Here is a 115,343-nt window from a genome sequence, read left to right on the forward strand (position 1 = left end):
TTTTATTGAAACAATTATTAAGGAAATCGGGCGTTTTCGATGTAATGATTGGGTTATTCAAGAGAGCAATATGAAAGAAATCAATGCATTATATATTTGCTATGATTGACATGAACCAAAACAACGCAGCAAACAAAATCGCAACGCAAGTAGGTGAACGCGAGATGGTGATCACCCCTATGAAACCGGGCGATACATGGTAGTTTATCATGTAAATGAAAAAAGTTGGATTTGACGCAATTATTCAATGTACAGTTACGATTAATACTAATACCGAAATCCATTTTTCAAACTAGCCAATTTCAAACAAAACAGATGCGAGAGACCAAGAATCCGCTTCGTGTCAGAACATGAAAAAGATCGCCACACACCTGGCCAAGCTGGCGTAGGTTGTGCGGAGATCTTTTTTTATTCTTTACCAGACTAGTTTTTCCATAGATTTATGAAACTTTCTAACTATTTCACAATTACAATCAAACCGTTTACAGCCTCCCTTCGTTTCCTTTGATAGTACCGTTAAAAAACATGTGTGAAATTGGAGGAAGAATCATGAAGAAGACCGTGTTCCTAACAACTCTACTGCTCTTTGTCTTTACGGCTACCGGAATGTCAGCCTATGCACAAATGGACGGTAAGCCTGCGTCCCAGGCGACACCAAATTCCAGCCAAAGTGATCAAGTCATCCGGGTTTACGGACCAGGTGGACCACTTGGACCGATTAAGGAAGCTGCTGAACATTTTTCAGCTGAAACAGGAATGAAAGTGGAAGTAACAGCGGGACCAGAGGGCAATTGGATCGGCCAAGCAAAGCGAGATGCAGATATTATTTTCGGTGGCTCCGAGTATATGCTGCAGGACTTCATCTTTAACCACCCCGAAATGATCGACACTAAATCACGTACGGAGCTTTACCCGCGTGCTGCAGGAATATTGGTGAGGAAAGGAAATCCTAAGAAGATTGAAAGCCTGGAGGATTTAACGAAAAAGGGAGTAAAAATAATCGATGTGAATGGGGCAGGCCAGCTTGGCCTGTGGGAAGACTTGGCAGGAAGAAAAGGGTTGATCGAAGGCATTTCCTCAAATATTAACCTTTCTGTAAAGTCGAGTGCCGAAGCCATTGAACGATGGAAATCGAATTCGAGCCTGGACGCCTGGATTACCTATGAATCGTGGCATTACCGGCTCCAGGATGTGACTGACCTGGTCGAACTGCCCGAAGAAGAAAAGCTCTATCGTGGAACGCCGATCGCCCTGACGAAAATCACTGATCAGAAAAAAGAGGCCCAGCAATTTATTGATTATTTAAGAACGGAAGAATCTCACCAAATCTTTCAAAAATGGGGCTGGAAGTAAGGACGAGTCTTACATCTAAAAAACTGGGAGGAACATACATGAAAAAAGCAGTTTTTACCCTTGCGATACTTTCGGTTATTTTTGTTTTGGCGGCCTGCGGAAAAAGCACGGAGGTAAAAACAGAGACGGTTCAACCCGATCAAGCCCCGGCTGACAGCCTCCAGCTTTTGGAGAATGAGAAAGCTGGAGGTTACCTGGCGGATCCACAGGGAAGGGCCCTGTATTACTTTAAAAAGGATGAAGCAGGAAAAAGCAATTGTAGCGGAGACTGCCTGGCAAACTGGCCGGCATTTACCCAGGAGAATTTCGCTGTCCCGGAAGGTTTTGACAAAAAGGATTTCGATACGATCACAAGAGAAGACAACGGGAAGAAGCAGGTTACGTACAAAGGCTTTCCTCTCTATTATTTTGCAAAAGACCAGCAAGAAGGGGATGTAAACGGACAAGGAGTAAAAGATGTATGGTTTGTCGTAAACAGCGAAACAGCATTTGAATAAGCCTGCCCAGGGAACGATCAGTCTCGGTCGTTCCCATCTTTACTTTTAAAATAGTGTTATGGCAATATATTTTTATCCAAGAGCAGGGAGTGCCACATGAAAGAAAATTACGATGCGGAATTAATGCGATTGGTAAACGAAAAAAATGGTCACGCATTAGAGGAACTCTATGATCGATATATAAAGCTTGTTTACGGCTTTGTTATGAAGTTTTGCAATGGGAATGAGGATAAGACGAAAGAGATTATTCAGTTGGTCTTTTTAAGACTATGGACAACAAACAGCTATTACGATCCTGCTCAAGGCAGCTTTGTAAATTGGCTCCTCACGATTACCCGCAATATTTGCATTGACTACCTCCGCAAAGAGAAGAGACATACGCAACACCATCAAGAGGAACTTGAAGAGATCGCCGACCCTGCTAATACAGTCGAGCAACGAGTAAATACAAATGATATTGCGATGGCGAAAAACAAATTGCCAACGGCGCAAAGAAAATTAATCGATTTGCTTTATTGGAAAGGGTATTCTCTTTCAGAGATCGCCAAGCTGGAACAAGAGCCGCTCGGCACGATTAAAAGCAGGCTTCACCAGGCTCTTAAAGGATTGAGGAAGCATCTGGAACTGGAGGATTTAAAATGAGAAGGGTTTGTGATCATTTAATTCCATATATAGCAAATGAGCTCAAGGAGAGCGAACACATGGCCTTTGCTGAACATTTAAAGAATTGTACGGAGTGTAAGAAAGAATATCAGGAATTATCCCAGGCCTGGCATGCTTTGCCTTTCGATTATACCGAGATCGAGGTGCCTGAATCGCTAAAAGGCGAGGTGCTGGGGTTTGTTTTTGAGGACAAAAGGAAAAGCGGTACGGAAACATTCATGACTAAGATGAGTAAGCTCTCTATGACACTCAAAAGCCAGTTCACTCCAGTTTCAACCAGTATCGTGTGCGTCTTGTTGCTCGCGTTTATTGGCCTTGGAATAGCGAATGTACAGGTGAAAAATCGCCATGCCGAAAATATACCCATTGAAATTTTAACGGCGATTCCCTTAAAAGCAGCCAATCAAAGCCACCCGGGAACAAACGGCATCGCCTATATTGTCCAGCAGGGATCAGAGAAAAATTTGGTGGTGCAGGTTCACGAATTGCCCGGCGTCGAAGGTTCACAGGTTTACCAGGTTTGGCTGCTGAAAAACAGCACGAGGGAAAATGGTGGCATATTCAAGCCAGACGAAAACGGATCCGGAATACTGACCTACCAGCTCGCCGAAGGGCAGACTTTTGATCAAATCGGCATCACTGTCGAACCTGACGCCAACAGCAGACAACCAAGGGGAGAAAAAATAGCCGGTTCATAGATGGTAACTGGTATTATCCCCTTATGGTAGACAGTAAATAAAGAGTTCATGATACGATGTACTCAATACTGTTGACCGGAGGGGGTTTTTTCATGCCACCCAAAAAAGGACAAGTCTTTTTACGTTATAGCGATGAACTCAAGAAAGAAGCTGTTCGATTACGACTTGAAGAGCGGCTGACCTATGCGCAAATTAAAGGAAGATTAGGGATTAAGGGTGATGCCCAAATCATCGAATGGGTTCGTTGACATCAAAACGGAGAGTCGTTTGAGGATTACCGGGGGAGCTGGGGAAGGAAGAAATTTAGCAGTCTTGAAGAAGAAAATGCCTACTTGAAAGCTCATTTAGAATATCTAAAAAAGCTCAATCCGAATCTACATGGGGAGGGAAGTTGGATAAGCAAGCCCGGTTTTCGGCTATAAACGTATGCGTACAGCTCTTCATAAAGAAGGATTTACGATGAACCACAAAAAAGTGCGTAGGCTCATGCGGGAACTTGGGATTCGCTCTGTCATTCGGAAGAAGCGCCCCTTTGCGGGGTGCAAACCATCAGTTGTTTTTCAAAATGTTCTCAACCGTGAGTTTGCAGCTGAAGAAATATTGAAGAAATTGGTAACAGATATTACCTTTATTCGGATTGGACATCAATTTGTATATTTATCAGTCGTTTTAGATTTGTGCAACAACGAAGTTGTGGCCTGGGAGATGTCTTCTTGTAACGATTTACAACTCGTTATACGTACTGTAGAACATGTAAACGCCAAAGGTGCTATTCTTCATTCCGATCAAGGGTATCAATACACAACGAAAACGTACAAGAAGTTACTAGATGATAAAGAACTGATTGGAAGTCATTCAAGAAGGGGAAATTGTTACGATAACGCCTGCATCGAATCGTTCTTTTCCCACTTAAAAGCAGAGAAGCTATACCTTGAAAAACCAGTAAATGAAGTGGAAGCTCGGAGAATGGTAATGGAATACATCAACTACTATAACGAAGAGCGCTTCCAGAAAAAACTCGGCGACCTCTCCCCTATAGAATACAGAGAAGCGATCGCCGCCTAAAAAATTTCTCTTTTTAGTGTCTACTTGACGGGGCTATGACCAAACAGAAAAGGACAGGTACATTTTAAATATCTGGCTAACCGTATAGTACGAACGGGTGCTAATGTTCAAGAAACTTGCCCAAAAACGATCAAACTTATTCGTGAAAATTCCTATCTGTATTCTAAACGGTAGAATCGATTTTGATTGATCTTTTTTCAAAATGGATTCTTTGAACTTGCCACAATAAGAGGGCTTCGGCTGGATTCCGCCATGATTCGTGAGTTGATCGAAAAAGAAACACCCTTTAAGTACCTCAATATAGAATGAACGGAAGTAGTAGGAACGATGAGGCAGACTCCTCAGAAAAAAATAAGGAGGACATCCTCCTATTCTTTTTTAAGAGAAAAGGCCCCACTTGAGAGAGAAGAGCTCCCAGGCAAGGCCTTTTCGTCCGTTCAGCGTTTTGCACTCGAACAACCAACCAATTTGGCGCGATAGTCATCTTTTATTCGATGCTCCATTTTTTCCTGTAGGTGGTCGTAGTACTGGATTCATTGCTAGTGAGACTGAAAACGATGAGTTCTCCGTAATAGAAGGCGGGGCATGTAGGGTTTGTTACAAAGGAAGTCAGAACTATATATCCGCAAAATTTGGCGTGCTACTATAATAGAAATAGTCAGGATGAGGGGGAACCCAGTAATGACAGATTTTAATTAGCCAGTTCTCGATGCATTGCCGCCCAAAGGGAGTAGCAGAGAGAAGGCTATCTCGGAGCTCGGAGTTAACGAGGCACCTGAGCTGTTGCATCTGGCCAGTACAGAGCGCGGGAAGAGTAAGCTTGCCGCCCAGAGGGCACTGGCTAAGATTGATTATGAACCGGCTGCAGCTTATTGGAAAAAGCTATTAAAGTCGCCTCAAAAATGCGAAAAAATAGTAAACCACACATTCTCGAATACAGTGTCGGATATGCTTGCTGATCGATTACTAGCTTTTTTGCAGACGTTTCTGGAGAAGAAGCCTGGCAGCAAGATCAGCTGGGAAGAGCATGAAACACTGCTTGCCTTACTTGGCATGATGCCGGGCAAAGCAAGTGAGAAGATGTGCGAAGTGTATGAGCTTGCAGCAGAGCATATCCAGAAGATTTCATCATTAAAGCGCGACAGCGAGGTGCTAAAGTTAGCCTACAGAGATACTTCTATCTTTCATATAAGTAATACTTTGGAAGGGGTGACTTTAGAGCAAGCCTTTCCTATGATTTTGGTTGGCTCTGTTTTAATGGATGGAGATAGTAGGCTGCAAGCGCTGGCTTGCAAGTTATATGAACAATATGGGGGAGCCTGGCTGTCTCCTGTCTTCGCTTCTGCGCTTCTAACCAAGCCTGCTGGCGATGTTTTCGAGGCGTTTTCACCGTATTACAAAGATCCGGTAGCGCAGCGTTTTATTTTGAACGTGCTAGGTACGGTGAAGTTTGATACTAAGCAAAATCGACATACGTTTATGTTTGGCTGGGGTCATATGCTTAGGGATGATACATATTTTTCACTTACACCGCTGCTGTTTGAGGATTTGGATGTGCGCTGGATAGAACTATTGGCAGCTGATCCGGAGGAGAAAAAGCTAAGCGGTCTTATTAAAACGAGCTATATGTAGGAAAAGTAACTGGAGAATTTGATGACGTGCTGGGTGATCTGCTTCCGCTAAATAATGAAATTTGCTGCCAAAAGGTGCAAGCGTATTTTCTAAAAAGAGCAATTCTGGATGATGGAATTGGCGCGACATATGTTGGTATTTTGTATCGCATAGGTTATGAGGACGTTGAATCGATTCTTATGAAAAAATGGTCCCAAAAGGAAAATGCAACCTCTATTTGGAATGTGTCCAGTGATTTGCAGTCCTTTACCCATTGGCCAGCCCAGAAGAGAGCAGTGCTTTTTGAACTGGTTGGACAATTGGTTCAGGAGAAGAAATTACAAATAAGTTATTGGAAGCCGGACACGGCTGAGGAGCTGAAGAACAAGCTGCTCAAGTAGCAATAGAATGAGCGGAACGGGGGGCATCAAATACAGATAAATTTGCATACTCATTGAAAATAATGCTATTAAAAATGGATTTGGGATAGATAATGGTTTCTAACTTTGATGAACCACGGAAAGGAGTAATGTAAATTGGTGAGCTTTGGTACTTTTCTTGCCTTTGTATTTGTTTCGCTTGGTATGGTTTGTTCTCCTGGCCCTAACATGATTTACCTAATTTCGCGAACGATTTCGCAAGGTCGCACAGCTGGAGTCATCTCACTTCTTGGTGTCATACTTGGGTTCGTGATTTACATGATCGCAACCATGTTCGGTCTCTCGGCTCTTTTTATAACGGTTCCGTTCGTTTACGAATCAGTCAAGTGGGCCGGGGCTATTTACCTGCTCTGGCTTGCTTGGAACGCGGTCAAACCAGGTGCTGCTTCCATTCTAAAGCCTGATACTCTCTCTATTGAACCGCCGAAAAAGTTATTTTTGATGGGATTGATAACAAATCTACTGAACCCCAAAATTGCTATTTTGTATGTATCACTCTTACCTCAATTTGTAGATCCTGCGCGGGGATCGGTGCTCCTGCAAGGTGCTACTTTGGGTCTAACACAAATTGCTGTCAGCTTTACCATTAACCTGCTTATTGTTCTTTTAGCGAGCAGAGTTGCTGAGTGGTTTGGTACACGCCCAGCCTGGCTACGGGTGCAGCGTTGGCTAATGGCAAGTGTCTTGACAGGTCTTGCTGCGAGTCTTGCTTTTGATCGCAGATAGTCATACATGTACTTTGTCGGCCGCAAACTTTTATTGAGCTACCTAATGCGGAAGGAGTTGCCCTGATGGATTTCGATTTTCCTTTGCTGAAGCAAGAGATTAAAACGGCGGCAATGCAGGCCTTTGACGAGATGAATAACACGTGCCAGGATGATAGGGTAATCGCCTTTGCGTTGTACAGCGACGAAGGCGCCATGACCGTTTGCCCTGCTGTCAATACGGAAGCGCATCTTGATGGAATTGTCGAGAGCGATCCGGAACATGCGTTGTATTACAAATTCGAGCCTGCGGAATGGCGGTTCGAAGGTCAAGGAGCTGAGGAGGCCTTCGGCGCGATTTGCGCGAAGTTGCGAAGTTTCATCCTGACTGAAGAGCCCTCGGCAAGACATGAAAGCGGCCGTTTCGTGGCGTTTCGGGAGGCGTTGTACGAAACGTGTATCGAGGCGCTGGAAGAACTAATACGCTCGGGCTTCTTTTCCGGTGTTGTTGGTCGCGACATCATCGTCTTGTTCGCAGTTTCCGACTATGAGTTCGAGACAGATGCGTATATGCGGATGATTCGAAGGTTGAATGCCGACGACACCATTCGAAAGGAATGCGCGGCTTATGTGAATGAATGGAGCGATTAGCCCCGAAAGACCTGCTTCCATTGATTTTGAGGCACTTGTTAAACTAAAGGGATCGATCGTTCAATAAAACAGCGGGAGCCTAGGACTTTATTTTCAGATCCATGGCTACCGCTGTTTTGATTGGTAGCGTCAGTCTATCCGTTTGTACTAAGCGCCAACAAGCGTCTTAGGTTGTCATCAATAAATTTATTATCGGCACTGTTGATTCCGCGACCTGCAAAATGGCCCCAGATCGACTCGATAGGATGAAAAACAGCATTAGGTATAAACTTAGCCTCGTATTTGTTATCGTCCGCCGTGCAGAAGAGATCCGTGCTCCCTGGCATGACGCAGGTAAGCGCTTTAATGCTTTTGAGCGCTTTATGGAAATCTCCGTTATAGGCAGGGTTTGCACTAATATCTGCAAATTGACCTGTCCATAACATGGCTAGGAAATTGTGCGGATCCATCTTCATAAAGCTATCTTCCCAGACGCCAGTCACAAAATCTGCCAATGAGTCATATCCCAGCTCTCGATAAAGCTCCTCCCTGTAAAACGCCTGCGATAAGCCCCATCCAGCGTAGACACGGCCAACGGCGCGCATGTCTGCCGAAGTCAACTGGTTTCGTTTACTTGAATCGAATCCAACTGCAGCCATGAGCGAAGCTTTCATTCCGTCCAGGACCAAAAACGTTTGGGGCCAAGTCTTGGCAACTCCGGCGAAAGGTGCAATTCGTTCCACCATGTCTGGATAACTTGCCCCCCATTGGAACGATTGAATGCCTCCCATTGACCATCCAACTACAAGAGCGATCTTTTGAATACCGAATTTTTCAGTCACCAGCCGATACTGTAATGCAACGTTGTCATAGATGGTTACCTGCGGAAAATTAGCCTGGTCGAATGGGGGAGGCGTGTTACTGGGAGACGAAGATAAGCCGTTGCCCAACAGATTTGGAACGATAATGAAATATTTCTGCGGATCTAGAGCCATGCCGCTTCCAATCAACCATTCATTCTGATAATGCTGGTCGCCAAAAGCAGTTGGATAGACGATGACATTATCTTTCTTTTCATTCAATGTTCCATAAGTCTTATAAGCAAGAAAAGCGCTCGGTAACGATACTCCTGATTGCAAGGTTACGTCACCCAAATCAAAAATCTCATAATCCATCGTATTGTTGCTCCTCTCAAATTGAAACCACACATGTAGAATGTTCTTGTACATAGTATAGACCTGTGCTATTTTCAATAAAAGTGAATAGATTTCAATCTGGTATTCAATATTATTGAAAGTGATTTGGGGGTAATATGATGGAATTGCGTCAATTGAATACGTTCCGAACGGTTGCTTCAACTTTAAATTTCAGCCGAGCTGCGGAAGTTCTGGGCTACGTCCCCTCCAACGTCACGATGCAAATGAAAGCATTGGAGGATGAGCTTGGTGTTCGTCTCTTCGACCGCTTGGGCAAGCAACTCGTTCTCACAACTGCGGGTAAACGCTTTCTAACTCATATCCAAGACGTTCTTAACAAATTGGACGAAGCTCGCAGTGTCGTTCATGACAATGAAAATCTAAGCGGCACCCTAACGATAAGTGCCAACGAGGTTCTTTGCGCCTATCGGCTTCCAGTTGTCTTTCACCTATTTCGTTCGCGCCATCCGGGAGTGCGTCTTATCTTCCGCTCCATTCCAAATCAACAGCTCAAGCAAACGCTCTTTGAGGGAACCGCGGATGTCGTCTTTATGTTGGACGAATCCATTCGCTCGAGCGCACTTGCAGTGGAGTCGTTGGTAGAAGAAACTTTCCGCTTTTTCGCCGCTCCAGACCATCCACTCACGAAACTAACTGTACTGCAGCTGGAAGATTTTCACGGACAAGTGTTCCTGACGAATGAAAAGGGTTGTCCCTATCGAACCATGTTTGACCGGCAATTTGAGAAAAAGGGAATTGATAGTATTACGTATTTAGAATTTCAAAATGCCGAAGCCATTAAACAATGTGCAATTACGGGAATCGGTATTGCCTTTCTTCCTGAAATGACAACGAAAGCGGAAGTTGAACGGGGTGAACTAGTTGCTCTTCCATGGCAAATTCCGGACTTGCACGTGTATACACAGATGTTATGGCATAAAGACAAGTGGCTTTCACCAATCATATTATCTTTCATAGAAGCAGCAAGGGAGGTTATAGCTATAGAACATTAAATAACGAGCGGGCAGCAGGATATGTTGCCTTACGAAAAATAGATGAACAAGTTTGCGAAATGAAAAGATTGTACGTATAGCTTGAATGGAAGGGAAGAGGCGTAGGGAAAAAAATAGCGTTGGCGATCAGTTCGTTGGAATTTTATCCAATTGAGCCCTATCGTTTCAATCCGATTGAAGGCACGCTGTATATGGAGAAAAAGCAAAAAAAAACATTTGCAAAGGGACCTCCCAACGATACGAACCTAGAATCATTAGGTCGAGGGGAGGCTTTTTTCTGTTCTTTACACTCACCTTTATGTAAGTAACTGAACAAAATGTGCATACTTACAAATTTGCAGCAAGCATTTTATACTCATAAAACAACAAACCTTCAAGGAGGATCCTACATTGAAAACTCTTGTAATCGTCACACATCCAAGCATCGAAACATCCGTCATCAATAAGCGATGGGTAGAAGAACTCAAAAAATATCCAGAAAAGTATACCGTACACGAATTGCATAAGGTTTATCCAGATGGAAACATTGATGTGGAAAAAGAACAGCAATTGATTGAATCGCATGGGAATCTTGTTTTACAGTTCCCGGTTTACTGGTTTAATTGTCCACCTCTCCTGAAAAAATGGCTTGACGATGTGTTTGCATATGGGTGGGCGTACGGTTCAAAGGGAGGCGATAAATTAAAGAATCGCAAAGCTGCATTAGCCGTGTCTGCCGGAATTAGGAAAGAAGATTATCAGGAAGAGGGAAGATATCGGTATACACTTGAGCAAATATTGACCCCTTTTGAAACAACCTTCCGCTACTGCCACGCGGATTATCGTTCATTCTTTGCGTATTATGGTGCAGAGACTGAGTCAGGGGAAAATGTACCTGGTCAAGAACTTGAGCCGATTGGTAGCGCATTGGATAAGAACGCGCAAGATTATTTGAAATTCGTTGATAGCCTGTAAGAATTCCCATGAAAAAAGAAGTATTTCCTCGTTTGGGAGATACTTCTTTTCCTGTTAATAACAATCGTTATGCCTGCTGCTTTACAGCCTTCTGAGAGGGTAAGCTGTTTGTCTCTCCCCAGTCGCACATCATATTTAACAACGGTATGAGAGATAGGCCACGCTCTGAAAGGGAATATTCCACTTTGGGAGGGACTTGGGGAAATTCCTTGCGGATGATCAAGTCATCTGCCTCCAGCTCTTTTAACATCAAGCTCAGCGTTTTAAAGGAAATGGTACCGATACTTCGCTTCAGCTCATTATGCCGCATCACCTTATTTTCAGCTAGCCAATACAAAATGATCATTTTATATTTCCCGCCTATTAAAGACAACGTATATCCAAAGCCAGTGTCTTTCAGCTCCACGCCAGTCGGAACACAGGTTTCACGCACAAGTACACTCTCCTTTGGGAAGTATAGGTTATGAATGCACATACTTCACCATACAACATTATGCAACTTTTTTGAATGTGATGTAAAGGAAGAAAACAGTGAGCCTTTCTGAGTTATTGCCAAAATTTCAAGCATAACGTGTGCTGCTTCCCTTATTCGAAACGTAAAAAAACGAAAAGGATTGAAACGATGCTAACGATGTATATGCATAGGTACTTCTTTATTAGCTTTTATACTTGCAGTTGACTTTGCCCTTAGGGGAAGGGGTATAAGTAGAATAGCGATACGGAATGAACAATGGAGGTGAACCTGTGCTATCAATCGGAGAATTCTCAAAGATATGTGGAGTGTCTACCAAAACGCTTCGCTATTATGCCGAAATAGGACTAATGAACCCGGACGAGATTAATCCTGAAAATGGCTATCGGTATTATTCCATCAAGCAACTGAAAAAGATGCTCTTCATCAACCGTTTGAAATCGTATCATTTTTCGCTGGACGAAATAAAAGCTATTTTGGAATGGGAAGAAGATCAGGCGGAGGAGAAGCTTGTTTCCGCTCTTCTTCGTAACCAAAGGGAGATGTATGAAAAACGAAACGCTTTGGACTATACCATAAAACAACTGAACCATGATCTATCCAAAATGGAGCAGGGTATCCCCATGATGTCATACCTTGACAACATAGAAGTACAGCTTGTGGAGACCCAGCCAATCCATATTCTTTCTTTACGCCAGATGATGACGAGTGATGATTATGCAACCGGGTATGGTAAGTATTTTAGTAAGCTGTATGAAAGGATTGCGGCTGAAAAGCTCACCTTGCTCGGTACGCCGATGACGATTTATCACAGCCCTGAATTCAATCCTGCCGGAAACGATACCGAGTTTGCCCTCCCGATTGCAGAGGCTGTAAAGGGAACAAGAGATCTACTTGGGGGACTTTGTGCAATGTCTGTATGTAAGGGTCCTTACTCAGAGTTGACAGCGGTATATGCGAGGCAGAGGGAGTGGGTAGAAAATGAAGGCTATGAATTGGTGAGATCACCTTACGAAGTCTATGTAACCACACCCGATCATGCCAGCGTTCCTGAGGAACTTGTTACGGAGGTGTATTTTCCAGTCAGAAAAAAATGACATTCTCGTGTAGAGGAGGGAATTATCATGCAAAGAACGACAGAATGGCAAGCAGTAGACCCGGCCCTCTTGAACATAGACGCTGAAAAACTAGCAGAGCTAGACCCTATCATAAAATCCGCGTACAGCAACATAAACGGGATCATCATTGTGAGAAATGGTTATATCGCCCATGAAAGCTACTATCATGGCTATGGACCGACAGATAGGCACCATGTAGCGTCTGTAACGAAAAGTATTCTATCTGCTCTCATTGGTATTGCCATAGAGGAACGGTTTATCAAGAATGTCGACCAAAAGGTACTAGAATTTTTCCCAGACTACGCAGCCGACCATACTGATACACAAAAACAAGAAATCACCATACGCCATCTCCTCACGATGACAGCACCCTATCCTTTTGAGGACTGGCACGAACCACTGGATCAAATGTGTATGCAGTCCGATTGGGTAACATATACCCTGGATATGCTCGGGCAAAAGGGAGAGATTGGAGCGTTTAAGTATTCAACCGCTGGGGCGCACCTGCTTTCAGCCATCCTCACACGCAGCACAGGCAAAAGTGCCCGAGAATTCGCCAACGAACGCTTGTTTACACCCATTTGCATGGAAGAAATCCCTGATTATGAAATGAAGGCGTTTGCGTTTGAAGATTTATTCGGGAAAGATGTGAGAGGATGGGTGAAGGATCCAAACAACAACTCCACAGGAGGGTGGGGGCTCACATTAACTCCCCGTGACATGGCACGAATTGGTTTGCTCTATCTGAATCGTGGATGTTGGGGCAATCATCAGATCATTCCAGAGGTTTGGATAGATGAAACAACCGAGATGAATCCCAATCAATACGGGTACCTATGGTGGTTGCGTGAAGAGGACGGTGTTTTTGCATACGCTGCTCTGGGCGATGGCGGTCATGTTATCTGTTGCATCCCAGAAAAAAAACTCGTCGTAGCCATTGCATCGGAATTCATGCCGAATTCTCGTGATCGATGGACGCTAATCAAGGAGCATATAATCGGGGCGGTAATCTAAGGTATCGAGCAGGAATTGAAACAAGGAACCGGGGAGTTGCGGCTCACCCGGTTTAACTGTTAAACGCTCGTTTAACTACACTTTACTTGGAAGCGTAATTTTCGGCAGCAATGCAAATGTAGTAGCTTAATCCCGTTTGCTGTTCTTCCAACATAGCGCGGTGGAACTCATCTGATAGGAAAAACCTTGACTGCTCGGCAAAAGCTCTCGCATCAATCGGATGGTCTTTTTGTAAAAAAGCAAGATGGTTTTCGATCGCAGAAACAACTATTTCATCATAGATACTTTTGTTGTTTTTCAACGCTTCTGCCATAGACGTCATGAAAGCAGTCGCTTCGGCAGCTTTTTCATTCATGGAAGCCACGTCCAGATTCTCTGTATCCAATTGAAAATCGTACGCTTCCTGCAAATGCTCATTTTGTTGAGTGAATGCCTGCTTCCATTCTTCTTCGTTTAATCCATCAAACATTTTCTCCGTGGACATATTTCCTCTCTTCCTTTCGTGTCGAATCGTTTCTTCTAATGTAAGCAAGATGCGCTCCAATCGAAGCTGGCGTGCCTTTAACATTGCTTGCTGCTCACTTAAACAACGAAGTCTGTCTGGTTCGTGATCAAGTGCATCCTTAATGCTGTCCAACGAAAAATCAAGCTCACGATAAAACAAGATTTGTTGTAACCGCTTGAGTTCATTCTCACCATAATATCTGTAACCATTTTCTGTAACGACTTCGGGCATCAGCAAACCAATCTTTTGATAATGGTACAGTGTCTTGATTGTGGTACCAGACAGTTTGGCTACCTCGTTCACGGTATACAACATGGTGATTCACCTCCTGAAATTGAGTTTGCAGTCTGACCTTAGGTTGGAGTCAAGCGAAAAAAAGAAAAGAGGAGTATGGCGGAAATCAAACGAATGTGAGCATATGAACCATATATTGGATGGGGGATTCGCATGACGAGGTTAATTCAGTTGGATTCTGAAGATGACATCGAGAAGGTAGTGGCTCAGTTGCAGCAAATCGCACAAAAGGCGATGCACGAATACGACTTGGATGGGGAACAGATTCGTTTCAACCAACTATCCGATACATGCACGTTTGTGATAGAAACAGAGAAGGATGGTACCTATTTACTTCGCATTCACGGAAACAAGAACAGAAACGAAATTGATTCCGAGCTTGCTTGGCTCAGCTCTTTGCATGAAAAAATAGAGGTAGCGATTCCAACGGGAATAGAGTGCCGCAATGGTTCCAAGACAGTGAGCATCGATCTTGCGAATGGTGACTGTGTCTTCGTATCCGTCATGCGTTGGGTCGAAGGGGAGCATGCAGATGAAGAACTTACGGTAGACCAAGTTTACAAAGAGGGCGTCCTGTTAGCAAAGCTTCATACAGTATCCCAGGATTTCCAATTGACTCCTGAATTTGTGCGTCCGATCTGGGGAGAAGATAGCTTCAAGGAGTCCATGGATCGTTTGACGGAGCATTACCAACGGTTTCTGACAGACGAAGAGTTCGAGCTATATGAATTGGCGGCGGATAAAATACTCACTTGTCTTGCCAAATTGGACAAGAATAGCGGGAACTATGGAATCATTCACGGCGATCTGCACCAAGGTAACATCGTTTTTCAAAACGGAGATCCTCGTCCGATTGATTTTGGAAGATGTGGGCTTGGTTACTATCTTTATGATATCGCCCATACTATTTTGGGTTTATATCCGGCACAAAGAGAGCTAGTCATAAAAGGCTATGAGAGTTTGCGGAAACTAGAAGGGGACTGGCTCCCCACATTAGAGAGCTTCGCGGTGATGGTCATGATTGAAAATTATAGTCATCATGCTCCTGATCCTAGGGAAACCGAGGGGCTAAAAGAAGAACAGCCCTATGCAATACCTATGATCAAAAACTACTTGAACGGCAAGCCATTTCTTTTTCATTCAAAGGCGGAGAAGTAGAGGGAAAATGGATGAGCTCAGCAAAAAGCCGCCGATAAAACGGCGGCCGTTTCCATTATAGTACTGATTCAGCAAGAATACGAGCGATCTGATCGCTGTCCTGTTCTCTGTACACATAATCATGATAATGCGGGTGGTGAATACTTACCCAGCCATGTTCGATAGCCTTTTTGTAGTAATGCTTTGAACGGTCCTCTTCACCACTCAGATAGAACAAGCAAGCAGCATTCCAATACAAGGCCGGATCGCCATCCCAATCCCAGCCTTTATCAAGTGCTTGGGCATAACTCCATGCGGCGCGGGCGTAGTCTTTTTCCACGCCATATTTCAGATCACCACGCATATAGTGGTTGCCGTTGACAAGGAAATTGTTTAAAGGAAGGTTCCATCCGAACAGAACCGGGAAATCCGCGAACAGCTCGAAACCGACAGACAAGGCTGTTCGCTGTGAACCTATATTATTTGACCAGCACTGCCATCCCACTCTTTTGATTCCGCGTTGTTTGGCGAGTGAGAGAGCACCCAATGCTGTCTTTCGAGCCCATCCGTTACCCCGATAGTCTTCATCGGTTTCTATACCCAATTCACATTCGTCTTCTACTACCCAATCAGTCATGCACCAACTAATAATGGTAGGCCCCTCATCGGTATCTTGAATCGCGGCACAACCAAAGCCTTTGTTTTCATAGGCTTCTAAAGATGGCCAGTTTTCTGCTATTTCATCGAGAACATCCTCAAGACCTACTAATTCTTTACGCTTCAACAAGGTGCTGTCTATCGGGACAATATGATCGACAGCAGGAGGGGACAGATCCTGTAAATGGTGAGTAAAGATCATTCGACCGCTTCTCATAGGTAATATATCTTTCATCACGATATCGAGAATGTCATTCCACTTCTCATCCGTTGGATAAAACAGGACGTAGTCAAGCTGTTCATCAACAGCAAGCTGCGGTAATAGCTCCTCTTTGAGCAATGCATTCACTTCTTCAAAGAAGAGGGGATTTTCAACACTGCCACCTAGAAAAATACCTTGGGGGCTTGTCAACAAGGCTGACCTTGCGTCAGTTGACAGGAATATTCTACCGGGAATAACACCTGCAATGACCCCTTTGATGGATACATGATGCTTCAACGCTTCGAACAGATTGGTCGCGCAATGGAAGCAATCGGTTGTGAGTTCCGTTCCTTGAACCATTTTTTGAGCAAACATTTCGTTCATTTCCTCCCATAGCATATGAGAGAAGGGATGAAATTATCGTTTGGAACCTCTCATATGCTTTTCCATTTGTTTTTGCGAATCCAAAACATCATCACTCCTTTACCTGTAGTAGGGCGCGAATCTCTGGGGTGTTTGGTGCCTGATGCCCCCATGTTCATTATGGATGTTTATCCAAATATTACAAGAAGAAAAAACACATCTGTTTTTTCACGATTTACATGAGGAAGTAATTTACATAACTTAATTATGGTAAACAAATCATCAAGCACTCGTAAAAAGACTTTGCATACAAAAAAGGCAGCGGTAGTCTAGGACTTTTTCACGTCCAAAGCTACTCCTGCCTTTTTCGATTTATCCTTCCTGGCGCAAATGACAAGCGAGCTGTAATTTAAGCAAGTCTTCTGGATTTCGCAAATCGATATGAAGAAGCTCCTCGACTTTGCGCAATCGCTGATACAACGTATTGACGTGAATGTGAAGCTCTTTGGCGGTGAGTTGAGGGGATTGACTGCATTTCATATAAGTCATGATCGTCTGTTCCCATTCCTGATATTTTTCCGGGTCTTGCCAGAAAGGGGCAAAGACATCTTGAATGAATGCATCAATATCGGCCTGACTCTGGTTCAGCATGAGGCGATTGACACCCAGGTCTTTATAGTGCACCACACCATAACGGCTGCGGTTGGTCAAATAGTGTGCGGCTTTCTTAGCTTCTTCATAGCTTTTGCTGATTTGCTCAATCCCGCTTGCCATACTTCCCACGCCAATGGATAAAGATGCTTCCTTGCCAAGTTCCCACTCATAAGACGCCTGTTGCAGCCTCTCCCGGATGTCCTTGCCATCTCGGGAGCCGAGAGACCGGATGAGAAGCGTGACATGGTTATGGAATCCGTAGACAAACATCTGTGTTTTACTGAACTCCCATTTCCAACGGGTAATGAGCCGGTGAATGTTTGCTTCTAGTAAAGCCAGATCGTGGCATTGCGTCAGATGGGCATAAACTACGTAGTATTTTGCTTGCGGCTGTAACCCCATCGAACGGGCGCGGTCAAACAGCTCATTGCCTTTGCTTGCGATTAGCTCTTGAAAAAGATCGTGTGCTCGCTTGTACAGCACGGAGCTGATCGATTGTTTTTTCACCAAATCGAGTATGAGCACAGCACTCCCTTGCTCAACCGTCATTCGAGCGAGATCAGATAGCCCGTGTTCGTCTAAGGGAATCATGAGACATCCGAGAAAGATGCTCCCATTGATTAGTGGATACAAACAGAACAGTTGATCGTCACCAGAAGCGGGAGAGAACAGATTGACGGAAACAGGCTGTCTTCTTTTGTTCAGCAATGTATACAGTTCATCCCAGCTAAAAAATAAAACACTCTTTTCAGGATACATTTTCTGCTCAAGCCAATCGGCAAAATAGATGGAATGGCCTGTCATTTTGCTGAGGGTTTTTACGATTGTTTCCGCCCCTTTATTTTGCAAGGACAACTGTTTGATGGATTCATGGAGATCGTTGCGTTGTATCAAATCATCGTGCTTGGCTTGCAGTTGGGCGCTAATGGCAGCCATATGTTCATATGCTTGTTTGACTTCAGCATAGAGCTCGGCATTTTGCAGGGCGATGGAAGTTTGGTCTGCGAAGCCTTGGAGGAGATCCAGATCGTACTCCGTAAACACATTTTCTTGATGAAACTGATGCAGGACCAGTACGCCGATACGCTTTTCTTCACGTGATATTGGTAAGCATAGCAACCCATTCAAGTCTCGCAATGTTTTCGCGTGGTTCAGGGAATGAAAGTTGTCAGCGGAGATGTCCTTCATCGCGTGAGTTGTTTCTTGGCTGGTTTTGTACATGCGTGGGATTCCGTCTGCAAACACTTTGCCCGCGATGGATTCGCCAACCCGCATTTTGAGATCCTTGAACACCGTATCATGAAAACCGACGGTGGCTTTTGGAATCAATCGGTCGATAGTGGGATCATACAAGTGCAAGAGACCTGCGTCAGCAGCCGGGATAACAGCCAGAGCATTACCAATGATGCCACGGATGATTTGGTGTACATCGAGAGTAGCAGATATCGAGCGAATCCCTTCAAAGAGCTTCTTGCTTTCCTCCGCTTTGGCAGTCATTTTTTCTTCAGCCAACAACAGGCGAATCCCGAACCACAGTAGTTCCCATTGGTCAGAAGTAAGGATGACCGGTTGGTTTGCTTTATGTGCAAGGCAAATAACAGCTTGTCCTTCCTTTTCGTAGAAAAAACGGTACATCTGTTGGGTATATGTATATCGCATGTGGCTAGCATCGTTGTCACAGCGAGGTACTGTCATAGGGGGAATATTCGTGGTAGCGTTTTCATGAAAAGAAGAGAAAATAAGCCGAAATTGTCGATCACGCGATAATTGGAACCAGATCGAGAAAGGCTGTTCGCCAAACCATTCGTGCAGCTTTTCAAGCAGGAGCGAAAATGAATTCATCCACGTGTCCTCCATGTAGAGAAATACACATTACTAGTTGGAAATAAGTATCTGTATATACATTGTATTCATAATCTTTGCTATATACAATACTCCTATAAGATGCGGAAGGTGGGAGACGATTTGACAGCAACCTACAATAACTACATCGATGGAGCTTGGGTGACGAGCCATACGGGACAGGTTTTCCCTAGTACGAACCCTGCCAATACGAATGAGGTTCTCGGTTATTTTCAAAAATCGGACGGGCTGGATGCGCGTTCTGCCATTGAAGCTGCTGCCAATGCTTTTGGTGCATGGTCGCAAAAATCGGCTCCCACACGTGGAGAATTCTTATTTTCCCTCATTCACTTATTGGAAAAACACAAAGAAGACCTCGCAGAAACGATCACCCGTGAAGTCGGAAAAACATTGCGGGAAGCGAGAGGCGAGGTTGCCAAGACAATCACCTCCATGAAGCAGTTGACTGGGGAAGCCACTCGCTTGACAGGTCAAACGGTGCCTTCCTTTGATGAACGGGTAATTGGTTACACGGTGCGAGAGCCAATCGGGGTTTTCGCGATTATTGCTCCATGGAATTTCCCGCTGGGGATTGGCTTGTGGAAGATCGTCCCGGCTATCCTCGCAGGCAATACAGTTGTGTTCAAGCCGGCGAGCAACACCTCCTTGATTAGCGTAAAGCTGGTAGAGCTCCTGATTGAGAGCGGCGTTCCGAGTGGCGTAGTGAACTTGGTAACAGGACCGGGTGCGGTAATCGGTGACGAATTGGCGAATCATCCACTGGTCAAGGGCATTTCCTTTACGGGTTCTTCTGAAGTGGGACTTGCCTTGGGGAGAGCAGTAGGTGCTAGAGGAGGCAAGATTCAGGCGGAGATGGGCGGGAAAAATCCAGCGATCATTCTTGCGGATGCCGATATTGACCTCGCTATCGATTCTATCGTACTGAGTGGATTCTTCGATAATGGGCAACGTTGTACGGGGACCAGTCGCGTATTGGTCGTTCCCGAAGTAGCCGAACAGGTAAAAGCAAAACTAATCGAGCGAGCGAAAGGCTTGAAAATCGGGAATGGTTTCGATCCAGACAATCATAACGGTCCAGTAGTGGACGAGCATCAGCTCAATTTGTATCTTCATTATGTACAAAAGGGTATCGAAGAAGGTGGCGTACTGGAATGTGGGGGTAAGCGCCTGGTAGAAGGTGATCTCGCCCAGGGATACTTCGTCGCGCCAACGGTATTTACCGGTATCACGCAGGAGATGACGATTGCCAATGAAGAAATTTTTGGCCCTGTGATCGCCGTGATCGATGTGGATTCTTTCGAACATGCAATGCAAGTGGCTAACCAGGTAGAATTTGGCTTGTCCTCCACGATTTTTACGAACGATTTGCAAAAAGCTTTCCAATTTGTCAAAGGCATTCAGTCAGGTGTCACGCATGTCAATATGCCGTCGACTCATTTTGAATCACAGTTTCCGTTTGGTGGCAAAAAGATATCTGGGTTGGGTCCGAGAGAGCAAGGGGAGTCAGCGCTCGATTTTTACGTCGAGACCAAAACGGTTTATATTCGGCCATAAGTATAGGGAAAGCAGGAGGAGCGAAGATGGAAGCGATTGGAGTTATCGGCATTGGTGCAATGGGTAAAGGAATGGTCTGCAATCTATTGCAAAAAGGCTACCACGTGTATGCCTATGATCCAAGTCCGGCAGCAAAAGCCTGGGCGAAGGAAAAAGGAGCGATAGTCGTCGAGTCTCCACAGGCAGTGGGTAGCGTAGCACGTGTCGTTTTCACTTCGCTTCCAGGTCCTGCGATTGTTGAGGAAGTCATGCTGGGTACGGACGGACTTTTCTTATCATTAGGGGCTGGCAGTTTCGTATTTGATACAAGTACGATCGATCCTGCTACAGCAAAACGTCTGAATCAGCACGGCGTAGAAAAAGGGATCTACTACTACGATTGTCCGGTGAGTGGAGGACCTGCGGGTTCTGTGGCCGGAACGTTGACCATTATGGTCGGCGGAGATGAGACAAAGCTTCCAGAAATCATGGACTATCTCAGGGCAATTGGAAAGGAAATTTTTTATCTGGGGGAATCTGGCTCTGCACAAGTGGCGAAGCTTTGCCACAACTCTGTCGTTGCCGTCATCACAGCAGCGTTGGGCGAGGCGTTCAGTGTCGGTGCAAAAGCAGGTGTCGATCCACACAAGCTGGCAGCCGTCATGGACAAAGGCTCTGCCCACAATCGTGTGCTCTCCGTTTTTGGGCCTAACATCTTGTACGGTACGTATGAAAATACGGTCTTTTCATTGGATCATATGCACAAAGATTTGCAGCTCTATGCGCAAACCGCACGTGAACAACAAGTGCCTGTTCTCGTTGGTGGTACGGTTGCGCAAATGTATGAGGCAGCAAAAGCACAAGGCAAGGGTAGCTGGGATTCGAGTGCCGTTTGTACCGTGACGGAGGAGTTGGCTCATACAACGATTGCGCGTTAAGAGTTGAATCTGAAAGAGAAAGTAGACTACAGCAACTATTGCTTGTAGTCTACTTTTTTTCTTCGTAGGCTTCTCTTCCCCAAATAAAAGATGAAAAACTCAGTAGAGGTGGCTCTCCAAGAATCTTCAGTAGCCGAATGACAGCTATTGTGGGGCAAGTGGCGCTGGAAAGCCCTTATATAGGTACCATCAGCTATTTGAGAAATTTACTGAATCTATCGCAAGTTCTGAATTTATTTGACAATAATATCCACTTATTGTTAAAATATGTAATATGGATTCGATTTAAAGGTGGTTAGAATTTTAGTTTGCGATGAAGACCGGAGCATTAATATAGTACAAGCTTTATAGATTTGAAAAATAATAGTCACGACATTTCATCTAAATTTTGGAAGGAGGTGAATGATAATGAATCAAGTACTGAATTTACAAAAACTTCCTCAAAACGAGGCAAGTGAAGTAGCTGCTAGGTGGTCATTGTATAGTAACATTTGCCCTTGGCCATGGGGGTAATGGTTGTAAAGTGCTTCTTCAGAGAAGACCTAGTTGAAGGGTAACTTCAACTAGGTCCTTTTGAATGAGACGAATACATAAGATGTAGCTTACAAATTATTGGGAGAGGTACATAAATCATTTATGAGAGGAGAGTATATCATGAAGGCAAACATGGTTTATTATGATTATTTAAATGAAAACTCGAAATATTTCACTCCTAACAAATCAATCGTTACTGAGAGAGAATTTAATGTGACAAATTTATCAGATGATTGTGTAGTTAGCAGGGAAGAAAATTCTGTATGGAAAATGTACAAGTTTAAAGAACGATCCTTGCAAGCTCAAGGTTGGAAAATCCATATTAGTGCAACACTTGATAATGCAGAACAGATTTTACAGAAGGTCAGTCATATATTGGTTGAACGTAAAGTCCATTTCAAACATCTTGCAAGCGAATGGGATTATTTTACTACAAACTCAAAGATCGCAAATAGAGCAAGTTCGGGAAAGTTTATTGCGATCTATCCTCCTAGTGATGATGATTTTTTAAATTTATTAGATCTACTATATACCACCCTTCATTCTTTTGAGAGTGGTCCATACATTCTGAGTGACAAGTGTTGGAAAAACAGCAATGTTTACTATAGGTATGGTGGATTTGCAATGATATTCAACGAACAAGGCGAATTGTGCATGAAAGATGAGAATGATGAATTGCTTGTAGACGAAAGAGTTCCTTACTATCAAGTACCTTCTTTTGTTAAAGAATTTGATCAGTATTTAGATTCTTTAAATACCACATCTATTGAGGATGAAGTAGAAAATAATAAATTTGAAGAATACGAATTTCAAAGTGCACTTCGCTTTACGAATGGTGGAGGAATCTATGTGACAGAAAGGAAGAAAGATAAAAAGAAAGTCATTATTAAAGAAGCAAGGCCAAAATCAGGTTTGGATGGTCAAAAAGTTGATGCATTAGAAAGACAAAAAATCGAACTTGATGCTTTATCAAAGCTATCGAAAGTAGATGGAATTGTAAATATACTAGATTACTTTACACATTGGAAACATAGTTTTCTTGTGGAAGAGTATGTGGATGGAATTGATTTAGATTCCTGGATTGTAGCGAACTACCCTTTTATAAATAATGGTGATATCAAAGTCTACAAAGACAATATACATAATATTCTTACTAAACTAGTGTCTATTGTTGAAGAAATGCATAAAAATGGTGTAGGAATGGGAGATTTACAACCAGTAAATATCATCATATCCCAAGATTTAAACGTGACTCTGATTGACTTTGAAACAGCACGACCTAAGGATTTTGAAGGAAAGCCTGCACTGCAAACATACGGATTCTCTCATCCACGGAATAAAAATAACGGAGAGAGGGATTGGTATGCAATAAAGAAAATCCTTCGACATTGCTTATTGCCAATTGGACCAATCGAGGATATTGATTCTGATATGTATGATTATCAAGATCAATGGATTGAAAAAGTTTATGGAGAGGATTTTCTACTATTTGTAAAAATGATAAGGGAAAAATGTGATCAGCATTTATCATTTAGAGAAGAAGAGAATAGGTCGCATGCCATAAATAAAAATGCGATGAAAAAGGATATTTCCTCCATTATAGAAGGTCTCAGAAATGGTATTGAGAAAAATTTTGTTCCTAGCGAAAAATTAATTCATGGTGATGTCAGGCAATATGAAAGCAAAGCTGGGAAATACAATGTACAAAATGGAGGCACTGGAGCTGCGCTAGCATTTTTTAGATCTGGTACTGTGAGTAAGAATATAAACCATTGGATTGAAAATGAATTAATGAAAAACATCGATTCTATTGAACAAGGTGGATTATTAACAGGTAAAGCAGGCATAGGGACAACATTATATGAAATCGGTTATAAAAAAGAAGCAATGAACATCTTTGCAAACATGAATCTTAATTCGTCTGATATATCTTTAAGGTCAGGATTGTCAGGTATAGGTCTTGGGTTCGTTAGTCTTTATTTAGAAGAAAAAGATGAACGTGTTCTGGAAAAAGCAATATTTGTAGCTAGTATCATTGATACTTTTATGAGCGAGAAGAGAGAGTTAAAAGTTCAGGATTGGGCCGGGATTCCAATCGGTATAATGGATGGTTGGTCTGGAGTCTCGTTGTTTTACTCGGCTTTGTATGCAGTCACCAAAAAGGAAAATTATTACTTGAAGTCTATCGAATGCATTGATAAAGATTTAGTAAAAACAAAAGAAGACAAAAGCACATTGCAAACGATTGATGACTCCAATCGTTTATTACCTTACCTTTCAGGGGGATCGTTAGGTATAGGAATAGCAATCGTATACCTAAATCATGTTAGTGATAAAAAACGTTACCAAAGAGAATGGAGCTTAATTACTAATTTATATCGTGTTAGATGTAGCTTAAGCGGGGGGCTTTACGATGGCGCTGGAAGCTTTTTGATAATACCGCCTTTACTAGGAAAAAGCGATTCTGAGTACACAAACAAAAAAGATTGTGTAATAGAATTGTTACGATTATTTTTAATTCCTAAGGAAAATCATATTTTATTTCCAGGGCAGTTTTGTTATCGTTTGTCTGATGACTTTCAAACAGGGAGCTCTGGTATTATACTAGCTTTAGAGGGGATATTGAAAGATAACCCATTATATTGGCTTCCATTAATAAATATCGATGATTTTTATAAAAATACAAAATATAGCCACGATGTAGGATGTGTAAATGCCGCCCCAACTACAATAAAGCAATGAGGCGCAGAGGAATGGCTGGCTTTGTTCCATAATTGTATAAGGGTACCAAATGGACAGTGCTACCTTATGGTTGGTTGCTGTCGTTTTTTGTTTACAGAAAAAGGTTGTTTAGATCCTGCATCATGTCCAATGTGTAGAAAGGAGAGATACGACTTGCAAGAACTAACCTCAACACAACTGATCCAATACCTGCAAGAAAAGGAGTCGGTCGCTCTTTTTGTCTATACACCGATGTGCGGGACCTGCAAGCTCGCAGCACGTATGCTCGGCATCATGCAAGAAACATTGCCTACCGTTCCTCTGTATCAGATCAACATTAATACGGCGCCTGCATTGGCAGAACAATGGCAAGTGACCAGCGTACCCGCCTTGCTCATTTTTCACAGAAATGAATTGTTGGAACGCCATTATGCGATCCAGTCCGTTGGATTTTTATACGATGTACTGAAACCTCTGGCCTAGACATACACCTATTTCCTTCGCCATGAATATGACAAAGAGAGAAGAAATGCGAAGGAGGAGGCGTATGCAAATCCACGTGGTGGAAGAAGGACAAACCTTAGCGAGCATCGCTGAGACGTACGGCACGACGCCGGAAGCGATCAATAAGGCTAATGAATTGCCAGATCCCAATAAGCTGGCAACCGGACAGGCGATGGTGATCCCGATTGTAGGAAGCTACTATTGGGTCAAACAAGGAGATACGTTGTATACCATCGGTCAGCGAAATCAGATCAGCGCAGCAGAGCTTGCTCGCGTCAATGGGATTTCTCCCTATAAACCGCTACAAATCGGGCAAAAGCTTTACATCCCGCCTCGCCCTAGACGAGCGGCTGATTTCAATGCGTATGTGGAACCGCGCCGCACTGTCCCACCAGCGATGGAAGCGGATGTTCGAACGGCTGCCCCTCATCTTACGTATTTGGCACCGTTCAGCTTTCGCATCAAACGGGATGGAACCCTCCAACGACCAACGCTGAACCATTTTCCGGCGATCGCAAAAGAAAACCAAGTCCTACTTATGATGGTCCTGACGAATTTGGAAAAAGGTCAGTTCAGTACGGAATTGGGCGCACTCATCCTGAACGATCAAGAGCTCCAGAACAAATTGTTGGATAATATTCTCGCGACCGCCCGTGAGCTGGGAATGGGGGATATCCATTTTGATCTGGAAGCATTGCCCACAACAGGGGCAGAAGCGTACGCAAACTTCTTGCGAAAAGCAAGAGACCGTATACATGCAGCTGGGTTGATGATGTCTGTTGCACTCGCACCGAAGACGAGTGCCGAGCAAGCAGGCAAATGGTATTCCGCCCATGATTACAAGGCGATAGGAGCGCTTGCCGATTTTGTCGTGATCATGACGTATGAATGGGGCTATAGTGGTGGCCCTCCCATGGCGGTTTCTCCGATCGGACCGGTGCGGCGTGTCTTGCAGTACGCCATTACAGAAATACCAGCCGAGAAAATTTTGATGGGCCAAAATCTGTACGGATACGACTGGACCTTACCATACGAGCGAGGGACGACAGCGAAAGCTCTGAGTCCACAAGCGGCAATTGCTTTGGCTGCACAGCATAATGCAGTGATCCGGTATGACTATCGCGCGCAGGCTCCGTTTTTTACGTACACCGATGATCAAGGCAAGCAACATCAGGTGTGGTTTGAGGATGCGCGGTCGATCCAAGCTAAGTTCAATCTGGTTAAACAGCTTGGCTTGAGAGGCGTCAGCTACTGGAAACTCGGTTTGCCATTTCCGCAAAATTGGCTGTTGATCGAGGAGAACTTTCGCGTCCGTAAGCGTGCATAGTCATCTGGCGTACATTCCATCGTGGGTTGTACGCCTTTTTTTTGGATGAAAATTCGTGGTATGATGAAGATGACAGTAAGGAAAAGGGGAGAAATCATGGGAGAATGCAAATTGGATCACAGCCATGAGGACGTACTAAAAAAACTGGCAGAACAAGCTCCACATCTGTCGGAGTTGCGTGTGAGTCAATTCAAAAATCAATTGAATGGCGAACTCAGCCAAGAGCGTCTAAACGAGCTGTTTCATTTATTGAAAAAGTATGACCTGGCAAGCCCAGAGGAGCGCCAAGAGCGCGAGAAACAAATGGATCACTTGTTTGGCTAAGCTTGATACATACATTTCTCGTTTTGCCCCCTAGTGGGAGAATCAGGCTGGAACCATGGTTCCATGCAGTGAGGAGTAACGATGAACGACAGACTCTATTATCAGGATGCCTATACAAGAACGTTTTCGGCCCAGGTGACGAGAACTGGTGTTGAGCAAGATGGGACACCTTACGTGGTACTGAATCAAACGGCATTTTACCCTACTGGAGGCGGACAGCCTTCCGATCTGGGCGTATTGGAAGAGATTCGTGTGGTAGATGTGGAAGAGCTAGATGGCGAAATTCGTCACCGACTGGAAGCTCCCTTGTCCGAAAGCATAGTGGAAGTAACGGGTCACATCGATTGGGACCGCCGCTTCGATCATATGCAGCAGCATGCTGGTCAACACATTTTATCTGCGTCCTTCCTGGAAGTCGTGCAAGCGGAGACCGTTGCCTTTCACTTGGGCAAAGAACGTGTCACCATTGATGTACGACTGGATGAGTTGACAACAGATGTATGGGAGGAGGTAGAAAAGCGAGCGAATCAGATTGTACTGGAAAACCATCCCATCATTGCGCGGTTCGTTGATGACGAGGAGTTGGCAACGCTGCCCTTGAAAAAAAAGCCGACCGTTACTGAAAATATTCGCGTCGTGATGATACCTGATTTTGATTACAACCCATGCGGAGGCACACATCCAGCGCGTACGGGCGAAGTCGGGATGATCAAGATCTTGGGCTGGGAGCGACACCGCGGAAACATTCGTCTGGAATTCATCTGTGGCTGGCGAGCTTTGCGGGACTACAACCAAAAGCAGGCTGTCGTTCGTGATACGGCGAAGCTGCTCGCCACCAATGAAGGGGAACTGATCGCACAGACGGAACGCCTCCTTGCAGAACGCGACGCCTTGAAGGCAAAATTGGCAGAAGTGGATAAGCAGCTCGTAGAAGTGGAAGTCGATCAACAACTATCTGCTGCTAGCCAACTCGGTCATTCTCGCCTCATTATGCGTACCTTTACAGACAAAACCATTCAACAGCTTCAGCAGTTCGCACAGCTGGCTACTGCTGTGGCGCCAGATGCGATTTGCCTTTTGGCTGCTACTACCGAAGACAAAATGCAAGTCGTGTTTGCTCGTGGGCAAGAAGTCAACGTAGCCATCAATCAAGTGTTGAAAGAAACCTTGCCGGTCATAAACGGAAAAGGTGGGGGAAATCCTGCCATGGCACAGGGTGGCGGTCAGTCAGTAGTGGATGCGGAAGAAGTATTGCTGCATGCTCGCAAACTGCTGGAAGCCTTACTTATGTAGATGAACTCGATTCAATAAAAGGAGGAATCCGCGATGAACTGGAATCCGGGAGATATCGTTCGCGTTACACAGCGAACGGGTGAATATATTACAGAAGTATTGGAAATCCACGATTCGAAGCTGCTGGTAAAAGTGTTGGCAGTTACCAAATACCCCACCCAAGGCGATTTGCATTCTTCCTACGAAGTAGAGGTGCCGCTGTTTCACCAGCGTCCAGCACTCTCTTACATGGAAAAATTCATGACGCCTGTCCAAGGGGTCATTCGCTATAATGGCGCGATTCCAGACTATAAGGAATCTGTGCGTCAGGCGATGGAGAGAGAAATGGAAAAGCTTGCGAAAATGGCAGCTTGGGCAGAGCGTTGTCTTTTTGAGCTGGAAAAGATGCACAAGGAAGCCTTTACAAACACGAAATAGAGTGGTACTGTAGTACTCGAATGTACGACAATTGCATAGCTTTACTACCAAACGGGAGCCAAGCAACGTTGGCTGAGATTGTAACGAGTGTGTTACTGACCGTTGAACCTGACCTGGGTCATGCCAGCGGAGGAAGAGGTATTTGGAATCAGTATCACGTGTCGCATCCGAGCGGAACTATGCTTGTTTGCGTGCATGCATGATAAGATCTCACTCAACCATCCGAGGCGGATGGTTTTTTTATGCCATTCGTCCCGTGAGATGGGATGGGTATACGGCTTCTTCTGTTTGTCTGAATCGACTCAGGCAGGCGGGAGAAGCCGTTTTTTTTTCCAGTAGAAGGAGGTAATCAATGATTGTTCAGCTGAATGGGAAAAAAGTAGAGTTGGCGGAAGAGATCACGACAGTGCGGGCCTTGCTCGCTTCTTATTCCCTGCAAGAGAAGATTGTCGTCGTAGAGCGAAATGGTGAAATTATTGACCGCTCAGCGTACGAACAAACACCGATTGCAGACGGAGATCGCATAGAAATCGTTCATTTTGTCGGAGGAGGATGATCATGATGATGGATACATTGAAAATTGGACCTTACGAGTTTCGTTCCCGTTTGCTTCTCGGGACAGGTAAATTCGCTGACTTGGATACACAAGGGAAAGCAGTAGAGGTGTCGGAAGCAGAAATTTTGACATTTGCGATTCGTCGCTTGAATTTGGAAAATCCGCAAGAACCGAACTTTTTGGAACAACTCGATTTGAAAAAATTCACCCTGCTCCCAAATACAGCAGGTGCCTATACAGCAGAAGAAGCAGTGCGCATTGCCCGTTTGGCTAAAGCATCTGGCCTGTGTGACATGATCAAGGTCGAAGTCATTGGAGACCCGAAAACACTTCTCCCTGACCCGATTGGCACGCTCGAGGCTTCGAAAATCTTGGTGGAAGAAGGCTTTATCGTACTGACCTACACCAATGACGACCCGATTCTTGCTAGACGTCTGCAAGAGGTTGGCGTACATGCGGTTATGCCAGGTGCGTCACCAATTGGTTCCGGACAAGGGATTGTCAACGAAAACAACCTCCGCTTTATTATCGAGGATGCCAAAGTCCCGATAATTGTGGATGCAGGAATTGGCTCGCCAGCCGACTGCGCGAAAGCGATGGAGCTGGGTGCTGACGGTGTCTTGTTGAATACAGCAGTCGCCCTCGCTGACAATCCTGTCCTGATGGCAGAAGCGATGAGGCTCGGAGTAGAAGCAGGTCGCAAAGGCTTCCTGGCAGGCCGTATCGCGAAAAAGCGTTACGCGTCCGCAAGCAGCCCGATTGAAGGGATGATTGAGTAGCGTGGATCGACTGACAGAAGCGGTAGAATCGATTGCCAGCCGCAAAGAAGAGCTGTTCGCATTATTGGCAGAGCTCGTTTCTCATCCGACTGTAAGTCCTCCCGCGCGAAACAGCGATGCCGCACAAGGAGTAATCGCCAACAGACTGCAAGCGATGGGATTCGAGGTCGATCGCTGGGCGGTATATCCAGGAGACGACAATATCGTCGGTCGGTTATCAGGGAGTGCCTCTTCACAGGCAAACAGCTTGATTGTCAACGGGCATATCGATGTGGCTGAAGTCGGAGATGACACGGGGTGGACCTATCCACCTTTTGCTCTGACACATGGCAAGGATGGACGCCTGTACGGCCGTGGAGTTGCGGATATGAAAGGCGGACTCGCAGCGAGCTTGTTTGCGATCCAAATGCTACACGAACACGGAATCGAGCTCCAAGGTGATCTGCTCTTTCAATCCGTCATCGGAGAAGAAGCAGGTGAAGCGGGGACATTGGTCGCTATTGAGCGTGGCTATCAGGCTGACTACGCCGTTGTAGTGGATACGAGCAATCTCCAAATGCAAGGGCAGGGTGGGGTCATTACAGGCTGGATCACGATTGAGAGTCCGACGACGCTGCATGACGGAATGCGCGCACAGACGATTCATGCAGGCGGACGCGTCCGGGGGGCTTCTGCCATAGAAAAAATGATGAAGGTGATCACCGCACTACAGGAGCTGGAGCGGGACTGGGCTGTCATGAAGTCCTACCCCGGCTTTCCGGCAGGCAGCAATACGATCAATCCCGCAGTCATCGAGGGAGGTCGTCACGCTGCGTTCATCGCAGACCGTTGCGCTCTATGGATTACCGTTCATTTTTATCCGAACGAATCCCACGAAGAGATTATTCGAGAGATCGAGGACCACGTTGGGCGTGCAGCAGCAGCTGATCTTTGGCTGAGAGACAATCCTCCAACATTCCGCTGGGGTGGACGTTCGATGATTGAGGAACGCGGTGAAATCTTCCCTTCACTGGAGTTGGATACGAAACATCCGGGGTTGGCAACGCTGCAATCCGCATATGAAAGTCACATGCATCAAGCGCCTATCGTTAATATGTCGCCTACGGTGACCGATGCAGGCTGGTTTGCGCATGGAGGCATTCCGGCTGTACTATTCGGACCCGGTGAGTTAACGCATGCACATGCCGTTGATGAATCGATTGATCCTGACCAGCTCGTTCATTTTGCCCAAATCATGGCCCGATTTATGGCCACCTGGTGCAATACCCCAAAGGAAGCGAAGGAGTGAATATCGCATGACAACCTTTACTGAGCGTTTGAGAAAAAGTGTAGCCCCGATCTGGGAGCGTGTTCATCAACATCCATTCGTCACCGGACTTGGCGATGGCAGCCTGCCCGTTGGTGCATTCAAATATTATATGAAACAAGACTACATCTATCTGATTGATTACGCGAAAATGTTCGCGATTGCGAGTGTGAAGGCGTACGATCTGGAAACAAGCTCTCGCTTCGCTGCTTTGCAAGAATCGACGCTGAATACCGAGATGGAGCTGCATCGTCAGTATGCCGAGCGCTTTGGTATCTCTCGCGCGGAGCTGGAAGCGACAGAGCCTTCGTTTGTGATGCTTGGGTACACCAGTTACATGCTGCGTGTCGCTCATCAAGGGTCGTTGGCGGAATTGGTGAGTGCCCTACTCCCATGCACATGGAGTTATTGGGAGATCGGCAAGCGCTTGGCTCAAGTAGAAGGGGCGCTGGATCACGAACTGTACGGTGAATGGGTACGCATGTACAGCTCCGATGAGTTTGGGCAGCTGGCGATCTGGCTGATTGATATCATGAACCAATTGGCGGAAGGAAAGAGCGAGCAAGAGCTGGCCAAACTGGAAGAGTATTTTGTGAATACCTCCAAAATGGAGTACATGTTCTGGGACATGTCCTACAGAGAGGAAATGTGGCCGTGGGAGAACAACTAGCTTTCGCCGACGTCAGCTTTTCGTATGGCGACAAGCAGATTCTTGATCATTTTGATCTGCGTGTGGAAAAAGGGGAGTTTGTCAGCTTGATCGGTCCGAGCGGGATCGGGAAAAGCACCTTGTTTCAACTCATCGCAGGTCTTCTTGAGCCGGGACAAGGCGAAATCAGGCTCGGCAGTGTACCGGTAGCAAATCGTTTGGGGCAGGTCGGCTATATGCCCCAACGCGATTTGCTCATGCCATGGCGTACGATTGTCGAAAATGCAGCTTTGCCGCTCGAAATCAAAGGTATGACGAAAAAAGAAGCGCATGAGCGTGTCAGACAGCAATTGCCTAGGTACGGGCTTCAGGATTGGGCTGACAGCTATCCAGCTCAGCTTTCTGGTGGAATGCGTCAGCGAGTTTCCTTTTTGCGCGCGTTGTTTTCTGGTGCAGAGATGATGCTATTGGATGAGCCGTTTAGTGCATTGGATGGAATTACGAGAATGGACATGCAAGAGTGGCTGATGGAAAAGTGGCAGGAAACAGGCAGTACGATGCTGATGATTACACATGACATCGACGAAGCCATTTTACTTGCAGATCGTATTATTGTGCTTTCAGGTAGTCCGATCACTAAGCCGATCGAATTAACCGTTCCGGTAAGCAGACCACGAACGGTGAGCAGTCGCAACCAAGCTGGATTTTTGGCATTGCGTGAACAAATTTGGGAACTGCTTCGACAGGATCGCCAAGCAGCAATGAAGCCGTTGAGGAGAGAAGCATGATGGGGAGAGGCATTTGGTTTGGCATCTCCATCGCCATTTTTCTCTTGGCGTGGGAAGCTGGTTGTCGCTTCTTCGGAGTGCCGCCATTCATTTTACCGCCGCCTAGCGCTGTGGTCGTATCGTTGTGGGATTTACGTACCTCTTTAGTAGGCATACATCTTTGGGCGACGTTAAAGGAAGTGTTACTGGGGCTATCGATCTCGATTGTCTTTGGAATCTCCCTTGCATTTGCGATGATTCGCAGTCGGATGGTGGAGCGCTTGGTCTATCCGTATATCGTCATCTCCCAAACGATCCCCCTTATAGCATTATCACCCGTATTCATTTTGTGGTTCGGGTATGATTTATCTGGAAAAATCGCTGTTACGATTCTGTTTACTTTCTTTCCGATCGTCGTCAACACGTATGATGGACTTCGCTCAACAAACAAGGAAATGCTCCAGCTGTTAAAAACGATGGGGGCAACGAACGGACAAATTTTCACGAAGCTGCAACTCCCGTCGAGCTTACCCCATTTCTTCAGTGGTCTCAAAGTGGCAGCTACCTACAGTGTGGCTGGGGCGACGATTGGGGAATGGCTGGGAGCGAGCGAGGGACTCGGGTACTTTGGCAGACGGGCATCCGGCAATTTTCAGGCTCCCGCGTTGTTTGCTTCGGTCCTGTTGCTCTCGATTCTAGGCATGCTGCTGTTTTGGCTGGCTGGACGAGTCGAACGTCATTTTTCCCCGCATATGAAAATCAAAGGAGAACAACAATGAAACCTTTCAACAAATGGACGAAAGCATTTATGGCACTCACATTGGCAACAGGTCTTGCTGCTTGCGGCAATCAGGCGAGCACCGATGCTGGTCAGACGCAAGCCCCTGCTGATAAAGGAGCGGAGCCAACTGAGCTTAAGATTGCGCTCGATTGGTATCCGAATGCTGTACATTCCTTCTTGTATGTCGCAGAGGAGCAAGGCTATTTCAAAGACGAGAACCTCAAGGTGACCATGCAAATGCCTTCAGACAGCAATGATCCGTTGAAGATGGCGGCTGCGGGCAAAGTAGATCTGGCAATCAGTTATCAACCACAGCTCATCCAAGCTCGTGCCGAAGGAGTTCCTGTCGTATCTGTAGGTGCACTTGTTCGTCATCCGTTAAACGTGATCATGACGCGCCAAGACAGTGGAATCGATACTCCGCAGAAGTTGGCTGGAAAAAATATCGGTTATCCATCACTTCCACTTGATGAATCTATCGTACGTCAAGTTGTGAAGCATGGTGGTGGCGATGATTCCGGACTGACCTTCACGGATATCGGCTTTGACATCGTCCCAGCGTTGACGGCCAAAAAAGTCGATGCAGTGGTAGGTGGCTATATCAACCATGAGCAACCGATATTGGAGAAACACGGCGTTCCAGTCAATGTGTTCAAGCCTTTTGAGTTTGGTGTTCCAGACTACTATGAGCTCGTATTGGCGACAAGTGACGAGACTTTGGGCAAAAAGCAGAAAGCTGTGGAAGGTTTCCTGCGTGCGATTGGCAAGGGACAGGACTATGTGAAAAATAATAAGGAAAAGGCACTCGATTTGTTGCTTACCAAACAGGCTACGGATTTCCCGCTGGAAAAAGACATTGAGACCAAGAGCTTGGATATCCTCATTCCGTTGATGGATGCGGGAGAAAAGCCTTTTGGATACCAGACGGCCGAATCTTGGCAAACACTGATTGATTGGATGAAAAAAGAGAAGCTGATAACAACTGACATCAAAGCAGAAGATATCATGCGCGATCTCGTGAAGTAATCAGTAAAAAGCACCCCCTTTGCACGCTCTTGGGAGTCTACTCTCCATTAGCGAGACAGAGGAGGTGCTTTCTCTATGATGTCTTCCTTTTAGGAGCAGAGGGGGAAACAAAGTTCTGCTGTCATCCCTTTTCCTGTATCGCTTGTTAACAGCAGGTGTCCATGATGAGCGGCAGCAATACGTGCAACCATAGGCAAACCGAGACCATGACCATTGTGTAAGGGAGATTTTCTTTTTGACGAATAAGGCAATTCCACCAAGTCAGGCAGCATGCTTTGCTCAATGCCTTTTCCGTTGTCGGTGATAATCAGAAGAGCATTGCGCTGGTTGGGTGACAGGGTCGTTTGCACGTGGATGTGACAGCCTGATGGGTTATGCGCGATGCTGTTTTGGACCAGATTCGTGATGGCGCGGACAAGAAGTTTTTCATCGCCCATCACGAAGCATTGCTCAGTCGTGACATCCAGCTCGATGGTAAACGTCTCTGCCAAATCATTGTTCAAAAAGTCAGTGACAATTTGCCGCGCAAGTGTCGATAGCCGAATTGGTTTGGTGTGAATGGGCTGCATTTCGTATTCCAGCATGGAAACGAGATTCAAGTCGCTGACCAAAGACCGGAGCTTTTCCCCTTGCTTTCGAATAATGCTTGCTTTTTGCTGCTGCTCGTAAGGAACCGCGGCGCTCTCTTCCAATTCACTCGCATACCCGAGCACCATCGATAAAGGCGTGCGTATATCATGGGAAATTCCTGCGATCCAGTTCGAGCGTGCTTCGTCTCTGGCTTTTAGCAAAGCGTTTTTCTCTTGCAGAAGCGACGATGCATGATTAATGCTTTTAGCAATCCCGCTGAACATTCCCTTTGCCTCGACATGTGTATGCTGATCTTCTGACAGGGCGTGAATTCCGCTAATCAGTGGGCGGATTGCCCGAATGAGTCGAGAGCCGATGAATAGCGAGAGAAGAGCGGCGAGTAGGATATTTCCGAAAAGCAAAGCCAGTAATCGATACGGCAAATCGCTTATCCAACTGATCGGGAAATGAAACTGGTACTTGCTGAGACTGTCCTTCGGGTAGCCCACGACGACCAGCCCCATCTCATGCTCCCAAACAAAAACAGGATAGTCCTGTAAGTAATTTCGTGAGAACTGCGCCACTTCTGCCAGAGAATAGGTGCGGGGCAATTGGTCCGGTATGGCGTAGTCCCAGATGACCTTCCCATCGTTCGCGATCAACATGGCCCAAGCATGGCTTTTTTGCAACCATTCTTGTGCATTTGGTTCCAACGTATAGTGGGAACCGTTCTTGTGGAGACCTTCTGCGACAGCTTGTGTGACGTGAATGGGAGGAGATCCTTCGTTCATGCCTTTGAAAACAAATGTGCCGAGAATGATGTAATTGACGATGAGCAAAAAGACGGCGATCAGGATAGAAGCACCTGTATAACGACGTAAAATTCGTGCGGCTCCATCCATCTACAACTCTTCCTTTACAAGTAATTTGTATCCGAGTCCTCTTACCGTCAGCAAATATTCTGGGGTGGACGGACTTGGCTCTATCTTTTCGCGAATGCGCCGCATATGAACCATCAACGTGTTTTCATACCCGTAGTAATCGTCTCCCCATACGGATTGGCACAGGGCATCGCTCGTGACGATTCGTCCCCGATTTTCATAGAGTTTTCGCAAGAGTGCGTGTTCCTTGGCGGTCAAAGCGTACACGTGGTGATCTCTCGTCACGATTGCCGCCTCCAAATCGATTGTACTGTCACCAAGCTGGAAAACGGGCAGACGATCGATTTGGGGAGGAGCGTAAACGCGTCGTAAAATGACCAAGAGACGAAGAACGAGCTCGCGCGGCAAAAATGGCTTCACGATATAGTCGTCAGCGCCTAGGCCAAGTCCGAGCAATCGATCTTCATCTTCGCCTCTCGCTGACAGAAAAATGACAGGGATTTGCGAGAAACGACGGATCGAAGTCAAAAGTCCAAATCCATCTCCATCAGGCAGCATGACATCCAGGATCGCGACATCTGGCTTGTCCGAAGCGCATATCCCTAACGCCTCTTTACAACTACCTGCATGAAAAATACGAGAGAATCCTTCCTTACGCAAAAATCCATCGATCATATTTCTGATTTCAAGCTCATCTTCCACGATGAGCACTTTTTTCTGTTTCCACTCTTCCATATTGAATCACCCGTATTCATTATACTCGTACGATTTGTGTGTTCTACCCACTCGGAGTCGATTTAAGGTTGTTGTAAGATTCTTGTCAGCTTATCGACGGGTTGGGACTCTATGATTTCGTAGGAGAGACCAACAGATAGGAGCGAAAAAGATGAATACGGTGATTCGAACGGAAAACCTTTCAAAACGCTATGGAGGAGCCTATTCCGTCCAGAGGGTGAATCTTGCGGTAGGAGAAGGCGAGGTGTATGGCTTCCTCGGTCCAAATGGTGCAGGAAAATCGACGACTCTTAAAATGCTGCTAGGATTAGTCAAGCCGACTGAAGGGAGTGTGTCCATATTCGGGAAGGATTTTAGCAGGAACCGAATTGAGATTTTGAGTCAGACGGGTTCCTTGATCGAGGCTCCTTCCTATTACGGTCATCTTACCGGTCTGGAAAATATGCGCGTTATGCAGCGGTTGCGAGATGTCCCCAACAAACATGTAGAGAAGGCTTTACAAATCGTCCGTCTGGAAAAACAACAGAACAAAAAGGTAGATCAGTATTCTCTCGGGATGAAGCAGCGCTTGGGAATTGCCATGGCTTTGCTGCATTTTCCAAAGCTCGTCATCCTCGATGAACCGACAAACGGTCTGGACCCGGCAGGAATCGGTGAAATTCGGGAATTGATTCAATCGTTGCCACACCAGTATGGAATGACCGTCTTGCTTTCCAGCCATCTGCTCTCGGAAATCGAGCAAGTGGCCACATCCATCGGCATTATTCACGGGGGGAAACTGCTGTTCCAAGGGAGTATGGCGCAACTGCAAAGGAATAGTCAGCCTCATGTTTGGATGAAAACGCAGGACAATGAAAAAGCGAGAAAAGTTCTTCAAGATATGGAGTTTTCTCCAAGTCTCCAAGATGGCTACCTGGTCATGGAAGGCATGGGGGAGAGGGAGGTAGCGCAGACAAACCGGGCGCTAATTATGGCGGGCCTTGATGTTTATCGCATTGAAGAGCACAAAAAAAGCCTGGAGAGCATTTTCCTCTCCCTTACAGGCAAGGAGGGGAGCTTGTAATGAGGACGCTTTGGCTTGAGTTTTATAAAATTCGACATAAGCGCTTGTTTCTCATGCTTGTCATTCTTTTGAGCATCGAACTAGCATGGGGGTTTATGGCTGTCAGTATCTCCATGACAAAAAATCCGGATGCCGCAACATGGAGCGCCATTCTGGTCACGATTACAGCCATGAACGGATTGTTTTTGCCGATCGGTTCGGCTGTCATTGTTTCACGGATTTGTGATATGGAGCATAAAGGGCGTACATGGAAGCTGCTGATGGCTGCCTCTGTCAGCCGGAAAGCGGTTTATGCGGCAAAATTCGTCTCTGCGGCTGTTTTGATGGGGAGTGCCGTCATTCTACAGACATTGGCGATCGTTGCATTTGGCATTGGCTATGGTTTAGAAGAGCCAGTTTCTATTGGCATATTACTCCGCTTTGTAGCAGGGACTACGCTGACGAATCTCGTGGTGATTGCTCTGCAACAATGGATCTCTCTCGCCATCAAAAATCAGGCATTTAGCCTATGCCTCGGGATGATCGGGGGATTCATTGGCATGACAGCGAGCTTGTTTCCGCCACAAGTCGGACGCCTTTTCATCTGGTCGTACTATGTAGACTTTTCGCCCGTTACGTATCAGTACGCGAACGAAACCATGCTGTTTACTACACGCGAAGTCGGCGTTCATGTGCCGTTCATCGTCGTACTCATGGGCATCGCATTCTACCTTGCTGGGAGCATTCACGTATCCCGGCAAGACGTATAGGGAGGACCTTGTATGCTAATCAAATGTTTGGGAGCAGAATGGGTAAAACTGCGTCGTTCTCGTATATGGCTCGTTTTGCTTGTCCTTCCTGTATTCAGTACGCTGATCGGTTTCGCCAACTACCGGATGAACCAAGCGATCCTGCAAAATGGCTGGTACAGCCTGTGGACGCAGGTGAGCTTGTTCTACGGAGAATTTTTCTTGCCCATTCTCATCGCGATCTGCTGCTCGTTCGTGTGCCGACTGGAGCATGCAAACCGTAACTGGAACGTGATACTGACAGCGCCTGTATCGACTCCAACGATTTTTCTCGCGAAGCTGGTGGTGGTTGGCGTTCTCCTTTTTGTTGTGCAGCTTTTCTTCCTCGTGCTGTATATTTCCGCGGGTTTCATCGCTGGACTACACGCACATTTTTCGTTTCCACCTGAAGTGTTCGGATGGATCATGCGAGGCTGGCTGGCTTCGCACGCTATCATCGCCTTCCAACTGTGGCTTTCCACGCGGATACAGAGCTTTGCTGTACCAGTCGGAATTAGTGTTTGCACTGTTTTTGTAGGGTTGGGCTTGTATGTGTCTGGGCTGGGGATGTTTTTTCCTCTGTCGCTTTTAACGATTGGCATGGGTGTGCTCAGTCAAGAGAGTTTGTCGTTAGGTGAGCTGGGGACGTTTGTGGTCATGTGTGTATTGTTCGTGACGAGTGGCTGTGTACTTGGGATTCGTCGTCTTACGAGAGCAAGTTTTTAACAGTTTTCGCCACATTAACGGTTTCCCTTTCTTGTCAAACAACCTTATAATAGAAGGTGAATGCTTGAATGAGGAGAAGTTTCCATGGACGACAAACAAATAAACAAGACGAATAGCAAATGGGTGATCTGGGGGTTTATTCTCAGCGTACTCGCTTGTGCTGTGTCTATGGTGATTTTCATCTACGTGATGCGCAACTGACAGCACACGATGGCAACGTCAAAAAACCGCTCGTTTACTAGAGCGGTTTTTTGCTGTAGCGTTAGCGGGAAATCGCTGTTATTTTTCGGACGACTTCGTCTTGTGACAGCTGGTTCAGCTCCGTAAAGCCAAGATTGGACAGGGCAATCGTTTTTCCTTGATAGATCGGGTAAACGCCCTGCCACAGACCTGCTGTACTGTACAGCTGTGATCCTCTCACTTTTCGCAAAAACAATAAATAATTCCCTTCCGACAGCGGTCCAGGATATTGCAGGTTGAGCGGACTGGAGGCATCGGGGAGCGGCTCTACACCAGTGCTAACCACAGTTAATCGTCTGGACGACGTGCCTTTTATCGTTGTTTTTACTTGGAGGCTTTGTGTGTAATTCACGATCTTGCCTTGGGGAATGGCGCGTCCCGTTGGATAAAGCTGATGAGCACCGCTTACCGATGCGATGACGATCAAGTCTGACCTTTTTGCAAGCTCCGCAAGAGAAGGATACGGTGAGGGATCTACTTGTACACGCCCGATGTCAGTTTGGGCAAGTGCGGGGAATGAAAAAGCGAAGAGAAGGGACAAACTGAGCAGCAATCGATAGAACATGAAACCATTTCCTCCAAACAAAAGAAGTCTTGAAGGTAGTATGAACGGAATGGGTATCGTTCATGCCTGTAGAGTTTTAGTATAATGGTAATATTCCGAATAAATAGAATACGTGCTATCATGATGGCGTACTGTGATTTGTTGGTTGAAATCGCCCAGACTATGACAAGGAGGTTATCATGAATCATTTGTTTGCTTTTCGACGTGTCGGTACGTGGTTTTTTGTGTTGGCTCTCTTGTTGCAGGTAGCAGCTTCGCCTGCGCTAGCCAAGGAAGAGGTCACTTCTTCTAGTCCTCTTGCACTCAGCATAGAAAAATTCCTCGCCGATTTGAAAAACGATGAGAATAGCAAGGGGATTTACGCTGGAGTCGCGGTCTACGATCTAACCGACAAAAAGTACGTATATAAGCACAATGCCGAACGTAATTTTATCCCGGCTTCCAACATGAAGCTGTTTACGACAATAGCGGGTCTGGATAAGCTGGGGCCGGATTATCAGTGGAAGACTGAGGTATTTGTTTCAGGAAAGGTAAATAACGGTGGCATTTTGCAAGGAGATTTGATTTTAAAAGGCTATGGGGACCCTAGCCTGACCCCAGAGGATTTGCAGCAAATGGCAAAAGCCATCAAAGATTTGGGGATCAAACGAATCAATGGAAACCTGCTTCTCGATGACAGCTATTTCGATGAGACCAGATTGGGCACGAGCTGGATGTGGGATGACGAACCGTATGGGTACAGTGCTCAGGTAAGTGGATTAGCCGTAAATAAAAACTTTACGACGCTAACTGCAACCCCTGGTAAAACGGTGAATGATGCCCCTGTCCTGACCATGAATCCGGCTACCACATACATAACAGTCACAAACCAGTTGAAAACGACAGAGGGCAAGGAGAGCAACGTGCTCGTCGAGCGCCCGCGCGGAAAAAATGAAATCATCGTATCCGGTACGATCGGGATACAAGCAGCGCCTTATGATGAAGATGTCACGATGGAAGACCCGGCTTTTTATGTGGGCGATCTATGGAAGGATCAGTTGCTGAAACAAGGGATTGCCTTACATCCAAAGACAGAAATGAAAAAGACAGTGCTTCAAAGCGGAGTACCGCTTTATACCCACTTGTCCAAACCGTTGGCTGAGATCACGGTGGAGCTCAATAAGGATAGTGACAACTTCTATGCCGAGATGCTTGTAAAGACGCTGGGCGTTACCCAGAAAAGCGAGGGCAGCTTTGAGGCAGGCAGTGAAGCTGTGGCGGACGTGATGAAGCGCGCTGGCATTGAGTCAGGCTATCGCCAGGTAGATGGCTCGGGGTTATCGAGATTTAATATGATCACCCCAGAGCAGATGATCGAAACCCTCATCTTTTTGCAGGAGCAAGAATATCGAACGGAACTGGAAAAATCACTCCCAATCGCAGGAGTGGACGGCACCTTGAAAAACCGCATGAAAGGAACAAGTGCGGAAAAGAATTTGTTTGCGAAGACAGGTTCGTTAAGCGGTGTCAATACCATGTCGGGTTATGTAACGGCAAAAAATGGTCATAAGCTGGCCTTTTCGATTTTGATCAACGGCATCTATAAATCGAAGTATGCGAGGGAGCTACAGGATCGAATCGGAATTTTGTTAACAACCTACCCGGATATCGCAGTTCCGGAAGGATTCAGCCCTCCAGAGAAAAAGACGTACCCACTCTCTGCTTTGATCGATCCCGTCCTTGATACGCCAGAAGCAGCAGGTATAACGGCAGGAATCATGGTCAAATCGTTGGATTCATCAGGTGACCCTGTTTTATACGAACGGGATGCGGACGCATTGCTTACCCCAGCATCGAATCTGAAGCTGCTGACGACTGCCACAGCATTGAACCAGCTAGGTTCGGATTACGTATTCAAAACGGAAGTGTATGGAGACGCATCGATCACCTCTACGGGCGTACAACAAGGCAATCTGTATGTGAAAGGATACGGTGACCCTACTTTGCACACAGAGAATGCGCTACAAGTGCAGGAAGGTGTGTCGATTGAAAAAATAGCAGGGTGGCTCAAGCAACAAGGAATCACGCGTATCAACGGGAATCTCGTGATGGATGACAGCTACTTTGACCAACAACGGCTTGGCCTCGGCTGGGCATGGGATGACGAGAGCTACTATTACAACCCGACCATTGGGGCTCTAGCACTGAACCGTGGAACGGTCATGATCGAATTCAAGCCCGCTAACGATGCTGGCGAACCAGTGGAAATCAACGTGCGTCCCAAAACAGCTTATGTGCAAGTGATCAATGAAGCCAAGACCGTACAAAAAGAGGAAGAAAATACGTTTGCTATCCTGCGTGATCGTGGCACAAATACAATCAGACTGTCAGGAAACCTCCCGCTTGATCACGAAGGGGATTACGAGCGCGTACCCGTGGAAGAGCCAGCCAAGTACGTGGGGACCGTGCTGAAGGAAACGTTGGAGCAAGAAGGAATCGCGTTTGCTCCGAAAAGCGAAGTGTTGATCCAGCCAGTTCCTGCAACAGCAGTGAAATGGACACAATTTGAGTCACTGCCACTGAAGGAAATCGTTCAGTACCTCAACAAGCGAAGTGATAATTACTACGCCGAAATGCTTCTCAAGACACTCGGAGCTGCAAAGAAAGGGAAAGGAAGCGCAGCCGCTGGGGCAGAGGTCGTCCTGGAAACCGTATCTTCGCTCGGCGGGAATACCACCTTCGACATGATGGATGGATCAGGATTGACGCGCTACAATCTTATTTCTGCTCGGCAGATCGCATCCGTACTTGAGGGAATGACAAAGGAATCGACATTTGCCACTTATGATGAATCTTTACCCATAGCGGGAATCGATGGCACACTGAAAAACCGCTTGAAGGAAACGCCTGCCGCTAATAATCTTCATGCGAAAACAGGTTCGATGACGGGCGTGAACACACTGTCGGGCTATCTCACGACCAAAGGCGGGGAGAAGCTCATCGTATCGATTATGTTTAATGGTTATGTCGAGGATGAAGAGCTGTTTACCAAGATGCAGGACCAGATCATCACGATACTGGCTAGTTACGAATAGGAGTATCGCAAAAAAGGAGCCCCAATATCGGGAGCTCCTTTTTCTGTTGGTGTCGTCGACTGAACTGGGTCAATGCCTGTAGCGGTCAATCAGCGCGTGACATATCTATATTCAGATTAGGAAGCAGGCGAAGCACAGAACAGCGATGAAGGAGGGGAAAAAGAGAAGATGCACCCTGCACTCTTTCATTGGAAGCGTTTGGAGCAAGTCGTAACAGAAGTGCTTTTACAGGCAGGTGCAAGACGCGAGCATGCAAGGCTAGTCGCAGAATCTCTCGTCCATGCTGATTTGCGCGGCATAGAGTCCCATGGGCTGGCGAGGCTGCCGATTTACATCCAACGAATCGAAGCAGGCTTGATCGAATTGAAAGATGAGCCAGTGGTATGGAAACAGGAGGGAGCAACAGCACTGGTGGACGGCAAAAACCAGTTGGGTGCGGTAGTCGGGGTTGCGGCACTGGAGGAAGCGATCAATTTGTCACGGCAGATGGGAATCGGGGTAGTTGGTGTTCGTCATTCCAACCACTTTGGCTCCTGTTCGTACTATGCAGAACGAGCGATCGCAGAAGGAAGGATTCTTCTTGTCCTTTCCAATGCCCCCGAAGCAATGGCACCTACAGGAGGGATTCGCCCTTTTTTCGGCACGAATCCAATTGCGGTGGGAATACCAGCAGGGGAAGAACCATCCTTTTTGTTAGATATGGCTACGAGTGTCGCTGCTAGAGGAAAAATCGCCTTAGCCGTTAAAAAAGGGGAAACGATTCCTGCGGATTGGGCCATCGATCCGAATGGGAAGGAAACGACTGATCCCACACAAGCCTTGCTAGGCTCACTTTTGCCGATCGGAGGAGCAAAGGGTTATGGATTGGCGATGTTCATCGATATCTTGTGTGGGCTGCTAACGGGTGCAGCAACGGGACCACATGTAAAAAGCCTGTATGACAATTGGAACGATCCACAAAACGTTGGACATCTATTCTTGACGGTGGATATTGAACGATTTATGCCACTACGGGATTTTTGCACCAATATGGATGCATACATTCGTGAGGTGAAAAGTGTACCTACGAAAGAAGGAGTATCCGAAATTTTCATACCTGGCGAGATCGAAGGCCGAAAAAAGCAAGAACACATGGAAAACGGTATTCCATTCGATCCGAATCTGACGAAAGAACTAAGCCAATTATGCCGCACCTATGGAGTCGATTTGCAGGCTGCGTATCATATCCCCTAATCAGATTTCCTATCGCAGGAGGTTTCATGGACAATACATCGCACATAGACTAATGTCATCGGTTTGGAAAGGAGTGAACGGCTTTGCAACGACACATGTGTAAAGGCAAAATTCACAGGGCGACAGTTACGCAGGCCGAACTGGATTACGTGGGGAGTATCACAATTGACGTTGCTCTCATGGATGCGGCAGATATCAAGCCATATGAAATCGTGCAAATAACCAGTTTGCGTAATGCCACGCGCTGGAAAACATACGCGTTACCCGGAGTATCGCGAAGCGGAGTCATCTGTCTGAACGGTCCACCTGCCCACCTATTTTCGCCAGGAGATTTAGTCATCATTTTGAGTATGGGCATGTACGATGAATCCGAGATCGAACAGCTCGTTCCCAAGGTCGTGTTTGTGGACGAACAGAATCGTATCACGAAAATAGAGGAGCATCATCTGATAAAGAATGGAGAGACACTGCCATAAAACCGCCAAACGTAGGAAAATGGGGCAAGCATAAGCACATGGTCAAAGACGAACTTTTGCAGGAGTTTTTGCCCAAAACCCGCGTGTACTCTCCTGAAGAGCTATGGGAGTATGCAGATGCGTTTACACACGTGATGCTGAAGCCTTCGGGAGGCGGCGGTGGGGTAGGAATTATTCAAGTAACGGCGCGAGGAGAAGAGCAGTATTTGGTTCATAGTGGGAGTCGTCGTCGTCTTGTGGATGGGAAAGAGGCCACGATCCGATACGTGGAATCGTTGTTTCGACCAAAAACATACCTACTCCAGCCACGTATCCCACTCGGTAGAATCAACGGCAAGCCTTTTGATGTACGTGTCATGATCCAGCGAAGGAGCAACAAGGAGCCCTGGGTCATAACGGGGTGGTGTGCAAAGCTTGCAGGACCGGGCTATGTCGTGACAAATGTAGCTCGCAGCCGTGGAAAAGTTTTACCCGTCCGCACGGCAATCAAGCTGTCGAATATAGAAGCGGGACCGCATCTCTTGAGTGATATCCGCATGGTTGCTGCGGCGGTAGCTAATCGATTGGGAAGAGCCTATCCGACACTCCGGGAGATCGGTTTGGACCTAGGGATTGATGTGGATGGCAAACCGTGGATTATTGAAGCCAACTTCCGACCTGCTCTTTCTCTCTTTCAAAAGCTGGAGGATCAGTCCTTTTACAAACGAATTGTCTCCATGCGAAAATGATAAGAGGAAAACCACTTGTCGATGTTCAAAAGGTAAGATATGGGCAGGTGGTTTCCTCCGTTTTTTTACTTCTAAGTAAAGTAAGAAAAATGATAATGATCTTGCAATTACAACTATGGCGTTGCTACTAGCTAAGGGACGCAAAAGTTGATAGAATGCCTCTCAATAAGGTGGGAGGTAATATACACATCGATGATAACTTTGTCTAAGAAAGAAATGTTGCTGGTCAGTTTTATGCTGTTTTCGATGTTTTTTGGTGCAGGGAACCTTATTTTTCCACCCTATCTGGGTCAAGAGGCTGGTTCCTATGTTTGGCTGTCGATTGCGGGCTTTGTCTTATCGGCTGTCGGTCTTCCTATCCTTGGGGTGATTGCCATCGCAAAAGCAGGGAGCTTTTACCAATTGGCGAGTCGTGTTCATCCAAGCTTTGCTCTTATTTTTCCTATTTTGATTTATGTGTCGATTGGACCCGCACTTGCTATCCCGCGTGCAGGCAGTCTCGCGTACGAGATGGGAATGGCGCCGTTTTTGCCGGCACAAGCCGCTGATTCCACATGGAGTCTTTTCCTCTATACAATCGTATTTTTTGGTATTGTCTTTTGGTTTAGTCTGACTCCTTCCAAATTGATTGATCGCTTTGGAAAAATACTGACTCCGGCACTGCTGACCATGATTGCATTAATCTACATCAAGAGCTTATTTACACCACTGGGTCCAACAGGGGTACCAGCAGGAAAATATGCCACCAATCCAGTTGTGCAAGGTTTTCTGGACGGGTATTTAACCATGGATGCTTTGGCTGCACTCGTATTTGGTATCGTGATCGCTAATACGCTACGGAGCAAGGGAATCGAGGACAAAAAGCAACTGTCTGCGAATATGATCAAAGCAGGTCTCGGAGCAGGTATGTTGCTGACATTCATCTATGTCATTTTGGGATTGCTCGGTTCATCCGGAGCCTCTTTAGGTAGGCCTGAGAATGGAGGGCTGCTCCTGACGGCTATCATGAGGCAGCTATTTGGGACAAGCGGTACGCTGATTCTTGGTGTCATCTTTACCGTTGCCTGCCTCTGTGTATCGATTGGACTCGTAACTTCTTGCAGCCAATACTTTCATGGACGATTCAAAGGTTTGTCCTATAGAGGATGGGCAGTGATTCTCTGTGTCCTGAGCATGGGAGTCGCAAACTTGGGCCTATCGGAGATTTTGAGTGTATCAGTCCCAATCCTGGGCGCTATTTACCCAATTGCTATCGTGCTCATTTTGTTGGCGTTGCTAGAGCGCTGGATACCTGCGCATTCGTCTGTTTATATGACGACTGTCGCAGTTGTGACGGTTTTTGGTGTCGTGGATTTGATAAATCTTACGTTTTTTAATCAGAGCTGGAACGATATCTTGGGTGTTCTTCCTTTTTATAAGGAAGGGGCCGGTTGGATCATGCCAGCGTTATTTGCTGGTTTTGTCGGTGTTCTGCTCGATTTTCGGAAAAGGACAAACCGCACAGGAACAGGAACAACAACTTCCCCATCAAAATAAGGCAGCACGTAAGAGAGGGCTTCGTTTTTGCGAAGCTCTCTTGTTGTGGAAGAAGCATTTTGTAACTTTATTCGAGGTTCAATCGTATTAAAAGTGTTAAAGCCTAAAGCCTAAAGCCTAAAGCCTAAAGCGTAGTTGAGGAGGTTCATTACGTGAAAGTAGCACCTGTTGCGGAAGGTGAGCGAATTCGGCAGCTAGATGGGATTAGAGGCTTTGCTCTCTTGGGGATCTTGCTAGTGAATATGCCGTCATTTTTGTATCCCATCATGTTCTTACCAGATGCAGGGATGGTCAATACCCATACGGTAATCGATGGTTGGATACGGCTTTTGTTTAACATGTTTGTTCAGACGAAGTTTTACACCATCTTCTCGTTTTTGTTTGGGGTAGGCTTTTTTCTGTTTATGCATCGCGCCGAGAGCAAACAGTTGCCTTATCAGAGCCTGTTTACTCGCAGATTATTGGTGCTGCTGATTGTGGGGATGGCACATCTTGTTTTCCTCTGGTATGGAGACATTCTCCATACGTACGCCCTAGCTGGTTTTCTTCTGTTGCTGTTTTACCACAGGCAAGAAAAGACGATCAAAAGATGGGCGTGGACGCTCTTGATTGGTATGCAGGCACTGGCCGCTCTGATGCTGACTGTTCCTGAGGAACTCGTTCCTATGCCAGATCAATCACCGCTCATTCAAAAAGCAATCGATGCTTATACCAATGGATCGATTATCGAGTGGTTGCAATTCCGGGTTGCTTACGAAATTCCAGTCGTTTTCTCCCTTGAGTTTATAGTTATCCTATCTGTTCTGCCGCTCTTTTTATTCGGATTTCTTGCAGCCAAGCGGGGAGTATTTGAGAGGACGGAAGAATTTATTCCGGCCATTCGCCGTGTATGGTGGATTGCGCTGGGCTTAAGTGCTGTGCTTGTACCGATGATTCCGCTTGTTCAATTTGGCATCGTAAAATTCCCAGCCTCAATCTCGATCGCTGTTCAGACATTTGTTACCTGGAGCGGTCTTAGTCTGTGCGCTTTTTACATCACGTCACTGCTGCTTCTTTATCGGAAAGAGAGCGGCAAGCGCATGCTGAAGCATTTGGAACCAGTCGGCAGAATGGCGTTAAGCAACTATTTGAGCCAAACCATCATCGCTGTCTTGGTCGTGCGTGTTGGACATTTGTACGGAACGCATGGGCTGGCTCTCGGATTGGTGTTCAGCTTGGTGATTTTCACTGCGCAAATCTTCGTTAGTCGCTGGTGGCTCGCCAACTATCAGTTTGGTCCTGCAGAATGGCTTTGGCGCTGTTTGACATACGGCAAATTTGTACCAATGAAACGAAAAGGAGGATCTCATGCGATTTGACACTATCATGACAATTGCTGCCGTGCTTGTGCTGACGTCCTGTTATTTTTATTTGTGGAGAAGGCTTCGCTCGAAAACGTCCAGTTAATCTGGGCGTTTTTCTACCTTCAACGGTCAGGAAAAGCGTAGGATAAAAGTGGCATGATTGGGGCAAAATTTTCCTATCTCACATACCTAGTAACAAGCAGCAGCGCTCTGACAGTAGGAAGGAGAAAAAGGATGGCTGGCAACTGGATTTCGTTTTTGATCGGCTCCTTTGTAGGATCGATAGCTGCACTCATCGTAGTGGGACTGCTTTTGATCTGTCTTTTTCGACCTCTTACCCAGTGGCTGCTCGCCAAGTTCATGAAGCGCCTCATGTCAGACCGTTATCCGGAAAATATTTTTGAGATGGTCTCCGCAATGACCAAAGTCAGTCCACGCTACGTCCTGGAGAACAGCTTGCGAGCAGCTACTGGACAAGCCATCGAACGTCCTTTCGGAAGTCCGCGCAAGTTCTTGAACTTCGATAGCTTGATATTTTCTCCTGCCCAGCTGGCCAAGATGCCTTCGAGTGAGGATACAGAAGTGGATATGCAAATCACGATTGGACCCATGGCAAAAAAGCCGTTAACCTTGGACATTCCGCTCATGGCAGGGGCAATGGGATACGGTATCGGTGTAAGTGAGGATGTGAAAATCGCGATTGCAAAAGGAACGGCCGCAGTGGGGAGTTTGACGAATACGGGGGAAGGTCCGTTACTGCCAGAAGAAAGGAAATTCGCCAAACATCTAATTCTCCAATACAACTCGGGAAAGTGGGCAAAGGAGCCGGAAATTTTGCGACAGGCGGACGCCATCGAGATCCATTTTGGACAGGGGGCGACTGCAGCTGCCGCGAGCTTTATCCCCGCGCAATATATCCAGGGAAGAGCTGCTGAAATCATGGGGGTTAAGGACGAAGAAATGATCGTCATCCCTTCGCGGCATCCGGAAGTATCGAAGCCGGAGGATCTCAAGCAGCTCGTAGACAAGCTGCGCGCCATAACAGACGGCGTCCCGATTGGCGTCAAAATCTGTGCCAGTGCCATTCTTGAAAAAGACCTGGAAATTGTCATCCAAGCCGGTGTAGATTTTATCAGCATTGATGGCGGACAAGCGGGGACAAAAGGAGGACCTCCAATCCTGGAGGATGATTTCGGTTTGCCGACGATTTATGCGCTGACCCGGGCCGTGCGCTATTTGAAGAAAAAAGGTGTGAAAGAACGCATTACCTTATTGTCTGGGGGCGGATATAATACCCCGGGTGAGTGCTTGAAAGCGATTGCTTTGGGAGCAGACGGTATATTTATGGGGACGGCTGTTTTGTGGGCGATGACCCATGATCAGGTGACAAAAGCAATACCGTGGGAACCACCGACAGAGCTGACCACCTATCCAGGGAGCTTGAAAAACAAATTCGACCCAGAATCAGCCGCGAAATACTTGACTAATTTTTTTCTTTCGTTTGTGGATGAGATGGAAATTGCCATTCTCGCGCTGGGGAAGACGTCTCTTCGTGAAGTGACCGCTGCGGATCTCGTCTCACTCGATGAGATGACGAGCGAAGTGACGAAAGTACCCCTTGCCTATCATTCATCCTCTTCCAGTTAAAATCGCTTGCTCGACCGTACGAATGGGAGGGATTCGTATCGAACAGAGGATCATCCAAATCAAGTCGCCTGCCCAGTATAACGGATGGACCATGACGCAGACGTGGGAGCATCTTCTTTTTTTACATTGGGCAATTTCCCCAGCGTCTATCAAAGCGCTAATTCCAGCAGGGCTTGAGCTCGATACTTACGATGGCAAGGCATGGATCAGTATTATCCCGTTTTTACTGAGTGGCGTGCGTTTGCGGCGGATGCCATCCGTACCATTCACGACGACTTTCCCGGAAATTAATGTGCGGACGTATGTGAAGGCGAAAGGGAAGGTTGGCGTGTATTTTCTTTCGCTGGATACGTCGAATCCTCTCGTGATCAAGATTGCGAAATTTTGGTATCGACTGCCGTATTATCGGGCCCAGATGGCTTTTCATTGCCAAGGGGATCGGATCGATTTTACCTCTCGACGTCTATCTGGTCTACCTCAGTCTCCCTCGTTCGAAGGCAGCTACCAGCCTCTCGCTGACAGATTTTTCGCCAAAGAGGGAACGCTGATGCATTGGCTGACGGAGCGATACACACTCTTTTGCAGGTGTAACAGAAAGAAGCAAATGATGTATGCGGATGTGGTGCACGAGCCGTGGCAGCTACAGGAGACAGCCTTTCATATTCGTGAAAACGCGATGACCGAAAACCTGTCAATCCCACTAACGGATTCACCACATCTAGCACTGTATTCACGTGGGGTACAAAGTCTAATTTGGCCGATTCGAAGTCTGGCTGATCTATCTTCGGATCAAGGTGGATAGTAGTGACTGATATCAGTACAAAAGGGTATCAGTCTTTTTGATTTGAGGCTTGCCAGACTGACTTTTGGTCGGTAAGATGGGAGATAGCACTTTTTTTCGTAAAAACAGGAAGGATCTGGTATTTGGTTATGGCTCGAAAAGAACGAATTGGTGAGTTGGATCTGATCCGGGCCTTTGCATTCTTGGCTGTGGTTTATCAGCATGTCATTGGTGTGTATATCCGTGAGCCGGGACTGGCAGAGCAGGTGTCGATCGTCTACGGAATGTTGTTTCATTTGCTGAAATTCGCTGTACCAGCATTCATTTTCATCACGGGTCTTGTTTTGTTTTACAACTACTCCGAAAAAGTGAACTATATTTCCTTCACGCGTAAACGGATAACGGAGATTTTGGTTCCGTATGGAATATGGTCGGTGGTCTATCTTTACTTGATGGAGAAGCCTTTGGGTGAGGGAGCATCGTTCGTCTGGAATGTAAGCAAAAATTTCCTGACAGGGACATCCTCGTATCATCTATGGTTCGTCGTGATGATTTTTCAGTTCTATCTTTTATATCCGTTTTGGCAAAGCGTATTTGAACTTTTCCGCAGATTCGTGACCAGCCGCTTCCGTCTCGTTGTCGCCCTTGGGTTCTCCGGATTGATTTATGGGGGCCTCATGTGGTTCTCAGCGCGGTACATCCCGGCGCACGGTTTTCGATTCGATATGAATTGGCTTGATACGTATTTCATCAAATACCGCGATCGAAATGCGTTCTATTATTTCTATTACTTTTTGTTCGGTGGCTTGGTCGCCTTCACACTGCCTGCATTTCGTGCAATCCTGAAAAGATACTGGCAATGGATCATTGTTTCGGTCGGTGTCCTGTACGCAGTTATTGGCTATGAACTTTTGCGTGATTCAGGGCAAGGCCAGATCAATTTAAACGTAGCGACATCCTTGAAACCGTCCATGTTCCTCTATACGATGGCTTGCTTACTGGCTGTGTACGCTCTCTGCCTATGGATGAGCAAAAAGCAGTCCAAATGGACACATTGGCTAGGACTCCTCGGGAAATATTCGTACGGAGCTTATTTGATTCATGCGCTGATCTTGACGTACTTGATGAAGATTTTGCGCGAGCTTCAGCTTTTTCACACGGGCGTGTGGGGAAGTATGGTAGCATTCGTTTTGTGCTCCATTCTTTCTTTTGCCATATCATATGGGCTGGGAAAACTGCCGTTTGGTACTTGGCTGGTGGGGGCAGCAGAGAAAAAGACAAAGAAAATCCCGTCATCTCAAAAAGAATGGCAAAACGCAGGTTAATCGCAAGTAGTTTGGCCAGATGTAGAGAATTGTAGGAGGTTGAAGGGAGAAGCGAGTCGTCATGCTGTTAGCTTACATTCAGTTAGCCTTGGCTATGGCTTTAGTCGGAAGCAACATCTCCATCGGTAAAGAAATTGTTTCCCATGTTCCTGTGTTTTTGTTTTCGGAGCTGCGCTTTTTGCTCGCGATCGTTATCCTATTGCCGCTGCTGGCTATGCGCGGGGAATGGAAAACGTCTTGGAGCCGTGAGGAAGGCAAGGTGTTATTCTGGCAGTCGTTTTTCGGCGTGTTTCTGTTTAGTATTTGCATGCTGTATGGCGTTCAGTGGACGACTGCTACTGCAGCCGGTATCATTACGAGTACCGTACCTGCCTGCATCGCTTTGTTTTCATTCTGGATTCTCAAGGAAAAATTACACGCCAACAGCTTAGTGGCGATCGGTCTTTCAGTGGGCGGCATCGGCTTCATTACATTCACAGGAAGCGGCGGGGAGCAAAACTGGATAAGCATGCTGGGCAATCTGCTCGTATTTTTTGCGGTCGTCAGCGAAGCTCTCTTCACGATTTTCGCTAAAAGACTTTCTGGGAAAATTACGCCTTTCCAAATGACGGCTGCGATAAATGTCATCAGCTTTGTCTTGTTTCTTCCGTTTGCGATCTGGGAAAGCTTGCGGTTTGATTGGAGTGTCGTACCTGCAAATGTATGGTGGCTTCTTGTGTACTATGCGTTTACGGCAAGCATCTTATCCTTCATTCTCTGGTACAAAGGAGTGGAGAAGGTGGAGGCTTCGAAAGCTGGCTTGTTCACCGGAATGATGCCGATAAGTGCTGCTCTTGTGGCTGTCTTTTTCTTGAACGAAGCATTTACTTTGATGCATGGAGTGGGGATGATCCTGGTGCTCGCCTCCATTTTTATCGGTACACAGCAGCCACGGCGTATGCGTTCGTCGATTGAAAGCTAATGGAAAGCTAATAGAAATAGCATGATAGAAAGGTCTCGGAAACCCTCGCATTTACACTTTGTGAGTATCCGGGGCTTTTTTTTGTAAGAAAACAAAAAGCGCCTTGACTCGAGGCCAAGACGCTTTTGCAATAGTAGTAGTTACATTTATTTGGTTAATGCATTTTCCAAATCTTTTACACCGCTGTAGACCAATTCGAACAAGTCAGCAATGTTTTCTTCTTCAATGCAAGAGAAAGCAATGCGCAAATCGGTTTGACCGAGAGCGATCGTACCGACGCCATACTGTTCCAGCAAGTGCTGGCGCAATGTTTCCGCTTCGACAGTCTTTAGCTTGAGGCACATGAAGTAGCCGGAGTTGAATGGATAGTAAGTCCACACGTCATTGTATTTTTCGCGGTCGAGCACTTCCTTGACGCGGTTGGCACGGCCTTTCATGATATCGAATTTCTCCTGCTTCTGTGCTTTGTACTCCGGAGCTGTGATTGCGTGCAGTACGAACGTTTGGGAAGGATGCGATCCGCTGGAAAGAGTCGCGCGGATGATTCCCATTGTCTTTTGCTCCAAAGCGCTGAGCAAGTCGCTGGATGGGGATGCATACGTAATGAAGCCAACACGGAAGCCCCATACGTAATCTTCTTTGGTAGCCCCATCTACTTTTACAGGCAGAATGCGAGGGTGAACGTCGCACAGGCTAGCGAAGAGAGATTCGTGCATCGAATCCTCGAAGAACAAGCCGAAGTACGCATCATCTGTCACCGCGACAATGTTGATGCCAGCTTCAGCGCCTTCTTTGAGTGCAGCGACGATTTGTTTTCCTTCCTCTGGACCTGGTGTATAGCCAGTTGGGTTATTCGGGAAGTTGAGTACGACGATGGCTTTGCCTTTGTCTTTTTGTGCGAGAATGGCATCACGCAAAGCAGAAGCATTAAATTTCATCTCGTCGTTATACAATGGGTAGTAGACCATTTCCGCACCACGGCGGATCGAAAACGTAAGCTCGTAGTTTTCCCAGTTTTTATCTGGGATGATGACACTGTCGCCGCTGTCAGCGAACAAGTCAGATACGATGCTCAGGCCATGCGTCAATGCGTTTGTAACGATGGGGTTACTAAAGGTATGGTTAGCCAGTGAAGGCTGTTCCTCGATCATTTTTTTACGCCATGCTGCACGCAGCTCAGGCTTTCCTGCTGGGGGAGCATATTCGTAAATATCTTTTGGCTGGTAAGCAGACAGATTATCCTGGATGACCTTAAGATGCATCGGTTGACCGTTTTCCAGTGCAATCCCGATGGTTGCGTTGTACTTTTTCGCTTTTGCTTTCGCTTCTGCCGACTGGCTAAGAATCCCCTCTTTTGGGAAATAAATCAGCTTAGCGATATTGGACAGCATTTCATATACGTGTGGGTTTTCGCGTTGAATCGTTTCGTTCAGCGTTGATGCTAATGAATGCATGGTAGCCTCCCTTTTCATATACAAACATCTATCTTTACCAATAAAGATAGCGTATCTACATGCATTTGTCACCCTTGCCCAGCGGGATATTTCAGATTTTGCAAGGTTCCTTTTGACAGCGGCGACCTGATTTGCTACTTTGAAATCGAAAACTGAGTAATGCGGGAGGGAGAAGGAAATGGCTGAACGCATGATCGTTCGCCTGGGGGACCCTATCTTGCGTGAAACTTCAAAAAGAGTACCATCCATTACTCCACAGGTTGAAAAGATTTTGGATGATATGGCCCAAACGATTTACGCTGCGAAAGGTCGAGCAGGCTTGTCTGCGATCCAGATTGGCATCCCGAAGCGTTTAGTGGTGATGGATTGCGGCAGCGGCTTGATTGAACTGATCAATCCGGTGTTGATGGAAAAATCAGGTGAGCAGGTAGGGCAAGAAGCTTGTCTTTCGATACCAGGTGTTTTTGGAATCGTTCGTCGGGCGAATTATGTCAAAGTTCAGACGCTGAACCGCCAAGGAGAAACAAAGACAATCGAAGCCGAAGATTTTCTTGCTCGGTGTATTCAGCACGAGATGGACCATTTGGAAGGAATTTTGTTTATTGATCATACGGAAGAGCTCTACTCGGCAAAAACAGGAAAGAAACTGAATCGCAAGGATTTGCACCGGATACAGGATAAAAGTAGAAAAAAATGGTGGAAATAAACGGAGCATAGACAACAAGGAGATAGACTCATGAAACATTGGAATATTATGTTAACCGGCTTTGGAACAGTAGGACAGCACGTAGCCAGACTGCTGGAGCAGCGACGGGAGCGGTACCGCGAGCTTTATCAAGCGGATGTCAGACTCGTGGGAGTCGTTCGTTCGTCTTCCGGTCTCTACGATGAGAACGGAATCGACTCAGGAAAATGGGAAGACTATGCTCATACAAAACAAGCAAGGAACCCATCATGGAACGCGCTGGAATTTATCAAATCGGTTCAAGCGGATGTGCTCATTGAGGCTGGTCCATCCGAAAAAGAGGGAGGACCCGGTCTTACTTTTATTCGTTATGCATTGGAAAATGCTATACACGCAATCGCGATTTCAAAAGGTGCGCTTGTTGTCGATTATGCTGGTTTAGCGGCTCTAGCCAAAAAACATGGCGTCGCGTTGAAAGTGAGTGGAGCAACAGCAGCAGCCCTGCCAACGATCGATCTATTGCAGTATAACTTGGCAGGCTGTGAAGTGAAACGAGTCGAGGGCATTTTTACGGGAACAACTAACTTCGTGCTCACAAAAATGATGGAAGAGGGGCTTACCTGTGCGGAAGCAGTCGAGCTCGCTCAGAAGATGGGGATTGCCGAACCGGATCCTTCTTACGATGTCGATGGTTGGGATACAGCTTCGAAGATCACGATCTTGGCAAACGCCGCTTTTGACGCGCAAGTAAATCTGACCGATATCGCACGCGCAAGTATTCGCGAAATAACCGCGTTACAAATCGAGACGTGGAAGAAGCATACGAAGATTCCCAAGTTGATCGGAAGCATCCAAAAGGAAGTGAATGGTACGGTTTCTGTAGCAGTGGAGCTGTGTGCAGTAGATCTTACCCATCCATTTGCATCTGTATCAGGTACGACAAAAGCCATACGGGTAGAAACAGATGTCATGGGGGATTTATTGGTCGTTGGAGGAAAATCAGATCCTGTCGCAGCAGCAGCGGCTGCCTTAAAAGACCTTGAACATATCATTAGCAGATAGGCTCATTTGCATGTGCTTCCAGTGTTCCTTAGGAATGAGTCATTTACAACCGCGAGCATACTAGGGATGCACCACAAAAAAAGGCAAGGGGGCCATACGGATGAACCAATCGTCTGATGTCAATGCCGAGCTGCAGCAAGTATCTGCTTACCCAACCAAGCAAAAAATGCATCAAAAGGACGTCGCTTTGGTAAATGAGCAGGATAGCTGCTGTTGTACCCCCAAAAAGCAGGCATCCGAAGCACAGCAGGAATAATGCCTACACGAAAAAGCCGGGTCTCGATTAAGAGACACCGGCTTTTCGTTTCATGCAATGCGTTCTATCCGATAAATTCTTGTACCCAGTAGCCATTTGTGAAGCCTACACCAATTTTTGTGAACGCAGGGTTCATGATGTTTTGGCGGTGACCTTCACTATTCATCCATTGTTGCATAACTTCTTGTGGACTCTGTTGACCCATGGCGATATTCTCACCGGCAGTCGAGTACTGAATGCCATACTGCTTCATCATGTCAAATGGGGAACCGTACGTTGGGCTGTTGTGGTCAAAATAGTTGTTAGCAGACATATCTTGTGCTTTTGCCAACGCTACTTTGGACAGTGCTGCATCCATTTGAACAGGCTTGAGACCTGCTTTTGCACGTTCTTGGTTCACCAAATCCGCGACTTGTTTCGCAAAATCACCAGTTTTTCCTTGCTCCGCTTGATTTACTGGAGCGGCAGGTTGAGTGACGTTATTGCTAGGTTGCGCTGGTGCAGCTTGAACTGGAGCTGGTTGTACCGGCTTTGCAGGTTGCATCGGTGTCATTGGCTGTTGTACTGGCATTGGTTGTCCAGGGGCAAAGCCTTGTTTTTGTTGAAAGAAGTTCCAAAATTGCTGGGAATTTGGAGCTTTTTGGAATTGTGGCATATAATATTGGAATTGTCCGCCAGGAACAGGGCAATTAGAAGCAGCCGAAGCAGAAGTAGCAAAGCCTGTTAGAGCCAAGCCCAGACCAAGAGTCATCGCGATTGTAACAGAACCAAAACGTTTCATTAAACAAATCTCTCCTTTTTTTTGCCTACGAGGTTAGTTGTCGGATTCGGATTGAGGAAACAACCCTACGCCAGTTCGGCGATTCACCCCAATGTGGAATATCTCATCCACAAAAAAGTCCCCCGCACTTCCTTTCAAGAGGAAGTCTCGGCTTATTTCGTTTGGCATGAACAACGATATCAGACAATCCCAATCGAAATAAAGGAGTAATATATGGCAAATAGCTAAAAGGGTTGATAAATTAGGCTCATTTCGATTCGTTTGATTGTTCCTTCCATGCGGTTAAGCCGCCTTCCAATGCATTTGCTTGAAAACCATGCTCACGAAGAAGAGCGGCAGCTTTTTGCGCTTTGTTACCAGTTGTACATACAGTAACAATCTGCACATTTTGCGCAAGTTTTTCGGTTTCCTCATCGAACGGCTTGTCCTGTTCTTTCATTAGAAGATAGGGGACGTTACGTGTCGAAGCGTTTTCATGAACAAGGCTGCCGGTGATAAATTTTTCGGCGTCGCGTACGTCCATTAATAGTACAGGCACTTTCTTTTCAAGCATTTCGGATAATTGAATCGTTGTCAAAGTATGATTTTGCAATGAAATCCCTCCCATTGTTATTGTAACAGAGTACCGCCTTCTCCAGTATAGGGTGAACGGTTGCTTTTATTGGACATCCATGGTAGAATGAGATTGCTACTTGAAAAATTGATACCTAATCATTCATCGAGGTGTATGCTGATGGATAACATTTTTGAATCCCCGATTCACACTGGCGCGGTCATCGGAGCCGCAAGGATGGAAGAGAGGATGGGCTTTCATTGTTTTAGGTTTTCAAAAGGTTTAGTTTTTAATTTTGCAGTTCCGTCCTATGACAATCGTATATTCGCGGAGTAAATAATATTCACATATCATGAAGGCGTATCATATTTGAAGATCTGGTATTTCTTCATGATATGTGAGCTTTATTTGCTTCGGTAAATATGACTAGCATATTCAAATTGAATTTTTGGAGGTTTTTTTAAATGCAAACGAACGGAACAGTAAAATGGTTTAACGCAGAAAAAGGTTTCGGTTTCATTCAAGTAGAAGGCGGAGACGATGTATTCGTACACTTCAGCGCAATCCAAGGTGACGGTTTCAAAACTTTGGACGAAGGTCAAAAAGTTCAATTCAACATCGTTCAAGGCAACCGTGGCCCACAAGCTGAGAACGTAGTAAAACTGTAAGTCTCCTTTTAAAAGAAACTGTCCTTTCGAGGGCAGTTTTTTTGTCGTGGTCGTAAAAGTAAAAAGGCGTTGGGATAGTCCCCAGCGCCTTTTCCCGCATGCGAATGGATTAAAAAAGGAACTATGGCGTCTCACCATAATTCCTCATTTTCTTCCTACAAAATAGTTAAATACAAGTTTCGATTTCGACAGTTTGGAATTGACTGTCAAGAACTGAAAGACCGACCACTTGACCGCCGCCGATGGAAGTACGGCCATAAGTGGTGAGAAGGACATTTCTGTTGTTTTCTGCTACGGTAAGGCGCACTTCATAGTGGAAAGAAGCGGGGACCAGCGCATTGAAAGCAGTGCGAGTATTCGCAGGGATAAATTGCGTGATGTCAAGCAAGGTGCTAACTGGATTCGTTTGCGTAACTGCGTTACCCCAGTTCAATACTTGCACACGTACTTCAACCTCTTCTGTGTTCAGATTTACCAAGTCGAGGTGAGCGGTGAGAGCCCGGGCGAGGTTGTTTTGCAAAATACCAGTCGTTCTCACAGTATTTCTTCTTGGGCGTCTGTGATTTCTTTTTTCCGTATTACCTTGATCGTCGTCGTATTCGATTTCAGACATCCATATTCACTCCATTCTTGTGTAATCTAGTGGGACAATAATACGATATTGTTTCTTGCCTTGATTTGTAACGGCGAACGTAAGGGGACGAGTAACTATTTTTGATAGAGGATGGTGGAGGTTTTTGGGAGAAATGCCTGTATGCAAACAACTAGACTATACGGCACGATTTGATTGGGGATACGAAGGGGTGGAACAGGTCGGGGCAGCATCGGATATGATCGTCATTATCGATGTGCTCTCCTTCAGTACGTGTGTCGATATCGTAACGGGACGTGGAGGTATCGTCTATCCTTATCAGGTAAAGGATGAGTCAGCCGTAGCATTCGCTAATCAAAAAGCAGCGCTGCTCGCTGGAAAACGCGGAGAACCAATCTCCCTTTCACCCGCCTGTCTGAAAACAATTCCGGTGGGAAGTAGAATGGTGTTACCCTCGCCAAACGGATCCACCTGTACCGTGCTGGCAAAGAAAACAGGTGCGAAGGTAATCGCTGCATGCTTGCGAAATGCACCATCCGTCGCCAGATACATACAGCAGCAGAAAGGAATCGTAACGGTCATCGCTTGCGGTGAACGGTGGGGAAATGGAGCATTGCGACCCGCTATTGAGGATATGATTGCGGCAGGTGCGCTGCTTCACGGATTGGAGGGATATCGATTGTCACCAGAGGCCGAATTGGCGGTGGCAGCCTTCCGATCGGCCCAAGATCATCTACCCGCTTACTTGCAGAAATGTGCTTCCGGCCAAGAACTGATCAGCATGGGGTACCCGGAAGATGTCGCACTTGCTGCGGAATGGAATCAGAGTTGCACGGTTCCAGTGCTTAACGATGATTTTGCTTACGAAGCTATTTAGTCTTTTCGCATAAAGAATCCCTCATTCGGTAACCATGGTTATGAACCACACATGAGAAAAACTGGACAGGGAGGATTCATATGGATGACAACAGCAAGTCCATCAACCAGTCAGAAGAAAATATCCTGACGAATCGCCAAGGCCATCCGATTACAGACAACCAGAACTTGCGGACCGTTGGAAATCGCGGGCCAACCGTTCTGGAGAATTACGATTTCCTGGAAAAAATCACACATTTTGATCGGGAGAAAACACCTGAGCGTGTCGTGCATAGCCGAGGTGCAGGAGCACATGGCTATTTTGAAGCGTATGGAACCGTAGGAGATGAGCCCATTTCTACGTACACGAGGGCAAAGCTGTTTTCGGAGCGGGGGCAAAAAACGCCTGTGTTTGTACGGTTTTCTACGGTTATTCATGGCACACATTCACCCGAGACATTGCGCGATCCCCGTGGGTTTGCGGTAAAGTTTTATACAGAGGACGGGAACTGGGATCTGGTTGGCAATAACCTCAAAGTTTTTTTCATTCGGGATGCCATGAAGTTTCCTGATCTTGTACATGCGTTCAAGCCTGATCCTGTCACAAACATTCAAGACGTGGAACGGATCTTTGACTTTATCTCGAACACGCCTGAGGCCATGCATATGATCACGTTTTTGTTCTCCCCGTGGGGAATACCGGCGAACTATCGGCAAATGCAAGGCTCTGGCGTAAACACGTACAAGTGGGTAAACCACGAAGGAAATGCGGTCCTGGTCAAATATCATTGGCAGCCATTAACGCAAGGGATTAAAAATTTGACACAAAAACAGGCGGAAGAGATCCAAGGGAAAAACTTTAATCATGCCACACAAGACTTGTACGAAGCGATTGAACGAGGAGAATATCCGGAGTGGGAAATGTGCGTTCAGATCATGAGTGATGACGATCACCCAGAGCTCGATTTTGATCCGCTTGATCCAACGAAAATATGGCCCGAAGATCAATTCCCGTTCCTTCCTGTAGGCAAAATGGTACTGAACAAAAACCCGGATAACTATTTTGCAGAGGTCGAGCAAGCAGCTTTTGGGACAGGTGTTTTAGTGGATGGACTTGATTTTTCTGATGACAAGCTACTGCAAGGAAGGACCTTCTCCTACTCCGACACGCAACGTTATCGGGTTGGCGCCAACTATTTGCAGCTTCCGGTCAACGCTCCCAAAAACCATGTCGCTACCAACCAGGAAGGCGGTCAAATGCTGTACCGTGTAGATCGGACGCAGCGGCATATTAACTATGAGCCATCGACAATTGGTGGATTGCAGGAAGCCAAGCAAGCAGCTCCTGATCATCAGCCAGAAGTGGAAGGGAAGGTCGTACGTCAAAAGATTGATCGCACCAACGATTTCAAACAGGCGGGAGAACGTTATCGCCTCTTGGAAGACTGGGAAAGAGAAGACCTCATAGTCAATTTGACGGATGCACTCCTCTCCTGTGATCGTCGCATTCAAGAGAAAATGCTTGGCTACTTCTCGCAATGTGACGAAGAGTACGGACAGCGTTTGAAAGCTGGAATCGCTCAGGGCAATGGAGGAAACAGCAAAGAGATGGGTGGACCGATGGGCGCAACGAATCCCGGAGCGGCTGTCAAGGAAGCCGAACAGAAGTCCCGTCCGTCTAAGCCATACTGATGACCCGAGTCAACAACAAGACTGAAAGAACAGCGGAGCTTTGCCGAATCCACGGTAAAGCTCTTTTTTTGTATCCGGTTGCAATTTAACTTAACAATCAGAAGGCTAAAACGTATGGGATCGATTTGCCAAAGGAGACGTCATTCATGTCAAAAGATAATAAAACACATCAACGTATTGTAGATGTAGCCTTTCAATTATTCGCGGAGCATGGGATTGAAAAGACGAGCCTAACAATGATTGCTACAGAGGTAGGGATCACGAAGCCGGCGATCTATTACCACTTTGCATTTCGCGGAACTTCATATCGAAACTGGGTTGAAGCTATTGCCGAGCGAGGGATAGAGTTTGGTGTCGTCACGCCAGATCGTGTCGTAGCAAATGCTCATATTCTAGCGCTTGTCGTTGATAATATCAGTAATTACATGCTGATGGGGATTGAGCTAGATCAGAGGGATATCTGGACTGAAACAGTGAGAAGCGTACGAAAGTAATCGCAAAAAAGAGTAACGCAATTCGAGTTTCCAGCGTCTTACAATTGTTTACATTAGACGATGGTGAGGAGATTCATGATGGTACGAAGAGAGAAATGGGTAGCATTATTGAGCTGTACCGCGGTACTCTCCTTATTGACGACAAGTGGGATTGTTGCTGCATCCCCTGTGAAGGCCGTTTCCCAAAAAGTAGAAGCTTCGGCTAGTACGAAGGGCAATACCGAGTTGAAGCTACAGGCTTGCAGTAAAGATGATGCGAAAGCGGATGTTTCGGACAGTACGATGAAGTCCTGGAAACCATTGGAGAATAGGCCGGTACTGGAAGGGATTACTGCCATTGCAACAGGCGTAATTTTTGATGAAGCAGGCTATGGGTGGAGGCCAGGCATTTCGTATGCCTTTACAGGGGATGGGCAAGTTTGGAAATGGGGCTATCAATCAGACAAGAAGTATGAACCGCACAAGCTAGCAGGGATCAAAGATGCCAAGCAAGTTATGACGGATTATGTTCTCACGGGCTCCGGTGAAGTATGGCAGATCGATGAGAAGAAAGCACCAGAAAAACTGGCCGGTCTGGATAAAATCCAGAACATTCAGCAGCTCGACCTTCATGAAGGCGTGCTCTTTTTACTAAAAGAAGATGGTACTGTACTGAAATGGGAAGAAGGAGCGAAAGCAGCAGAAAAGGTGACGAAGCTCTCGAATATCCGTGACATGTATAGCTCAGCCTTTTCCTTGTTTCTAGTAGATGACCAAGGGAAGCTTCTTTATCTCGATGGAAAATCGGGAGAGCTGAACACAGAAAATCTGCAAGTAATGGATATCCCAGGGAAAGTCAAACAGGTAGCGGTCGATTACACGGATCGCGCCTTGATCCAAACAGAAAAGGGCGAAGTGTATAGCTACAATACAAAAGAAAACGAAAAAGTAGTACGTGCCGCTCATGCAGATGGTTCCAAGCGGATGGCAGTTGGCGGAGAAGGATTGTACTTGGTCGTAAAAGCGGACGGAACTGTTTGGGGCTGGGGACATAATACACTTGGAATGCTCGGTGCGAATCTGGAAAATGAGCTCGAGGAGCCTGTCAAAATAGCAGGTCTTTCTGATATTACAGACGTACAAGCGGGTACCGACCATGTGATTGCTCTCGATAAAAAAGGAAACGTCTATTCATTTGGCAGCAATATGACAGGACAGCTGGGACGAATCCCTGTTACGTTTGACAAATGGACAGAATTGGGCGAATTACGTGATGTAAAACAGGTAGTAACTGAGCTGGATCGACCATACTTCGTTCGTAAGGATGGTTATGTGTGGAGTTTTGGCGCGGATCGAGTGCCATATGAAGTGAAAGGACCTACGAAAGTAAAAACAATGGATAGCATCCTGGATTCTCCGGTTACCTTGAATGAGAACGGACAAATCCAGTTGTGGAGCAGTGGATTTAGCAGCTGCGAAACATTGGTGTTGCCTTCTCGCATCAAGGATTTCGTTGGTGGGGAGAAGCATCTCTTGTTGCGTACGGAAGATGACCAATACCTGACTGTGGAATTTAGCTATGATTCCGCCGAACGCGGAGGGGTATATGTCATCACAAACTTGCGCCCACAAAAAGTGGAAACTCTCAAGATAGATTCAGAATTGGCAGCGGATGTGACCAATCTTTATGCCAATCTTTATACGTTTTTTGCTGTGACGAAAAATGGTCAGGTATTGTACGCAGAACGGAAGAATGATGAGCCGTTCACTTCATTTGCGCCAATAGCTGGTTTGGAAGGAATTCGTGAGCTTGCACCTGAGTATTTTGTCCGTTATACAAAGGATATCGCATCAGTTTGGGCAATCAACGAAGCAGGCAAGGTTCAGGAAATTCAGGCTTACCCTGAGAGCGAAGGAAATGACGCAGGAGCTATCAAAGTGAAGCTGGAATCCAAAACGGAAGAAGGCATTGCCATGATGAGCGGACGTTTGCGGATTACCAAGGATGGGCAAATTTTCGAACATGAATGGGAACCGCTTAAAAAGCAAAAAGTGGCTGCACCTGTTAAACTAATTTCCTCTTCGTACGACTATGCGATCGAAGGACTAGGCTCGCACTACCATGTGCTGGTCACCGAAAATGATAAGATCGTATTGATTGGGGATAATCCATACGGAAAAGGTGAGCTTCAACCAGATATGGTCAGACAATAAAAGACTGGGAGAATCGGCACAGTGGGAGCATTCATTTCAACTGTGCTTCTTTTTTTGCCGTTTTTTGAATGGATGGAAAAAGATGGTTGACAGTTTAGGTTTACAATTGTAATATCTTAACAAAAGTTGAATTTACATTTGTAAATCTAAGAGGTGATGATGTGATGAGCAACATTCCGAAAATATCGGAGGCCGAGTGGGAGATCATGAAGGTGATCTGGCGAGATCATCCAGCGACAGCGGAGCAAATCATTGAGCGTTTACCAGCTGATATCGAATGGACAGAGCAAACGGTACGCACGTTTTTGAACCGGCTGCTCAAAAAGAAGGCAATCAGCTATGAAAAATCTGGCCGCAGCTATCGATATTTCCCCCTGGTCCAAGAAGCTGAATGCAAACGGGCGGAAAGCAAATCCTTTTTGAAACGAGTATTTAACGGGGCAGTAGGCACGATGATGACCAATTTTCTCGAAGATGTACAACTATCCAACGAAGAAATTGACAAGCTGCAAAAAATACTGACGGAAAAACAAAAGAAAAAGCAATGATGAGGGACCTGTAAATGGATATTCTAGGGAATATTTTTTTGTGGATGTGCTACGCCTCGCTGGAGGCAAGCCTGGTAGCTATTTTGTTGGTAGCCATAAAAAAAGGGGTTCGCCAAGCGATTAGCTGGCGCATGCATCATTTGTTATGGTTCATCGTTTTAGCACGCCTAATGATTCCCGTGCTACCGGAGAGTTCATTTAGCCTCTTCACCTGGATTTCCTTGGCAAGTAACGGGATATCGGTCACCCCGCCGCTCTCTTCCTCTATCGAACCAGAAGGGACACAAACGGAACCTCGTGACATTCCTGCTAACACTGACTTGGCTGTAGAAGGAGAGAATGGTGGGGTCATGCAAGTCGAAGCTGTTGAGGATGATAAAATGAGCGCTGCATCCACTCATGGTGCCTATATTCAGATTTTGGCGGTAGTGTGGCTTATCGGCGTAGTCATTTTGCTGGCGAGACTATTCGCTTACCTGTATAACATGCACACCAAGGAACGCTTTTTGATGCGAGTGACAGATGAAAGAGTATTGACCATCATGAATGCATGTAGAGAGAAGTTCGGTGTGAAAAGGCAGATGCCCGTTTACACAGGAACACTGGCGAAGGGGCCGCTAATCTCGGGGATCTTTTCACCATGGGTTTATTGTCCGCGTGATGTATACCAATCGTTGTCAGATGCCGAGCTGTATCACGTCTTCGCACATGAGATCGCTCACCACAAGCGCAAAGATTTGCTGTGGAGCTTCCTCGGCTCCATCGCACTCGCAATCCATTGGATGAATCCGCTTGTATGGGTATGGATTCGAAAAATGAAGGCAGATATGGAACTTGCGTGTGATGAATATGTTTTGGAGATTCTGGGGGAGAAAGAAGCGATTCCCTATGGCATGACACTACTTTCATTTGCGAGACAGATTTCAGAGAAAAGACCCATGCCGTATCCGCTCTATTTTCACCATTCTCACCATTTAGATCAAATGAAGAGGAGAATTCAAATGATTTCCACGTTCAAAAAAGGCTCCGCAAAGTTGTCAGCTGTAGCCATTGCATGCGGGCTAGTTATTAGTGCAGTCACACTTACAAACGCAGCAGAGCCGTCAACACTTCAGATGCCTGCAAAACAGGATGAAAAAATGCGCCCCTTGTTTGGGGGATCACCTGTCAAGGGGACGAATCGGCTGGAAAAATCTGAGAAACTTGCTGGTTTTCCTTTCAAAGTTCCGTCTTATTTGCCACGAGAAGTTACCTATCAAAATAGCAATATCTATCACTCTGAGGAATCTGAACCTTCAGAAAACAGCGTGTTCCATTTTTTCCGAAGTCCCGACGCCAGGCTGCTCAAAATAGAAACGAGCACAGTCGAAAGGACCCAGGAATCTTTACAAGTGAGATCGGAAGACGGTAGTATCATCTCCACACTCTCAGCAGAAGAAGACCTATCCGCGAATGGAAAAACCGTAAAAGTTATCAAAAGAAAGACAACTTCTGGTGATGGTTCGGTTCATCAAGACCTACTTTATTTCTGGAGTGATGAAGGTCTCTATTACTTTATCGAAGGATATGGCCTCTTAGAAAATGAGGAGATCGTAAAAATCATTGAATCGTTTCAAGCTCCAAATGAAGAACTGAGAAAAAGGTACGTCAATTACGACTTAGTGTATAACAACAACAGCATCAATGATTTTGAGGATCTGGAGTATTTCTCAGAAATGATCGGTTTTGCACCAGTCTTTCCGTTGGAGCTGCCTAGCGGATACAAGGCAACAGAATCATATGTTAGCAAAAAGCTCAATCTTAGTTACCCTGAAAACGAAGAGGATAAACGCAAGCGCACCATTCATATCACGTTTGAAAATCCTGAGAAAGCAAATACGATTGTGTTGTTTGCCCAAATCAAGGACAAATCCATTGTGGAAAACATGAGAAAAACAAAAAAGACCCCTTTCGAGAGAATAGACGGGGTAAAATTTGAAGTTCCTGTCACTTCTTTAAACATCAATGGCCAAGAAGTATTCCGCACAGCGCCGTATAAAATCGATGATACACTGAGTAGCCCAACGGAGAAGGACAACCACACTTATTTTTGGTTAAAAGAAGATGTCTGCTATAAAGTAACGTTCAAAGAAGTGGAAGCGGAGGTGCAACAGCAATTGGTAGCCGCTCTGGTAAAAGAAAAGCCGATTGATTTGAAAAAGTAGCGGGAACATTTAGAGTCTGTACGTAAATCGTGCAGACTCTAAATGTTCCCAGAGAGGTAGTATTCATCATTGTCATGGATAAACATGGAGGACAATGTAGAATTTTGTCGAATGTATATTTATGAATAAGCATGAGCCTATATGTACGATGGTTCTGTGGAAAAGGAGAATCTATGTAAATGCAGAAGTCATCAAATTCGTCTAAGGAAAACAACGCTGCATGCTGCCAACCGTCAATTTTGCCGGCAGACGATTCTGCACGGATTTTAATAGAAGGAAACACCGAAGTTATCGCACAAATGAACATGATTAACTTGACGGAAGAGGATTTGCAGTTAATCGCAGCGTTTCGCCCTGTCATTGAGACTGAAATTGAACAGATTACTTCTTCTTTTTATGAATCGATTCTCCACGTGGACTCTTTGAAACAAATTGTAATGGAGCACACAACCGTTGAACGTTTACGTCAAACCTTAAAGAACCATTTAATCGAGATGTTTGACGGCCGGATCGATCCTGCCTTCATTGAAAAACGCTTGAAGATTGCGATGGTTCATCAAAAAATCGGGCTTCCTCCCAAGTGGTACATGGGTTCTTTTCAAAACCTATTAGGCACACTCATGCGAATTATAGATGATCGGAAAGAAGTTTATCCTGAATCAAAAAAGCTGGCACAAGCTATTACGAAGCTGCTCAGCTTTGAGCAGCAATTGGTCCTGGAGGCTTACGAAGACCAGACACGTATGCTGGAGCAGCGCGCCAAGTCGATGATTGAATATCAGGCGTTTCACGATGAATTAACCGGCTTGCCGAACAGAAGGAAGCTCCATCAAGCCTTGCAGGAGGCGATTGTTAACAATAGCGAACAGGGTACGCGATTTGCGGTGCTGGTACTGGACATCGATCGTTTTAAATTGATCAATGACTCTCTGGGCCATACGTACGGGGATCGTTTTTTGCAAGAAGTGAGCGATCGGATCAAAAAAAGCGCGGAAGGATTCGATGTGACGATTGCCCGTATGGGTGGTGATGAGTTCACACTGATTTGTCAAAATGTTGAAGGCGATCACAAGTTTTCGACGTTGGCTGATCGAGTGGTCAAGGAAATCGAGATCCCCTATCTCTTGCAAGGCAAAGATTATTACGTCTCGGCGAGTATTGGCGTAGCGGTGTATCCCGATCACGGATGTAGTGAGGAGCAATTGCTCAAAAATGCTGATGCTGCCATGTACGAAGTGAAGAAAAACGGGAAAAACGGATTTCAGTTTTTTACCAATGAGCTCGATGACCAAGTGTTGATGCGTATTGAACTGGAGAGGGATTTGAGAAAAGCGGTAAAGAATGACGAGCTGGTTTTGTACTACCAGCCACAGATTCAAACGGGGATCAATCAGCTCATTGGCGTGGAAGCACTCGTTCGGTGGAATCATCCGATAAAAGGAATCCTGTCACCTGGTGTGTTCATCCCGATTGCGGAGGAAACGGGCTTGATCTTTGAGATTGGCACGTGGACTTTGAAGGAAGCCTGCAAGCAAATGAAGAAATGGCATGATGCGGGTGGACCATTGATTCCCGTATCAGTCAATCTGTCCTCTCGTCAGTTCCACCAACCTAATCTCGTAGGCTACATCCGACAAATTCTGGTAGAGAGCGGACTAGCACCACAGTACTTGGAATTGGAAATAACGGAAAGCATGATGATGGACCCAGAACTTTCCACAGAAATTTTAAAGGAATTGAATGAATATGGCGTAAAAATTAGCCTGGACGACTTCGGAACGGGTTACAGCTCGCTCAGCTATCTCAAGCTGCTGCCCATTCATAAGCTAAAAATTGATCGTTCGTTCATTACGGATATCACGATGAATCCGAGTGATCAAGCGATTGTCGCAACAATCATTTCCATGGCGAAGCATTTAAACATGAACGTCATTGCGGAAGGGATCGAGACGCAGGGACAGTTAGACTTTCTCACGGAGAATGCCTGCAAGGAAATCCAAGGGTATTACTTTAGCCGCCCATTACCTGCAACGGAAGTGGAGGAAGCATTTTTTATGCCGGTGCGTGAGCGTCTTGATCATCCTCTGTAAAGCATTTCTAAACAGTCGATGGAATCATTTTGAAATTATTGATACAATGATGAGAGTCCCTTCGGGGGCTATTTTTTTAAGGAGGGTTTTTCCGATGAAGAACATTACGTTCATCAAACATGTCTATGAAAAGCAACTGGGGGGTGAAATCTACTATGAACCCTAGTATTTTGAATGGCACCAGAAATCATCTGATCAACCAGCTTGTCTTTTTTGACGAGCAGTATTCACTCTTTTACGATCAATATGTACGGAACTACGGAAAAGAAAAGCAAGCCATCGATGAGATTGTCGAGCGTTACAAGCAAACACTTGAAAGCATTTTGGCAAAAGAAGACAGTGCACTCTTTCAATCGCTTAAAGGAATTACTTTATTAGGCAGCAGCGTAAAAGTGCTATTTGAAGATGATCAATTTGAGGAGTCATTTACTGTGGTTTATCCCACGGACATTGACCCGGATAACAACAGAATTTCATTCTTATCGCCCATAGGCAGGCAACTGCTGCTAGCGGCTCCACACGATTCTGTTGTGCTGGAAAGTCCGGTTGGCAGGCAACAGGTGCAGGTTCGGGAGATAAGCTTTACATATATGGGGGGATTCTCGTCACCTTAGAAATCTACCCATCGCATCGATCATATGAGAAGACACTAACACGAGGTTAGTGTCTTTTTTTGTCCATTCTAGTAAAATGCAAGAAAAGTAAGCCGTGCGTATAGGAGGAAGACAATATGAAAATAATTGCCTGCCCAACATGTGAGCAAGACGTGCAATGGGATATGAATCGCCTGCAGAAGCTGGAGGTGCGGTGGGTGATGGCTTGTGAAAAATGCGGTGACCAGTTGTTCAGCGTGTCAGAAGAAGAAAAGGAAATGATTCTTGCAGGCATTCGATTGACGGAAGAGTATGTACCGGATATCATCAATGCTTATCACAATGAGGATATAAAGAATCTCCCTTCCAGAGTGGGGTTCGGAGAAATCAAAAAAAGCAATTCAGAGAACTGAATTGAGGACTTTCATCCAATTGCTATTCCATGTAATTAAACTGCCACTCGATACCCAATCTATCAACGACACTTCAATCGATGGAGCCCACGATCGATAAAAGGTCGAGATTTCTGCTGTTTTGCTGTTTAGCATTTGTCTTCAGCTATGTAGGGCGGCTATGCCCTAGTACATTGGAACAGCCTTATCTTCATTCTCGCTTGTACCATCATAGGAGGGATCTACGGTCATTTTGCCCTCTCACAAAAACCGGAGCTAGAGAGAATGGAGCGAATTGCACTGCAAGCAGCTACGAAGAAGGGCGGTGCTTTAGCTGTTTACGAGTTGGCTTACAATGCCAGAATCACCATGGATGAAGCAGCAATGTTATTAGAAAAAATGGGAGCAAACGAACATTGCGAGAAAAGTGTATTCGGACGAAGGCGCGCCAGTGCAGAAGAATATGTGGCTCATGCACTGAACGCTTCCATGGAGCCCGTAGGAAAATAGTCAGACACGCGAGACGATGAGAAAGTTTTCATCGTCTTTTTTGTGTTGCTTGAAGCGGTTCTGGGTGCCCCAGCAAAAAACCTTGACCAACAGGTACCCCAAGTGCCAAAGCGACAGATAAGTCCTCCGGCTCCTCGATTCCTTCCAGTACAAGCTGCGTTTGTTCTTGGCAGTATTGGACGAATAGCGAGACGAGCCTTTGCTTATTCGGCATGGAGGACAATTGCTTGCCGAAGTACCTGTCGAGCTTAACGATATCTGGTTCATACTCCACAATCTTTTTTAATGACGCGGCACCCGAGCCGACATCATCTAATGCGATTAGGAATCCATGCTGACGCAGCTCACGTATTTTTTGCCCCAACAATCTTATCTCCCACATCTTGTCTTCTTCATTGGCCTCGTTGATTTCCAAGACAATTCGACTGTTCCACGATCCAAACAAGCCCTCGGTAATAAACGATAGGAAAGCAGGGTTCAACAATGTAGAAGGAAACACATTGATGAACAAGAGCGGGACATGATCGTGAAAAGGCACACTCGTAAAGTATGATTCAATTGCTTTTATCATCGACAATGTATCCAATTCATATAAGTGTCCTTCTGCACGAGCCTTTCGAAAAAGGAATTCTGGTGAGTGGTGTGTAGAGGAGCGAAGAAGTGCTTCGTACCCGAAAAATTGTCCTGTCGTCAAATGCACCAGAGGCTGAAAAACAGGATATGGCGGTTCCTTTGCCAATACGACGTTCATGGAATCATATTCCTTCCTGCACCAAAGATTTGAATTCAGGAAAAATTGTTTCCTTAAGGAAAGATGGGTTGTCGATATTTTACAACATAGCGGTATTGTTTGCAATGCAAGCTTCATGCGTGATTAAATTTTGCATCAAGGAAACAAAGTTGGATATGTACAAAATATTTTTCATCTTGTAAACTAGGCTTGTAACCGTCAATCAAGATTGGAGGAGATAGGAAATGGAAGCCTTTACGTTACCGGTACTGCCATATCGCTATGATGAGCTGGAACCTTACCTGGATGCGAGAACGATGGAAATTCATCACGGAAAGCATCATGCAACGTATGTGGCCAACTTAAACAAGGCCTTAGAAAACGACGCGCAGTTCAGGAATGCTTCGGTCGAAGAACTAATCAGTAACTTGAATGATATCCCGGAAGACATTCGCATGGCAGTTCGAAATCATGGGGGCGGGCATTATGGACACAGCTTGTATTGGTCGATCATGAGTCCGACTGGCGGCGGGAAACCAACAGGGGATATTGCGAAAGGAATCGACAAGTATTTCGGAAGTTTTGAGGAAATGAAGGATTCATTGACAAAAGCAGCTGTCAGTCGTTTCGGATCAGGATGGGGATGGCTTGTAGTCAACGGAGACAAGTTGGAAGTGACGAGCACGCCCAATCAGGATACTCCTTTTATGGAGAAGAAAACGCCCATATTGGTCGTAGATGTGTGGGAGCATGCGTATTACTTGCAGTACCAAAATAAACGCCCAGATTTTGTCTCGTCGTGGTGGAATGTGGTCAACTGGGAGGAAGTCAATCGTTTGTATAACGAAGCAATTCGCTAAGGCAGGTCCATCAATGAACAGACACGCGGTCTATTATCAAGAACAGGAGAAACGTCGAGAAATTTTGGTGTTGCTTAAGAAGCGTCGTTCGGTCGATGTCCAGGAACTGTCAAAGCATCTCGGTATAACCAAAGTCGCGGTGCGTAAGCATTTAGATGTTTTGCATAGGGAACGGTATATCGAATCTCGAATCGTTCGCCAACGAACAGGCAGACCAGCCTATGTGTATCATCTAACGAATACTGCTGAACAATTATTTCCGCGTCACTACAGCGATTTGGCTACAGAGATGGTGGCGGGCATTCAGGATTTATACGGGGAAGCTTTCGTCGATCAATTATTTGAGAAGCGGATGGCACGGATGTTACAACACTATCGAGAGGTAATGAGAGGACAAGGTTTTGACCAGCGAGTGAAAACGTTGGCGAGCATACAAAATAAAGAAGGATACATGCCTCACTTAGAAAAAATTAGGGATGGTTTGTATGCGCTTGAAGAAGCAAATTGTCCCCTCTTACAAGTAGCCGTTCGCTATCGCCAAGCATGTCAATGCGAGCTCTCCTTGTTTGAGTCGCTAGTAGACGCGCATGTAGAACGTACGTCGTGTATGACGGAAGGAAAAGTGAAATGCTGTTACCTGATAAAAGAAAAGCTGAGCCATGAATAATCGTAGTGAGCAAGACATCCGTTACAAGGGCGGATGTCTTTTTGTTTGAAGCAAAGGGGTGGTCGGTCGGTGATTCATAATTTTTGCAAGGCGGGACAACGGCTTTCTCGGGTTTTTCGGGAGAGGGTTGTTCTTTTTTGTTATAGGAAGACGAATTGTTTACCGAAAGGGCAAGTGTCTATACAACCAGACGGGCGATCACGTATGGATAAAGGGAGGAGTATTTTGATGGAAAGGAGTGAGGACATGCCGAACGACAAGAAAAATCCTAAGAAAAGAAAGCCAATGCTTAACCATCGAGACTCCTTGAAAAAGTCGAGTGCATCACTCCCGCTCCTCTTTGTCGCACCGAAGGAACAGATGCGGCCTCAGGAAGGTACCATGGATAAGCAGAAAGTGTTTCGCTCCAAGAAACCTAAGGGAAAAAGAAACCATGCGCCTCCGCCTCCGGTCAATCAGACAGCTACTGAACAAGTCACACCGCAGTCGACTTCTTCCACTCCTCCCGCCGCCATGGATGCCAAGGATCTTACGCAAGAAAACAGCAGTGCTCAGCAAGAACTGATTCAAGCAAAAGTAGTCTACGTGGAACGTACGGGTCAATCGTTCATGCAGGTTGCTTTTCTAGAAGAAATTTGGGACGTAGAGTGGGCCCATTCCTTACGTGTGCCTTGGAAGCTTGATTGGAAAGAGGTTGAATGCCAAAGTAAGATCGATGTCCAACACGTTCGCCACGATGATAGCAAAAAGATTGTCTGGCTGTCAGGTGAGTTGGAAATCAAGGGTTTGGGGGTCACTGTCCATTCGGAAAAAGTAGAGCATGAAACGATTCGCATTCCATTTAACTCGACAGTATTACGACCATCCTTACCGCAAGCAAATGTAGGAACAAGCGCAATTCTCCTCACAGCACCAGCTTGTCCGACGAATAGATGGGTAGAGACGGGTGAATGGCAAATCACAGTTATGGCAGATCCGCTCACCCATTCGCAATCAGATTGGAAGGAGTTCAGCGGCTTGGCAACCATTAGCGGTCGAGTATGGTGGTATCGGAAGCAGCTGGTTCCCGTTCCGCCTCCATACATAACGAAAAAGGTAAACAGTCTTTTCTAGAAAAAAGGGCAGATAACGCTTGGCATCAGCCAAATCCATATTGAATCTAGTCCATATAATATAAAGAGAGTAGGTTGGTGATAAAGGAGAGAGTAAAAATGGGTATACATGGCGATGGCTGTAAATGTGGCCAAACTCAAGTTACGCAAAATAGCTGCACGGTGGAAAACGCCCGTGTGTTCGGAATGGCTTCAACCGAAACCATTTTTCCTAAAACGATTAAAGTACCTGTAACATTGGCAGAAACAGCTGTTGTCGTATGTGTGGAGGCTAATGTCCATTTGGAGAGGCCTGCACTTGAGATTATTCGGGTATTAAAGAGTGTCATTCTGGAGCAATGTGAGCTGGTTCCCACATTCAACCCGTTGTCTGCAAAGTTGTTCGTCAGTGGTTTTATTCGCAAAAATATCGAGTACACCACAGTCGATCAAGTAACGGGAACTGCTGTATGCGGTGATGTACGACATACAACGGCGCTGATACCATTCGATTTCTGTACGGATTTGACCTTTCCGGCTACAGGACCGACTTTGCAACTGGCACCAGATTTCGAGTCACACGGAGAATATTTGAATAAATTGGGTCATGCGGCAAAGATTAACGTAGGTTTGTTCGGCAACCGAAAAGTTTACAACGAGAGACCGTATTGTGAGCTGGTATTCACGGAATTCACCGAATTAGACATCGGTTTGGAAAATAAGCGGTGCAAAGACACAACCAAAACATTCTCGACCGTCCGTGAAAAAATCGTCCTGCGTCTTGGGCTGAAGGTTTTGCAAGATCAACAAGTTCCAATTCCAACAACACCACCACCGACACCACCACCAAAACCGACATTTCCGCCACCTTGCAAACCGATATGTCCACCTAAGAAAAAATGGTAGTACTGCTGTAGAAAAAAGAAACATAGAAGAAGTGCCGATGAGACTTCGTGGAGCATTATTACATGCTGACTGGAAGTCTCATTTTGTTACATAATTTGGTATGATGATGACCGCCTAGCTTGTACCTTCGAACAATGGGTGTCAGAAATCAGGCAGTACTTTATTCAACCGTTTTTCTGATTGACTCTGTACCTAACTACAGCCTTTATCATAACGATTGAGGAGGAAAATATGGATGGGTTGACCAGAAGCCAAGTGGCGAGTGAAGCCAATGTGCATATGGAAACAGTCAGATACTACGAAAAAAGGGGACTTATCGCCGCAGCTCCCCGCAATAAATCCGGCTACCGCATGTTCCCTCACCAGACCGTTACGGACATTCTATTTATTAAACGTGCACAGGAAATTGGCTTTACCTTAGAAGAGATCAAAAACCTCTTGAGTCTGTACAAAAATGACGAAGTGCTGCCGACCCAGGAAATGCACCAGATGGCCCTTGCAAAAGTAGAAGAAATCAACAAAAAAATAAGCCAGCTACAACATTTCAAAACATTATTAGAGGAAGTCACGAATCGTCCTCCATCGATGTGGTCCCACTCAAAGGAGCAATGCCCAATCATGCAAAAATGTGCGAAAGGAGAGGAGTAGACATGGGAGCAAAAATCGAGATATTTGTAGATGGTAGTCATTCCAGTCCTGCCTTTGTGGAAAAGGTCAAAGCGTTATGCTGTTCCAAATGCGAGGTCGTCGTGCTTAACAAGCTGGAACAGAGTGTCGAAGGCGAATTTGAAGAGAAAACGAAGGCGTATGGGATTGAAGCATTGCCAGCGGTGACGATGGATGGGAAAGTAGTCGATATGGCAAAAGTGAATGCGGTAAAGAAAGAACATGAACGGCAAATTTTCAAGGATGCGGATACGCTGTAATAGGAATGCGGAAGAAAAAGTAATATGCATTAATGACAGCAACGGTTCAAAACATAAAAAAGATAGCCCTACACCTTGTAAAAGTAAGTTAGGTGAAGGCCATCTTTTTTTCTGAACTTCGTGCTGGATGTCGCTCAGTAGGAAGTAGCATAAGACGGACAAGCAAAACTCGAAGCTCATACTGAAAAACTGTGGTCGCTCCATGAAATGGAGAGAACTACCAGTAATTTTATGACCTTTAACCTTGTAAATTTAATTATATAATTACACAAAAACCAAATGTTTCCAGGAGGGACTTTATGAAAAAACTCTCATTTTTTCTTCTTATTATCTTATTTTTTACTTCTATCTTTATAACTCCAGATCTTACCTATGCCAAACAATTGCCTATATCTCAAAACAATATAACAAAATTGGTTATTCATTCTTCCATCAACAAACTTACGATTCGAGGCACTCCTAATGCTAGTTCTATAGATGCTAATTTAACAACTATAAATAATCTGGATAATATAGACTTTAACTTAACTCAGGATAAGGATATAGCATATTTATCAATAAATCGAAAGGTTGAAAAAAGAGAAATAATAGATCTATTAATTACTTTGCCGCCTAGCTTAACTATCGAAATTATCGATAAAAAAAGCATCCTTGAATTATATGATCTTTCTGGAGAAATATCTATTACTGATAATGAAGAAGACATTTATGTTGAAAATACAAGTAATTTTTCAATAAAAGACAAATCAGGGAATATAAAAGTCAATAATAGTAATCTTTTGGATGCTCCAAGCTCAAATCAAACATTAGAAATAGAGGATGGCTCTGGTAGTATTGACTTAAGAAATATTAATAGTTCCATAAAAATAGTAGATAGATCCGGTGATGTTCATGTTAGCAGAGTCCATGGTAATGTTGATATTACAAATGATGCTGGTAATATAACTGTTAATAATGTTAAACAAAAAGTCATTATTGATGATGGATCCGGCGATATAAATGTAGAAAGAGTTGGGGACTTAATTCTTAAAGAAACTGGATCTGGAAACATAACCTATGATAAAGAACTACTTATCCCTTCCCCCTCCCTTAGACTTAGTTCAATGATTAATATGTATGAGGGCATTTATATACAAAAAGATGGTGGTGATAAAACTCCATTTAATTCACCATCACCAATTGATATAGAACCAAATTCAAACATTGTAATTTCTATTTCAAACTATAAAAATTCAACATTTGATAATTTTCATTTTGATACAGACTCAAGTTCACTTATCCCTAGTTTAATTAGAAATATAGGGGAAGGCGCCTCAGTTACTATAAATATTGATAATAGCGCCAATGTAGAACTTTTAAATACTCTTATTGTAGGAGAAAAAAACTACGATGAAAATGATAATATTATTGAAGATACATCTTCTATAGAGCCAGCTTTGATTAAAGATTTAATAATTGGGACGATTGTTTCTAAAAGTAGTGTAAACGTAAATATCAATAATTCAGCAAATGTTACTTTAGCTAATAAAGACTCTACATTACATATCGGGGGTGGAAGTTTGATTGAAAGTGTTATAAACGTACTTTCTGATTCAGGTTCCACAACTATTAACTCTGAAGAGATTAATGTGAATATTACGAATAGCGCTAACATCGAATCAAAATCAGGTGCAAATGAGGGAATAGTTAGAATCTATAAAGGGCAATTAATTAATGAAATTATAGATGGTAGAGTAATTGCAAATAGCAAAATAAATCTTAATATTGAAAAATCCAGTAACGTATCATCAAAATCAATTACCATTATGGATGGTGAATTAATCGATGAATTAATTGACTCTGAAGACATTAAATCTAGTGAAATTGAAGTGAAATTTGTTGATACTGGAAACGTTAATGTACTGACTAAGGTAGAAGTAAAAGATGGTGAACTTATTGATGAAATACTTGATATGGAGAATATTTACACTTCAACTATACGTGTTAATTTATTAAGGACTTCAAATGTTACTAGTCCCATATTATCTGTTTATGAAGGTGAGTTAATTGATGAAACCTTAGATGGTGAGGGATATTATACTTCAAATATTCAAATAGATTTTAATGATTCTTCAAATTTTTATGGAAAACAGTTGTTTATTGAAGAAGGTGAATTAGTTGACGAGGTAATCGATAGTGAAATTTCTAATGCTTCTACAATAAAAATAAATCTGAACAATACTAGTAATATAGATTGTGAAGAATTAAAAATTATCGAAGGTGAACTTATTGATGAAGCTGTGGATATTGAGGATGATTTTACCAATACAGTTATGGATCTTACCATGACCTCATCAGCTAAAGTTTCTGGAAATAAACTTGAAATTATTGGTGGTGAATTAGTTGATGAGATAGTAGATGCAGCTAATGGTATACGAAGTAGCGTTAATATTTCTATAAATGATACAGGAAATTTCGACAAAAAGGGGTCTCAACTTAGCGAGGTTCTCATAACAGATGGTGAATTAATTGATGAAATTTTAGATGTAAGTGAATCTATTTCTGTGTCAAGTGGAAATGTAAATATTGAATCAACAGGAAATGTCACTTCTGATAAAGTTATCCTTACAGACAGCCAATTAATGGATGAAATAGTTGATGGACCTTATGTCGGGGGAAGTACACTGAATGTAAATGCTACCAATTCAGCTAACGCAAAAACACCTTCGTTAACCCTTCTAGGTGATAGTATTTTACTACCTCCTATTGATATTGACTCTATAGAACGATCAAATATTATTTATCATGTAAAAAGTTCTGGAGTTCACCTATAATCCTCTCCTATCAAGGCACTCGATTTATTATTCATTTGCTTAATTGATCAAGTGGAGCGACAAACAAAATCCGTTTCGGGGCATAAACTCTCCGTTCTTAGGTAGTAGCGTTCACGCATTTCTTTTACGATTTTTATAAAAAGCGTGCGCTTTGGAAGGAGAAGGATGTGCGATGTTTCGAATCCGTTTCAGTATATTTTTGAGTGTATTTGTCGCGATGGTGGGGTTGATGATTATTGCCCCCGTAATGCCGCCGCTTATCCGTGAATTAGGACTCAGTGAAATTCACTCTGGCATCATTATTTCACTCGGTTCTATTGCAATGGCTGTGATGGCACCTGTCTGGGGGCGGTTAAGCGATCTGAAAGGAAGGAAAGCGGTTATTGTCATTGGTTTCCTTGGCATGTTTGTGAGTTATGTCCTGTTCACAGCGACCATGTATGCAGGATTATCGCAAATAATAAGTGGCTGGCTTCTCGTTGTATTGCTCATTGTGGCACGCGGATTGATCGGTATGTTTATCCCGGCAGTTCCATCTGCCGCGCAGGCGTATATAGCGGATGTAACGAGCGAAAATGGTAGAGCGGCAGGAATGGCCTTAATCGGTGCAGCCAATGGGATGGGTCTCGTTCTTGGTCCAGCGATTGCTGCAGCCTTTGCGCTGATCGGTCTGATTTGGCCGTTATACATTGGTGCACTGTTGCCGCTAGTCGCATTAGCCATTGTATGCTTCTTGATTCCGGCTCAAAAACCCATTATTCACGAAAAACCTCCCAAGGTGAATCCTTTTCAAAAAGGTCTCCTCCTATATTTGTTTGCCGGTTTGGCAACGATGCTCAGCATTATCACCTTACAAGTCGTTGGAGGGTTTTATTTTCAGGATCAGCTGTCTTTGACAACAAAGGAAACCGCCAGAATGTTATCAGTAGGCCTTATGATTTCTGGCGTAGCGATGATCGTCACACAAGGACTGCAAATGAAAAATCCAAAATGGCAACCTAGATCGCTCATTCTTTTTGGGGCGGTGCTTTTAATAATCAGCTTGTCTCTCTTTCTTTTCTTCATCAATGTGATCGTCTATTACGTGGCATTTTTCTTGTTTGGTGTCGGAGCTGGGCTCACGATGCCAGGATTTATGGCAGGGGCTTCCCTTGCCGTTTCGCGTGAACAGCAAGGAGGCGTTGCGGGACTTGTGGCATCGGTCCAAGGAATTTCCGCTGTAATCGCACCGATTCTCAGCACAAGTCTTTACCAGCTGAATAAATATCTGCCTTTTGCTGTAGTAGCATTAATTGTGATGCTGATGGGGGCGACATTGCTTTTCGTCAAAAGCAGGTCAAAAATCAACGAAAATACAATCATAGATTCGTAATCAAAAACGATATGGATACCCTGACATTCTGGCATATAATTGGGATAGCATTCTCATACAGGGAGGTCCTTTGCTGCGTGAAAATAAGCGAATTATCCCAATTAACCAATGTCAGTACCCGGTCGATCCGCCATTATGAAGAAAAGGGCTTGCTACAGGCAGAACGACTGGAAAATGATTACCGTCATTTCAATGAATCGGCAGTCAAGCGTGTCAAGATGATTCAACTGTACTTGAAGCTGGGGTTAACAGCGGATGAAATCAGAACGTTGTTCAGAGGGGAAGTGGCATCTCCCGACGATTACGAATATTGCGAGGAAATGCTGGCGACTTACGAACAAAAGCTCAGCAGGGTGAACGAACAGATTGAGGCACTTCAGGAGTGGAAGAAAACGCTGGAGAGGCAAATATTAATTACACGTGGAAAAAAGGTTACGAGCTAGTTCACAGTCACGGCCCCGAAGCGATCAGCTGCTCCGGGGCCGTCTTTTTACAATGAATGCAAGTTTTGACCGATGCCACCATCCACAGTTAGCCGCGCACCAGTCGTAAAGGTAGCGTCAAAGGCGAGGAAAAGCACCGCTTTCGCCACTTCTTCTGATGAACCATGACGTTTCATTGGTGTAACCTTATCGCCAAGCTCTTGGAAGGTAGCGCGTTCTGCATCCGTGAAACCGGCAACTCCCATGGAAGGCGTATCAATGAAACCGGGACTCACGACATTGACGCGAATACCCTTGTCTAGCAGCTCCACTGCAAACCCGGAGGCCAAGGAACGCAATGCCGCTTTGGATGCACTGTATACGCTCATGCCGGGGTAGCCGCCTTCATCTGCTACGGAAGATGTAAATACGATCGAACCCCCTTCATGAATAAGCGGCGCCAATCGCTGAACGGTGAAAAATGCCCCTTTCGTATTTATCTCAAAAATCCGATCGTAGGTCTCCTCAGTGACTTCCAAAAACGGTTCCAGAATGGAAGTGCCTGCATTCACATGGAGAAAATCGATCTTGCCAAAATGCTTTTCAACATAATCTCCGAATGCCTGCACATCCTTCATGTTCGATACATCAGACACCACAACATGTGCCCGTTCGCCCAGCTCACGTTTTGCTTCTTCCGCATTTTTCGGATTGCGACCAGAGACGATAACCTCGGCGCCGCCTGCCAGCAATGCTTTTGCCACGGCCAAGCCCATACCATGTGTACCTCCAGTTACGACAGCTTTTTTCCCTGTATAGTTTTTCATTTTTGTTCCTCCTTGAGTGAATGAGTTATCTTTCTGAATGTAGTCTAAACGTTCACGCTAATGTGAAGGTCAAGTGAGATTTGGTATCAGTATTTAGAAGGTAGACATAAAAAGACACTAGGCTCGTCCAACTAGTGTCTTTTTGCGTAGATGGCAAATGCATATCACGATCCCATCAACAATTGGGTTGAAGTCGAATGGCTTGGTTATTTTTGGTATAATGAGTGGGCGTTGCGGCTTGGATTCAAATTTGAAATGGAAGTGGCTGTCGTGCTCATGATCAACCTGGAGGATTTTCCTCACAACAAAGAGAGTCTTCTTCGACTACTTGAAAAATCAAGAACAAGTAAATTTTCCCATGAAGAAATGGCAAAATGGTGTTGGCTGTTTTGGTCTAGATGGCGCTCAGATGAAGAAGATTTATTTGCGAAAACAGACGAGGAGACAATCGATACAGCAATTGAGATCGGAGAATGTTGGGTGGACATACCTCAGAACGGAATCCAAATCATCATTTTCGATGAGGAACAAATAGAAAAATGGATAAGTCAATTACAAGAGGATCGAGATAAAGATAAATAATTTTGGGGGAGAAAGCTTGGACACTCATCTTACACTGAATTTCTTGTCCGCCTATGTCCACCATCATAAGTACTATTTGGAGGCTTGGCGGACAAAAGGACTCTCATGGAATTGGGGAGCAGCACTTTTTGGCGTAGCATGGTTTGCCTATCGGAAGATGTATGGATGGGCGACCGTTATTTATTTGGTGAACCTCTTTGTGGGTTTTGCCTTGGGTGCAATGGCACTCGATGATGCTACCCTTAATGAAGTGTACGTACTCTTTGCATTATTTCAACGCGTGCTGTTTGGACTGATTTGCAATTTTTTATACTATGTTTCGGCTGTTCGGAAAATAAAAAAAGCGCACAGTAAAAATGCCTTGCTTGATTTAGAAGAGACAAGAAAGCTTGGTGGCGTTAGTGTTCGCGGCGTAGTAGTGGTTGTGTTGGTCAATATTGGCTTTAGTCTGCTAGATTTACTACTCACATAGTGAAGAGAAGTTCCTCATTTGGGGAGGGGAAATCATGGGGGTAGCTTATAAGTTGCATTGTGAATGTTGCTCATACAAGCTAATTGTATACGTGGGCGTTGGGTTCAGATATAGTTATTTGAGCGAAATCGAAGAATGGTTCGAAGATCAAGCTGGCAAGGAGCGAATCCGAGAATTTATGAAGGACGATCGTACAAAGTATAACTGCTTCCATGGTCTATATGCTTGCGAAAAATGCAAATACCTGCTAAATGCCCACTATTTGCACTTACAGTCGGACACTGATTCGTATACACAAAGCTATGATTGTCCACGATGTTCAGAGAAAATGCCATCTATACCGATTGACAAGGAGCTGGATCACGGGTATTCGCCGACTTGTCCCGAATGCGGGGAGGAAAAGTTGGCCGTGGAAGGTTTTTTGGATTGGGATTAGGGGGAGAATCATTTGATTTGTTTGGGGCAGCAATTTGCTGCGATGAACCAGATATCTAAATCGTAAAGGTGGATGCAAATGAAAAGTTGGCCAAAGCCTTTCCTACAACCTGAAGTATTAAAACAGCGCATGCTCGTCCTAAGCGCACTGGATATCGTATTGTGTCAGGAGGAATGGCTGCGCAGATATCAGTTCGATCCACAATGGGATGAAAACACAGCATTCGCAAGCATTAACAACGGATCGGGAGACGATCTTTACATCCTGTTCTCCACCGAAGGCGTTATTGTAAAAGGGTTCGATCATGAATCGGAGATGAGTCCGCATGCCAGGGAAGAATACGAGGTTTGGCCTGGCATCTATGAGCAAGTCCCTCCCGCTTTACTTCATCGACTCGATGACGAAGCGTTAACCAAGGAGGACGTTACATTTTGCTTATGGCGAGAATCTACTGATCACGAGTGGAAAACAGGATACGTACAAAATCCGCAAGGGCTAGATGATGGATCAGATTTTTTGCTTGGGATGATATATGACAGTCCAGATGACTATGTAGAGTGGGCAGAGGACTACTACGAGGTGAAGGTCCCACTTGATGTAGTTGGTTTCACGTTTACAAATACTTTTATCACCAAAGAGATGATTATGGTGCTGAATCCGGAAGTTGATCTTGAAGTGGCGATGAAGGAGCTTCAAGAGATCGGATTTACAGTTACGTAAAGTATGCCATGACTCATAAAAATACAATGGAAAGAAGATGACGAGATGCCAAAAGGTATGTATTCTCAAGGAGTTGCCGTTCTGCTGTCAACGGCGGTTCCGATTCACAAAATAGCAGACAAGCTCAAGGATCAATTCGAAATTGCAAACATCGTGGAAACGTTCGACCAATGGGTGTTCAGCGGCCCTAGCTTGCTTATTCCGTACCGTCCAGAAGTAAACGGATATATTCAGGTCGATGTCGTCGATAAGCCTTGGCCGGATAGTATGGGAGACCCGGCAGAAGATACGATGCTGTTTGGCGCTTGGTCGATGGGCTTTTTCGGACCGTTTACGTTTTCGAATAGCCTTGAGCGGGCAGCTCAGCAGTCGTGGGGATATCCCGAAGGGCGGCACGCCGCATCTGAGCACGGAGCGTTTATCCGTATACGTTCTTCTTTCGTGTTGGGGGAATCGGACGATCAGGCTCCAGTACTGCCTGAGGATTACGAAGCGCTTCCGGAGTTGATGACTGTCACTGCCATTGCTGAGTCGCTGTTGAAAATGCCAGAAGCCCTTTGCTTTTTTAATCCGAATGGGGAGTGCGTCGCGTCTGCCGAGCTGATGCAAGAGCTGAATCAACGTTATGAGCAAATACAGCTCCTTCCGCTGGAGCTGTGGTCCAATGTCCGGTTGTTCAATCTTCCGGAAGGATGGCTCTTGATGGATACCGTCGGCATGCAGCAGTTGGATGTGATCGATCATGAGGCGGTATTTAATGGGGATGCCTACGATCCGAATGAGGTCGCGAGTTTCCTGCGTAATATTTCGAACTATGTATACGAGAATGGTCCTGTTATTAATGACGGCGATACAACCGATGGGCCGGGTGAAGAAATTTGGAAGTGTGTCTTGCTGGAGGAAGGGTTGGCAAGCCCTCCGCGTGATGTGCTCCGCTGGTATCCGTTGGATGGAAGGGAAAAGCCTGCGGGATTGGAATAAATGAAGGCTAAGAGTGAAGGACATGGTCCGATCACTCTTTTTTTCTTTCTATAAAATCGAATTGCGCACACATCCAACAGTAGTCTGATACAAAGTAGTGACAGTGCCGGAAGATTTGCGTACGTTATGTGAGGGATTTTTGTTTTCGTTCGTGTTTATTGGCAGTATCTTGCTTTTTGTTAAAAAATTCTCGGGGGTAATACTTTTGGCAAGAGTGTGTCACTCTCTCAAAACCGAACGATAAGTATCAGACTATCTTATCCGAATGACAAGCACACGTTTAAAATCTATGCCGAGGAATAGTCCCGGGAACCGAAATCCGACAGAGCGTAGACAACCCCAAATACCCAAACAACGGATACAAAAACATGAGCAACTGACTATACCCAATCAGGCACAATACGAAAGAAGTAGAGAATAAATACAAGTAAAGACGCGATTCCGGAACGTCCAATAATTCACGCAGCTGCTGACCAATCCCGAACACGTTGGAAATGAGTGTAGTAAAAATCTCGGAATAGAGCACGAAAACAAAGAATAGCTGGAGCCACTCGTTCCATTGGTCTGTTACAAAAAGTATCGGGATATTCATGAGACGGACGTCGTCCCAGTTGGCCAACATGGCAGTATGGACGACGAGGAGCATAAATCCAAGCACGACTCCGCCAATGACGGCTGCCCGAAACAAAACGACCTTTTCGCGGATCGCATAGCCGATCGGGATGAGAACGGACTGGGCCATAGCCAGATTAAAAGATACGTATAAGACTGTTTTCCATAAGAAGGAATAATCGGATGGGGGTGAAAGAGGCATGGGGGATTCTGCGGTGCCATCCAGCAAAATGAGCAAAGCGAACAATAACATGGACGGAACGACAATCGCATTCACGACGAGTAGTTGCTCCAACCCTTTACGCAGAAGCAACAGAGCGAACAAAACGGTGGCTGTGGTCCCGACCAAATATGGAATATCAAACTGCTCCTCCAAGACCGAACCCGCTCCTGCCAACATGACAGTCGTTACGCCAAAAAGGGTGAGAAAGACCAAAATATTCATCGCACGACCAATCAGCGGTCCAAACAGTTTTTGATTAAAGGATTCATAGGAGGGTGTGCGCAAATGATGAGCGATTAGCATCATCTTGTAGCCCAGCCAGACAAAAAGAGAGGTGGCGAGCAGGATGCCGATTGTTCCGGCATGACCGTAAGCGGTGAAAAACGCGAGAATTTCTTGACCGCTCGCAAACCCGGCGCCTACGACTGTTCCAATGTACGTTGCTGCGACCTGGATACTTTTTCCCCACAACTTCATACTGGTTTTTTCCTTTCCCATCCAAATAGATGCTAGTACAAGTGTATGAGTCTCGGAGAAAAACAGAATGAGAAAACTCGTCTCTCTCATAACCTAACCTAGAAAAAAGCGAATGGCACGTGACCATTCGCTTTTTCGTATAGATACCGACATTTTACAGAAGAAACATCGCCACGATTGTCGTCACCAAAAGTCCGATCGCCACGGGATACAGATTGCGTCTCGCCAGCTCAAATGGGTCTACTCCGCAAATCGCCGCAGCAGGAATCAATGCCCAAGGAATGATCGTTCCACCGCCGACCCAGATGGCGGCAATTTGTCCTAGCGCTGTTAATGTAGCCGCCCCAGCACCCAAAGCAGTTGCGAATAGTTGAGCCAAAGAGCCAGCCAGTGTAATACCCGAGAACCCTGAGCCATCCAGCCCTGTAATGACTCCTACTGCTGATACAGTAAGAGCAGCTACTTCCTTGTTAATGGGTATCGTCTGTGCAAGCGCCACGCCGAGGTCGTTCACGATTCCGTGTGAACCCTGCGGCAGGACCTCCCCAAACACCTTGATAAACCCACTGTCGCCCATATAAAAGAAAGCAGCAATCGGGATGACCGGACCAAATACTTTAAAGCCGAACTGAAAGCCTTGAATGAGATGTGTGGTTACTTGTTCGAGACCACTTTGTTTGTGCGCGAGCATCGTTGCGATAATGAGAATGAGCAAGGCGGTTCCGCCCACAAGCGCCGTTGCATCGCCTCCGCGTAAATCAAAAGCAAACATGGCCACGACATCGAGGATAAATAATACCGGTACGAGTCCAGCTAACGTACGACGCACGCCATCTGACAAAGGGACTCGTGCGGAAGTAAAAACATCATCGGGTACGACTGTCTCTTTGGGAGACGCAAGCACGCCGAGCTTCATGTCCTTTTTCAAATACCAGAATGCGATTGCAGTCGTCACGACGCCCATAATGATAACGAGAGGGACACTGGCCGAAATCACGTCCGAGACAGGAATTCCTGCGGCTTTGGCCGTTAAAGTGGGAGCCCCTTGAATAATATAATCGCCAGACAGTGCAATCCCGTGTCCAAATAAGTTCATCGAAACGGCGACACCCATCGCCGGCAGGCCAGCGCGCAATGCCACGGGCAACATGACAGCACCGATCAGTGCGACAGCTGGAGAAGGCCAGAAAAACCAGGAAATGACCATCATGACAATCCCGATCACCCAATAAGCCAATGTAGGATTTCGAACCAAATGGGTCATCGGCCGAATCATCGTTTCATTTACGCCCGTATCCGTCAAAACGTGACTCATGGCAACGATGATACAGATAACTAAAATGGTCGGCAATAGCTCGGTAATCGCGTAGATGAAGCTACCGAATATTCCGCCGACGGCTGTTGTCACAGAACCTGTCGCGACGAACCCGAGGATCGCTATGCCTACGATACTAATCAGACTTGTATCTTTTCGCAAAACCATTACGAGAATAATGCCGATCACGAACAAGACATACACACCATGTATCCACAAAAGCTCGATTCCCATGTCGCACCCTCCTTTTTCGTTACTCCGATGAAAGTACCTTGATGTGACAATATATGCGAAAAATAGGCCATGGGTGAACGCACACCGTAGAGCGGACGAGTGAATCAACTGGGAAACTGGCATTTTTGTCCATGATATGCCACTATTAATGTATGACGAATACTTGGGTTCCAAGCAAGAGAGGGGGATCGGCACATCGACGTCCTTAACCAGTCCGTCGTGCAGCCAACTACGATGAATTCGACTACACCCATCCAACGTAAAATGGACCAGGCAATTGAGCTTTTGGAACGTCGTTTCCTGGAAAGAAGTGAATTGATTCGCCTTTTAATGCTTGGCATCATGAGCGGGGAAAATGCTTTGTTAATCGGTCCGCCGGGAACAGCCAAGTCTCAGCTAGCACGATCTGTTTCTCAGCTTTTCGGATCGGAACATTGGTTCGAGTATTTGCTTACCCGTTTTACGACTCCCGATGAGATATTCGGTCCAGTCTCTCTTCAACAATTGAAGCTGGATCAATACGTACGAAAAACAGCAGGCTATTTGCCCAACGCTCAGTTTGCGTTTTTGGACGAAATTTTCAAAGCGAACAGCGCGATTCTGAATGCGCTGCTTTCTATATTGAATGAACGAATTTATTTCAATGGCAGAGAAAAAGAGGAGGTTCCGTTGCAGTTCTTAATCGCTGCATCGAATGAACTTCCCGATGACGATGATCAATTGACCGCTCTTTATGACCGTTTCCTGTTCCGCTATGAGGTTCACTATTTGAAGCATGCTTCCAGTTATGAGCGCATGTTTTCATTGCCAACGACGCCTCTTCCTGTTGTGTTCTCTCTGTATGACGTGAAGGATATTCAAGCGGCAGCGAAGCAAGTGGTCATTCCAGAAACCATCATTTATTTTCTATACCGTCTAAAACAAGACCTGGAAGCAAAAGAGTATGTGCTCTCCGACCGTCGTTGGAGCAAAATTGCGCATGTATGGCGTACTTCTGCTGCCTTGCATGGACGTGACCAGGTGACAATCTGGGACACGGTTTTCACTCCGCATATGCTGTGGAATGTTCCTGAGGACTTGACGGTCATGCAAGAAGCGTTTGAACAACAATTTACGGAAATGCTGAAGAATGATATGGAGAACGAATTGCCACTCCAGCGCTTCGGACAAATTGCAGATAAATGGAAGGAAAAAGAATCGGAGCTGCATGCCTTCCAGTTTAAAAAGGAAGTGGGTGCAAAGCTGGGCAAGGAAGCGATGGAGCGCAATGTCCGGTTGTTGGAGGAGAGTCGCGATGAGGTAGAAGAGACGGCGCGAGACTTGCGTAATCGTCTCATTCAGTGGGAGAAGCGGGAGCACGATCTGCATGCCTATGTCCTGGAAAAAAACCGCTTGATTCCGCATGTAGAAAAATACGCGGTCAAATATTCGTACCTGCGAATTGAAGGCGAACGGATTTTGCAGCAGCTACAGCGCACGTATCGGACGATTTTTGACAAGGAAATCCCCGGGGCGGATTATGATTTTACGTTGTAGGGGGTAGTTCGTATGATCATTCGCGCTAGCGGTGTTGATCGCTATGTATTGGAAACGTACCTCGCCTCTTCGCGCACCGCTCAGGAATGGGTTGATGAGGCGCGGGCACGAGCAGCATGGTTTGATTTGGAGCTATTGGCTGATTTTTTCCTCGTCTTTTATTTGGAAAAGCCGGAGATCGATCTGACGCAAGAATCTACTCCTTTTCATCATTGGATGATTCGTACGCTCATGAAGCAGTATTTTACACGCATGATTCATCCTCGTACAGTCGGGCAGGAAAGCGCGTCGTTCAAAACCGCAATCAAGGCCTTGCTGTGGCTGACAGAGACGTTTTCTGAGGAAGTGAAGCAGCGGGAGAAGGATCAACGGCTTTCTCCGCTCTTATCTGGCTTGAAAGACCAGCAAGGCCAGGAAGGAAGTCAACAAGCACAGCTTTCCGAGCTACTGACAGAAAAACAAAAGGCCAAGCTCGAGTTAGTTGGTTATACGCTTCAACAGGGGAAGCGGGTCGTGGAAGACAAGCAAGAGGCCATGGACACCAAGCCGTTAGTGCGGGCAGAGGTATTGTCTTTGCAAAATCGTATTACTGAGCTGCAAGAAGAAATGAAAGTCCAGTTCACGAAACGAACCAAGCTTCTGCAAAAGGTGAAAAAATTGGAGGATGAGCTCGCCCAACGCGAAAAGCAACTGGATCGACTCCAAAAGCAAGAGAAGGAAGCGATCGCCGCTTTTGAAAAAGAGCTGGGACAATGGCTGGAGCAATCATTAAAGGCGACGCTTTCCGCTGAAGAACTCGATACGCTTTTTGTTGAAGAGGTGTTTACAGCCAGTCAGCGTTTTGCCAACCGAAGCTGGGGGCATGAGCTTGGCAAGCTGCGCAGGCAAAGCTTTGAGCAGTATTTGAAATGGATTGAGAAATTGAAGCGACATCCTGATCTGGTCGCTTTTCTGAACGAGGTAGGCAGACAAGTCCATCGCTTTCGTGTGAAGCGCAAGGAAATTCGCTCCAGACATTTTCCTGAGGAATACTATGATTTGCGGCAATCGGGCGATATTGCACACATGCTGCCTGGTGAAGCTGTGCTTCTCGCTGATCCGGACTTCGAGAGCTACTTCATGCTCAAATGGCTGGAACAAAAGCTCATGACCTACGATACCTCGGGATGGGTAGAAGAACCGCCAAAAGGTCCGGTGATCTGCATGCTGGACACATCCCATTCGATGCGCGGAAGTAAGCTGCGGCTTGCACAAATTTTCATCATGACGTTTGCCGCACTCTCAATGCTGGAAAAACGTGATTTTATCCTCCTGTTGTTCGGGGCAAAAGGCGAGATTAGAGAGCAACCGCTCTATCACAAGAAGCCAGATTGGCCTGCCTTTTACGGTCTGGCGCAAATGGTGTTTGGCGGTGGGACTCACTTTGACGCCCCGATGAAACGAGCCATCGAGCTGGTTGAAAAGGAACAAGCGTGGCGTGGAGCAGATTTTGTCATGGTAACGGATGGAATAGGGGGCATTTCTCCTTATGTCCAAGAAAAACTCATCTCTTTGGGCCAGCATAAACAAGTTCGCTTGCACAGTTTGATTGTGGGTTCTGCGAGGCAGCATCTCGTACAAGCGTATGATTTGCTGGGCGTTTCTCACCGTGTCAAATTTGCGACGAGCTGGGAAGCGGATAGGGAAGAGAACACGGGACTGCTCCTGGATGTATTTCAAACAGCCAAATAAGTGATTCGACATCACTTCCAAATCTCGTCTCCTCATGTGGGACGGGATTTTCTTTATGAAGCTTAAGAAAAAATTTAACTCTTACCCACTTTTTTCTTTAATAGTTTCGCCTATGCTGAGCGTAGCTAGCAAAAGGAAAATGGTAAAAGGAGGACACCATGAAGGAACTGATCAAGCTGGCCAAGCTCATACGGGGAGCCAATGTCTTGTTTTCAAATATTGCACAAAAAGAGCTAGAGACAAATGAACTCAATTGGCAGCAAATATTGATTCTCGAATTTCTTGGAAACGGGCCAAAAACAATGGGGGACATCAGTAAGGCTGTTGATTTGTCAAACAGCACAACTTCAGGCTTAATTAGTAGGCTGGAGGAGGAAAATTTGGTACGAAGATTCCGAGACAGAACCGATCGCCGAATCGTGTGGGTTTCACTGACGGAGCGATTATGCAGTGCATAAAGTAATCGGCTGAAAAAAAGTGGATAGACCGCTTTTTCTCAGCCGATGATCATGACCCAATTAGCCGACTCTTGCTGCCATCGTACGACCGAATTCAAGCTCATCGAATTTGCTCTGAACCACTTGACGATCGTATTCCCACACGGCATCCTCTAGCGCATACTCCACCGGAACATCCCGGATAATCGTAGCCAGCTTTCTGCTCAAGTACACCTGATCGCGATTCTCTTCCAGCTTGCTACGCATTTTAGGCGTACAGCTTGCCAGATTTACATATAGGTTGTCCAGATCACCATGTTCGGTAATCAGTTTTGTCGCTGTTTTCTCGCCAATTCCTGGACAGCCTGGAATACAGTCAGATGCATCTCCCATTAAAGCTTTGACGTCAACGACTTGTTCAGCTGAAATTCCACGCAATGCCAAAAGGCTCGCTGGATTATAATGTTCGTGTTTGCCACCATTTTTCAGGATTTTTACACTAACTCGCTCAGATACGAGCTGCAAGCTATCGTAATCACCTGTCGCAATGATAACCTCGTGTCCTTCTTCGGAAAGACGTGTGGAGAGCGTACCCAATACATCATCGCCTTCAAAGCCTGGGCAACCTATGTTCGGAACCGAGAACGCATCCGTTACTTCTTTCACCAAATCGAATTGTGGAATGAGCTCATCCGGTGCCGCTTGACGATTGGATTTATAGCCGTCATACCATTGACTGCGCACCAAAGACTCGCGTGAAGCGACATCCCAACCCACCACAAGATGAGTAGGCCGTGTTAACTCTACATAATCAAGCATCATTTTGGTAAATCCATAAACCGCATTTGTGTACACACCTGTTGAAGTCTGGCGATAGGCTCCACCCCAAGCAGAACCATAAAAGGCGCGAAATAAAAAGCTCATGCCATCGATGAGCAGTACTTTTCCTGAATCACTCACAAAACCTTGCCCCTCTCACTACCAAACTATACGCACCATTATAGCATAAAGGAGCGGGACAACCTTGTCAGATTTTACAACTGAAATATCGTAAGGAAACGTGCATGTACTTTTATTACGGTGGGATGATAGTACCACAAGAGGTCAACAACCACCTCTTGAAATCAACTTCCGGTCTCAAGGCGAGAAGCAAAACGCTGACGGTTCAAACCCGTCCCGGGAGAAAAAACGCGTCGGGAGGAATCAATCATGGCTAACAACCAAGGTGGCACCAACAATCTGGTAGTTCCTCAAGCGAACCAAGCTTTGGATCAACTGAAGTATGAGATTGCATCTGAATTCGGTGTAAATCTCGGACCAGACACTACTTCTCGCCAAAACGGTTCTGTTGGTGGCGAAATTACCAAGCGTCTGGTGAGCTTTGCTGAGCAACAAATGGCAGGCCGTCAATTCTAACGAACTGACAAGTAAATAGCTGGATGAAGAGAGGTCCCTTTTTAGGGGCCTTTCTATGTTTACCATGAAAAGCCCTTTTCTTTCCTGTGTGGTGCAAACACACAAGCACAATCGCGGACTAGTCATATGGTGTAACGAACAGTTAACTATCCTCGTTTGTCCAGTGGAAAGGAGCGACGTCCGGCTATGAAGAAAAAAGAAGTAAAGCAGCTTTTAAAAAAGCATCCCGAATTTGAAGCGTGGGTTCTCGAAGATTCCATGCGGATTAGAGCGGTCAAAAGCAACCCCGATATGGCGGAAGAATTGTTTAAAAGATGGAACGATCGAAAAAAAGGGATGCTTGATTTTGATGGCATCTCGCAAAAAACCAAACGTGCAAGCGAAATGCTGACAGGCGTGCAATCCATCATGGAAATGATGTCGGATTATTCGAAGAAACAATAAGATTACATTTGGTATGATTGGAGAAGGCTAGCTCATTAGCCTTCTTTTTCTTTTTCATTTCGGGGTGTGTTTTGTTATACTAGAAAATGGGAGGGAGCATGTCTATGTTCAAATCAATGGTTAGTCTCATGTTGGTCACAGCATTGACGCTCGTCTCTGGGACAAGCATATTCAGCCAGACAGCAGAAGGGGTTTACGCCCAAACAACGAAACAACAACCAGCGATCAGCGTAACACCAGCCAAAACATATCCTGGGGACGTTATTTTTGTACGCAGTAAAGAGCCACAAACCGTAACGGTATTCTCTCAGAACTATCGTTTGCAAAAGACACAGGATGAATATGCCCGTTTTATCCCGATTCCTTTTAACACGAAAGAAGGCACCTATAAAGTTACATCTGCTGACAAAAAACTTTCCGTATCTGTGACAATCGCACCGAAAAAATTTGAAGTAGACAAGCTAACGGTAAGTAAACAACTCAACAAAATGCGACAGGATACGAATCGAATCAATGCAGATCAAAAAAAGATCAATGCAGCCAGGTCCAACTCGAGAGCGATTCCGTATTTCTCGGAGCCGTTTAAACAGCCAGCAGTCGGAAAATTAACGACTCCATTCGGCTATCAACGCGTAGTAAATGGTGTAGCAGCCAACAGGCATTCGGCGATTGACATCGCAAACAAAACAGGAACGCCAATTTGGGCGAGCAACCATGGGAAAGTGGTTCTGGCCGACTCTTTATACTTAACAGGCAATACCATCATCATCGATCACGGGTTAAATATTTTTTCCATATATGCTCACTTGTCCAAGCTAGATGTCAAGACAGGGCAAGAAGTGAAACAGGGACAGGTGATTGGACAAATGGGTAGCACCGGTTTTTCTACAGGTCCTCACCTTCATTACGGCATGTTAGTGGGTAATACTTATGTAAATCCGCAGCCGTTTTTTGATGCATCACCTTTCCTCTGGAAGTAATTGGAGGTGTCTTCATGAGAGTCACAAATGTGCCAAGCAAAGTGCTCAACAACATGGTTCATTTCTTGGCGCCGTATGAACAGGCAGTTGAAGAGCTAAAGTTAAAATTAAAAGGAATTAAATACGGCTTTCAAAAAAGCGGCCGTTATTCTCCTATTGAATTTGTTGTCGGACGAGTGAAAAAAGTCGACAGTTTAGTAAAAAAGGCGAACGAAAAAGGAATCGACTTTTTGGGAGATCATTGGCAAAGTGACGTCGCCAAGGAAGTCCAGGATATCGCGGGCCTTCGAGTCGTATGCCGCTATGTAGACGACGTGCGCGAGGTGCTGCAGTTGTTGCAGGAGCGGGAGGATATCGTCATTCACGATGTCAAAGACTACATCGCAGCTCCAAAGGATTCCGGCTACAGAAGTATTCACATGATTGTTTCTTATACGGTCTACCACGGCAGCGAAAAGAAAACACTCTTTTGTGAGATCCAAATCCGTACATTGGGAATGAACTTCTGGGCGACGAATGAACACGAACTGCGCTACAAGTATGCGGGCAACATTCCGACAGATGTGTTGGAGCAGCTTCATGAAGCGTCCGTGATTACACATCAGCTCGACGTGTTGATGAACAATTTGCGTCAAGAAATTCTCACACCAGCAGAAGTTGATACGACACTGGAAGAAAAATTGGAAGAAATATTTTCCCTGTACGTCAAGCAAGATTTGGATTCTGCTGCAGCCTTGTACAGAGAACATGTCAGTGGCTTCGAAGAGGCTTTTGCGGACAATCCTAAGTTTAAAATGATTCACGATTTGTTGGGGATCCGGTTGAAATAACGTCTTTTGTTGTCTACAGACCAAATGTAACCTGAAAGAACGCGACAAAGTAGGAAAGGATATTGACTAACATGCGCTTTTTGCTAACGAACCTACTCGTTGTGGTGATGGTTTTGTTCAACCTTGGCATGCTTTCCGCTTTTGCCGAGGAGTCATCAAGCCTGGAGCCTAGCACTCTCATTGGACAATCGGCCATTCTGATTGATGCTACAACGGGACAAGTCTTGTTTGAAAAGAACCCTCATGAGAAGTTGTACCCTGCTAGTATTACAAAAATCGCAACAGGTATTTACGCGATAGAAAAAGGGAATCTGGATGACACTGTCACTGTCTCAAAAAAAGCACGCCGTGAAGAAGGAACACGTGTCTATTTGGAAGAGGGAGAACAGATTTCCCTACGCAATTTGTTGTACGGTCTGCTCATGAATTCAGGTAACGACGCTGGTACTGCGATTGCTGAGCATATGAGCCAGACGACAGAGCGTTTTGCAGTGGATTTGAACGCCTATTTGAAAGAAAAAGTAGGTGTCACTGAAACGAATTTTACCAATCCACACGGACTGCATGATCCGAATCATTACACGACTGTTGCTGACATGGCCAAAATTTCGCAGTACGCGATGAAAAACCCTGTTTTCAGGGAAATTGTCGGTACGAAGCGGCTGCCTTGGCATGGACAAACGTGGGAAACGGTATTGGTGAATCACAACAAGCTGCTGCGTGATTACGAAGGTGCGACGGGAATCAAGAACGGTTTTACTGATCAGGCGATGCATACGCTGGTAGGCTCCGCCAAGCGTGGAGAAATGGAGCTCATTGCTGTCACGATGAAGGCCTCTACAAGTGCAAATGCATACAAAGATGTGAAAAAGCTACTGGACTTTGGCTTTCAAGGATTTGAGACCAAACCAATCGCCAAAAAAGGGGATTCTTTTTCAGAAGTAGCTGTTCCTGGTAACAACTCGGTTGTGACTTTTTCAGCCAAGGAGGACTTGTATGCGACGGTTCCCAAAGGTGTGGAGCCTTTGGTAGAGCTAAAAGCAGATGGGAACCTATCTGTCCGGGCTGGCAACCTGGCCGTCTCTTATCCGTTGCTTCGTCATGATCCGCCTGCTCCTGCTGCTACTGTGTTTGGGGATTTAGAAAGCGACAACACGCATCCAATGGCTCGCTATAGCGTATTAATCGTCTGGTTAGGAATGAACCTTTTCTTAATCGTGTATACGTTTTCCCGTGCACAGAGGAATAAACGAATTCGTGAGCGCAGTCTTCAACGGCGGTTCTATTAATACGAAAATGAGAATCACAACAGGACGTGGCAATATGCGCGTCCTGTTTTTTTGCGAAACGAAGGTGAAAGCGAGTGTTCCAAGCAGGTCATCTCTTGTTGAGTTGTGAGGGATAGATGCCGTGTCCAATCGTGGAAAACGAGCGTACATTAGAGTAATCATTTATTATCTGGTGAGGGGGAGCGAGATGGACAACCGAATCTATGATCACCCTGCCGTGTCCGTCATCATCCCAATAAGTGACAACGCCAGGAATATGAAAAAACTGCTCTCTGTTGTCAAAAGAATAAATCCACACACGGAAGTAATCGTCGTATGCAACGGAGTGAGCTCCCAAGAAGCTATGATGTCCAATGTATGGGGGGCACAAGTCATTTCAATCGGTTTGGATGTAGACAGCCATGAGGCAAGAGCGATCGGGTCTGCTCACGCGAGAGGAGACGTTGTCCTCTTTATCGACGAACGCCTCGCGATGCCTCTTTTATACTTGAAAAAATATGTCACATTGGTCAAAAAGGGATCGGATGTCATTATCACGACATGCTCGGACCGCTCGGTATCCAGAAGAGGTAAACGTTCACCAAGAAGTGCCTATTGCTTGTTGAACCATCTTCTTGGTCAAAAAAGAATGGGCTCCGCTTCCTTTGAAAATATTCCATTTGCCTTGAGCCGAAATGCTCTGGAGGCAATTGGTTCCAGGACTTTATGCAATCCGGCAGTTGCCTTGGTTCAAGCGTCAGTCTTGGGGCTCAAAATAACAACAATTGCCCCGTTTGCCTCGGAAAAACAACCAACAGCCACTCGTGATATCGTGAAAAAAGACATCCGTACGATTTATCGGGAGCATGCGAAGGCAATCCTGTTACTAACGGGTGGAACGAAGCTGCGACACGCAGATCAAGATGGACAACGACACCGCGACTTGGTGCATTCACCAGGTGTTCTACATTTGCGCTCGGTCTTTCATCTGGAATCGCGTGTAAAGGAGGGCGGTGGATGGGGTGGCAAACGCAAAGCGAAATATGCGAGATCCCACAAAAAATCGCAGAGAAGAACACATTAATGGCCAAGAAAAATGCCAGAATTTAAATCGATTAAGTGTCATCCTCTCTGTTCACCACGAGCGGACGATCAAAAAAGTACTCAAACAAATTCAGAAGCTCAGGCCCATGGAAATCGTACTCGTTGTGGATGGCTGCCCGGATCAATCGGTGAAAAAGATACTTACGAATTCCTCTTGTCCACTCACAGCGTTTGTGTACCCGTTTCCTTTAGGGGAAGATGTATGGAGAGTAATTGGTGCCAAGGAGGCCACAGGAGATGTGTGGTTGTTTCTCGATGCAGATCACGTGGTAGCAGCAAATGACATGCAGTCCTTTGTTAGAACGTGTTACCGCGGAGCAGACATCGCCTTGAGAAAGTGCATGACGCCACTTCGACAACCATCTATGGAACCGGATACCGTTTTGCTAGCGAAGACATTTCTCAATACCTTGGTTTCACGATATGAACTCGGAACTTCCTCGATGTACGATTTACCTTTTGCCATGACGCGACAAGCTGCCTCTATCATCGGCGTTCAACATTTGGTCGTACCAGCCGTTGCGCACGCCATTGCTCTACACAATCAATTGCGAGTCGTGCCATCTCATTCCATTGCATCAGCAAAGCTTACGAGAAAAAGAGCGACACAAAGAAAGAATAAACCAAGCGTTAACCAGACGATCCTGGGAGATCATCTGGAAGCAATGGATTACGTGATGTCCCTTAAATGAATGAAACCGTTGACGAGGCGATGCCATCTGCTGGTATCGCTTATTCGTTATTTTCAAAAGTCTCGCGCAAACGTGCAATCATAGCCGCTGGAATCATTTGATCTCTTGACTTTGCATTGTTCGGTTTTTGTAGTACGATAGGCAAGTAGATCATTTTTTCTTGATAAAGGGGCAAACAGATTATGAGTATTCATATTGGAGCAAAGCAAGGTCAAATTGCTGAAACCATCCTACTGCCGGGCGATCCGCTACGGGCCAAATACATTGCTGAAACTTTCCTCGAAGGAGCAGAGTGCTACAACAATGTGCGTGGCATGCTCGGCTTCACAGGTACATACAAAGGTAAGCGAGTTTCTGTACAAGGAACGGGCATGGGAGTTCCTTCTATCTCGATCTACGTCAATGAGCTCATGGAATCTTATGGTGTTCAAAACCTGATCCGCGTAGGCACTTGCGGCGCGATCCAGGAAGACATCAAAGTTCGTGACGTGATTATCGCGATGAGCGCATCCTCCGAATCCCAAACGAATCGTCTCCTGTTCAACCAGATTGATTTTGCTCCTACTGCTAACTTTGATTTGCTGCACAAAGCATATCAAGTAGCGACTGAGCGCAATCTGCCTGTCAAAGTAGGGAATATCTTTACGAGCGACAGCTTCTATCGCGAAAGCTTGGATTTGTACAAAAAATTGGCATCCTATCAAGTGCTTGGCATTGAAATGGAATCTTCCGCGCTGTACACATTGGCTGCAAAATACAAGCGCAACGCATTGTCTATCCTCACTGTGAGTGATCACATTCTAACCGGTGAAGAAACTTCCGCTGATGAGCGCCAAACGACTTTCAATGAAATGATTGAAGTGGCGCTGGACGCAGCTCTGATCAAGTAAATTAGCATGCAGACGACATCCCACTGGCAAACTATCGTCAGTGGGATTTTATGTAGAGGATAGAAAAAGGGGATGGAATCATGAAACATAATTGCCCTGCCTTTTTTGAAACGGCATTTGACGAAGGGTATACGATAGAGCAGGATGGCTATTTATATCGGTTGTTCCGCCAAGATATAGGCAAGCTTCAGGTGAATACAGGAAAAATCGTGGCGAATGATCCGTTTGTCATGTTTGAGACGGAACCGTTTGTGGAAGTTTTCCCAAAGGGAAGCTTCTCCGTACAGCTCGCTATCGCGCAAGTTCAATCCCTGTCAAAAGAAGAGCAAACGGATGACTCTCTGGAGCCAGATGAACGGGTAGCATTAGCGCGGATTGTCTTCTCAGAGAAACCTGTCGTATCTTGGAAAATGGCTGTTTGGCCGGAGTCAGATGTGTCACAGCTTGGTGAAGGTGAATTTTTTGGCTACGGTGTGGATGCGGGGACAGGCTCGTTCATGGATGTAGAAGCTTGCGCACTCTTGGAACGAGAAATGGAGAAGGACGAGATGTTTTATGAGACGTTGACGAAGAAAATGGACCAAACGTATAAACACACGCGTAGTTGGGGTCTGATCGATATAGGGGAAGGCTGTAATGTTGCCATGTTTTCAACAGGATGGGGAGACGGCAGCTACGCGAGCTATATCGGTTATGATGCCGAGGGACAAATCGTACGTTTGGTAACAGATTTTTACTTGTTGGATTGGATGGGAACGGCTGAAGAATAGAAGTTGGGGGAAACAGGGAAGGAAGAGAGAAGAAAAGCTTATAGACGCCAAAGTAGAGTGCCTCCGGTGGCACTCTTTTTATTGGTTATTTTTTCTTATTTCGTTCGAGGTATTGCGCCAGGTTATTCAAGGTATTTTCGTACGATCTTTTTATCGGTGAAGTGGTGATCGTTTTCGATTTTGGGATTACTTTGGTCATTTGGGGACCTCCGGGCGTTTTTAGTTATAGTGATCTTGATTATACTATAATTGAATTTACAATAAATGTAAATAGTGTTTTTTAATTTAAATGAATTTTTTTATTCTGATGAATTTTATTTGATTTATGTAGATAGATGATAAACGACTGAGTGGTCTTGTTAGATGATCAGCAGTTTGCTTGCTGCTGTTAATGTCTTATTGTGAAGCTGATAAACATACTGGAAAAGCTCCTTATTACGAGTTAGGTTTTTATGAGAGCAAGTTTCGGTAATACATTACATGTATGTCATATGGCATCAATAGATGGGAAAAAGCTATTTATCTGGCATCATCTTTCAATTAGATCCATGTACGAATGAGTTTGTGACACGTAGTTTATAAAAACAGGTGAGTACCCCTTTCAGAAATTATGCATTTCGTATTGAGTCCGATAATATATATTATGTAAACTGATAAAAAGAGCAGAAATCGGCTAGGTGTAAATGTAATGGGATTTTGTAGTTGAATGGCATTAGTTGATACAGTTCACAGCATGCTAATCATCGGATGATCATGAATACGCTACGAATAACTAGATTATCGTGAATTGTTTCTGATATCATTTTATGATCATCACGAACGATCAAAGCAAAGTCATATTATAGGCATAGTTGATCATAATATCGTGGATAATAATGAATAACTGGTCGCTTATCAGGGAAAACATGCCTACCTGACTATCCGATGAGTTGGTTTACATTTATTTGGTGGATTTTTGATTTCAGTTCATAAAAGAGCCATTTCATGAACTGAATTAGAACCCTCTTATCGAAAGCTGCTCATAAGTCAATAAAATGATAAAACTGAATTGTCAACTAAATCTTCCACACCTTATTCTTCAAGTTACTTATATTGATTTAACATGTCTCGCTTGCGTTGATAATCCTCCACTCTACTTTTCCTTATTAGTAATTGGATAAAGACCTCCGATCCGAATTCCGCTCATGCGAAACGGAATGATACCAACCACCTCTGAACTTCAAACGTATCGATTTCCAACAATTCGGGATCAGATGGCGAATGGAATCAGGAGAATTGGCAAATATCAGGTGTTTCCGTCATCACCTACTTGTTTTGTCAGAGAGGCGCTTCTTTACGTATTAATTTTTGGATAACAAATCCTCCCAACTACGTTGAATCTGATCTGGTCTGAGATGTTTTCAAGCGTTTTTTATGTTTTGAGAAAAACTGCTTCTTCTTGTTTTCATTACTCTGTTCGGAGGGATCAGGCATCGATCGATCACTGTCATCCTCGCTCGGAACCAATAGCGATTCCATAAACTCTTTTGTCGGGATATACGGTTCATAGGCAAGAGGAACTTTTGTTACCTTGCTCGTCAATTCATCAAGGGCTGCAAGATCATCAACGCCAACTTGATGAACAGATGTTTTTCCCAATGCAAGAATCGCGACCTTCATTTCTTCCACAAACGACGTAAGGAAGTTCTCTAAATACTTTGCTGCTTCTTGCTCATCAAATTGAGCCGTTAAACTTCCTGGATAAAAAACAAGTTGAGTAGGAGGTTCCCAAGGAACTGCTTTTGTTACCTGATCATGCGTCATCGCCCACAAGAGTGCCGTCCCCATATAGACACCATCAACACCCAACGCAAATGCTTTCAAGCAATCAGATGGCGTGAAGTATCCTCCTCCGCTTAACAAGGTAATTCTTTCCTTCACCCCGCGTTTTTGCAAGTAACGTACGGCACGTGAAACGGCATAAATGGTGGGAATTCCAAAATCGTCTTCCAGGATGGGAGGTCCGCTCTTAGATCCTGCCTGTCCGCCATCGATGCTTACAAAATCAACCCCTGCAAAAATGGCGACTTCCAAATCGGCTTCAATCTTTGCGCTTGCACATATTTTAACTCCAATGGGGATTCCATCAGTAAGGGCGCGCAGATGATCAACTACTTTGCGAAGATCTTGTGGTTTATTGATATCCTTATGTCTGGAAGGAATGACGACATAATCATCATTCTCCACTTTCAAGATTTTTCTCGCTCTTCCCTGAACGTACTCCGAAGGGATAAAACTCGCCGCACCAGCAGTAGCTCCTTGCCCGATATGAATTTCGATCGCATCGGCCTGTTTGAGAATTTCTGGCTCTTTTGACCACGTGCCGCTGTGGTATTGAATAATCAAATGTTTGGCGTTTTGTCTCTCTTCGGGTAAAAATCCCCCTTCACCCGTATTTGTTAAAGTGCCGACCGCAGCGGTTCCTTTTGCAATCGCTATCTTTGCTTTCTCTGAAACACCAATCCCATATCCCATTCCTCCTGCCATAATGGGTATTTCGAGCGACAAAGGTTTTTTTGCCTGAGGTCCGATGGTAATCCGCATATCTACATCTACATCTTCAGGCGTGACTAACGTGGCCAGTTGTGCCGGTGAAAAGATAAGTCCGTCGTAAGTAAGAAATTTACGCGGACTCCCAAACGGTCTTTCAATAACTGCCCCTTCTGAAGCTCGCAAGCTATTCTCAATCACAATTCTTGGTGGTAGGCGAGTCAAAGCCGTTACCATTTCCCAAATGTTTTCGGGATACCGTTCATTCATGAGCCGCTTCGTGAACCGGCCAATGATCCATTGTAGCAACGACCTGGAAAAAATAAGCGCTAGAGTTCCTGAAAATAGAATGGCTATCATTGTACCCGTAAATGATCCGACGTCAAAAGACATCCATTTACTGCCCATTACACTCTCCCCTTCGATACCGTTAGCAATAGCGTACATGTAGATAAGATTGTTGAGAAGTGTTGGCGACAACACGCAGAAGAATCAGTACACCCACCCCAATTACGGTACTTGAAATGAGGAAAGTACCCTTATTTGCAGTGACTGAGAAGCCCCTGCTCCCTCTTAGTATCATACTCACGGTCGTTCCACTCATCGCCTCAGCTCACCTCGTTGGAAATCTGCAAAGACTACCCAACCATTATTTGGTGTTCGAACCATGCCATCAGTGTTCCCATCTCGAATGTAACTATTCAGCTATCCCCACCCATTGGGTCATTTACATGTGCATCAAACTACTCATGCGGTGAACAAACAAGCATCTTCCTTCCTCCTCTTTGTTTTTCTCCGGTGTCCCGTACACATACGCAGTAAGACTCCCGTTACACTATTTCGTGAATGGTTACTTATTTCGTATTGACTACAAAACTTGTATAGCGTTACATGTTCAAAAAAAACGATGGTATGCATCGAAAAATTGAACTATTTGACAAAAGTGAATTGTGTTACAATCGTTTGTAATTATGACGGAGGTGGAATTTATGAATGATTTGCTTTCTCGTTTATCACAGATAATCGCTGTGGTACCACAGCAACTTAAGGCTTTGCCTGAAACGTCATTATCGACTCGTCCCGCTCCAAATAAGTGGTCTTCAAAGGAAATACTAGGTCATTTGTGCGATTCTGCTGTCAATAATCTATTCCGATTCATCAATTTACAGATAGTGGAAGAGCCTTTTTCAGTTCAAAAATATGATCAGGACCGATGGGTGCGATTGCAAAATTACCAACTTGCATCGACTGTGGACATTGTCCAGTTTTGGATTTATTTGAACAAGTCAATCATTCGAGTTATTTCTACCACTCCTGAAGAGAAATACTCCTGTATGTGTAAACTACCGAATGGCAATACCGTAACGTTTCAATGGCTCGTTAGCGATTATCTATCCCATATGGAGCATCACTTGCGACAAATCCCTGTCAATTCAATTTGAGCTGACCCGAATAGAACTCAAAGTAGCTGGGATAGGTTCGTCTACTTCAGTGCATTTCAAGACCTCAGGTCCACCAAAATTTGACATTTGAATAGCTTTCATCTGTCTTCCTCCGCTTCATTTCCTCACTCTCCTTACATAAAGGCAAACCCTATTTAGGATATTTGCATTTCTTCGGACAGATCTAAGTCGCAACGTTCTTCTATTATCATGGTTCCAGTCCATTCTTCATTTGGTTTTTCATCTGATAATGTAAAGTTGTATTTTTTGTATAGATGACGAGCAGCAACAAGTATATTTACAGTCCAAAAGAAATATAGCCTCGGTCGATCCTTAGTTTTTCTCTAACTTCAGTTGCCGTACAGCCATTTCTTTGATGGATTTCTGTTATAACCCGTGCCTCTGTTAATGAAAATGCTTGGTTATATATTTTCTTGAATTGAAACGATTCCAAATGTAATCCTCCTAATATACTTCCATCTATTTGAAAGTAACTCCTGATTGGGACGTAAAAAGAAGCCGAGTGAATACGGGATAACTCCCTGCATTCTTCTCGGCTTTTCGCCTTTACTGCCTATCCCGTTTTTACCACAAACTCAATGTTTCCAAGGCCACCCCATTTGGCGATTACGACATCCCCTTCCCGTAGCTGGTGGGAACCGGTAATGCCCCCGGACAAAATCAAATCTCCCTTGTGCAGCTTGCGCCCTTCGCGAGCAAGCATGTTCGCCAGCATCGCGACCGCGTGGGCTGGATGACCGAGAACTGCCGCACCAGCCCCCAAGTCTTTGAGCTCGCCATTGATCGAAAGAGTAACACCTACCAAATCGAGTTCAAGTTCATCAGGCTTTCTCCACGTCGATCCGATAAACACACGGGAAGACGAAGTATTGTCGGCAATGACATCCGGCAAGGCAAACTGGAACTGCGCATACCTGCTATCGATAATCTCCAGTGCGGGAACCACATAGTCAGTGGATGCCAGGACATGAGCCTCCGTGATGCCTGGTCCTTCCAAATCCTCACTCAAAACAAAGGCGATTTCCGCTTCCACCTTGGGATGAATCAATTCATTGATCGGCAGAATGCCGTCCTCGATATTCATATAGTCAAAAATGTAGCCCCGAATCGGTTCGTGCACATTCATCTGCTTCATTTTTACCTGACTGGTCAAACCCATTTTAGAGGCAAAGATTCGATGTCCCTGCTCAAGCTTGAGGGAGACCAGCTCATTTTGAATACGATATCCATCTTCCACTGTCAGCTCGGGGTATTCAGCCGTCAGTTTCACGACCACCTCCTTATTCAACTCCGCATCCACCAGTTTCTGAGCCAACCTTTTGTACAATAGTTCCGATTGCACGCTGATCACCCCTTATCTGATTTTGGTAGAGCTGTTTAGTTGGGCGATTTCCGCTGCGACATCCACGATCATGTCTTCTTGTCCCCCCACGGCCTTTCGTCTTCCCAGCTCGATCAAAATATCCCGGGAGTCGATGCCGAATTTCCTGGCTGCACGCTCGGCATGAAGCCGGAAGCTGGAATAGACACCCGCGTATCCGAGAACCAGAGCGTCTCTGGTAATTTCCTGTGGTACTTGAAGAATCGGTGACACGATTTCTTCTGCCAGATCCATCATTTTGTACAGATCGACGCCCGTCTGAATGCCCATTCGATCCATTACAGCAAGGAGAACCTCGGTTTGTGTATTGCCCGCACCTGCACCCAAGCACCGAACACTGCCGTCAATCCAGGTGGCACCCTCTTGAATGGCGACGAGCGTATTGGCCATGGCTAAAGACAAATTATTGTGTGCATGGAAGCCAACAGGAATATGCAGGCATTGCTTCAACGCCCGGACTCGTTCCCCTGCTTGATCAGGTAGCAGAGCGCCAGCAGAATCGACGATATACACGACATCGGCTCCATAGCTTTGCATGAGTCTAGCTTGCTCCGCCAGTTTTTCCGGAGCAGCCATATGCGACATCATCAAAAAGCCAACTGTCGTCAAGCCAAGCTCTTTAGCCCGATAAATATGCTGAGCGGATACGTCCGCCTCGGTCGCATGTGTGGCGATACGTGCCATGCCTACCCCTAGCCCTGCAGCTGTCTTCAACTCTTTGACCGTGCCGATTCCCGGCAGCAAGAGCACGCCCACTTTCGCTTGTTTACAAACGGCAACGGCAGCCTCGATCAGCTCCAGTTCAGGGGTCCTGGACAGCCCGTACTGCAGGGACGATCCGGCCAATCCATCTCCATGGGAGACTTCAATATACGGTACGTTCGCTTCATCTAATGCGCGCGCCACCGCGGTTACTTGCTCAACAGTAAACTGGTGATTGATCGCATGGCTTCCATCTCGAAGTGCTACCTCGGTGATCACAATATCACGACTCATATGCGGTTCCTCCTTTCATTCGTGGCTATATACCCGTGCTGATGCCGACAGCATGCTTGGCATATTCCTCTGATACCTTCACTGCTGTCGCCGTCATGATATCCAGATTGCCTGAATAAGTAGGGAGGTAGTCGCCCGCGCCTTCCACTTCCAAAAAAACGGTGATTTTGTTTTCATCAAAGATCGGTTCTGAACGCAGTCGGTAACCAGGAACGTATGCTTGAATATAGGCAACGTTCTGGTGGATAGCCTTCACGATCGCCTGTCGGTCCGCACCTTCCTCCACTACTGCATAGACCGTATCTCTCATCAGGATCGGCGGCTCCGCCGGATTCAGGATGATGATCGCCTTGCCTTTCTTCGCTCCGCCAATCGCTTCGATACCATGTGCAGTCGTCTCCGTAAATTCGTCGATGTTGGAACGTGTGCCAGGACCCGCGCTTTTACTGGAAATAGTGGCCACGATCTCTGCGTAACTGACCGGACTCACACTCCCTATCGCATGAATGATCGGAATAGTAGCCTGGCCGCCGCATGTGATCAGATTGATGTTCTTTTCATTCAAATGTGCACCGAGATTCACAGAAGGTACTACATAGGGCCCCACAGCAGCAGGCGTCAGATCGATGGCGAACTTTCCTGCCTCCCTGAGCGCCGTGGCATGCCGAATATGTGCATGGGCTGAAGTAGCATCAAAGACGATATCCGCAAGCTCCGCACCGCTTTCCAAAAACGGTTTTAATCCGCCGTCAAATACGTAGAATCCAGCTGCCTTTGCTCTACGCAGACCATCCGAATCAGGATCGATTCCAATCATGGACGTCAGTTCAAGAACTGGCGACCTTCCAAGCTTGGTCATCAGGTCTGTCCCGATGTTACCCGAGCCCAGTATTGCTACTTTTACTTTCTTCATACATGCACTCCTTTCATGTATTTTACTTGCCAAACCTGACTCCTACTGAACCAAGTCCAGCAATCCGTGTGTGAAATACATCGCCAGGCTTAGCTTCAACCGCTGCCGATAACGCACCGGACAAGATGATTTCTCCTGCTTTGAGTGTAATCCCTAATTCGTACAGCTTATTCGCTAACCACGCTACACAAGATGCGGGATTGCCTAATGCGGTGGCACCAACACCGGTATTGACCAGCTCCTGATTTTTATAAAACGCCATTCCTACCAGAGGAAGATCCAGATCTTGCGGTTTCACGGGATGGCCACCCAGCACATAGAAGCCCGAGGATGCATTGTCCGCAATGGTGTCTTCTAGTTTGATTTGCCAGTTGGCTATACGGCTGTCCACGATTTCCAAAGCAGGCACAACATATTCCGTTGCCATCAAGACGTCATAGATGGTTACATGTGGCCCTTCCAGATCGCGTTTCAGCAGGAAGGCAATTTCTGCTTCTACTTTTGGCTGAAGGACATGCTCGAAAGGCAGTTCTCCGTTGTTTTCCACGACCATGTCGTCCAATAGGTGTCCATAATCTGGCTGTTCTACGCCAAGCAGTGTCTGCATGGCACGAGAGGTTAGGCCAATTTTCTTCCCTGTAATCCTCGCGCCTTCTTTCACTTTTCGTTCAATCGTCATCAATTGAACGTGGTATGCCTCTATCTCGCTGATTTGCGGATCCAGTAAAGTGAGTGGCGCTACTCCCACCCCTTCACGACTCGCCGCCGCTAAATGATCGGCGTATCGTGTGATCTTTTCTATGTCCACACGGCTCCCTCCCTGATTCTGACCTTCTCGCTATAATTTCATTGTGACCGTCTTGACCTCGGAGTAGAATTCGAAGCTGTGACGCCCGCCTTCGCGGCCAATCCCGCTGTCCTTGGCACCGCCAAACGGAGTTCGCAAGTCACGCACATACCAGCAATTGATCCATAAAAGACCTGACTTCACTCGATCCGCCACGCGATGCGCGCGCCTCAGGTCGTTGGTCCAAACCACTCCTGCCAGACCGTAAGCCGAATCATTGGCGATCCGAATAGCGTCCTCTTCTGTACGAAATGGAATGATCACGCTGACCGGACCGAAAATCTCTTCCTGCGCCACCCTCATTTTGTTGTCTACATCATAGAGAACGGTTGGCTCTAGGAAATTGCCGTCACCCAGCCCACTGATCCGTTTTGCGCCGTAACCGAGCTTGGCTCCTTCTTCCAGTCCGATCTGGATGTAGTGCTCCACCGTCTCTAAGTGACTACGGGACACCAACGCTCCCATATCCGTCTCTGGTTCCAGAGGATTTCCCACCTTGATCCTTTGAACAGCCGCCACAAATTTGTCCAGAAACTGATCATAAATGCTTTCTTGTACCAACAAACGCGATCCTGCCAGACAAATCTCGCCTTGGTTGCGGAATATCGCCTCAATCGATCCTTTTACCACCTCATCAAGATCGGCATCTTCAAACACGATATTGGCTGATTTGCCTCCCAATTCGAGCGATACTGGAATCAGATGCGAAGCGGCATTCTGCATGACGGTCTTGCCGGTGTTAGATTCTCCCACAAAAGATATCCTGCGCACATGGGGATGCGTCGTCATCGCCGTCCCGACAGTCCCGCCCGGACCAGTGATGATGTTGAGCACGCCAGGAGGTAGACCTGCTTCATTGGCAATCTCTCCGAGCATCACCGCCGAGAGAGGCGTGTACGAGGCTGGCTTTATAACGACGGTATTTCCCGCCGCTAAAGCCGCCGATGCTTTCCAGGTCATCTGCATGAAGGGCAAATTCCATGGAATAATTAGACTGGTCACACCTGCCGGAGCATATTTGGCGTAGGACATAAAATGGCGCATTTCATAATGCTCATGGACCATGTACTTAGCCATTTCGGCAAAAAAGCGCAAATTGGCCGCCGCCCTCGGAATATCGAAGCCCCGACTCTCTTTGATCGGTTTGCCGACATCGAGCGTCTCCACCAAAGCGAGTTCGTCCACACGCTCCATCACCAGGTCAGCCATTTTGCAGAGAATCTTGGCGCGCTCATCTACAGACATCTCACTCCAAACGCCTGACTCAAACGTACGCTGCGCCACGTCGATCGCCCTTTTTACATCCTGCTCACTTGCATTGGCCACAGAAGCCAGCTTGAGATTTGTCGCTGGGTTGATCGTATCGAAGGTTTCACCGGAAAGAGCGTCCACGTAATCTCCATCTATGAATAGCTTAGCGTCTTTTCGTACCTGGTTTTCCTTGGTAGTCTGACTCATGGGAATCCTCCTAATTCTCGATTTCCAAGATCATCTCTACTTCTACGGCGTTATTTAGCGGGAGCTGTGCCATCCCTACAGCGGACCGCCCGTGCCTGCCTTTCTCTCCAAATACCTCCACCAACAAATCGGATGCCCCATTCATGACTTTAGGCTGATCCGTGAAAGCTGGATCGCTGTTAACGAATCCGAGTATTTTGACCACTCGTTTGACTCTCCCCAGTTCGCCTAGCTCATGTTTGGCAATAGCCAGCAGATTGAGCATACACTGCCTGGCAGCCAGGTAGCCTTCCTCTATCGTGACATTCTGTCCCAGCTTCCCTCGATATTCGTTTGTCCCTTGGCCTGCCAGGAACAAGAGATTGCCCGTTTGGACACAACCGACATAATTACCGGCCGGCTGTCTCGGTTCGGGCAGGGCTAGGCCCATAGCCTGTAGACGTTGTTCCGGCGTTTCAGTCTGATGCTTCACAGTCCGTTCATCTCCTTTATGTTCAGGAAGTGAAGCGCGTTTTCACCCAGCAACGCCCGCTTCTGTCCGTCAGTCAGCTCCAAAGTATGATTGATGACTTCCCCGGGAGGTGTTTCACGAAGCAGGAAGGGATAATCCGATCCCATCATGATTTTATTTTCGCCAAAGCGCTTTATCATGTATTGGATGTTCAGTGGGTCGTACGTCAAGGAATCAAAGTAGAATTGTTTCGCGTACACACTAGGCGGTTGATCGGTCAGACGCAGATGTGGCCATACCTTCCAGCCTTGGTCCAGCCTGGGTAGAATATAAGGAAAAGAGCCGCCGCCATGGGCAAAGCAGATTTTCAGGCGCGGAAATTTCTCGATCACGCCTCCCAAGATAAGACTTGCTGCGGCAAGCGCTGTCTCGCTTGGCATCCCGACGGTGTACATCAGGTTGTGCCGCGGCATACGTTCTCTGCCCAGCGTCTCCCATGGATGTACGAAGAGTGGCACATCCCATGTCTGACACATATTAAAAAAAGGAAGCAGTCCCGGGTCGTCGAGATTGTTGCCATTTACGTTGGTACCGATTTCGATCCCCCTCAGGCCGAGCTCGTGCACGCAGCGATCCATTTCCCGAATGGCTGCCTCGGTGTCTTGCAATGGAACTGTACCCAATCCGATGAAATGATTCGGATGTTGGTTGACCGTCTCTGCGATAAAATCGTTTTGAATCCGCGCCATCACTTCCGCTTCGGCCGCCGGTGCCCAGTAGGAAAACGTGACCGGAATGGGTGACAATACCTGCATATCCACGCCTTCTTGCTGCATGTCATGAATCCGTTTTTGGGGATCCCACACCTGATCCGTCACTTCGCGAAATACTTTTCCCCCGACCATGATATTTGCCCCGCATGTGCAAGTGCGGTGCAGAACTGGCCAGCGTTCTCCATGAAAGCGTTCAGCCAGGTTGGGAAGATCCTCTGGAATAATGTGGGTATGGAAGTCTACTCGCATTTCCACTCACTCGCTTCCGGAGACATGATGTGCCCGCATTTTTGGCATGTCCGCAGCTCCAGATTGCTGTTGAATCCTTCGATCGCCTCTTTTACCTGCACCTCTATGTTGGTCAGTTGAATCCGTACGCGGTACATTTCGTGGTCGCAGTTTTCGCAGAACCAAGCAAAGTCCTCCAGTTCTCCCTCAGCTCTGTTGCGCTCAATCACGAGGCCGATCGTATCCGCGATCCGGTGCGGGGAATGCGGGACATTCGCAGGAAGAAGGAACATTTCACCTTCTCTGACCGTAATGATTTCACGCTTCCCATCCTGATTGATGATCTCTACGAAGCAATCACCCTTGAGCTGGTAAAAGACTTCCTCAGATGGATCGATGTGAAAATCCCGCCGCTTATTCGGCCCTCCCACTACCATGACCATTAGTTCTGCATCTTTCCAAATTACCTTGTTATTCACCGGTGGCTTGAGCTGATCGATGTGATCCTCGATAAACTTCCACAAATGGATAGGTGCCAATGTACGCATGCTCTATTCCCTCCCTGTTTTTACTTGTTTAAAGAATCTGCTCCGTCTGCGATGCCGATTTGGCAGCAAAAACGCTGAGCGCGTCATCCACCATCGTGCATGCATGAGACCTCTTATAATTGTTGTAAAAAATCGCTAATTTGCGCACCGGATCACCGGTATAGTACCGCTCGTATTGCAGCAAACGCTGTCCGAAGGCTTCGCCGCACAGGTCCCAAGCGAGCTTAAACAGGCGAACCCGCTCTGTACCGGAGATACCCTCCCGTCCGGCATAAAACTTTTCCATATCCGCCACCAACTCGGGATGCTCCATATCACTGTCAGTCGGGGACATGAGCAATCCGCCTGCTCCAATAATTTGAATGACTTCGATCGCCCGCGGGTACAGCTTCGGAAGCAGTCCGCGAATGGTTTCGAGCTGTACGTAGCCCGGCATGAGCTCGCCCGACGGCAAGGTCTCGTAATCCAGCTCAGCTGTCCTTAGGAGCGCTCTGACCGATTCCAGCGATTGCGCTAGCTCCCCGAGATTGTTTTGGACATTCGGATAGATGTCTACCCCGATGGAGTCTGCCAGCCGCATGGCAACCTCCGTGGCAAATTGGAGCTTCAACAGTCCTCTCACCCCTGTCTGGTGCGCCGGCTGCTGTCCGATGCCTGTCTTTGGATAAAGCAGGTTGGCTGCTTCTACATTGTTGTACAGGAATAAGCGCTCCCAAGGTACGAGTACGTCATGAAAGACAAGAAGAGCATCCATTTCTTCGAAGCGCGATGCCAAAGGATGGTCATAAACGGAACGAATTCCATCCTGCATGGGCTCTCTACAAATGATGCGCAAGCCCGGCGTGTTAATCGGAATGGCAAATGCCAAGGCGTAACGCTCATCTCCTGGCTTGAACCCAGGGAACGAATAAATGATGACTTCATCCGTGATAGGCGCCAGTGTCGCGAGCATTTTCGCTCCTTTGACAATCAGCCCTTCCGGCGTCTCCTCTACTGCCCCCAAATGGGTGTACACATCGTTTTGTTCGTGCGAGGACTTGCTGCGGTCATTTTGTGGATTGATAATCGCATGCGTTAAAAACAGGTCTTGGTCGCGTACATACTTGTAATAATTTTTCGCGTTTTCTGCCCACTGCGGATTGTACCTTTCCAAGAAGGACGCATTGCTGTATAGCGACGTCAAGACGACATTGAGAAAATCCGGCGTTCTTCCCATCAAGCCAAAAGTGGCTTCCGCATAAGCTTCGTACAAGGCTCGTTTCGCCTGCAATTCCTCAGGGGTCTTTGCAACGAGAAAGGCGTTGTTCACACGCTCGCCGGTCTCCTGACAAATATGCGTAATCTTCTCCTGGTACTTCTCGTCATGCTGCATGTCATACAGTTTGGCTATTTCATGAATCGGCTGTCGAAAAACAGCTTCCTCACATACATTAGTCACCTTTCTGCCTTGCAGCCAAATCTCCGGTTGCCGCGATCTCAAGCCCCGAATGTATTGGTCACCTGTACGGATTCCCACCACAATTCCTCCCTGTTGTTTTTGGTTGGTTGACTCGTTTTTTTTCTTAAACCACATTATAATGTCTGTCTTTTCTGAAAAATGTATCCCGCTTAACATCACGGCTGAAAAATATATAATGCCGCTCATCCGATTCATGGGCCACTGAGGATATGTAAACGAATTAACATCCATTCAGTTTTTCTTTCGAATGCACGTCATTTTCACGCTGAAATATTGGTAAGGAGCTTTTTATTTTCATATAATCAAGAGTAGTAAGTTCAGAAAATTAAGACTTAATCTTGGGCGGGTGATTGGAAGAGGCAAGATCATTGATGAGGAAAGGAGCGGTGATGATGGTATCCCCTTTTGAAACTGATTTGAAATGGGAAACCCTTTTAGAATACGGCACCCGTCAATTTGTGAAAGGAAAAACAGCTATCTATAAGCAAGGGACGATGGGAGAAGGTTTTTATTATCTTCATAAGGGATTAGTCAAGATTGTGACCTCTACCTTCAAGGGGAAAGATCGCCTAGTGAACATCGTAGTCCCTGGTCAAATCATGGGACTTCAAACGATGGATCAACAACCTCATTTCACCACGGCTATTGCTGTAAAGAATGCAGTCGTCTACCATTTCTCCTGTTTGCAATTCCTCGAAATGCTGAAGGTACGCCCTGAACTCTTGTCTCTTTTCACCCAAACAATCAATCAAAAAATGCGGATCCTTCTAACCGCCATCAACATGAAGGCACTGACTTCAGAAGAACAAATCGCTCGTCTTCTACTCAACATTTGCGAAGACTTTAAAAACCACGAGGTTCCCCTCACGCAACAAGAGCTTGCTGAATGTGCTGGCCTCACCCGTATCACTGTCTATAAGATCCTGAAGGCATGGAAGGAACATGGCATCATTGAAATCAAAAACCGATCCTTTGTCGTCAAACGCCCAGATATGCTGAAGCCTCCACAACTCACGGCACACACTGCTCGCACAGTGTAAGCCTATCCATGTGAAAGGTGGTCACAATGGTCTGTCTCCGCTATCAGTGGACCCCGTACCTCATGTATGGCAAGAAGATCGAAATGGGAAAACATACAACTATCTACCATCAAGGCGATGTGGGAACTGGATTTTATTATTTAGACAAAGGGAGCGTAAAGATCACTCTCTTATCTGAGAACGGGCATGAGCGGTCTATCGATTACATTCCCACAGGTGGGTTGTTCGGGGAGCACGGCGCCTATAACGGCTCATACCTGACATCAGCCATAACTACTTCTCCTTCCGTCATTTACTTTTTCTCCGACGAGGTCTTATCGCGCGTATGCCAAGACCACCCACAGTCAGCAGTAATCTTCACCAATTCACAAATCTATAAGCTCCGTCTCCTGGCTGAAATCATCGCGTTCACTGACAGTCCGATTGAGCTTGCGATGGCTAATTATTTGCTCAAACTGATAGCTGTGCACGGAAATAATCATATCCCTATCGATCAGAAGTCTTTTGCACGCTATATTGATACGTCTCGCATTACGGTGAACAAGACTTTGCAGAAATGGCGACAGCAAGGCTTGATTGAGCTATCTGAGCGTAGTGCCATTATAGTTGTGGATATAGAGGGATTGCGTGAGATTTATTCTCGCATCCAATGTAAATAGGGCGAAGCCTAATCAGGCTCGCCCCTCTGCATTGAAAATAACCCTTGAAACTCTTGATACAGCATTGTTCGGTTCTGCTTAGAGCAGATGCATCTTGGCTTCTGCCTCGTCCCACGGCACCGAGTAGCCTGCCCCCTTGGCGCAAAAGATCGAGGAGGATGTATAAAGCGGATCTGCATCCTTTTCATAGCTTTTCCTTTCAATCACTTCCTCCGCGTTATGGCAGCGATCGTATCCGCCAAATACACAGCGGATGCTGCCTCGTCCATGCGTGAAAGAAGCGAATTCGGTGCTGTAATTCATGAATGTTGCTACGGGCACCCTTCCCGAAATGACTGCATGCGTATCCGACATCTGCGGTGGCTCGAACGAACCTGAGGCGCGCTGAATATCCGAAAGTACCCTCCCCATCTCGTTCATTCCCACCTTTATTTTGATGTCATAATAGGGTTCTAACAGCAAATTCTCCCCTTTCTCCAGCCCCTGCCGCAGCGCGCGGAAGGTGGCCTCACGAAAGTCGCCCCCATTCGTATGTTCGTTGTGCGCACGGCCTCTTAGGAGCGTAATTTTCATGTCGGTGACTGGCATGCCTGTCAATAGCCCATGATGCTCCCGCTCGTAGAGATGAGACCGAACTAGATTCTGGTAGTTAAAATTTAGTTCATCAGGATGACAAACGCTAGTGAAGTGGATCCCGCTGCCTCGCTCACCCGGTTCAAGCAGCAGGTGCACTTCCGCGTAATGCCTGAGCGGCTCGAAGTGTCCATATCCCGTCACAGCAGACTGTATCGTTTCTTTATACAAGATTTCTGGTTGGCCGAAAGAGACAACGAAACCGAAGCGTTCCTTCACAACCTGCTCCAGCACTTCTAATTGGATCAGACCCATGACGCGAATGTGAATCTCTTGCAAACTCTCTCCCCAAACCACATTCAGAGACGGGTCCTCCGCATTCAGAATGCGAAATGCACCGAGCACTTGCTGCACGTGAAGCGAACCGTCA

At 45.9% G+C, this 115,343-nt stretch carries 114 protein-coding genes, 1 pseudogene and 2 riboswitches (1 of these 117 running past the window's edge); of the genes and pseudogenes, 86 read left to right on the forward strand and 29 right to left on the reverse strand.

What is annotated here, in order from left to right:
• Positions 1-549: 549 nt before the first annotated feature.
• The 9 genes and pseudogenes from ACM6JA_RS01870 (at position 550) to ACM6JA_RS01910 (ending at position 7,682) form a co-directional block, all read left to right on the forward strand.
• Complete coding sequence (locus ACM6JA_RS01870; RefSeq protein ID WP_414850924.1) at positions 550-1,353, forward strand: substrate-binding domain-containing protein; 804 nt, start codon at positions 550-552, stop codon at positions 1,351-1,353.
• A gap of 38 nt (positions 1,354-1,391) precedes the next feature.
• Positions 1,392-1,850: a hypothetical protein gene (locus ACM6JA_RS01875; protein ID WP_414850925.1), complete on the forward strand. Its 459-nt coding sequence runs from the start codon at positions 1,392-1,394 to the stop codon at positions 1,848-1,850.
• Between the two features lie 96 nt (positions 1,851-1,946).
• On the forward strand, positions 1,947-2,492 hold the full coding sequence (locus tag ACM6JA_RS01880; protein WP_007729405.1) for an RNA polymerase sigma factor: 546 nt from the start codon (positions 1,947-1,949) through the stop codon (positions 2,490-2,492).
• Complete coding sequence (locus tag ACM6JA_RS01885) at positions 2,489-3,211, forward strand: anti-sigma factor domain-containing protein (RefSeq protein WP_414850926.1); 723 nt, start codon at positions 2,489-2,491, stop codon at positions 3,209-3,211. Before ACM6JA_RS01880 ends, ACM6JA_RS01885 begins: the two co-directional genes overlap by 4 nt.
• A gap of 92 nt (positions 3,212-3,303) precedes the next feature.
• A pseudogene (locus ACM6JA_RS01890) lies at positions 3,304-4,276 on the forward strand (IS3 family transposase).
• A 783-nt stretch (positions 4,277-5,059) separates the two neighbouring features.
• Complete coding sequence (locus tag ACM6JA_RS01895; RefSeq protein ID WP_414850927.1) at positions 5,060-5,908, forward strand: hypothetical protein; 849 nt, start codon at positions 5,060-5,062, stop codon at positions 5,906-5,908.
• A gap of 26 nt (positions 5,909-5,934) precedes the next feature.
• On the forward strand, positions 5,935-6,288 hold the full coding sequence (locus tag ACM6JA_RS01900; RefSeq protein WP_414850928.1) for a hypothetical protein: 354 nt from the start codon (positions 5,935-5,937) through the stop codon (positions 6,286-6,288).
• A 135-nt stretch (positions 6,289-6,423) separates the two neighbouring features.
• Complete coding sequence (locus ACM6JA_RS01905; protein WP_414850929.1) at positions 6,424-7,053, forward strand: LysE family translocator; 630 nt, start codon at positions 6,424-6,426, stop codon at positions 7,051-7,053.
• 65 nt (positions 7,054-7,118) lie between these two features.
• Positions 7,119-7,682 (forward strand): DUF4303 domain-containing protein, encoded by a 564-nt coding sequence (locus tag ACM6JA_RS01910; RefSeq protein ID WP_414850930.1) that lies wholly within the window; start codon positions 7,119-7,121, stop codon positions 7,680-7,682.
• Positions 7,683-7,816: 134 nt separating this feature from the next.
• On the opposite strand, the gene ACM6JA_RS01915 is transcribed toward ACM6JA_RS01910, so the two are convergent.
• On the reverse strand, positions 7,817-8,836 hold the full coding sequence (locus tag ACM6JA_RS01915; RefSeq protein WP_414850931.1) for an alpha/beta fold hydrolase: 1,020 nt from the start codon (positions 8,834-8,836) through the stop codon (positions 7,817-7,819).
• A 140-nt stretch (positions 8,837-8,976) separates the two neighbouring features.
• Here ACM6JA_RS01915 and ACM6JA_RS01920 point away from each other — a divergent pair, with 140 nt between their 5' ends.
• Together ACM6JA_RS01920 and ACM6JA_RS01925 are read left to right on the forward strand one after the other, a co-directional pair.
• Positions 8,977-9,870, forward strand: a complete 894-nt coding sequence (locus ACM6JA_RS01920; RefSeq protein ID WP_414850932.1) for a LysR family transcriptional regulator — start codon at positions 8,977-8,979, stop codon at positions 9,868-9,870.
• 390 nt (positions 9,871-10,260) lie between these two features.
• Positions 10,261-10,824: an NAD(P)H-dependent oxidoreductase gene (locus ACM6JA_RS01925; protein ID WP_414850933.1), complete on the forward strand. Its 564-nt coding sequence runs from the start codon at positions 10,261-10,263 to the stop codon at positions 10,822-10,824.
• A 67-nt stretch (positions 10,825-10,891) separates the two neighbouring features.
• Here the strand turns inward: ACM6JA_RS01925 and ACM6JA_RS01930 are convergent, their stop codons facing one another.
• On the reverse strand, positions 10,892-11,257 hold the full coding sequence (locus tag ACM6JA_RS01930) for a winged helix-turn-helix transcriptional regulator (protein ID WP_414850934.1): 366 nt from the start codon (positions 11,255-11,257) through the stop codon (positions 10,892-10,894).
• A gap of 311 nt (positions 11,258-11,568) precedes the next feature.
• On the opposite strand from ACM6JA_RS01930, the gene ACM6JA_RS01935 reads away from it, so the two are divergent.
• Both ACM6JA_RS01935 and ACM6JA_RS01940 read left to right on the forward strand, forming a co-directional pair.
• The gene (locus ACM6JA_RS01935) at positions 11,569-12,393 is read left to right on the forward strand and encodes a MerR family transcriptional regulator (protein ID WP_414850935.1); all 825 of its coding nucleotides are present in this window, start codon (positions 11,569-11,571) and stop codon (positions 12,391-12,393) included.
• A gap of 27 nt (positions 12,394-12,420) precedes the next feature.
• Positions 12,421-13,428 (forward strand): serine hydrolase domain-containing protein, encoded by a 1,008-nt coding sequence (locus ACM6JA_RS01940; RefSeq protein ID WP_414850936.1) that lies wholly within the window; start codon positions 12,421-12,423, stop codon positions 13,426-13,428.
• An 82-nt stretch (positions 13,429-13,510) separates the two neighbouring features.
• On the opposite strand, the gene ACM6JA_RS01945 is transcribed toward ACM6JA_RS01940, so the two are convergent.
• Positions 13,511-14,248, reverse strand: a complete 738-nt coding sequence (locus tag ACM6JA_RS01945; RefSeq protein ID WP_414850937.1) for a MerR family transcriptional regulator — start codon at positions 14,246-14,248, stop codon at positions 13,511-13,513.
• A 132-nt stretch (positions 14,249-14,380) separates the two neighbouring features.
• On the opposite strand from ACM6JA_RS01945, the gene ACM6JA_RS01950 reads away from it, so the two are divergent.
• Positions 14,381-15,385 carry a phosphotransferase enzyme family protein gene (locus ACM6JA_RS01950; RefSeq protein ID WP_414850938.1) on the forward strand — a complete coding sequence of 335 codons (1,005 nt, stop codon included), beginning with the start codon at positions 14,381-14,383 and terminating at the stop codon, positions 15,383-15,385.
• 55 nt (positions 15,386-15,440) lie between these two features.
• Here the strand turns inward: ACM6JA_RS01950 and ACM6JA_RS01955 are convergent, their stop codons facing one another.
• Together ACM6JA_RS01955 and ACM6JA_RS01960 are read right to left on the reverse strand one after the other, a co-directional pair.
• Entirely contained in the window at positions 15,441-16,598 is a 1,158-nt protein-coding gene (locus ACM6JA_RS01955) for a GNAT family N-acetyltransferase (RefSeq protein ID WP_414851037.1), read from the reverse strand.
• A 360-nt stretch (positions 16,599-16,958) separates the two neighbouring features.
• Positions 16,959-19,082: a helix-turn-helix domain-containing protein gene (locus tag ACM6JA_RS01960; protein ID WP_414850939.1), complete on the reverse strand. Its 2,124-nt coding sequence runs from the start codon at positions 19,080-19,082 to the stop codon at positions 16,959-16,961.
• 102 nt (positions 19,083-19,184) lie between these two features.
• On the opposite strand from ACM6JA_RS01960, the gene ACM6JA_RS01965 reads away from it, so the two are divergent.
• The 16 genes from ACM6JA_RS01965 (at position 19,185) to ACM6JA_RS02040 (ending at position 34,558) form a co-directional block, all read left to right on the forward strand.
• Positions 19,185-20,657, forward strand: coding sequence for an aldehyde dehydrogenase family protein (locus tag ACM6JA_RS01965; protein WP_414850940.1), 1,473 nt, complete (start codon positions 19,185-19,187; stop codon positions 20,655-20,657).
• A gap of 26 nt (positions 20,658-20,683) precedes the next feature.
• Positions 20,684-21,574 (forward strand): NAD(P)-dependent oxidoreductase, encoded by an 891-nt coding sequence (locus ACM6JA_RS01970; RefSeq protein ID WP_414850941.1) that lies wholly within the window; start codon positions 20,684-20,686, stop codon positions 21,572-21,574.
• Positions 21,575-21,982: 408 nt separating this feature from the next.
• A complete protein-coding gene (locus tag ACM6JA_RS01975) occupies positions 21,983-22,087 on the forward strand; it encodes a class III lanthipeptide (protein ID WP_205669457.1) in 105 nt (34 codons plus the stop codon).
• 141 nt (positions 22,088-22,228) lie between these two features.
• On the forward strand, positions 22,229-24,850 hold the full coding sequence (gene lanKC / locus ACM6JA_RS01980; protein WP_414850942.1) for a class III lanthionine synthetase LanKC: 2,622 nt from the start codon (positions 22,229-22,231) through the stop codon (positions 24,848-24,850).
• Between the two features lie 153 nt (positions 24,851-25,003).
• On the forward strand, positions 25,004-25,312 hold the full coding sequence (locus ACM6JA_RS01985; RefSeq protein ID WP_414850943.1) for a thioredoxin family protein: 309 nt from the start codon (positions 25,004-25,006) through the stop codon (positions 25,310-25,312).
• A 64-nt stretch (positions 25,313-25,376) separates the two neighbouring features.
• Positions 25,377-26,660 (forward strand): LysM peptidoglycan-binding domain-containing protein, encoded by a 1,284-nt coding sequence (locus ACM6JA_RS01990; RefSeq protein ID WP_414850944.1) that lies wholly within the window; start codon positions 25,377-25,379, stop codon positions 26,658-26,660.
• Positions 26,661-26,756: 96 nt separating this feature from the next.
• Positions 26,757-26,984, forward strand: coding sequence for a hypothetical protein (locus tag ACM6JA_RS01995; RefSeq protein WP_041749457.1), 228 nt, complete (start codon positions 26,757-26,759; stop codon positions 26,982-26,984).
• Positions 26,985-27,065: 81 nt separating this feature from the next.
• A complete protein-coding gene (locus ACM6JA_RS02000; protein WP_414850945.1) occupies positions 27,066-28,277 on the forward strand; it encodes an alanyl-tRNA editing protein in 1,212 nt (403 codons plus the stop codon).
• Between the two features lie 33 nt (positions 28,278-28,310).
• Positions 28,311-28,694: a kinase-associated lipoprotein B gene (locus ACM6JA_RS02005; RefSeq protein WP_414850946.1), complete on the forward strand. Its 384-nt coding sequence runs from the start codon at positions 28,311-28,313 to the stop codon at positions 28,692-28,694.
• Between the two features lie 41 nt (positions 28,695-28,735).
• A riboswitch (TPP riboswitch) is annotated at positions 28,736-28,846 on the forward strand.
• A 200-nt stretch (positions 28,847-29,046) separates the two neighbouring features.
• Positions 29,047-29,250 carry a sulfur carrier protein ThiS gene (gene thiS, locus ACM6JA_RS02010; RefSeq protein ID WP_007729348.1) on the forward strand — a complete coding sequence of 68 codons (204 nt, stop codon included), beginning with the start codon at positions 29,047-29,049 and terminating at the stop codon, positions 29,248-29,250.
• 5 nt (positions 29,251-29,255) lie between these two features.
• Positions 29,256-30,029, forward strand: a complete 774-nt coding sequence (locus ACM6JA_RS02015; protein ID WP_414851038.1) for a thiazole synthase — start codon at positions 29,256-29,258, stop codon at positions 30,027-30,029.
• Positions 30,022-31,317 (forward strand): acetylornithine deacetylase, encoded by a 1,296-nt coding sequence (locus ACM6JA_RS02020; RefSeq protein WP_414850947.1) that lies wholly within the window; start codon positions 30,022-30,024, stop codon positions 31,315-31,317. Before ACM6JA_RS02015 ends, ACM6JA_RS02020 begins: the two co-directional genes overlap by 8 nt.
• 7 nt (positions 31,318-31,324) lie before the next feature.
• On the forward strand, positions 31,325-32,005 hold the full coding sequence (gene tenA, locus ACM6JA_RS02025; RefSeq protein WP_007729343.1) for a thiaminase II: 681 nt from the start codon (positions 31,325-31,327) through the stop codon (positions 32,003-32,005).
• Positions 31,990-32,772, forward strand: a complete 783-nt coding sequence (locus ACM6JA_RS02030; protein ID WP_414850948.1) for an ABC transporter ATP-binding protein — start codon at positions 31,990-31,992, stop codon at positions 32,770-32,772. Before tenA ends, ACM6JA_RS02030 begins: the two co-directional genes overlap by 16 nt.
• A complete protein-coding gene (locus ACM6JA_RS02035; protein ID WP_414850949.1) occupies positions 32,772-33,530 on the forward strand; it encodes an ABC transporter permease in 759 nt (252 codons plus the stop codon). The genes ACM6JA_RS02030 and ACM6JA_RS02035 overlap by 1 nt, the downstream gene beginning before the upstream one ends.
• Entirely contained in the window at positions 33,527-34,558 is a 1,032-nt protein-coding gene (locus ACM6JA_RS02040; RefSeq protein ID WP_414850950.1) for an ABC transporter substrate-binding protein, read from the forward strand. Before ACM6JA_RS02035 ends, ACM6JA_RS02040 begins: the two co-directional genes overlap by 4 nt.
• A gap of 89 nt (positions 34,559-34,647) precedes the next feature.
• On the opposite strand, the gene ACM6JA_RS02045 is transcribed toward ACM6JA_RS02040, so the two are convergent.
• Together ACM6JA_RS02045 and ACM6JA_RS02050 are read right to left on the reverse strand one after the other, a co-directional pair.
• Positions 34,648-36,030: a sensor histidine kinase gene (locus ACM6JA_RS02045; protein ID WP_414850951.1), complete on the reverse strand. Its 1,383-nt coding sequence runs from the start codon at positions 36,028-36,030 to the stop codon at positions 34,648-34,650.
• Positions 36,031-36,744, reverse strand: a complete 714-nt coding sequence (locus tag ACM6JA_RS02050) for a response regulator transcription factor (RefSeq protein ID WP_414850952.1) — start codon at positions 36,742-36,744, stop codon at positions 36,031-36,033.
• A 151-nt stretch (positions 36,745-36,895) separates the two neighbouring features.
• On the opposite strand from ACM6JA_RS02050, the gene ACM6JA_RS02055 reads away from it, so the two are divergent.
• The 3 genes from ACM6JA_RS02055 to ACM6JA_RS02065 are packed head-to-tail and all read left to right on the forward strand — an operon-like array spanning position 36,896 to position 39,300.
• Entirely contained in the window at positions 36,896-37,807 is a 912-nt protein-coding gene (locus tag ACM6JA_RS02055) for an ABC transporter ATP-binding protein (protein WP_414850953.1), read from the forward strand.
• Complete coding sequence (locus ACM6JA_RS02060; protein ID WP_414850954.1) at positions 37,807-38,556, forward strand: ABC transporter permease; 750 nt, start codon at positions 37,807-37,809, stop codon at positions 38,554-38,556. The genes ACM6JA_RS02055 and ACM6JA_RS02060 overlap by 1 nt, the downstream gene beginning before the upstream one ends.
• A 12-nt stretch (positions 38,557-38,568) precedes the next feature.
• The gene (locus ACM6JA_RS02065; protein WP_414850955.1) at positions 38,569-39,300 is read left to right on the forward strand and encodes an ABC transporter permease; all 732 of its coding nucleotides are present in this window, start codon (positions 38,569-38,571) and stop codon (positions 39,298-39,300) included.
• Between the two features lie 262 nt (positions 39,301-39,562).
• On the opposite strand, the gene ACM6JA_RS02070 is transcribed toward ACM6JA_RS02065, so the two are convergent.
• Positions 39,563-40,105 (reverse strand): hypothetical protein, encoded by a 543-nt coding sequence (locus tag ACM6JA_RS02070; protein ID WP_414850956.1) that lies wholly within the window; start codon positions 40,103-40,105, stop codon positions 39,563-39,565.
• 179 nt (positions 40,106-40,284) lie between these two features.
• Between ACM6JA_RS02070 and dacB the strand changes: the two genes are divergently transcribed.
• The 10 genes from dacB (at position 40,285) to ACM6JA_RS02120 (ending at position 53,209) form a co-directional block, all read left to right on the forward strand.
• A complete protein-coding gene (dacB, locus tag ACM6JA_RS02075) occupies positions 40,285-43,179 on the forward strand; it encodes a D-alanyl-D-alanine carboxypeptidase/D-alanyl-D-alanine-endopeptidase (RefSeq protein WP_414850957.1) in 2,895 nt (964 codons plus the stop codon).
• Between the two features lie 168 nt (positions 43,180-43,347).
• Entirely contained in the window at positions 43,348-44,412 is a 1,065-nt protein-coding gene (locus ACM6JA_RS02080) for an Ldh family oxidoreductase (protein ID WP_414850958.1), read from the forward strand.
• 83 nt (positions 44,413-44,495) lie between these two features.
• Complete coding sequence (panD, locus tag ACM6JA_RS02085) at positions 44,496-44,888, forward strand: aspartate 1-decarboxylase (protein ID WP_414850959.1); 393 nt, start codon at positions 44,496-44,498, stop codon at positions 44,886-44,888.
• A 38-nt stretch (positions 44,889-44,926) separates the two neighbouring features.
• Positions 44,927-45,616, forward strand: coding sequence for a YheC/YheD family protein (locus tag ACM6JA_RS02090; protein WP_414850960.1), 690 nt, complete (start codon positions 44,927-44,929; stop codon positions 45,614-45,616).
• A 192-nt stretch (positions 45,617-45,808) separates the two neighbouring features.
• Positions 45,809-47,152, forward strand: a complete 1,344-nt coding sequence (gene brnQ / locus ACM6JA_RS02095; protein WP_414850961.1) for a branched-chain amino acid transport system II carrier protein — start codon at positions 45,809-45,811, stop codon at positions 47,150-47,152.
• Positions 47,153-47,304: 152 nt separating this feature from the next.
• Positions 47,305-48,510, forward strand: coding sequence for a DUF418 domain-containing protein (locus ACM6JA_RS02100; protein WP_414850962.1), 1,206 nt, complete (start codon positions 47,305-47,307; stop codon positions 48,508-48,510).
• 219 nt (positions 48,511-48,729) lie between these two features.
• Entirely contained in the window at positions 48,730-50,142 is a 1,413-nt protein-coding gene (locus ACM6JA_RS02105; protein WP_414850963.1) for an FMN-binding glutamate synthase family protein, read from the forward strand.
• Between the two features lie 22 nt (positions 50,143-50,164).
• Positions 50,165-50,944, forward strand: a complete 780-nt coding sequence (locus ACM6JA_RS02110) for a YqjF family protein (protein ID WP_414850964.1) — start codon at positions 50,165-50,167, stop codon at positions 50,942-50,944.
• Between the two features lie 128 nt (positions 50,945-51,072).
• Positions 51,073-52,248, forward strand: a complete 1,176-nt coding sequence (locus tag ACM6JA_RS02115) for an acyltransferase (RefSeq protein WP_414850965.1) — start codon at positions 51,073-51,075, stop codon at positions 52,246-52,248.
• A 61-nt stretch (positions 52,249-52,309) separates the two neighbouring features.
• Positions 52,310-53,209 carry a DMT family transporter gene (locus ACM6JA_RS02120; RefSeq protein ID WP_414850966.1) on the forward strand — a complete coding sequence of 300 codons (900 nt, stop codon included), beginning with the start codon at positions 52,310-52,312 and terminating at the stop codon, positions 53,207-53,209.
• A gap of 146 nt (positions 53,210-53,355) precedes the next feature.
• Here ACM6JA_RS02120 and ACM6JA_RS02125 read toward each other — a convergent pair whose 3' ends face one another.
• Entirely contained in the window at positions 53,356-54,663 is a 1,308-nt protein-coding gene (locus tag ACM6JA_RS02125) for an aminotransferase class I/II-fold pyridoxal phosphate-dependent enzyme (RefSeq protein ID WP_414850967.1), read from the reverse strand.
• 178 nt (positions 54,664-54,841) lie between these two features.
• On the opposite strand from ACM6JA_RS02125, the gene def reads away from it, so the two are divergent.
• From def to ACM6JA_RS02140, 3 genes are all read left to right on the forward strand, one after another.
• Positions 54,842-55,369, forward strand: a complete 528-nt coding sequence (gene def / locus ACM6JA_RS02130) for a peptide deformylase (protein ID WP_414850968.1) — start codon at positions 54,842-54,844, stop codon at positions 55,367-55,369.
• Between the two features lie 30 nt (positions 55,370-55,399).
• Positions 55,400-56,410, forward strand: coding sequence for a homoserine dehydrogenase (locus ACM6JA_RS02135; protein WP_414850969.1), 1,011 nt, complete (start codon positions 55,400-55,402; stop codon positions 56,408-56,410).
• Positions 56,411-56,510: 100 nt separating this feature from the next.
• A complete protein-coding gene (locus ACM6JA_RS02140) occupies positions 56,511-56,666 on the forward strand; it encodes a hypothetical protein (protein WP_186380574.1) in 156 nt (51 codons plus the stop codon).
• Positions 56,667-56,730: 64 nt separating this feature from the next.
• Here ACM6JA_RS02140 and ACM6JA_RS02145 read toward each other — a convergent pair whose 3' ends face one another.
• Positions 56,731-57,447 (reverse strand): CAP domain-containing protein, encoded by a 717-nt coding sequence (locus ACM6JA_RS02145; protein ID WP_414850970.1) that lies wholly within the window; start codon positions 57,445-57,447, stop codon positions 56,731-56,733.
• 7 nt (positions 57,448-57,454) lie between these two features.
• Positions 57,455-57,610: riboswitch (cyclic di-AMP (ydaO/yuaA leader) on the reverse strand.
• A gap of 84 nt (positions 57,611-57,694) precedes the next feature.
• On the reverse strand, positions 57,695-58,039 hold the full coding sequence (locus ACM6JA_RS02150; protein WP_414850971.1) for a rhodanese-like domain-containing protein: 345 nt from the start codon (positions 58,037-58,039) through the stop codon (positions 57,695-57,697).
• Positions 58,040-58,464: 425 nt separating this feature from the next.
• On the opposite strand from ACM6JA_RS02150, the gene ACM6JA_RS02155 reads away from it, so the two are divergent.
• A complete protein-coding gene (locus ACM6JA_RS02155) occupies positions 58,465-58,668 on the forward strand; it encodes a cold-shock protein (RefSeq protein ID WP_007729289.1) in 204 nt (67 codons plus the stop codon).
• A 166-nt stretch (positions 58,669-58,834) separates the two neighbouring features.
• On the opposite strand, the gene ACM6JA_RS02160 is transcribed toward ACM6JA_RS02155, so the two are convergent.
• Complete coding sequence (locus tag ACM6JA_RS02160) at positions 58,835-59,206, reverse strand: hypothetical protein (RefSeq protein WP_414850972.1); 372 nt, start codon at positions 59,204-59,206, stop codon at positions 58,835-58,837.
• 208 nt (positions 59,207-59,414) lie between these two features.
• On the opposite strand from ACM6JA_RS02160, the gene ACM6JA_RS02165 reads away from it, so the two are divergent.
• The 10 genes from ACM6JA_RS02165 to ACM6JA_RS02210 all read left to right on the forward strand — a co-directional run bounded on the left by ACM6JA_RS02165 (position 59,415) and on the right by ACM6JA_RS02210 (position 70,831).
• Positions 59,415-60,137, forward strand: coding sequence for a 2-phosphosulfolactate phosphatase (locus tag ACM6JA_RS02165; RefSeq protein WP_414850973.1), 723 nt, complete (start codon positions 59,415-59,417; stop codon positions 60,135-60,137).
• Positions 60,138-60,217: 80 nt separating this feature from the next.
• On the forward strand, positions 60,218-61,807 hold the full coding sequence (locus ACM6JA_RS02170; RefSeq protein WP_414850974.1) for a catalase: 1,590 nt from the start codon (positions 60,218-60,220) through the stop codon (positions 61,805-61,807).
• Positions 61,808-61,953: 146 nt separating this feature from the next.
• A complete protein-coding gene (locus ACM6JA_RS02175) occupies positions 61,954-62,301 on the forward strand; it encodes a TetR family transcriptional regulator (protein ID WP_414850975.1) in 348 nt (115 codons plus the stop codon).
• A 78-nt stretch (positions 62,302-62,379) separates the two neighbouring features.
• Complete coding sequence (locus ACM6JA_RS02180) at positions 62,380-64,494, forward strand: regulator (RefSeq protein ID WP_414850976.1); 2,115 nt, start codon at positions 62,380-62,382, stop codon at positions 64,492-64,494.
• Between the two features lie 164 nt (positions 64,495-64,658).
• The gene (locus ACM6JA_RS02185; RefSeq protein WP_414850977.1) at positions 64,659-65,042 is read left to right on the forward strand and encodes a BlaI/MecI/CopY family transcriptional regulator; all 384 of its coding nucleotides are present in this window, start codon (positions 64,659-64,661) and stop codon (positions 65,040-65,042) included.
• Between the two features lie 14 nt (positions 65,043-65,056).
• Positions 65,057-67,246: a M56 family metallopeptidase gene (locus ACM6JA_RS02190; RefSeq protein WP_414850978.1), complete on the forward strand. Its 2,190-nt coding sequence runs from the start codon at positions 65,057-65,059 to the stop codon at positions 67,244-67,246.
• Positions 67,247-67,425: 179 nt separating this feature from the next.
• On the forward strand, positions 67,426-69,336 hold the full coding sequence (locus ACM6JA_RS02195; RefSeq protein ID WP_414850979.1) for a putative bifunctional diguanylate cyclase/phosphodiesterase: 1,911 nt from the start codon (positions 67,426-67,428) through the stop codon (positions 69,334-69,336).
• A gap of 125 nt (positions 69,337-69,461) precedes the next feature.
• A complete protein-coding gene (locus ACM6JA_RS02200) occupies positions 69,462-69,950 on the forward strand; it encodes a GreA/GreB family elongation factor (protein ID WP_414850980.1) in 489 nt (162 codons plus the stop codon).
• Between the two features lie 116 nt (positions 69,951-70,066).
• Positions 70,067-70,342, forward strand: coding sequence for a hypothetical protein (locus ACM6JA_RS02205; protein WP_414850981.1), 276 nt, complete (start codon positions 70,067-70,069; stop codon positions 70,340-70,342).
• Positions 70,343-70,606: 264 nt separating this feature from the next.
• Entirely contained in the window at positions 70,607-70,831 is a 225-nt protein-coding gene (locus ACM6JA_RS02210) for a hypothetical protein (protein WP_414850982.1), read from the forward strand.
• Between the two features lie 28 nt (positions 70,832-70,859).
• Here the strand turns inward: ACM6JA_RS02210 and ACM6JA_RS02215 are convergent, their stop codons facing one another.
• A complete protein-coding gene (locus ACM6JA_RS02215; RefSeq protein WP_414850983.1) occupies positions 70,860-71,582 on the reverse strand; it encodes an EAL domain-containing protein in 723 nt (240 codons plus the stop codon).
• Positions 71,583-71,806: 224 nt separating this feature from the next.
• On the opposite strand from ACM6JA_RS02215, the gene ACM6JA_RS02220 reads away from it, so the two are divergent.
• The 9 genes from ACM6JA_RS02220 (at position 71,807) to ACM6JA_RS02260 (ending at position 80,639) form a co-directional block, all read left to right on the forward strand.
• On the forward strand, positions 71,807-72,421 hold the full coding sequence (locus ACM6JA_RS02220) for a superoxide dismutase (protein ID WP_414850984.1): 615 nt from the start codon (positions 71,807-71,809) through the stop codon (positions 72,419-72,421).
• 13 nt (positions 72,422-72,434) lie between these two features.
• Positions 72,435-73,088, forward strand: a complete 654-nt coding sequence (locus tag ACM6JA_RS02225; protein ID WP_414850985.1) for a helix-turn-helix transcriptional regulator — start codon at positions 72,435-72,437, stop codon at positions 73,086-73,088.
• 228 nt (positions 73,089-73,316) lie between these two features.
• Positions 73,317-74,201 (forward strand): hypothetical protein, encoded by an 885-nt coding sequence (locus tag ACM6JA_RS02230; RefSeq protein ID WP_414850986.1) that lies wholly within the window; start codon positions 73,317-73,319, stop codon positions 74,199-74,201.
• Between the two features lie 98 nt (positions 74,202-74,299).
• Positions 74,300-75,085 carry a CsxC family protein gene (locus ACM6JA_RS02235; RefSeq protein ID WP_414850987.1) on the forward strand — a complete coding sequence of 262 codons (786 nt, stop codon included), beginning with the start codon at positions 74,300-74,302 and terminating at the stop codon, positions 75,083-75,085.
• 231 nt (positions 75,086-75,316) lie between these two features.
• Positions 75,317-75,733, forward strand: coding sequence for a MerR family DNA-binding protein (locus ACM6JA_RS02240; protein WP_414850988.1), 417 nt, complete (start codon positions 75,317-75,319; stop codon positions 75,731-75,733).
• 2 nt (positions 75,734-75,735) lie between these two features.
• A complete protein-coding gene (locus tag ACM6JA_RS02245) occupies positions 75,736-76,011 on the forward strand; it encodes a hypothetical protein (RefSeq protein WP_414850989.1) in 276 nt (91 codons plus the stop codon).
• Between the two features lie 299 nt (positions 76,012-76,310).
• On the forward strand, positions 76,311-78,824 hold the full coding sequence (locus ACM6JA_RS02250; protein WP_414850990.1) for a hypothetical protein: 2,514 nt from the start codon (positions 76,311-76,313) through the stop codon (positions 78,822-78,824).
• Positions 78,825-78,996: 172 nt separating this feature from the next.
• Positions 78,997-80,196: an MFS transporter gene (locus ACM6JA_RS02255; protein WP_414850991.1), complete on the forward strand. Its 1,200-nt coding sequence runs from the start codon at positions 78,997-78,999 to the stop codon at positions 80,194-80,196.
• A gap of 77 nt (positions 80,197-80,273) precedes the next feature.
• The gene (locus tag ACM6JA_RS02260; RefSeq protein ID WP_414850992.1) at positions 80,274-80,639 is read left to right on the forward strand and encodes a MerR family transcriptional regulator; all 366 of its coding nucleotides are present in this window, start codon (positions 80,274-80,276) and stop codon (positions 80,637-80,639) included.
• Positions 80,640-80,686: 47 nt separating this feature from the next.
• On the opposite strand, the gene ACM6JA_RS02265 is transcribed toward ACM6JA_RS02260, so the two are convergent.
• The gene (locus ACM6JA_RS02265; protein WP_414850993.1) at positions 80,687-81,445 is read right to left on the reverse strand and encodes an SDR family oxidoreductase; all 759 of its coding nucleotides are present in this window, start codon (positions 81,443-81,445) and stop codon (positions 80,687-80,689) included.
• Between the two features lie 150 nt (positions 81,446-81,595).
• On the opposite strand from ACM6JA_RS02265, the gene ACM6JA_RS02270 reads away from it, so the two are divergent.
• From ACM6JA_RS02270 to ACM6JA_RS02290, 5 genes are all read left to right on the forward strand, one after another.
• The gene (locus tag ACM6JA_RS02270; RefSeq protein WP_414850994.1) at positions 81,596-82,027 is read left to right on the forward strand and encodes a hypothetical protein; all 432 of its coding nucleotides are present in this window, start codon (positions 81,596-81,598) and stop codon (positions 82,025-82,027) included.
• A 16-nt stretch (positions 82,028-82,043) separates the two neighbouring features.
• Positions 82,044-82,499 carry a DUF2628 domain-containing protein gene (locus tag ACM6JA_RS02275; RefSeq protein WP_414850995.1) on the forward strand — a complete coding sequence of 152 codons (456 nt, stop codon included), beginning with the start codon at positions 82,044-82,046 and terminating at the stop codon, positions 82,497-82,499.
• 34 nt (positions 82,500-82,533) lie between these two features.
• On the forward strand, positions 82,534-82,935 hold the full coding sequence (locus tag ACM6JA_RS02280; protein ID WP_414850996.1) for a hypothetical protein: 402 nt from the start codon (positions 82,534-82,536) through the stop codon (positions 82,933-82,935).
• 78 nt (positions 82,936-83,013) lie between these two features.
• Positions 83,014-83,655 (forward strand): hypothetical protein, encoded by a 642-nt coding sequence (locus tag ACM6JA_RS02285; RefSeq protein ID WP_414850997.1) that lies wholly within the window; start codon positions 83,014-83,016, stop codon positions 83,653-83,655.
• 45 nt (positions 83,656-83,700) lie between these two features.
• A complete protein-coding gene (locus tag ACM6JA_RS02290) occupies positions 83,701-84,636 on the forward strand; it encodes a DUF4261 domain-containing protein (RefSeq protein WP_414850998.1) in 936 nt (311 codons plus the stop codon).
• Positions 84,637-84,916: 280 nt separating this feature from the next.
• On the opposite strand, the gene ACM6JA_RS02295 is transcribed toward ACM6JA_RS02290, so the two are convergent.
• Entirely contained in the window at positions 84,917-85,948 is a 1,032-nt protein-coding gene (locus ACM6JA_RS02295; RefSeq protein ID WP_414850999.1) for a hypothetical protein, read from the reverse strand.
• Between the two features lie 154 nt (positions 85,949-86,102).
• Positions 86,103-87,497, reverse strand: a complete 1,395-nt coding sequence (locus ACM6JA_RS02300) for a hypothetical protein (protein ID WP_414851000.1) — start codon at positions 87,495-87,497, stop codon at positions 86,103-86,105.
• 234 nt (positions 87,498-87,731) lie between these two features.
• Between ACM6JA_RS02300 and ACM6JA_RS02305 the strand changes: the two genes are divergently transcribed.
• The 3 genes from ACM6JA_RS02305 to ACM6JA_RS02315 all read left to right on the forward strand — a co-directional run bounded on the left by ACM6JA_RS02305 (position 87,732) and on the right by ACM6JA_RS02315 (position 91,222).
• Positions 87,732-89,033: an AAA family ATPase gene (locus ACM6JA_RS02305; protein ID WP_414851039.1), complete on the forward strand. Its 1,302-nt coding sequence runs from the start codon at positions 87,732-87,734 to the stop codon at positions 89,031-89,033.
• A gap of 12 nt (positions 89,034-89,045) precedes the next feature.
• Positions 89,046-90,764 carry a hypothetical protein gene (locus ACM6JA_RS02310; protein ID WP_414851001.1) on the forward strand — a complete coding sequence of 573 codons (1,719 nt, stop codon included), beginning with the start codon at positions 89,046-89,048 and terminating at the stop codon, positions 90,762-90,764.
• Positions 90,765-90,922: 158 nt separating this feature from the next.
• On the forward strand, positions 90,923-91,222 hold the full coding sequence (locus ACM6JA_RS02315; RefSeq protein WP_414851002.1) for a MarR family transcriptional regulator: 300 nt from the start codon (positions 90,923-90,925) through the stop codon (positions 91,220-91,222).
• 60 nt (positions 91,223-91,282) lie between these two features.
• On the opposite strand, the gene ACM6JA_RS02320 is transcribed toward ACM6JA_RS02315, so the two are convergent.
• On the reverse strand, positions 91,283-92,161 hold the full coding sequence (locus tag ACM6JA_RS02320; RefSeq protein ID WP_414851003.1) for a 5'-3' exonuclease: 879 nt from the start codon (positions 92,159-92,161) through the stop codon (positions 91,283-91,285).
• Between the two features lie 249 nt (positions 92,162-92,410).
• Between ACM6JA_RS02320 and ACM6JA_RS02325 the strand changes: the two genes are divergently transcribed.
• The 9 genes from ACM6JA_RS02325 (at position 92,411) to ACM6JA_RS02365 (ending at position 99,595) form a co-directional block, all read left to right on the forward strand.
• A complete protein-coding gene (locus ACM6JA_RS02325) occupies positions 92,411-92,617 on the forward strand; it encodes a small, acid-soluble spore protein, alpha/beta type (RefSeq protein WP_414851004.1) in 207 nt (68 codons plus the stop codon).
• 186 nt (positions 92,618-92,803) lie between these two features.
• Entirely contained in the window at positions 92,804-93,061 is a 258-nt protein-coding gene (locus ACM6JA_RS02330; protein ID WP_390231603.1) for a hypothetical protein, read from the forward strand.
• 104 nt (positions 93,062-93,165) lie between these two features.
• Positions 93,166-94,041, forward strand: coding sequence for a M23 family metallopeptidase (locus ACM6JA_RS02335; protein WP_414851005.1), 876 nt, complete (start codon positions 93,166-93,168; stop codon positions 94,039-94,041).
• A 14-nt stretch (positions 94,042-94,055) separates the two neighbouring features.
• Positions 94,056-94,871 carry a GTP pyrophosphokinase family protein gene (locus tag ACM6JA_RS02340; protein ID WP_007729228.1) on the forward strand — a complete coding sequence of 272 codons (816 nt, stop codon included), beginning with the start codon at positions 94,056-94,058 and terminating at the stop codon, positions 94,869-94,871.
• Between the two features lie 71 nt (positions 94,872-94,942).
• A complete protein-coding gene (locus ACM6JA_RS02345) occupies positions 94,943-96,160 on the forward strand; it encodes a D-alanyl-D-alanine carboxypeptidase family protein (RefSeq protein ID WP_414851006.1) in 1,218 nt (405 codons plus the stop codon).
• Between the two features lie 187 nt (positions 96,161-96,347).
• Complete coding sequence (locus ACM6JA_RS02350; RefSeq protein WP_414851007.1) at positions 96,348-97,223, forward strand: glycosyltransferase; 876 nt, start codon at positions 96,348-96,350, stop codon at positions 97,221-97,223.
• A complete protein-coding gene (locus ACM6JA_RS02355; protein WP_414851008.1) occupies positions 97,183-97,935 on the forward strand; it encodes a glycosyltransferase in 753 nt (250 codons plus the stop codon). Before ACM6JA_RS02350 ends, ACM6JA_RS02355 begins: the two co-directional genes overlap by 41 nt.
• Before the next feature lie 182 nt (positions 97,936-98,117).
• A complete protein-coding gene (gene deoD / locus ACM6JA_RS02360) occupies positions 98,118-98,825 on the forward strand; it encodes a purine-nucleoside phosphorylase (RefSeq protein WP_007729218.1) in 708 nt (235 codons plus the stop codon).
• Between the two features lie 80 nt (positions 98,826-98,905).
• On the forward strand, positions 98,906-99,595 hold the full coding sequence (locus ACM6JA_RS02365; RefSeq protein WP_414851009.1) for a DUF4241 domain-containing protein: 690 nt from the start codon (positions 98,906-98,908) through the stop codon (positions 99,593-99,595).
• 1,368 nt (positions 99,596-100,963) lie between these two features.
• Here ACM6JA_RS02365 and ACM6JA_RS02370 read toward each other — a convergent pair.
• Positions 100,964-102,532, reverse strand: a complete 1,569-nt coding sequence (locus tag ACM6JA_RS02370; protein WP_414851010.1) for an FMN-binding glutamate synthase family protein — start codon at positions 102,530-102,532, stop codon at positions 100,964-100,966.
• 581 nt (positions 102,533-103,113) lie between these two features.
• On the opposite strand from ACM6JA_RS02370, the gene ACM6JA_RS02375 reads away from it, so the two are divergent.
• Entirely contained in the window at positions 103,114-103,566 is a 453-nt protein-coding gene (locus tag ACM6JA_RS02375; RefSeq protein WP_414851011.1) for a DinB family protein, read from the forward strand.
• 298 nt (positions 103,567-103,864) lie between these two features.
• Here the strand turns inward: ACM6JA_RS02375 and ACM6JA_RS02380 are convergent, their stop codons facing one another.
• The 10 genes from ACM6JA_RS02380 to ACM6JA_RS02425 all read right to left on the reverse strand — a co-directional run bounded on the left by ACM6JA_RS02380 (position 103,865) and on the right by ACM6JA_RS02425 (position 112,698).
• Entirely contained in the window at positions 103,865-104,020 is a 156-nt protein-coding gene (locus ACM6JA_RS02380) for a hypothetical protein (protein ID WP_414851012.1), read from the reverse strand.
• 120 nt (positions 104,021-104,140) lie between these two features.
• Positions 104,141-104,929: a 2-keto-4-pentenoate hydratase gene (locus tag ACM6JA_RS02385; protein WP_414851013.1), complete on the reverse strand. Its 789-nt coding sequence runs from the start codon at positions 104,927-104,929 to the stop codon at positions 104,141-104,143.
• Between the two features lie 12 nt (positions 104,930-104,941).
• Positions 104,942-105,964, reverse strand: coding sequence for a 4-hydroxy-2-oxovalerate aldolase (gene dmpG, locus ACM6JA_RS02390; protein ID WP_414851014.1), 1,023 nt, complete (start codon positions 105,962-105,964; stop codon positions 104,942-104,944).
• A gap of 25 nt (positions 105,965-105,989) precedes the next feature.
• Positions 105,990-106,877 (reverse strand): acetaldehyde dehydrogenase (acetylating), encoded by an 888-nt coding sequence (locus tag ACM6JA_RS02395; RefSeq protein WP_414851015.1) that lies wholly within the window; start codon positions 106,875-106,877, stop codon positions 105,990-105,992.
• Between the two features lie 22 nt (positions 106,878-106,899).
• On the reverse strand, positions 106,900-107,685 hold the full coding sequence (locus ACM6JA_RS02400) for a 2-keto-4-pentenoate hydratase (protein WP_414851016.1): 786 nt from the start codon (positions 107,683-107,685) through the stop codon (positions 106,900-106,902).
• A 30-nt stretch (positions 107,686-107,715) separates the two neighbouring features.
• On the reverse strand, positions 107,716-109,182 hold the full coding sequence (locus ACM6JA_RS02405) for an aldehyde dehydrogenase (protein ID WP_414851017.1): 1,467 nt from the start codon (positions 109,180-109,182) through the stop codon (positions 107,716-107,718).
• A gap of 10 nt (positions 109,183-109,192) precedes the next feature.
• Entirely contained in the window at positions 109,193-109,654 is a 462-nt protein-coding gene (locus ACM6JA_RS02410; protein ID WP_414851018.1) for a RidA family protein, read from the reverse strand.
• A complete protein-coding gene (locus ACM6JA_RS02415) occupies positions 109,651-110,655 on the reverse strand; it encodes an amidohydrolase family protein (protein WP_414851040.1) in 1,005 nt (334 codons plus the stop codon). Before ACM6JA_RS02415 ends, ACM6JA_RS02410 begins: the two co-directional genes overlap by 4 nt.
• Positions 110,646-111,182, reverse strand: coding sequence for a 3-hydroxyanthranilate 3,4-dioxygenase (locus tag ACM6JA_RS02420; RefSeq protein WP_414851019.1), 537 nt, complete (start codon positions 111,180-111,182; stop codon positions 110,646-110,648). Before ACM6JA_RS02420 ends, ACM6JA_RS02415 begins: the two co-directional genes overlap by 10 nt.
• A 28-nt stretch (positions 111,183-111,210) precedes the next feature.
• Positions 111,211-112,698 carry a 4-hydroxyphenylacetate 3-hydroxylase family protein gene (locus ACM6JA_RS02425; protein ID WP_414851020.1) on the reverse strand — a complete coding sequence of 496 codons (1,488 nt, stop codon included), beginning with the start codon at positions 112,696-112,698 and terminating at the stop codon, positions 111,211-111,213.
• Between the two features lie 335 nt (positions 112,699-113,033).
• On the opposite strand from ACM6JA_RS02425, the gene ACM6JA_RS02430 reads away from it, so the two are divergent.
• Together ACM6JA_RS02430 and ACM6JA_RS02435 are read left to right on the forward strand one after the other, a co-directional pair.
• Positions 113,034-113,681, forward strand: coding sequence for a Crp/Fnr family transcriptional regulator (locus ACM6JA_RS02430; protein ID WP_414851041.1), 648 nt, complete (start codon positions 113,034-113,036; stop codon positions 113,679-113,681).
• A gap of 26 nt (positions 113,682-113,707) precedes the next feature.
• Entirely contained in the window at positions 113,708-114,340 is a 633-nt protein-coding gene (locus ACM6JA_RS02435) for a Crp/Fnr family transcriptional regulator (RefSeq protein ID WP_414851021.1), read from the forward strand.
• Positions 114,341-114,418: 78 nt separating this feature from the next.
• Here ACM6JA_RS02435 and ACM6JA_RS02440 read toward each other — a convergent pair whose 3' ends face one another.
• Positions 114,419-115,343, reverse strand: the end of a protein-coding gene (locus ACM6JA_RS02440) for a GTP-binding protein (RefSeq protein ID WP_414851022.1). Its footprint extends 1,031 nt past the window's final position; the window shows 925 of its 1,956 coding nt (coding positions 1,032-1,956); its start codon lies off the right edge, out of view; it ends in the stop codon at positions 114,419-114,421.

Origin of the sequence: Brevibacillus sp. IT-7CA2 (assembly GCF_949767855.1) — a bacterium.
Lineage (GTDB): Bacteria > Bacillota > Bacilli > Brevibacillales > Brevibacillaceae > Brevibacillus.

Excerpts from the sequence above, each read along its gene's own strand:
- ACM6JA_RS02270 (WP_414850994.1), top strand. The coding sequence starts at position 81,596 with ATGGCAAATGCATATCACGATCCCATCAACAATTGGGTTGAAGTCGAA.
- ACM6JA_RS02290 (WP_414850998.1), top strand. The coding sequence starts at position 83,701 with ATGCCAAAAGGTATGTATTCTCAAGGAGTTGCCGTTCTGCTGTCAACG.
- ACM6JA_RS02230 (WP_414850986.1), top strand. The coding sequence starts at position 73,317 with ATGGAAAGGAGTGAGGACATGCCGAACGACAAGAAAAATCCTAAGAAA.
- ACM6JA_RS01940 (WP_414850936.1), top strand. The coding sequence starts at position 12,421 with ATGCAAAGAACGACAGAATGGCAAGCAGTAGACCCGGCCCTCTTGAAC.
- ACM6JA_RS02145 (WP_414850970.1), bottom strand. The coding sequence starts at position 57,447 with ATGAAACGTTTTGGTTCTGTTACAATCGCGATGACTCTTGGTCTGGGC.
- ACM6JA_RS02415 (WP_414851040.1), bottom strand. The coding sequence starts at position 110,655 with ATGCGAGTAGACTTCCATACCCACATTATTCCAGAGGATCTTCCCAAC.
- ACM6JA_RS02115 (WP_414850965.1), top strand. The coding sequence starts at position 51,073 with ATGGCTCGAAAAGAACGAATTGGTGAGTTGGATCTGATCCGGGCCTTT.
- ACM6JA_RS02105 (WP_414850963.1), top strand. The coding sequence starts at position 48,730 with ATGGCTGGCAACTGGATTTCGTTTTTGATCGGCTCCTTTGTAGGATCG.
- ACM6JA_RS02240 (WP_414850988.1), top strand. The coding sequence starts at position 75,317 with ATGGATGGGTTGACCAGAAGCCAAGTGGCGAGTGAAGCCAATGTGCAT.
- ACM6JA_RS01970 (WP_414850941.1), top strand. The coding sequence starts at position 20,684 with ATGGAAGCGATTGGAGTTATCGGCATTGGTGCAATGGGTAAAGGAATG.
- ACM6JA_RS02080 (WP_414850958.1), top strand. The coding sequence starts at position 43,348 with ATGCACCCTGCACTCTTTCATTGGAAGCGTTTGGAGCAAGTCGTAACA.
- ACM6JA_RS02340 (WP_007729228.1), top strand. The coding sequence starts at position 94,056 with ATGAGAGTCACAAATGTGCCAAGCAAAGTGCTCAACAACATGGTTCAT.
- ACM6JA_RS02190 (WP_414850978.1), top strand. The coding sequence starts at position 65,057 with ATGGATATTCTAGGGAATATTTTTTTGTGGATGTGCTACGCCTCGCTG.
- ACM6JA_RS02050 (WP_414850952.1), bottom strand. The coding sequence starts at position 36,744 with ATGGAAGAGTGGAAACAGAAAAAAGTGCTCATCGTGGAAGATGAGCTT.
- ACM6JA_RS02285 (WP_414850997.1), top strand. The coding sequence starts at position 83,014 with ATGAAAAGTTGGCCAAAGCCTTTCCTACAACCTGAAGTATTAAAACAG.
- ACM6JA_RS01990 (WP_414850944.1), top strand. The coding sequence starts at position 25,377 with ATGCAAATCCACGTGGTGGAAGAAGGACAAACCTTAGCGAGCATCGCT.
- ACM6JA_RS02335 (WP_414851005.1), top strand. The coding sequence starts at position 93,166 with ATGTTCAAATCAATGGTTAGTCTCATGTTGGTCACAGCATTGACGCTC.
- ACM6JA_RS02295 (WP_414850999.1), bottom strand. The coding sequence starts at position 85,948 with ATGAAGTTGTGGGGAAAAAGTATCCAGGTCGCAGCAACGTACATTGGA.
- brnQ (WP_414850961.1), top strand. The coding sequence starts at position 45,809 with ATGATAACTTTGTCTAAGAAAGAAATGTTGCTGGTCAGTTTTATGCTG.
- ACM6JA_RS02345 (WP_414851006.1), top strand. The coding sequence starts at position 94,943 with ATGCGCTTTTTGCTAACGAACCTACTCGTTGTGGTGATGGTTTTGTTC.
- ACM6JA_RS02205 (WP_414850981.1), top strand. The coding sequence starts at position 70,067 with ATGAAAATAATTGCCTGCCCAACATGTGAGCAAGACGTGCAATGGGAT.
- ACM6JA_RS02365 (WP_414851009.1), top strand. The coding sequence starts at position 98,906 with ATGAAACATAATTGCCCTGCCTTTTTTGAAACGGCATTTGACGAAGGG.
- ACM6JA_RS02430 (WP_414851041.1), top strand. The coding sequence starts at position 113,034 with ATGGTATCCCCTTTTGAAACTGATTTGAAATGGGAAACCCTTTTAGAA.
- ACM6JA_RS01870 (WP_414850924.1), top strand. The coding sequence starts at position 550 with ATGAAGAAGACCGTGTTCCTAACAACTCTACTGCTCTTTGTCTTTACG.
- ACM6JA_RS01920 (WP_414850932.1), top strand. The coding sequence starts at position 8,977 with ATGGAATTGCGTCAATTGAATACGTTCCGAACGGTTGCTTCAACTTTA.
- dmpG (WP_414851014.1), bottom strand. The coding sequence starts at position 105,964 with ATGAGTCGTGATATTGTGATCACCGAGGTAGCACTTCGAGATGGAAGC.
- ACM6JA_RS02045 (WP_414850951.1), bottom strand. The coding sequence starts at position 36,030 with ATGGATGGAGCCGCACGAATTTTACGTCGTTATACAGGTGCTTCTATC.
- ACM6JA_RS02200 (WP_414850980.1), top strand. The coding sequence starts at position 69,462 with ATGAAAAGCAACTGGGGGGTGAAATCTACTATGAACCCTAGTATTTTG.
- ACM6JA_RS01975 (WP_205669457.1), top strand. The coding sequence starts at position 21,983 with ATGAATCAAGTACTGAATTTACAAAAACTTCCTCAAAACGAGGCAAGT.
- ACM6JA_RS01955 (WP_414851037.1), bottom strand. The coding sequence starts at position 16,598 with ATGTTTGCTCAAAAAATGGTTCAAGGAACGGAACTCACAACCGATTGC.
- def (WP_414850968.1), top strand. The coding sequence starts at position 54,842 with ATGGCTGAACGCATGATCGTTCGCCTGGGGGACCCTATCTTGCGTGAA.
- ACM6JA_RS02210 (WP_414850982.1), top strand. The coding sequence starts at position 70,607 with ATGGAGCGAATTGCACTGCAAGCAGCTACGAAGAAGGGCGGTGCTTTA.
- ACM6JA_RS02140 (WP_186380574.1), top strand. The coding sequence starts at position 56,511 with ATGAACCAATCGTCTGATGTCAATGCCGAGCTGCAGCAAGTATCTGCT.
- ACM6JA_RS02040 (WP_414850950.1), top strand. The coding sequence starts at position 33,527 with ATGAAACCTTTCAACAAATGGACGAAAGCATTTATGGCACTCACATTG.
- ACM6JA_RS02005 (WP_414850946.1), top strand. The coding sequence starts at position 28,311 with ATGAACTGGAATCCGGGAGATATCGTTCGCGTTACACAGCGAACGGGT.
- ACM6JA_RS02170 (WP_414850974.1), top strand. The coding sequence starts at position 60,218 with ATGGATGACAACAGCAAGTCCATCAACCAGTCAGAAGAAAATATCCTG.
- ACM6JA_RS02125 (WP_414850967.1), bottom strand. The coding sequence starts at position 54,663 with ATGCATTCATTAGCATCAACGCTGAACGAAACGATTCAACGCGAAAAC.
- ACM6JA_RS02370 (WP_414851010.1), bottom strand. The coding sequence starts at position 102,532 with ATGGGCAGTAAATGGATGTCTTTTGACGTCGGATCATTTACGGGTACA.
- ACM6JA_RS02350 (WP_414851007.1), top strand. The coding sequence starts at position 96,348 with ATGGACAACCGAATCTATGATCACCCTGCCGTGTCCGTCATCATCCCA.
- ACM6JA_RS02315 (WP_414851002.1), top strand. The coding sequence starts at position 90,923 with ATGAAGGAACTGATCAAGCTGGCCAAGCTCATACGGGGAGCCAATGTC.
- ACM6JA_RS02280 (WP_414850996.1), top strand. The coding sequence starts at position 82,534 with ATGGGGGTAGCTTATAAGTTGCATTGTGAATGTTGCTCATACAAGCTA.
- ACM6JA_RS02245 (WP_414850989.1), top strand. The coding sequence starts at position 75,736 with ATGGGAGCAAAAATCGAGATATTTGTAGATGGTAGTCATTCCAGTCCT.
- ACM6JA_RS02405 (WP_414851017.1), bottom strand. The coding sequence starts at position 109,182 with ATGAGTCAGACTACCAAGGAAAACCAGGTACGAAAAGACGCTAAGCTA.
- ACM6JA_RS02325 (WP_414851004.1), top strand. The coding sequence starts at position 92,411 with ATGGCTAACAACCAAGGTGGCACCAACAATCTGGTAGTTCCTCAAGCG.
- ACM6JA_RS02120 (WP_414850966.1), top strand. The coding sequence starts at position 52,310 with ATGCTGTTAGCTTACATTCAGTTAGCCTTGGCTATGGCTTTAGTCGGA.
- ACM6JA_RS02135 (WP_414850969.1), top strand. The coding sequence starts at position 55,400 with ATGAAACATTGGAATATTATGTTAACCGGCTTTGGAACAGTAGGACAG.
- ACM6JA_RS02220 (WP_414850984.1), top strand. The coding sequence starts at position 71,807 with ATGGAAGCCTTTACGTTACCGGTACTGCCATATCGCTATGATGAGCTG.
- ACM6JA_RS01885 (WP_414850926.1), top strand. The coding sequence starts at position 2,489 with ATGAGAAGGGTTTGTGATCATTTAATTCCATATATAGCAAATGAGCTC.
- ACM6JA_RS02355 (WP_414851008.1), top strand. The coding sequence starts at position 97,183 with ATGCGAGATCCCACAAAAAATCGCAGAGAAGAACACATTAATGGCCAA.
- ACM6JA_RS02225 (WP_414850985.1), top strand. The coding sequence starts at position 72,435 with ATGAACAGACACGCGGTCTATTATCAAGAACAGGAGAAACGTCGAGAA.
- ACM6JA_RS02420 (WP_414851019.1), bottom strand. The coding sequence starts at position 111,182 with ATGCGTACATTGGCACCTATCCATTTGTGGAAGTTTATCGAGGATCAC.
- ACM6JA_RS02375 (WP_414851011.1), top strand. The coding sequence starts at position 103,114 with ATGAATGATTTGCTTTCTCGTTTATCACAGATAATCGCTGTGGTACCA.
- ACM6JA_RS02070 (WP_414850956.1), bottom strand. The coding sequence starts at position 40,105 with ATGTTCTATCGATTGCTGCTCAGTTTGTCCCTTCTCTTCGCTTTTTCA.
- thiS (WP_007729348.1), top strand. The coding sequence starts at position 29,047 with ATGATTGTTCAGCTGAATGGGAAAAAAGTAGAGTTGGCGGAAGAGATC.
- ACM6JA_RS02035 (WP_414850949.1), top strand. The coding sequence starts at position 32,772 with ATGGGGAGAGGCATTTGGTTTGGCATCTCCATCGCCATTTTTCTCTTG.
- ACM6JA_RS02265 (WP_414850993.1), bottom strand. The coding sequence starts at position 81,445 with ATGAAAAACTATACAGGGAAAAAAGCTGTCGTAACTGGAGGTACACAT.
- ACM6JA_RS02165 (WP_414850973.1), top strand. The coding sequence starts at position 59,415 with ATGCCTGTATGCAAACAACTAGACTATACGGCACGATTTGATTGGGGA.
- ACM6JA_RS01915 (WP_414850931.1), bottom strand. The coding sequence starts at position 8,836 with ATGGATTATGAGATTTTTGATTTGGGTGACGTAACCTTGCAATCAGGA.
- tenA (WP_007729343.1), top strand. The coding sequence starts at position 31,325 with ATGACAACCTTTACTGAGCGTTTGAGAAAAAGTGTAGCCCCGATCTGG.
- ACM6JA_RS02000 (WP_414850945.1), top strand. The coding sequence starts at position 27,066 with ATGAACGACAGACTCTATTATCAGGATGCCTATACAAGAACGTTTTCG.
- ACM6JA_RS02090 (WP_414850960.1), top strand. The coding sequence starts at position 44,927 with ATGGTCAAAGACGAACTTTTGCAGGAGTTTTTGCCCAAAACCCGCGTG.
- ACM6JA_RS02015 (WP_414851038.1), top strand. The coding sequence starts at position 29,256 with ATGATGGATACATTGAAAATTGGACCTTACGAGTTTCGTTCCCGTTTG.
- ACM6JA_RS02255 (WP_414850991.1), top strand. The coding sequence starts at position 78,997 with ATGTTTCGAATCCGTTTCAGTATATTTTTGAGTGTATTTGTCGCGATG.
- ACM6JA_RS02250 (WP_414850990.1), top strand. The coding sequence starts at position 76,311 with ATGAAAAAACTCTCATTTTTTCTTCTTATTATCTTATTTTTTACTTCT.
- ACM6JA_RS01960 (WP_414850939.1), bottom strand. The coding sequence starts at position 19,082 with ATGAATTCATTTTCGCTCCTGCTTGAAAAGCTGCACGAATGGTTTGGC.
- ACM6JA_RS02180 (WP_414850976.1), top strand. The coding sequence starts at position 62,380 with ATGGTACGAAGAGAGAAATGGGTAGCATTATTGAGCTGTACCGCGGTA.
- ACM6JA_RS01875 (WP_414850925.1), top strand. The coding sequence starts at position 1,392 with ATGAAAAAAGCAGTTTTTACCCTTGCGATACTTTCGGTTATTTTTGTT.
- deoD (WP_007729218.1), top strand. The coding sequence starts at position 98,118 with ATGAGTATTCATATTGGAGCAAAGCAAGGTCAAATTGCTGAAACCATC.
- ACM6JA_RS02110 (WP_414850964.1), top strand. The coding sequence starts at position 50,165 with ATGGGAGGGATTCGTATCGAACAGAGGATCATCCAAATCAAGTCGCCT.
- ACM6JA_RS02305 (WP_414851039.1), top strand. The coding sequence starts at position 87,732 with ATGAATTCGACTACACCCATCCAACGTAAAATGGACCAGGCAATTGAG.
- ACM6JA_RS02060 (WP_414850954.1), top strand. The coding sequence starts at position 37,807 with ATGAGGACGCTTTGGCTTGAGTTTTATAAAATTCGACATAAGCGCTTG.
- ACM6JA_RS01910 (WP_414850930.1), top strand. The coding sequence starts at position 7,119 with ATGGATTTCGATTTTCCTTTGCTGAAGCAAGAGATTAAAACGGCGGCA.
- ACM6JA_RS01995 (WP_041749457.1), top strand. The coding sequence starts at position 26,757 with ATGGGAGAATGCAAATTGGATCACAGCCATGAGGACGTACTAAAAAAA.
- ACM6JA_RS02395 (WP_414851015.1), bottom strand. The coding sequence starts at position 106,877 with ATGAAGAAAGTAAAAGTAGCAATACTGGGCTCGGGTAACATCGGGACA.
- ACM6JA_RS02215 (WP_414850983.1), bottom strand. The coding sequence starts at position 71,582 with ATGAACGTCGTATTGGCAAAGGAACCGCCATATCCTGTTTTTCAGCCT.
- ACM6JA_RS02435 (WP_414851021.1), top strand. The coding sequence starts at position 113,708 with ATGGTCTGTCTCCGCTATCAGTGGACCCCGTACCTCATGTATGGCAAG.
- dacB (WP_414850957.1), top strand. The coding sequence starts at position 40,285 with ATGAATCATTTGTTTGCTTTTCGACGTGTCGGTACGTGGTTTTTTGTG.
- ACM6JA_RS02235 (WP_414850987.1), top strand. The coding sequence starts at position 74,300 with ATGGGTATACATGGCGATGGCTGTAAATGTGGCCAAACTCAAGTTACG.
- ACM6JA_RS02155 (WP_007729289.1), top strand. The coding sequence starts at position 58,465 with ATGCAAACGAACGGAACAGTAAAATGGTTTAACGCAGAAAAAGGTTTC.
- ACM6JA_RS01945 (WP_414850937.1), bottom strand. The coding sequence starts at position 14,248 with ATGTTGTATACCGTGAACGAGGTAGCCAAACTGTCTGGTACCACAATC.
- lanKC (WP_414850942.1), top strand. The coding sequence starts at position 22,229 with ATGAAGGCAAACATGGTTTATTATGATTATTTAAATGAAAACTCGAAA.
- ACM6JA_RS02055 (WP_414850953.1), top strand. The coding sequence starts at position 36,896 with ATGAATACGGTGATTCGAACGGAAAACCTTTCAAAACGCTATGGAGGA.
- ACM6JA_RS02310 (WP_414851001.1), top strand. The coding sequence starts at position 89,046 with ATGATCATTCGCGCTAGCGGTGTTGATCGCTATGTATTGGAAACGTAC.
- ACM6JA_RS02330 (WP_390231603.1), top strand. The coding sequence starts at position 92,804 with ATGAAGAAAAAAGAAGTAAAGCAGCTTTTAAAAAAGCATCCCGAATTT.
- ACM6JA_RS02300 (WP_414851000.1), bottom strand. The coding sequence starts at position 87,497 with ATGGGAATCGAGCTTTTGTGGATACATGGTGTGTATGTCTTGTTCGTG.
- ACM6JA_RS02175 (WP_414850975.1), top strand. The coding sequence starts at position 61,954 with ATGTCAAAAGATAATAAAACACATCAACGTATTGTAGATGTAGCCTTT.
- ACM6JA_RS01950 (WP_414850938.1), top strand. The coding sequence starts at position 14,381 with ATGACGAGGTTAATTCAGTTGGATTCTGAAGATGACATCGAGAAGGTA.
- ACM6JA_RS02065 (WP_414850955.1), top strand. The coding sequence starts at position 38,569 with ATGCTAATCAAATGTTTGGGAGCAGAATGGGTAAAACTGCGTCGTTCT.
- ACM6JA_RS02195 (WP_414850979.1), top strand. The coding sequence starts at position 67,426 with ATGCAGAAGTCATCAAATTCGTCTAAGGAAAACAACGCTGCATGCTGC.
- ACM6JA_RS01880 (WP_007729405.1), top strand. The coding sequence starts at position 1,947 with ATGAAAGAAAATTACGATGCGGAATTAATGCGATTGGTAAACGAAAAA.
- ACM6JA_RS01965 (WP_414850940.1), top strand. The coding sequence starts at position 19,185 with ATGCGGAAGGTGGGAGACGATTTGACAGCAACCTACAATAACTACATC.
- ACM6JA_RS02185 (WP_414850977.1), top strand. The coding sequence starts at position 64,659 with ATGAGCAACATTCCGAAAATATCGGAGGCCGAGTGGGAGATCATGAAG.